Annotated in this window: 116 protein-coding genes and 1 tRNA gene (2 of these 117 running past the window's edge); 68 read left to right on the forward strand and 49 right to left on the reverse strand. The window is 61.0% G+C overall.

Annotated features, from left to right (window positions below):
• Positions 1 to 669: the 3' portion of an MBL fold metallo-hydrolase gene (locus BLW69_RS03205; protein ID WP_092659883.1), read on the forward strand. 195 nt of this gene lie to the left of the window's left edge; only the last 669 of its 864 coding nucleotides appear in the window; its start codon lies off the left edge, out of view; it ends in the stop codon at positions 667 to 669.
• 33 nt (positions 670 to 702) lie between these two features.
• Here the strand turns inward: BLW69_RS03205 and BLW69_RS03210 are convergent, their stop codons facing one another.
• A complete protein-coding gene (locus BLW69_RS03210) occupies positions 703 to 1215 on the reverse strand; it encodes a pyridoxamine 5'-phosphate oxidase family protein (protein ID WP_092659885.1) in 513 nt (170 codons plus the stop codon).
• Positions 1216 to 1356: 141 nt separating this feature from the next.
• Between BLW69_RS03210 and BLW69_RS03215 the strand changes: the two genes are divergently transcribed.
• Positions 1357 to 2103: a YebC/PmpR family DNA-binding transcriptional regulator gene (locus tag BLW69_RS03215; protein ID WP_062460788.1), complete on the forward strand. Its 747-nt coding sequence runs from the start codon at positions 1357 to 1359 to the stop codon at positions 2101 to 2103.
• 57 nt (positions 2104 to 2160) lie between these two features.
• Here the strand turns inward: BLW69_RS03215 and BLW69_RS03220 are convergent, their stop codons facing one another.
• Together BLW69_RS03220 and BLW69_RS03225 are read right to left on the reverse strand one after the other, a co-directional pair.
• Positions 2161 to 3171 (reverse strand): LLM class flavin-dependent oxidoreductase, encoded by a 1011-nt coding sequence (locus BLW69_RS03220; protein WP_092660996.1) that lies wholly within the window; start codon positions 3169 to 3171, stop codon positions 2161 to 2163.
• A 129-nt stretch (positions 3172 to 3300) separates the two neighbouring features.
• On the reverse strand, positions 3301 to 4152 hold the full coding sequence (locus tag BLW69_RS03225; RefSeq protein ID WP_062460785.1) for a methyl-accepting chemotaxis protein: 852 nt from the start codon (positions 4150 to 4152) through the stop codon (positions 3301 to 3303).
• 218 nt (positions 4153 to 4370) lie between these two features.
• Between BLW69_RS03225 and ruvC the strand changes: the two genes are divergently transcribed.
• The 7 genes from ruvC to BLW69_RS03255 all read left to right on the forward strand — a co-directional run bounded on the left by ruvC (position 4371) and on the right by BLW69_RS03255 (position 8140).
• The gene (gene ruvC / locus BLW69_RS03230) at positions 4371 to 4880 is read left to right on the forward strand and encodes a crossover junction endodeoxyribonuclease RuvC (RefSeq protein ID WP_062460782.1); all 510 of its coding nucleotides are present in this window, start codon (positions 4371 to 4373) and stop codon (positions 4878 to 4880) included.
• 181 nt (positions 4881 to 5061) lie between these two features.
• On the forward strand, positions 5062 to 5679 hold the full coding sequence (ruvA, locus tag BLW69_RS03235; RefSeq protein ID WP_062460779.1) for a Holliday junction branch migration protein RuvA: 618 nt from the start codon (positions 5062 to 5064) through the stop codon (positions 5677 to 5679).
• 53 nt (positions 5680 to 5732) lie between these two features.
• Positions 5733 to 5894: a hypothetical protein gene (locus BLW69_RS22670; RefSeq protein ID WP_162759471.1), complete on the forward strand. Its 162-nt coding sequence runs from the start codon at positions 5733 to 5735 to the stop codon at positions 5892 to 5894.
• Positions 5891 to 6931 carry a Holliday junction branch migration DNA helicase RuvB gene (gene ruvB / locus BLW69_RS03240; RefSeq protein ID WP_062460777.1) on the forward strand — a complete coding sequence of 347 codons (1041 nt, stop codon included), beginning with the start codon at positions 5891 to 5893 and terminating at the stop codon, positions 6929 to 6931. The genes BLW69_RS22670 and ruvB overlap by 4 nt, the downstream gene beginning before the upstream one ends.
• 31 nt (positions 6932 to 6962) lie before the next feature.
• Positions 6963 to 7445, forward strand: coding sequence for an NUDIX hydrolase (locus BLW69_RS03245; RefSeq protein ID WP_244508766.1), 483 nt, complete (start codon positions 6963 to 6965; stop codon positions 7443 to 7445).
• Between the two features lie 55 nt (positions 7446 to 7500).
• Positions 7501 to 7722 carry a hypervirulence associated TUDOR domain-containing protein gene (locus tag BLW69_RS03250; protein ID WP_092659889.1) on the forward strand — a complete coding sequence of 74 codons (222 nt, stop codon included), beginning with the start codon at positions 7501 to 7503 and terminating at the stop codon, positions 7720 to 7722.
• The gene (locus BLW69_RS03255; protein WP_348271837.1) at positions 7715 to 8140 is read left to right on the forward strand and encodes a hypothetical protein; all 426 of its coding nucleotides are present in this window, start codon (positions 7715 to 7717) and stop codon (positions 8138 to 8140) included. The genes BLW69_RS03250 and BLW69_RS03255 overlap by 8 nt, the downstream gene beginning before the upstream one ends.
• Positions 8141 to 8158: 18 nt before the next feature.
• On the opposite strand, the gene BLW69_RS03260 is transcribed toward BLW69_RS03255, so the two are convergent.
• Genes BLW69_RS03260 through BLW69_RS03270 form a run of 3 tightly spaced genes read right to left on the reverse strand, consistent with a single transcriptional unit; the run spans position 8159 to position 11062 of the window.
• On the reverse strand, positions 8159 to 9028 hold the full coding sequence (locus BLW69_RS03260; protein WP_092659891.1) for an NAD-dependent epimerase/dehydratase family protein: 870 nt from the start codon (positions 9026 to 9028) through the stop codon (positions 8159 to 8161).
• Positions 9025 to 9834 carry a glycosyltransferase gene (locus BLW69_RS03265; protein WP_092659893.1) on the reverse strand — a complete coding sequence of 270 codons (810 nt, stop codon included), beginning with the start codon at positions 9832 to 9834 and terminating at the stop codon, positions 9025 to 9027. The genes BLW69_RS03260 and BLW69_RS03265 overlap by 4 nt, the downstream gene beginning before the upstream one ends.
• 7 nt (positions 9835 to 9841) lie before the next feature.
• Complete coding sequence (locus tag BLW69_RS03270) at positions 9842 to 11062, reverse strand: NAD-dependent epimerase/dehydratase family protein (protein ID WP_092659895.1); 1221 nt, start codon at positions 11060 to 11062, stop codon at positions 9842 to 9844.
• A 122-nt stretch (positions 11063 to 11184) separates the two neighbouring features.
• Between BLW69_RS03270 and ybgC the strand changes: the two genes are divergently transcribed.
• The 10 genes from ybgC to glmM all read left to right on the forward strand — a co-directional run bounded on the left by ybgC (position 11185) and on the right by glmM (position 22650).
• Positions 11185 to 11634 carry a tol-pal system-associated acyl-CoA thioesterase gene (ybgC, locus tag BLW69_RS03275; protein ID WP_062461839.1) on the forward strand — a complete coding sequence of 150 codons (450 nt, stop codon included), beginning with the start codon at positions 11185 to 11187 and terminating at the stop codon, positions 11632 to 11634.
• Positions 11635 to 11901: 267 nt separating this feature from the next.
• The gene (gene tolQ / locus BLW69_RS03280; RefSeq protein ID WP_062460759.1) at positions 11902 to 12621 is read left to right on the forward strand and encodes a protein TolQ; all 720 of its coding nucleotides are present in this window, start codon (positions 11902 to 11904) and stop codon (positions 12619 to 12621) included.
• Positions 12622 to 12648: 27 nt separating this feature from the next.
• On the forward strand, positions 12649 to 13107 hold the full coding sequence (gene tolR / locus BLW69_RS03285; protein ID WP_062460755.1) for a protein TolR: 459 nt from the start codon (positions 12649 to 12651) through the stop codon (positions 13105 to 13107).
• A 9-nt stretch (positions 13108 to 13116) separates the two neighbouring features.
• On the forward strand, positions 13117 to 14298 hold the full coding sequence (locus BLW69_RS03290; RefSeq protein WP_092659897.1) for a cell envelope integrity protein TolA: 1182 nt from the start codon (positions 13117 to 13119) through the stop codon (positions 14296 to 14298).
• Between the two features lie 11 nt (positions 14299 to 14309).
• A complete protein-coding gene (gene tolB / locus BLW69_RS03295; protein WP_092659899.1) occupies positions 14310 to 15614 on the forward strand; it encodes a Tol-Pal system beta propeller repeat protein TolB in 1305 nt (434 codons plus the stop codon).
• Between the two features lie 174 nt (positions 15615 to 15788).
• Positions 15789 to 16331, forward strand: coding sequence for a peptidoglycan-associated lipoprotein Pal (pal, locus tag BLW69_RS03300; RefSeq protein ID WP_092659901.1), 543 nt, complete (start codon positions 15789 to 15791; stop codon positions 16329 to 16331).
• Between the two features lie 305 nt (positions 16332 to 16636).
• The gene (gene ybgF / locus BLW69_RS03305) at positions 16637 to 17659 is read left to right on the forward strand and encodes a tol-pal system protein YbgF (RefSeq protein WP_092659903.1); all 1023 of its coding nucleotides are present in this window, start codon (positions 16637 to 16639) and stop codon (positions 17657 to 17659) included.
• Between the two features lie 10 nt (positions 17660 to 17669).
• A complete protein-coding gene (gene tilS / locus BLW69_RS03310) occupies positions 17670 to 19004 on the forward strand; it encodes a tRNA lysidine(34) synthetase TilS (protein ID WP_092659905.1) in 1335 nt (444 codons plus the stop codon).
• 103 nt (positions 19005 to 19107) lie between these two features.
• Complete coding sequence (ftsH, locus tag BLW69_RS03315; protein WP_062461836.1) at positions 19108 to 21042, forward strand: ATP-dependent zinc metalloprotease FtsH; 1935 nt, start codon at positions 19108 to 19110, stop codon at positions 21040 to 21042.
• A 252-nt stretch (positions 21043 to 21294) separates the two neighbouring features.
• Positions 21295 to 22650 carry a phosphoglucosamine mutase gene (glmM, locus tag BLW69_RS03320; RefSeq protein ID WP_092659907.1) on the forward strand — a complete coding sequence of 452 codons (1356 nt, stop codon included), beginning with the start codon at positions 21295 to 21297 and terminating at the stop codon, positions 22648 to 22650.
• Positions 22651 to 22724: 74 nt separating this feature from the next.
• On the opposite strand, the gene BLW69_RS03325 is transcribed toward glmM, so the two are convergent.
• The gene (locus BLW69_RS03325; protein ID WP_092659909.1) at positions 22725 to 24560 is read right to left on the reverse strand and encodes a glycoside hydrolase family 15 protein; all 1836 of its coding nucleotides are present in this window, start codon (positions 24558 to 24560) and stop codon (positions 22725 to 22727) included.
• A 153-nt stretch (positions 24561 to 24713) separates the two neighbouring features.
• Here BLW69_RS03325 and BLW69_RS22675 point away from each other — a divergent pair, with 153 nt between their 5' ends.
• Both BLW69_RS22675 and BLW69_RS03335 read left to right on the forward strand, forming a co-directional pair.
• Positions 24714 to 24863 (forward strand): hypothetical protein, encoded by a 150-nt coding sequence (locus tag BLW69_RS22675; RefSeq protein ID WP_162728259.1) that lies wholly within the window; start codon positions 24714 to 24716, stop codon positions 24861 to 24863.
• 246 nt (positions 24864 to 25109) lie between these two features.
• A complete protein-coding gene (locus BLW69_RS03335) occupies positions 25110 to 25943 on the forward strand; it encodes an outer membrane protein (protein WP_092659911.1) in 834 nt (277 codons plus the stop codon).
• 202 nt (positions 25944 to 26145) lie between these two features.
• On the opposite strand, the gene BLW69_RS03340 is transcribed toward BLW69_RS03335, so the two are convergent.
• On the reverse strand, positions 26146 to 26409 hold the full coding sequence (locus BLW69_RS03340) for a hypothetical protein (protein WP_062583120.1): 264 nt from the start codon (positions 26407 to 26409) through the stop codon (positions 26146 to 26148).
• 368 nt (positions 26410 to 26777) lie between these two features.
• Here BLW69_RS03340 and BLW69_RS03345 point away from each other — a divergent pair, with 368 nt between their 5' ends.
• From BLW69_RS03345 to BLW69_RS03355, 3 genes are all read left to right on the forward strand, one after another.
• Complete coding sequence (locus BLW69_RS03345; RefSeq protein ID WP_092659913.1) at positions 26778 to 27956, forward strand: phosphoserine transaminase; 1179 nt, start codon at positions 26778 to 26780, stop codon at positions 27954 to 27956.
• A gap of 91 nt (positions 27957 to 28047) precedes the next feature.
• Complete coding sequence (serA, locus tag BLW69_RS03350) at positions 28048 to 29643, forward strand: phosphoglycerate dehydrogenase (protein ID WP_062460720.1); 1596 nt, start codon at positions 28048 to 28050, stop codon at positions 29641 to 29643.
• Positions 29644 to 29887: 244 nt separating this feature from the next.
• The gene (locus tag BLW69_RS03355) at positions 29888 to 30961 is read left to right on the forward strand and encodes a Tim44 domain-containing protein (RefSeq protein ID WP_092659915.1); all 1074 of its coding nucleotides are present in this window, start codon (positions 29888 to 29890) and stop codon (positions 30959 to 30961) included.
• Here BLW69_RS03355 and BLW69_RS03360 read toward each other — a convergent pair whose 3' ends face one another.
• Entirely contained in the window at positions 30962 to 31402 is a 441-nt protein-coding gene (locus BLW69_RS03360; RefSeq protein ID WP_092659917.1) for a DUF1810 domain-containing protein, read from the reverse strand.
• Positions 31403 to 31508: 106 nt separating this feature from the next.
• On the opposite strand from BLW69_RS03360, the gene BLW69_RS03365 reads away from it, so the two are divergent.
• The 3 genes from BLW69_RS03365 to BLW69_RS03375 all read left to right on the forward strand — a co-directional run bounded on the left by BLW69_RS03365 (position 31509) and on the right by BLW69_RS03375 (position 34250).
• Positions 31509 to 32642: a mechanosensitive ion channel family protein gene (locus tag BLW69_RS03365; RefSeq protein ID WP_092659919.1), complete on the forward strand. Its 1134-nt coding sequence runs from the start codon at positions 31509 to 31511 to the stop codon at positions 32640 to 32642.
• A gap of 178 nt (positions 32643 to 32820) precedes the next feature.
• On the forward strand, positions 32821 to 34017 hold the full coding sequence (gene mnmA, locus BLW69_RS03370) for a tRNA 2-thiouridine(34) synthase MnmA (RefSeq protein WP_062460702.1): 1197 nt from the start codon (positions 32821 to 32823) through the stop codon (positions 34015 to 34017).
• A 156-nt stretch (positions 34018 to 34173) separates the two neighbouring features.
• Positions 34174 to 34250: transfer RNA gene (locus tag BLW69_RS03375), tRNA-Met, on the forward strand.
• Between the two features lie 141 nt (positions 34251 to 34391).
• Here the strand turns inward: BLW69_RS03375 and BLW69_RS03380 are convergent.
• The 6 genes from BLW69_RS03380 to BLW69_RS03405 form a co-directional block, all read right to left on the reverse strand.
• The gene (locus tag BLW69_RS03380) at positions 34392 to 34637 is read right to left on the reverse strand and encodes a hypothetical protein (RefSeq protein WP_062460699.1); all 246 of its coding nucleotides are present in this window, start codon (positions 34635 to 34637) and stop codon (positions 34392 to 34394) included.
• A 130-nt stretch (positions 34638 to 34767) separates the two neighbouring features.
• Positions 34768 to 35817, reverse strand: coding sequence for a sn-glycerol-3-phosphate import ATP-binding protein UgpC (locus tag BLW69_RS03385; RefSeq protein ID WP_062460696.1), 1050 nt, complete (start codon positions 35815 to 35817; stop codon positions 34768 to 34770).
• Positions 35817 to 36665: a sn-glycerol-3-phosphate ABC transporter permease UgpE gene (ugpE, locus tag BLW69_RS03390; protein WP_062460693.1), complete on the reverse strand. Its 849-nt coding sequence runs from the start codon at positions 36663 to 36665 to the stop codon at positions 35817 to 35819. Before ugpE ends, BLW69_RS03385 begins: the two co-directional genes overlap by 1 nt.
• A gap of 8 nt (positions 36666 to 36673) precedes the next feature.
• Positions 36674 to 37555: a sn-glycerol-3-phosphate ABC transporter permease UgpA gene (gene ugpA / locus BLW69_RS03395; protein WP_062460690.1), complete on the reverse strand. Its 882-nt coding sequence runs from the start codon at positions 37553 to 37555 to the stop codon at positions 36674 to 36676.
• A 68-nt stretch (positions 37556 to 37623) separates the two neighbouring features.
• Positions 37624 to 38928 (reverse strand): sn-glycerol-3-phosphate ABC transporter substrate-binding protein UgpB, encoded by a 1305-nt coding sequence (gene ugpB, locus BLW69_RS03400; RefSeq protein ID WP_092659921.1) that lies wholly within the window; start codon positions 38926 to 38928, stop codon positions 37624 to 37626.
• A gap of 184 nt (positions 38929 to 39112) precedes the next feature.
• Positions 39113 to 40237: a metallophosphoesterase gene (locus BLW69_RS03405; RefSeq protein ID WP_092659923.1), complete on the reverse strand. Its 1125-nt coding sequence runs from the start codon at positions 40235 to 40237 to the stop codon at positions 39113 to 39115.
• A 409-nt stretch (positions 40238 to 40646) separates the two neighbouring features.
• Between BLW69_RS03405 and BLW69_RS03410 the strand changes: the two genes are divergently transcribed.
• On the forward strand, positions 40647 to 42092 hold the full coding sequence (locus BLW69_RS03410; RefSeq protein ID WP_244508731.1) for an aldehyde dehydrogenase: 1446 nt from the start codon (positions 40647 to 40649) through the stop codon (positions 42090 to 42092).
• A gap of 50 nt (positions 42093 to 42142) precedes the next feature.
• Here BLW69_RS03410 and BLW69_RS03415 read toward each other — a convergent pair whose 3' ends face one another.
• The 3 genes from BLW69_RS03415 to BLW69_RS03425 form a co-directional block, all read right to left on the reverse strand.
• The gene (locus BLW69_RS03415; RefSeq protein WP_092661000.1) at positions 42143 to 43138 is read right to left on the reverse strand and encodes an MDR family oxidoreductase; all 996 of its coding nucleotides are present in this window, start codon (positions 43136 to 43138) and stop codon (positions 42143 to 42145) included.
• Between the two features lie 123 nt (positions 43139 to 43261).
• Positions 43262 to 45208: an AI-2E family transporter gene (locus BLW69_RS03420; protein WP_082471999.1), complete on the reverse strand. Its 1947-nt coding sequence runs from the start codon at positions 45206 to 45208 to the stop codon at positions 43262 to 43264.
• A 195-nt stretch (positions 45209 to 45403) separates the two neighbouring features.
• A complete protein-coding gene (locus BLW69_RS03425) occupies positions 45404 to 45868 on the reverse strand; it encodes a hypothetical protein (protein WP_139283775.1) in 465 nt (154 codons plus the stop codon).
• A 405-nt stretch (positions 45869 to 46273) separates the two neighbouring features.
• On the opposite strand from BLW69_RS03425, the gene kdpF reads away from it, so the two are divergent.
• The 9 genes from kdpF (at position 46274) to BLW69_RS03470 (ending at position 56715) form a co-directional block, all read left to right on the forward strand.
• Positions 46274 to 46363: a K(+)-transporting ATPase subunit F gene (kdpF, locus tag BLW69_RS03430; RefSeq protein WP_062460674.1), complete on the forward strand. Its 90-nt coding sequence runs from the start codon at positions 46274 to 46276 to the stop codon at positions 46361 to 46363.
• A 33-nt stretch (positions 46364 to 46396) separates the two neighbouring features.
• Positions 46397 to 48100, forward strand: a complete 1704-nt coding sequence (gene kdpA, locus BLW69_RS03435) for a potassium-transporting ATPase subunit KdpA (RefSeq protein WP_092659927.1) — start codon at positions 46397 to 46399, stop codon at positions 48098 to 48100.
• Positions 48101 to 48306: 206 nt separating this feature from the next.
• Positions 48307 to 50394 carry a potassium-transporting ATPase subunit KdpB gene (gene kdpB / locus BLW69_RS03440; protein WP_092659929.1) on the forward strand — a complete coding sequence of 696 codons (2088 nt, stop codon included), beginning with the start codon at positions 48307 to 48309 and terminating at the stop codon, positions 50392 to 50394.
• 12 nt (positions 50395 to 50406) lie between these two features.
• Complete coding sequence (kdpC, locus tag BLW69_RS03445; protein ID WP_092659931.1) at positions 50407 to 50973, forward strand: potassium-transporting ATPase subunit KdpC; 567 nt, start codon at positions 50407 to 50409, stop codon at positions 50971 to 50973.
• Between the two features lie 55 nt (positions 50974 to 51028).
• On the forward strand, positions 51029 to 53731 hold the full coding sequence (locus tag BLW69_RS03450) for a sensor histidine kinase (protein WP_092659933.1): 2703 nt from the start codon (positions 51029 to 51031) through the stop codon (positions 53729 to 53731).
• Positions 53728 to 54417 (forward strand): response regulator transcription factor, encoded by a 690-nt coding sequence (locus tag BLW69_RS03455; RefSeq protein WP_092659935.1) that lies wholly within the window; start codon positions 53728 to 53730, stop codon positions 54415 to 54417. Before BLW69_RS03450 ends, BLW69_RS03455 begins: the two co-directional genes overlap by 4 nt.
• A gap of 75 nt (positions 54418 to 54492) precedes the next feature.
• The gene (locus tag BLW69_RS03460; protein WP_092659937.1) at positions 54493 to 55164 is read left to right on the forward strand and encodes a DUF2161 domain-containing phosphodiesterase; all 672 of its coding nucleotides are present in this window, start codon (positions 54493 to 54495) and stop codon (positions 55162 to 55164) included.
• Between the two features lie 207 nt (positions 55165 to 55371).
• Positions 55372 to 56190, forward strand: a complete 819-nt coding sequence (locus tag BLW69_RS03465; RefSeq protein WP_092659939.1) for a GGDEF domain-containing protein — start codon at positions 55372 to 55374, stop codon at positions 56188 to 56190.
• 99 nt (positions 56191 to 56289) lie between these two features.
• On the forward strand, positions 56290 to 56715 hold the full coding sequence (locus tag BLW69_RS03470; protein ID WP_092659941.1) for a plastocyanin/azurin family copper-binding protein: 426 nt from the start codon (positions 56290 to 56292) through the stop codon (positions 56713 to 56715).
• Between the two features lie 108 nt (positions 56716 to 56823).
• On the opposite strand, the gene hydA is transcribed toward BLW69_RS03470, so the two are convergent.
• The 5 genes from hydA to BLW69_RS03495 all read right to left on the reverse strand — a co-directional run bounded on the left by hydA (position 56824) and on the right by BLW69_RS03495 (position 61849).
• Positions 56824 to 58242: a dihydropyrimidinase gene (gene hydA / locus BLW69_RS03475; RefSeq protein WP_092659943.1), complete on the reverse strand. Its 1419-nt coding sequence runs from the start codon at positions 58240 to 58242 to the stop codon at positions 56824 to 56826.
• A gap of 13 nt (positions 58243 to 58255) precedes the next feature.
• Positions 58256 to 59524 carry a cysteine desulfurase-like protein gene (locus BLW69_RS03480; RefSeq protein WP_092659944.1) on the reverse strand — a complete coding sequence of 423 codons (1269 nt, stop codon included), beginning with the start codon at positions 59522 to 59524 and terminating at the stop codon, positions 58256 to 58258.
• A gap of 28 nt (positions 59525 to 59552) precedes the next feature.
• The gene (locus tag BLW69_RS03485) at positions 59553 to 60302 is read right to left on the reverse strand and encodes an amino acid ABC transporter ATP-binding protein (protein WP_092659946.1); all 750 of its coding nucleotides are present in this window, start codon (positions 60300 to 60302) and stop codon (positions 59553 to 59555) included.
• Positions 60302 to 60973, reverse strand: a complete 672-nt coding sequence (locus BLW69_RS03490) for an amino acid ABC transporter permease (protein WP_092659948.1) — start codon at positions 60971 to 60973, stop codon at positions 60302 to 60304. The genes BLW69_RS03485 and BLW69_RS03490 overlap by 1 nt, the downstream gene beginning before the upstream one ends.
• Before the next feature lie 78 nt (positions 60974 to 61051).
• Complete coding sequence (locus BLW69_RS03495) at positions 61052 to 61849, reverse strand: transporter substrate-binding domain-containing protein (protein WP_062582473.1); 798 nt, start codon at positions 61847 to 61849, stop codon at positions 61052 to 61054.
• 157 nt (positions 61850 to 62006) lie between these two features.
• Between BLW69_RS03495 and BLW69_RS03500 the strand changes: the two genes are divergently transcribed.
• On the forward strand, positions 62007 to 62717 hold the full coding sequence (locus BLW69_RS03500) for a FadR/GntR family transcriptional regulator (protein ID WP_092659950.1): 711 nt from the start codon (positions 62007 to 62009) through the stop codon (positions 62715 to 62717).
• Positions 62718 to 62873: 156 nt separating this feature from the next.
• Positions 62874 to 64175, forward strand: a complete 1302-nt coding sequence (locus BLW69_RS03505; RefSeq protein WP_092659951.1) for a PQQ-dependent sugar dehydrogenase — start codon at positions 62874 to 62876, stop codon at positions 64173 to 64175.
• A 99-nt stretch (positions 64176 to 64274) separates the two neighbouring features.
• Here the strand turns inward: BLW69_RS03505 and BLW69_RS03510 are convergent, their stop codons facing one another.
• Positions 64275 to 64868: a TetR/AcrR family transcriptional regulator gene (locus BLW69_RS03510; protein ID WP_210184898.1), complete on the reverse strand. Its 594-nt coding sequence runs from the start codon at positions 64866 to 64868 to the stop codon at positions 64275 to 64277.
• Positions 64869 to 64939: 71 nt separating this feature from the next.
• Between BLW69_RS03510 and bdcA the strand changes: the two genes are divergently transcribed.
• From bdcA to BLW69_RS03535, 5 genes are all read left to right on the forward strand, one after another.
• A complete protein-coding gene (gene bdcA / locus BLW69_RS03515; RefSeq protein WP_062460623.1) occupies positions 64940 to 65653 on the forward strand; it encodes an SDR family oxidoreductase in 714 nt (237 codons plus the stop codon).
• Positions 65654 to 65818: 165 nt separating this feature from the next.
• Positions 65819 to 66619, forward strand: coding sequence for an alpha/beta hydrolase (locus tag BLW69_RS03520; protein ID WP_092659953.1), 801 nt, complete (start codon positions 65819 to 65821; stop codon positions 66617 to 66619).
• A gap of 9 nt (positions 66620 to 66628) precedes the next feature.
• A complete protein-coding gene (locus BLW69_RS03525; RefSeq protein WP_092659955.1) occupies positions 66629 to 67000 on the forward strand; it encodes a hypothetical protein in 372 nt (123 codons plus the stop codon).
• A gap of 285 nt (positions 67001 to 67285) precedes the next feature.
• Positions 67286 to 68161 carry an SDR family oxidoreductase gene (locus tag BLW69_RS03530; RefSeq protein WP_244508768.1) on the forward strand — a complete coding sequence of 292 codons (876 nt, stop codon included), beginning with the start codon at positions 67286 to 67288 and terminating at the stop codon, positions 68159 to 68161.
• 55 nt (positions 68162 to 68216) lie between these two features.
• Complete coding sequence (locus tag BLW69_RS03535) at positions 68217 to 69380, forward strand: zinc-dependent alcohol dehydrogenase (RefSeq protein WP_062460610.1); 1164 nt, start codon at positions 68217 to 68219, stop codon at positions 69378 to 69380.
• Between the two features lie 121 nt (positions 69381 to 69501).
• Here BLW69_RS03535 and BLW69_RS03540 read toward each other — a convergent pair whose 3' ends face one another.
• Together BLW69_RS03540 and BLW69_RS03545 are read right to left on the reverse strand one after the other, a co-directional pair.
• Positions 69502 to 69879, reverse strand: a complete 378-nt coding sequence (locus BLW69_RS03540) for a PH domain-containing protein (protein WP_062460606.1) — start codon at positions 69877 to 69879, stop codon at positions 69502 to 69504.
• A gap of 32 nt (positions 69880 to 69911) precedes the next feature.
• Positions 69912 to 70355: a hypothetical protein gene (locus BLW69_RS03545; protein WP_092659957.1), complete on the reverse strand. Its 444-nt coding sequence runs from the start codon at positions 70353 to 70355 to the stop codon at positions 69912 to 69914.
• A 160-nt stretch (positions 70356 to 70515) separates the two neighbouring features.
• Between BLW69_RS03545 and msrA the strand changes: the two genes are divergently transcribed.
• On the forward strand, positions 70516 to 71019 hold the full coding sequence (msrA, locus tag BLW69_RS03550) for a peptide-methionine (S)-S-oxide reductase MsrA (RefSeq protein WP_092659958.1): 504 nt from the start codon (positions 70516 to 70518) through the stop codon (positions 71017 to 71019).
• Between the two features lie 95 nt (positions 71020 to 71114).
• Here the strand turns inward: msrA and BLW69_RS03555 are convergent, their stop codons facing one another.
• On the reverse strand, positions 71115 to 71549 hold the full coding sequence (locus BLW69_RS03555) for a pyridoxamine 5'-phosphate oxidase family protein (protein WP_092659960.1): 435 nt from the start codon (positions 71547 to 71549) through the stop codon (positions 71115 to 71117).
• A 199-nt stretch (positions 71550 to 71748) separates the two neighbouring features.
• Between BLW69_RS03555 and BLW69_RS03560 the strand changes: the two genes are divergently transcribed.
• The gene (locus BLW69_RS03560; protein WP_062460596.1) at positions 71749 to 72258 is read left to right on the forward strand and encodes a sigma-70 family RNA polymerase sigma factor; all 510 of its coding nucleotides are present in this window, start codon (positions 71749 to 71751) and stop codon (positions 72256 to 72258) included.
• 22 nt (positions 72259 to 72280) lie between these two features.
• Here the strand turns inward: BLW69_RS03560 and BLW69_RS03565 are convergent, their stop codons facing one another.
• The 3 genes from BLW69_RS03565 to coxB are packed head-to-tail and all read right to left on the reverse strand — an operon-like array spanning position 72281 to position 75834.
• A complete protein-coding gene (locus BLW69_RS03565; RefSeq protein WP_092659962.1) occupies positions 72281 to 72625 on the reverse strand; it encodes a hypothetical protein in 345 nt (114 codons plus the stop codon).
• Positions 72626 to 75133 (reverse strand): cytochrome c oxidase subunit I, encoded by a 2508-nt coding sequence (gene ctaD, locus BLW69_RS03570; protein WP_092659964.1) that lies wholly within the window; start codon positions 75131 to 75133, stop codon positions 72626 to 72628. It lies immediately after the preceding gene.
• Positions 75130 to 75834: a cytochrome c oxidase subunit II gene (coxB, locus tag BLW69_RS03575; protein WP_348271840.1), complete on the reverse strand. Its 705-nt coding sequence runs from the start codon at positions 75832 to 75834 to the stop codon at positions 75130 to 75132. The genes ctaD and coxB overlap by 4 nt, the downstream gene beginning before the upstream one ends.
• 24 nt (positions 75835 to 75858) lie before the next feature.
• Between coxB and BLW69_RS03580 the strand changes: the two genes are divergently transcribed.
• On the forward strand, positions 75859 to 76359 hold the full coding sequence (locus BLW69_RS03580) for a DUF2231 domain-containing protein (RefSeq protein ID WP_062460587.1): 501 nt from the start codon (positions 75859 to 75861) through the stop codon (positions 76357 to 76359).
• Here the strand turns inward: BLW69_RS03580 and BLW69_RS03585 are convergent.
• Complete coding sequence (locus BLW69_RS03585) at positions 76337 to 76840, reverse strand: CopD family protein (RefSeq protein ID WP_210311727.1); 504 nt, start codon at positions 76838 to 76840, stop codon at positions 76337 to 76339. The genes BLW69_RS03580 and BLW69_RS03585 overlap by 23 nt on opposite strands.
• A gap of 132 nt (positions 76841 to 76972) precedes the next feature.
• On the reverse strand, positions 76973 to 77608 hold the full coding sequence (locus BLW69_RS03590; protein WP_092659966.1) for a hypothetical protein: 636 nt from the start codon (positions 77606 to 77608) through the stop codon (positions 76973 to 76975).
• 334 nt (positions 77609 to 77942) lie between these two features.
• Between BLW69_RS03590 and BLW69_RS22680 the strand changes: the two genes are divergently transcribed.
• The 11 genes from BLW69_RS22680 to BLW69_RS03640 all read left to right on the forward strand — a co-directional run bounded on the left by BLW69_RS22680 (position 77943) and on the right by BLW69_RS03640 (position 88678).
• Entirely contained in the window at positions 77943 to 78119 is a 177-nt protein-coding gene (locus BLW69_RS22680; RefSeq protein ID WP_174196266.1) for a hypothetical protein, read from the forward strand.
• A gap of 206 nt (positions 78120 to 78325) precedes the next feature.
• The gene (locus BLW69_RS03595; protein ID WP_092659968.1) at positions 78326 to 79105 is read left to right on the forward strand and encodes a GntR family transcriptional regulator; all 780 of its coding nucleotides are present in this window, start codon (positions 78326 to 78328) and stop codon (positions 79103 to 79105) included.
• Entirely contained in the window at positions 79106 to 80614 is a 1509-nt protein-coding gene (locus BLW69_RS03600) for an ABC transporter substrate-binding protein (protein WP_092659970.1), read from the forward strand.
• A 67-nt stretch (positions 80615 to 80681) separates the two neighbouring features.
• The gene (locus tag BLW69_RS03605) at positions 80682 to 81608 is read left to right on the forward strand and encodes an ABC transporter permease (RefSeq protein WP_092659972.1); all 927 of its coding nucleotides are present in this window, start codon (positions 80682 to 80684) and stop codon (positions 81606 to 81608) included.
• Between the two features lie 47 nt (positions 81609 to 81655).
• The gene (locus BLW69_RS03610) at positions 81656 to 82471 is read left to right on the forward strand and encodes an ABC transporter permease (RefSeq protein ID WP_092661010.1); all 816 of its coding nucleotides are present in this window, start codon (positions 81656 to 81658) and stop codon (positions 82469 to 82471) included.
• Positions 82472 to 82481: 10 nt separating this feature from the next.
• Positions 82482 to 83270, forward strand: a complete 789-nt coding sequence (locus tag BLW69_RS03615) for an SDR family NAD(P)-dependent oxidoreductase (protein ID WP_175487237.1) — start codon at positions 82482 to 82484, stop codon at positions 83268 to 83270.
• A gap of 24 nt (positions 83271 to 83294) precedes the next feature.
• The gene (locus BLW69_RS03620; RefSeq protein ID WP_092659974.1) at positions 83295 to 84218 is read left to right on the forward strand and encodes a polysaccharide deacetylase family protein; all 924 of its coding nucleotides are present in this window, start codon (positions 83295 to 83297) and stop codon (positions 84216 to 84218) included.
• Positions 84211 to 85755, forward strand: coding sequence for a gamma-glutamyltransferase family protein (locus tag BLW69_RS03625; protein WP_092659976.1), 1545 nt, complete (start codon positions 84211 to 84213; stop codon positions 85753 to 85755). Before BLW69_RS03620 ends, BLW69_RS03625 begins: the two co-directional genes overlap by 8 nt.
• Positions 85752 to 86726: an ABC transporter ATP-binding protein gene (locus BLW69_RS03630; protein ID WP_092659978.1), complete on the forward strand. Its 975-nt coding sequence runs from the start codon at positions 85752 to 85754 to the stop codon at positions 86724 to 86726. Before BLW69_RS03625 ends, BLW69_RS03630 begins: the two co-directional genes overlap by 4 nt.
• Positions 86723 to 87715, forward strand: coding sequence for an ABC transporter ATP-binding protein (locus BLW69_RS03635; RefSeq protein WP_092659980.1), 993 nt, complete (start codon positions 86723 to 86725; stop codon positions 87713 to 87715). Before BLW69_RS03630 ends, BLW69_RS03635 begins: the two co-directional genes overlap by 4 nt.
• A 159-nt stretch (positions 87716 to 87874) precedes the next feature.
• Complete coding sequence (locus BLW69_RS03640; protein ID WP_244508733.1) at positions 87875 to 88678, forward strand: alpha/beta hydrolase; 804 nt, start codon at positions 87875 to 87877, stop codon at positions 88676 to 88678.
• Positions 88679 to 88705: 27 nt separating this feature from the next.
• Here BLW69_RS03640 and BLW69_RS03645 read toward each other — a convergent pair whose 3' ends face one another.
• Positions 88706 to 89083 (reverse strand): GFA family protein, encoded by a 378-nt coding sequence (locus BLW69_RS03645; protein ID WP_092661016.1) that lies wholly within the window; start codon positions 89081 to 89083, stop codon positions 88706 to 88708.
• A gap of 89 nt (positions 89084 to 89172) precedes the next feature.
• Here BLW69_RS03645 and BLW69_RS03650 point away from each other — a divergent pair, with 89 nt between their 5' ends.
• Positions 89173 to 89589 (forward strand): nuclear transport factor 2 family protein, encoded by a 417-nt coding sequence (locus tag BLW69_RS03650; protein WP_092659982.1) that lies wholly within the window; start codon positions 89173 to 89175, stop codon positions 89587 to 89589.
• Positions 89590 to 89653: 64 nt separating this feature from the next.
• On the opposite strand, the gene BLW69_RS03655 is transcribed toward BLW69_RS03650, so the two are convergent.
• The 7 genes from BLW69_RS03655 to BLW69_RS03685 form a co-directional block, all read right to left on the reverse strand.
• Entirely contained in the window at positions 89654 to 90745 is a 1092-nt protein-coding gene (locus tag BLW69_RS03655) for a PAS domain-containing sensor histidine kinase (protein WP_244508734.1), read from the reverse strand.
• Positions 90746 to 90786: 41 nt separating this feature from the next.
• On the reverse strand, positions 90787 to 91158 hold the full coding sequence (locus BLW69_RS03660; RefSeq protein WP_092659984.1) for a response regulator: 372 nt from the start codon (positions 91156 to 91158) through the stop codon (positions 90787 to 90789).
• Positions 91158 to 92531, reverse strand: a complete 1374-nt coding sequence (locus BLW69_RS03665) for a PAS domain-containing sensor histidine kinase (protein ID WP_162759530.1) — start codon at positions 92529 to 92531, stop codon at positions 91158 to 91160. Before BLW69_RS03665 ends, BLW69_RS03660 begins: the two co-directional genes overlap by 1 nt.
• A 270-nt stretch (positions 92532 to 92801) precedes the next feature.
• Entirely contained in the window at positions 92802 to 93203 is a 402-nt protein-coding gene (locus BLW69_RS03670; RefSeq protein WP_092659988.1) for a DUF2177 family protein, read from the reverse strand.
• A 111-nt stretch (positions 93204 to 93314) separates the two neighbouring features.
• Positions 93315 to 93839, reverse strand: a complete 525-nt coding sequence (locus BLW69_RS03675; RefSeq protein WP_062582513.1) for a GXWXG domain-containing protein — start codon at positions 93837 to 93839, stop codon at positions 93315 to 93317.
• Positions 93840 to 93854: 15 nt separating this feature from the next.
• Positions 93855 to 94037, reverse strand: a complete 183-nt coding sequence (locus BLW69_RS03680; RefSeq protein ID WP_062582515.1) for a hypothetical protein — start codon at positions 94035 to 94037, stop codon at positions 93855 to 93857.
• 117 nt (positions 94038 to 94154) lie between these two features.
• Complete coding sequence (locus BLW69_RS03685) at positions 94155 to 95315, reverse strand: flavin-containing monooxygenase (protein ID WP_092659990.1); 1161 nt, start codon at positions 95313 to 95315, stop codon at positions 94155 to 94157.
• A gap of 142 nt (positions 95316 to 95457) precedes the next feature.
• On the opposite strand from BLW69_RS03685, the gene BLW69_RS03690 reads away from it, so the two are divergent.
• A complete protein-coding gene (locus BLW69_RS03690; protein ID WP_062455036.1) occupies positions 95458 to 96498 on the forward strand; it encodes a phosphatidylglycerol lysyltransferase domain-containing protein in 1041 nt (346 codons plus the stop codon).
• Between the two features lie 69 nt (positions 96499 to 96567).
• Here BLW69_RS03690 and BLW69_RS03695 read toward each other — a convergent pair whose 3' ends face one another.
• Both BLW69_RS03695 and BLW69_RS03700 read right to left on the reverse strand, forming a co-directional pair.
• Positions 96568 to 97314 carry a formate/nitrite transporter family protein gene (locus tag BLW69_RS03695; RefSeq protein ID WP_092659991.1) on the reverse strand — a complete coding sequence of 249 codons (747 nt, stop codon included), beginning with the start codon at positions 97312 to 97314 and terminating at the stop codon, positions 96568 to 96570.
• A 113-nt stretch (positions 97315 to 97427) separates the two neighbouring features.
• Positions 97428 to 97889, reverse strand: coding sequence for a MarR family winged helix-turn-helix transcriptional regulator (locus BLW69_RS03700; protein WP_092659993.1), 462 nt, complete (start codon positions 97887 to 97889; stop codon positions 97428 to 97430).
• A gap of 127 nt (positions 97890 to 98016) precedes the next feature.
• Here BLW69_RS03700 and BLW69_RS03705 point away from each other — a divergent pair, with 127 nt between their 5' ends.
• The 3 genes from BLW69_RS03705 (at position 98017) to BLW69_RS03715 (ending at position 100302) form a co-directional block, all read left to right on the forward strand.
• A complete protein-coding gene (locus BLW69_RS03705) occupies positions 98017 to 98448 on the forward strand; it encodes an organic hydroperoxide resistance protein (RefSeq protein ID WP_062582523.1) in 432 nt (143 codons plus the stop codon).
• A 262-nt stretch (positions 98449 to 98710) separates the two neighbouring features.
• Positions 98711 to 99763: an alpha/beta hydrolase gene (locus BLW69_RS03710; RefSeq protein WP_210184899.1), complete on the forward strand. Its 1053-nt coding sequence runs from the start codon at positions 98711 to 98713 to the stop codon at positions 99761 to 99763.
• Positions 99764 to 99774: 11 nt separating this feature from the next.
• Entirely contained in the window at positions 99775 to 100302 is a 528-nt protein-coding gene (locus tag BLW69_RS03715; RefSeq protein ID WP_062455045.1) for a DUF4142 domain-containing protein, read from the forward strand.
• 121 nt (positions 100303 to 100423) lie between these two features.
• On the opposite strand, the gene BLW69_RS03720 is transcribed toward BLW69_RS03715, so the two are convergent.
• Together BLW69_RS03720 and BLW69_RS03725 are read right to left on the reverse strand one after the other, a co-directional pair.
• Positions 100424 to 101806 carry a sensor histidine kinase gene (locus BLW69_RS03720; protein ID WP_092659995.1) on the reverse strand — a complete coding sequence of 461 codons (1383 nt, stop codon included), beginning with the start codon at positions 101804 to 101806 and terminating at the stop codon, positions 100424 to 100426.
• Complete coding sequence (locus tag BLW69_RS03725) at positions 101803 to 102465, reverse strand: response regulator transcription factor (RefSeq protein WP_062455050.1); 663 nt, start codon at positions 102463 to 102465, stop codon at positions 101803 to 101805. Before BLW69_RS03725 ends, BLW69_RS03720 begins: the two co-directional genes overlap by 4 nt.
• A 136-nt stretch (positions 102466 to 102601) precedes the next feature.
• Here BLW69_RS03725 and BLW69_RS03730 point away from each other — a divergent pair, with 136 nt between their 5' ends.
• The 3 genes from BLW69_RS03730 (at position 102602) to BLW69_RS03740 (ending at position 105874) form a co-directional block, all read left to right on the forward strand.
• Positions 102602 to 103180, forward strand: a complete 579-nt coding sequence (locus tag BLW69_RS03730) for a hypothetical protein (RefSeq protein ID WP_175487238.1) — start codon at positions 102602 to 102604, stop codon at positions 103178 to 103180.
• Between the two features lie 157 nt (positions 103181 to 103337).
• Positions 103338 to 104597, forward strand: a complete 1260-nt coding sequence (locus tag BLW69_RS03735) for an MFS transporter (RefSeq protein ID WP_092659997.1) — start codon at positions 103338 to 103340, stop codon at positions 104595 to 104597.
• 20 nt (positions 104598 to 104617) lie between these two features.
• Positions 104618 to 105874: an arsenic transporter gene (locus tag BLW69_RS03740; RefSeq protein ID WP_092659999.1), complete on the forward strand. Its 1257-nt coding sequence runs from the start codon at positions 104618 to 104620 to the stop codon at positions 105872 to 105874.
• 29 nt (positions 105875 to 105903) lie between these two features.
• On the opposite strand, the gene BLW69_RS03745 is transcribed toward BLW69_RS03740, so the two are convergent.
• Positions 105904 to 106788, reverse strand: coding sequence for an SDR family oxidoreductase (locus BLW69_RS03745; RefSeq protein ID WP_092660001.1), 885 nt, complete (start codon positions 106786 to 106788; stop codon positions 105904 to 105906).
• Between the two features lie 98 nt (positions 106789 to 106886).
• On the opposite strand from BLW69_RS03745, the gene BLW69_RS03750 reads away from it, so the two are divergent.
• A complete protein-coding gene (locus tag BLW69_RS03750; RefSeq protein WP_092660003.1) occupies positions 106887 to 107726 on the forward strand; it encodes a helix-turn-helix transcriptional regulator in 840 nt (279 codons plus the stop codon).
• Positions 107727 to 107736: 10 nt separating this feature from the next.
• Here the strand turns inward: BLW69_RS03750 and BLW69_RS03755 are convergent, their stop codons facing one another.
• Both BLW69_RS03755 and BLW69_RS03760 read right to left on the reverse strand, forming a co-directional pair.
• Positions 107737 to 108453, reverse strand: coding sequence for an SDR family oxidoreductase (locus BLW69_RS03755; RefSeq protein WP_209901673.1), 717 nt, complete (start codon positions 108451 to 108453; stop codon positions 107737 to 107739).
• An 82-nt stretch (positions 108454 to 108535) separates the two neighbouring features.
• Positions 108536 to 108754, reverse strand: coding sequence for a hypothetical protein (locus BLW69_RS03760; protein ID WP_062455061.1), 219 nt, complete (start codon positions 108752 to 108754; stop codon positions 108536 to 108538).
• Between the two features lie 217 nt (positions 108755 to 108971).
• Between BLW69_RS03760 and BLW69_RS03765 the strand changes: the two genes are divergently transcribed.
• Positions 108972 to 109454 (forward strand): pyridoxamine 5'-phosphate oxidase family protein, encoded by a 483-nt coding sequence (locus tag BLW69_RS03765; RefSeq protein WP_062455064.1) that lies wholly within the window; start codon positions 108972 to 108974, stop codon positions 109452 to 109454.
• Between the two features lie 63 nt (positions 109455 to 109517).
• Here the strand turns inward: BLW69_RS03765 and BLW69_RS03770 are convergent, their stop codons facing one another.
• Both BLW69_RS03770 and BLW69_RS03775 read right to left on the reverse strand, forming a co-directional pair.
• Complete coding sequence (locus BLW69_RS03770) at positions 109518 to 109760, reverse strand: hypothetical protein (RefSeq protein ID WP_092661021.1); 243 nt, start codon at positions 109758 to 109760, stop codon at positions 109518 to 109520.
• A 5-nt stretch (positions 109761 to 109765) separates the two neighbouring features.
• Positions 109766 to 110269, reverse strand: partial view of a 2'-5' RNA ligase family protein gene (locus BLW69_RS03775; protein ID WP_092660007.1) — the 3' portion only. It continues 78 nt past the right edge of the window; 504 of the gene's 582 nt are visible here — the last part of the coding sequence; its start codon lies beyond the right edge, outside the window; it ends in the stop codon at positions 109766 to 109768.

Consider the following 110269-nt stretch of genomic DNA (forward strand, 5'->3'; position numbering starts at 1 on the left):
GTAAACCTGTCAGCGCGGGAAGAGGTGAAGATCACCTTCGTCGGCCACTCGACCTATTTTATCGAGAGCCCCGACGGTATCGGCATCGCCACCGATTACAGCGGCGTTCACCAGCCGTCGCGGATGCCTGACGTGGTGACGATGAACAAGGCGCATTCCACCCACTATACGATGATGCCGGATCCTGCGATCGCCCACGTGATGCGCGGATGGAGCGATGTGCCGGGTGAAAAGGCCGAGCATCGGGAAATGGTCGGGGATGTCTATATCCGCAACGTCGTCTCGGATATCCGCAACTGGGGCGGCGGCATCGAGGCGGACGGCAATTCGATCTTCATCTTCGAGGTCGCCGGGCTCTGCATCGGGCATCTCGGCCATCTGCATTTCGAACTCAACGAGCAGCAGTACACGCAGATCGGCCGGCTCGATATTCTGATGGTGCCTGTTGATGGCGGTTTGACGATGGGGGCGGACAGTATGAGCCGCGTCGTTCAGCGGCTGCGGTCGTCACTGATCCTGCCGATGCACCGTTTCGGGCCGCCGCTCGAGCGGTTCCTGTCGATGTTCGACGGCAAGTTCGAGATCGCCTACGCGCCGAGCGAGACGATCACCGTGTCGATGCGCAGCCTTCCGAAGAAGCCGACGATCATGGTGCCGCAAGGGCTGTGACAGGGGCTGTTCAAGCCCCTGTCGGTCGTTTGATCAGGCGTGACGCGTGAAGGTCAGGCGCTTGTTGACGCCGACTTCCGGCATCTTCTCGTCATTCAGGTTCGCCTTGGCGATTTCCCAGCCGAACTTGAGCGTGCTGTCGGTCGACGCCCAGATTTCCGCATCATCGACACGGAAGGCCAGCATGGTGAGATGGGGATCGGACTTACCGTGTTCGTACCAGGCAGCCGTCACGGCGCTCCAGTATTCATCGATCTTGGCCTCGTCCTTGCGGACTTCCAGGATGCCCGACAGGCAGGCGTGGTAATCGTGATCCTTGCCGACCACGTTGAAGTGGGCGCGGGAGGCTGTGCCGAGCGCCTTCACCAGATCCGTATCGGTCCTGGTATAAAACCAGATCGTGTTGGCCTCGGAATCGACATTCGGCGCCATCGGCTGAAAATGCATGTGCGCACCTTCGATGCCGAGCATGCCCGCATGGATTCCGTTGATTTCGTCCCACATCTGACGTTCGGGGGCTTCGCGTGCTTCGGTAAGGCTCGCCATCTATAATTCTCCTTCTTTGTCGTGCGGTTGAAGAACGGAGGCGGGGCGGGGTTTGTTCCTCATCCGAAAGGCTCTTGAACGGCCTCCGCTTCGAAACTATAAGGCGGCACAATTCCAGATAATGATGCAGACAGGGGTGCCATGGCTGGCCATTCACAGTTCAAGAACATCATGCACCGCAAGGGCAAGCAGGACGGTATCCGTTCCAAGATGTTCTCCAAGCTTGCACGCGAAATCACCGTTGCGGCAAAATCCGGTCTACCCGACCCGGATATGAACGCGGCGCTGCGCCTTGCCGTTCAAAACGCCAAGGCTCAGTCGATGCCGAAGGACAATATCGACCGGGCCATCAAGAAGGCTTCGGGCGCCGACGCCGAGAACTACGACGCGGTGCGTTACGAGGGCTACGGTCCCGGCGGCACAGCCGTGATCGTCGAAGCGCTGACCGATAACCGCAATCGTACCGCCTCCAACGTTCGCTCGATCTTTACCAAGGCCGGCGGCGCTCTTGGCGAAACCGGTTCGGTGTCCTTCTCCTTCGACCATGTCGGCGAGATCACCTACAAGGCGTCAGTCGGCGATGCGGATACGGTCATGGAAGCTGCGATCGAGGCCGGTGCGGACGATGTGATTTCCGACGAGGAAGGCCACACGATCATCTGCGGGTTCGAGGCGCTCGGTGAAGTCTCCAAGGCACTCGACGCCACGCTCGGCGGTGCCGAGACCGTCAAGTCGATCTGGAAGCCGCAGAACACGATCGAAGTCGACGAGGAACGTGCGCTGTCGCTGATGAAGCTGATCGGCAATCTCGAAGACGACGACGACGTGCAGAACGTCTATTCGAACTTCGAAGTCTCTGATGAGGTCATGGCCAAGTTGTCGGCCTGATCGCCTCTCTAGTCATGAAATGAAGCGGGCCGGTCGTTGAGACCGGCCCGTATTCGTTTACGCGGCTCGCTGCAGCTGGCTATCCATCAGCGACAGCTGCGAAAACAATTCCACCGAGCGGAGACGCTTGTCGATATCGTGGATCGGCATCGAGATGATGAGCTCGTCGGCCTGGGTTTCGGCCAGGAACTCACCGAGCTTGCGTTCGATGGTTCGCGGCGATCCGACCGCTGCGTATCGCAGCGTGTGCTCCACATTCATCTTCTCCATCGGCGTCCAGAAACCGTCCATCGTATCGAGCGGTTTCGGGAAAAGGCCGCGGACATTCTTGCGCAGGTTGACAAACTGCTGCTGCGACGAGGTGAAGAGCTTGTTTGCTTCCTCATCCCTATCTGCTGCCACACCCATGACACCGGCCATCACATACGGTTTGTCGAGATCCGCCGAGGGCTGGAAGCGATCGCGGTAGATGGCGATCGCGTCGAGCAGCATATCTGGCGCAAAATGCGAGGCAAACGCGTAAGGCAGACCCAAAACTGCCGCCACATGGGCGCTGTAGGTCGAGGAGCCGAGCAGCCAGATCGGCACATTCGCCTCGGTTCCCGGCACGGCAAGGATTGTTTGGTTCGGGACGGGCGTTCCGAGCAGATGCTTGAGCTCAACGATATCCTGCGGGAAGTTCTCCGCGCCGGCATCGAGATTGCGTCTCAGCGCATTTGCCGTGCGCATGTCGGTTCCGGGCGCACGGCCGAGGCCGAGATCGACGCGGCCGGGGAGCAGCGCTTCCAGCGTGCCGAACTGTTCGGCGATCACGAGGGGAGAGTGGTTCGGCAGCATGATGCCACCGGAGCCAACCCGGATGGTCTTGGTCGCGGCCCCGACATGGGCGATGACGAGCGCCGTGGCAGCGCTGGCAATGCCCGGCATGCCATGGTGTTCGGCAAGCCAGAGACGGTTATAGCCATGCTGTTCGGCCTTGATCGCCAGCAGACGGGACTGGTCGAGCGCCTGGCTGACGGAATAGCCTTCGCCGATCAGCGAAAGGTCGAGAATGGAAAACGGTATCATCGGCATATCCTGAAATGGATAGGTAAAAGTGTTCTCCCTATCTAGGCAGCCGGTCTTGCAAATACGACCCCGCCGGCGATGAAAGTCGCTAGGCGGGGTCGGTGGAGGTCCGACAGTGAGGTCGCTGCCTCAGGTCTTGATCAGGCGCAGGAAGGGCTTGCGACCTCCCGACGACGGGGGCGATCCTTCAGGCGGAAAGACTGGTGGCGCCGGCAAAATTGTCACGTCGGAGTAGCGTGCGGCAGCGCGATCGATCTCGCCGATGCTGCGGTTCAGGCTGTCGAGAACAAGCGGCGTGGTCAGGATTTCGGGGGCCTGGGCATCCTTTGCCTTGGCCATTTCGTCGAGTTCGCCACGGATAGCCTCGGCCTCGGCCGCCTGAGCATCGGCGGATTCGGTCAGTTCCTCGACATTCTGGGCCAATGCATCGACGTAAAGGCCGATCGCCCGCAGTTCGCGCTCGATCTCTTCGGTCTTGGCGCGAATTGCGCTCATGCCTGTAGCACTGGACGTGCCGGCCGACAGTTCCATCGTCTCGATGAGCTTCAACGCGGCAGCGACCGCTTCGCGCGGTCGGCGCATGTCAAGCTTGGTGTTGTGGGCGATCGTGCCGACATGACGGGTGATTGCCTGACGCTGCTTGGCGCTTCTCTCATGCGCGCTGGTCTTTGACTTCGCGCGGGTAATTCTGTCTGCCTGATCCTGGCGGGCCTGAGCCTGGCTGCGCAGGATGGCGGCCATGGCTTCGGTGTCGGCCCGCATCGTCTCGACACTCGAAACGACGGTGCCGATGGTCCGGTCGATTGTTGCGAGGCCACGATTGAAATCGCGGCGCATGCCCTCGAAACGCAGTGGCATGGGTTCGTCAAGTGTGGTGCGGATATCACCGCTTGCAAAGCGGCGCAGACCGCCGTCCAGGATGTCGGCGGTTCTGCGAAGATCGCGCAGCTCGGTCTCATTCCGATCATAGTCCCGTATCATTCGGGCGCCTCCTCGTGATTCTTAAGAAACCCTTTGTGACGAACCAACGCCATTAGGAAAAGGTTGTTGCGGTTGGATCACCACTTCTGCCCAAAACGATGCGGTTATGGTTAACAAAATATGAACGCTTCCGACCTCTCCCGTTCGCGTGTTGGCCTGCAGAGTCACTCCGCGTTTCGGCCTTGGCGCAGGATTCCCGGCGTGACACAACAGTTGCCATGACAAAACCGATTCGCATCATCGGCATCGATCCGGGGCTTCGCCGCACAGGGTGGGGTGTTATCGAGACACTGGGAAACTCGTTGCGCTTTGTGGCATCGGGGACGGTCGTGTCCGACGGTGACATCGACCTTGCCTCGCGCCTCTGCCAGCTGCACGATGGTCTGGCCGAAGTTGTGCATACCTACACGCCAGACGAGGCGGCGGTCGAGCAGACGTTCGTCAACAAGGATGCGGTGGCGACGTTGAAGCTTGGTCAGGCGCGTGGCGTCGTGATGCTGGTGCCAGCGCGTGCCGGGTTGCCTGTTTCGGAATATGCGCCAAACGCGGTCAAGAAAGCGGTCATCGGCGTTGGCCACGGCGAGAAGCAGCAGATCCACATGATGGTGAAGATCCTGATGCCGAAGGCGGAGTTCAAGGGTAATGATGCCGCCGACGCGCTGGCGATCGCTATCTGCCACGCCCATAACCGCGTTGCAAACCGCATGCGCCAAGCTTTGGCCGGCTGACGCATCAGCCTCCTCTGTTCTTGACTTGTTCTGCCGCCCTCAGTAGGTATTTTTGCAGAGGCTGTACGCTCGCATCGGCTTCTGACGCGCGATGCAGCGCGCTATCGTGCCTGTTTCCCGATGCTCGGCATCATGATTTCCGGAACCCATTCTCCTTCATCCTCAGCGGCGGACCTAAAACATGATCGGCAAGCTCAAAGGCACTATCGACGAGATCGGCGAGGACTACGCGCTCGTTGACGTGCACGGCGTCTGCTACGAAGCCTTCTGTTCGGCTCGCACGCTGGCCCGCCTCAACGTGGGGGAGGCGGCGGTGCTGTTTATCGAGACCTATGTGCGCGAGGACCAGCTGAAACTGTTCGGCTTCCTGTCGGCACTGGAGCGCGAGTGGTTCAACCTCCTGCAGAGCGTGCAGGGCGTCGGCGCCAAGGTGGCGCTGGCCTTGCTCTCAACGCTGACACCGGGCGAACTGGCCAATGCGATTGCGCTGCAGGACAAGACCGCAGTTTCGCGGGCGCCCGGTGTCGGCCCCAAGGTCGCCGTCCGCATTGTCACAGAACTCAAGAACAAGGCGCCCGCCTTTGCCGGCGAGGCATCCGCAAATATCGGCTTCAAGCAGGAACTGGGCGAGGGCGTGGCGTCTGCGCCCGTCAGCGATGCGGTCTCGGCGCTCACCAATCTTGGCTATTCTCGCGATCAGGCGGCCAATGCCGTCGCCGCTGCTTTGAAGGCAGCCGGTGAGGATGCCGACAGCGCCAAGCTGATCCGGCTGGGTCTGAAGGAACTGGCGAGGTCGTGATATCCGGGGTACTGGGATATCGGTAGGGCCGGACAATTGCGGGAAGTAACAGATTGGGTGCGTTCACGACCATGGCTCTTGAAGGTCAGATCACGATAGCGATCGAGGATCGCGACGTGCCGAGAGTTGCCGCGCCGCTTGGCTGGTTCGACTGCTCCATGACATCAGACACAATGGCCGCATCCTGCGCGCCCGAGATGGAAATTCTTGCATGACCGACGAAAACCGCCTCATCTCGCCGGAAAAACGGGGCGAAGATTTCGATACGGCGCTGCGCCCGCAGTCGCTCGACGAGTTTACCGGGCAGGCAGAGGCTCGCGCCAACCTCAAGATCTTCATCGAGGCCGCCAAGAACCGGGGTGAGGCGCTGGATCACGTGCTGTTCGTCGGCCCGCCGGGTCTCGGCAAGACCACGCTTGCGCAGATCATGGCCAAGGAACTGGGCGTCAATTTCCGCTCGACCTCCGGTCCTGTCATTGCAAAGGCCGGTGATCTTGCGGCGCTTCTCACCAATCTCGAAGACCGCGACGTGCTGTTCATCGATGAAATCCACCGTCTCAACCCGGCGGTCGAGGAAATCCTCTATCCGGCGATGGAAGACTTTCAGCTCGATCTGATCATCGGCGAAGGGCCGTCGGCACGGTCGGTGAAAATCGACCTGTCGAAATTCACGCTGGTTGCTGCCACCACCCGTATCGGGCTGTTGACCACGCCGCTGCGCGACCGGTTCGGGATTCCCGTGCGCTTGTCGTTCTACACGGTCGAGGAACTGGAAGGCATCGTCCGGCGTGGTGCGCGCCTGATGAACCTGCCGATGACCGATGGCGGCGCGCGCGAGATCGCACGGCGCGCCCGTGGCACGCCGCGTATCGCCGGACGGCTGTTGCGCCGTGTCCGCGATTTTGCCGAAGTGGCGCGTGCGGAAGCCGTGACCAAGGAGATCGCCGACGAGGCGCTGATCCGCCTCAATGTCGACCACGCCGGTTTCGACCAGCTCGACAAGCGCTATCTCAACATGATCGCCGTCAACTTCGGCGGCGGGCCCGTGGGTATCGAGACGATCGCGGCGGGACTTTCGGAGCCGCGCGACGCGATCGAGGACATTATCGAGCCCTACATGATCCAGCAGGGCTTTATCCAGCGCACGCCGCGGGGCAGGGTGCTGACGGCAGTCGCCTGGAAGCATCTCGGCCTGCAGCCGCCCAAGGATATGGAAGCGGCCCAGTTCAGGATCAGTTTCGACGATGAGTAAAAGCGACGAACCCCAGGATCTGCGCATCCGGATGAAATTCAAGCCGAAGCGCATTTTTCAGATGCGCATCGCGGGGCTTGGTTTCCGCGATGGCCATGTGCTGGTGCACCGCGCCGTGCATGAGACGTTCTGGACCTTTCCCGGCGGACGCGCGGAAGTGGGCGAAACCTCCGAGGAAACCCTGAAACGCGAGATGGTCGAGGAACTCGGGGTCGAGGTGAAGGTCGGACGGCTGCTCTGGGCGGTCGAGAACTTCTTCCGCTACGAAGACCGCGACTGGCACGAACTCGGCTTCTACTACCTGATGGAGCTGCCGGAAAGTTTCCCGTTTCATTCGACCGATATCGTCCATCGGATCGTCGACACGCACGAACTCGAGTTCAAGTGGGTGAAGGCGACGAGGGACTCGCTGAAGGCGCTGGATATCCCGCCCTATTTCATCGCGGACGAGATCGAAGATCTGCCCATGAGCCCGAAACACGTGGTCTGGCGCGATGGCGATCTGAAAGACTGATATTGGAACATCCTTTGCTCCCTTGAGTTTTTTCAGGAGTAGAAGGAGATGATCCATGCAGAAGATCAGCGTCGGAAACGAAGTCGAATGGAAATGGGGAAAGTCGAAGGCCGAAGGTAAGGTCGCCGAGAAGTTCACCAAGGATGTCGAGCGCAAGATCAAGGGCAAGACGATCAAGCGCAAGGCAGATACCGACAAGCCCGCCTTCCTCGTAAAGCAGGAAGACGGCGACAAGGTTTTGAAAAGCCAATCGGAGCTGAAGAAGACCGATGGCTGAAAGATCTTCGCACGAACATCAGCACGAGCAGTCCAAGACTCGCGCGCGCAGCCCGTCCAAACCATCGCAGCTTGACCACAAGCCGCCGGCCGACGTTGCGGCTGCGGCCGAGAAGGGCTTGAAGCTGCGCGCCGAATACCGGCGTGGCGGCACGACCGTTGGGATAGCACGCGCTCGCGATCTTCAGCATCGCAAGCATCTGTCGGAACAGACGGTGAAGCGGATGGTGAGCTACTTCAAGCGTCACAATGTCGACAAGCGCTCCGGCAATTTCGGCGACGACGGCAACCCATCTGCTGGTTACATTGCCTGGCTTTTGTGGGGCGGCGACGCCGGCCAGAAATGGGCCGAAGAGCACATGAAGCAGATCGACAAGACGAAGCACGAGGCCAAGACGCAACGCGCCTCGTCCCACTAGGTCGTAGCGTGGATGAGATCAGGAGGAGGCGAGGCGGCGAATTGTTTGCGCAAGCAGCGGTTTGCCACCGCCCCTCCAGCCAAGCGCCTCGATCTTTGCCGTCGGCATGACGCGCACTTGCGACAGATCAGCCTTCTCGGGCAAGCGGCGGCCATTGTCGACGTGACTGAGGATCTCGCTTCGATCGGTGAGTATGTCTGACACGTTGAAACTTTCGCCGGCGATCCTGGAGGCCTCGGCTTCCAGCATCAGACGAACGGCGGAGCCGACATCGCTGCCGTTTACTTCCGTTCCCGCACGCGGTTCAATGACGCCGCCGGAACGGTAGGTTTCAAACATCTGATCCCATTTGTTGGGTCTCAGATGTCCGTAGACACCAGTCAACCGCAGGCTTGCGGTCGAAAAGTGCGCGTCGCAAAGCCCGGCGACTGCCAATTCGCCTTTATGCTTGATTTCGCCGTAGAGACTTGTCGGTGACAGATCCGTGTCTTCGATCAGCGGCAACCCGTCAGGCAGGCCGTCATAGACAGCGCGGCTGGAGATGAGGACGGCGCGGCGGAGACCGGCTCGTTTGGCAGTCTCGAACAGTTTCATCGTGCCATTGAGGTTCATGCGGGCAAACCGCTTGGGATCGTCGCCTTCGCCGCCGCGATATTTGCCGGGGACATGGTCAAAGGCGGCGTGGACGAAGAAATCGGCACCGGTGAAGGCATCAATCTGGTCGAGATCGGGATCGAGCGAGAGGGGGACGAATTCGACGGGTTTTGAGAACAGGTCGGGTTTCGGTTGTGTCCGGCCGCCGACAATAACCTGATAGCCGGCGCCCAGCAGCGCCTCTACGACATAGCGGCCCACAAGCCCGGTCCCGCCCGAGACGAGAACCTTCATGGGAGGCGCGCCGGATTGGGCAGTGCGGATATGTCAGGTGAGCGGCCTTCGTAGAAGTCCCGCCAGAGATCGATCAGCGGCTTCAAATGCTGCGCCTTCGGGTGATCCTTCTCCCATGGCTTTTCATACTGGTAGTGGAGGATGCCGATGCTCTTCCAGTTCCAGAGATCGGGCATGGCGAACCACACATATTGCAGCATGTTCATGGTCACCGGCAGGCCGTGCCAGTCCGGAAAGAAGTGTTCCAGAAACGTCTGGTCGGTGCGCCGCCAGAAGGCGTCGGGCACGTCGAGCGCCGCCATCATGGCGTCGAAGGTCCGCAGGGACGGCTTGGCCACGAAGACCCCGGAGTTCATCCGGTGGAAGTCGGCCATGCTTTCGTAGACGTTCGGTGCTGCGGAAAACTCCGGATAAGAAAACAGCTTGTCGATATTCTTCAGCACCAGCGCGTCGGCATCGATGAAGACAATCCTGTCGTAGTCGGTCAGCTGCCACAGGCGAAGCTTGCAGAAATTGTCAAGCGGCGTGTGGAACTCCGGCTTGTTGCCTTTGGTAAACGGCGCCGCGCCATGCAGGTTCTTTCTGGCGTGACGGTCGTTGAACGTGTCGGACAGCGGGAGGTGGGCGACTTCCACCAGCCTGCATCCCAGAGCCTCGAGGGGCACAAGGTCGGATCTCGAGACCGCAGCCGTGTGCAGCACGACGATCTCGGCCGTGGTCCCGGTCAACCTGATCGATCGGGCCAGCGCCGTCGCGCCCATCGCGTAATCGGCATTGGTGACGAGGGTGACGAACGCGTTTGTCATTGCGCCATCACGAGACGGATTTCAGCCGCATGCCTTCCGGATCGTGCTCGACCTTGGCGGCGATATCGCGCGTCCAGGCGGAAACGGCGGGGACACGGCTGCGATCGACGCGGTAGGCATATTTCTTCGCGACATCAACGATCTCGGCGAGCAGGCCTTCGCCGAGCGTGGTTGGCTGCAGGCCAAGGCTCAGGAACTTGTCGTTCTTCACGACGAGATCGTTTTCGGGGGCTTCCTTGCGCGGGTTGGGCAGCCAGGCAATCTGGGCGCCGCTCATCTTGGAGATCATTTCAGCCAGATCACGCACCCGGTGGGTTTCCGTCATCTGGTTAAAGATCTCGACCCGGTTGTTGCGGGCAGGCGGTGTGTTGAGCGCGATCTCGATGCAGCGCACCGAATCCTGAATATGGATGAAGGCGCGCGTCTGGCCGCCGGTTCCGTGTACCGTCAGCGGATAGCCGATCGCCGACTGGATCAGGAAGCGGTTGAGAACCGTGCCGTAATCGCCGTCGTAATCGAACCGGTTGATCAGCTGCTCGTGGCGTCGGGTCTGTTCGGTGTGGGTTCCCCAGACGATGCCCTGATGGAGGTCGGTGATCCGCAGGCCGTCGTTCTTGGCATAGAAGGCAAACAGCTGCTGATCGAGGCATTTCGTCATATGGTAGATCGAGCCGGGATTGCTCGGATAAAGGATCTCCTGGCTGACGGTGCGTCCATCCATCGTCTCGATACCGACCGGGAGATACCCTTCCGGGATCGCCGCGCCGACGGTCGAGTAGCCATAGACACCCATCGTGCCCAGGTGGATGAGATGCGCGTCGAGATCGAGCTCGACCATGGCATTCAACAGATTGTGCGTGGCGTTGACGTTGTTGTTGACAGTGTAGTTCTTGTGGCGGTCGCTCTTCATCGAATAGGGGGCTGCCCGCTGTTCGGCGAAGTGGATGATGGCATCGGGACGGTTCGCCACCAGCCAACCCTTCAGAAGCTCGTAATCCTTGGCAAGGTCGATTAGGTGAAAGTGGATGCGGCGGCCGGTCTCGGCGTGCCAGATGCGGGTCCGTTCCTGAATGCTGTCCATCGGCGTCAGCGACTGAACACCGAGTTCCGTATCGATCCAGCGGCGCGACAGGTTATCGAGAATATGCACCTCGTGGCCGGCATCGGACAGGTGAAGCGATGTCGGCCAGCCGACGAAACCATCGCCGCCAAGGACTGCAATCTTCATGAATGTTCTCTCCGTTCGCGGGTGCCCTATTTTATGCGGGCGGGAAGTATGACAGGACACCGAAAGTGGATCGGTATTCCGCCTTTATCCAGGGGATGAAGATGGAATTTCAAGGCAAGCTTATGACAGAGCAGAATTTTTTGTTATCCGGAGAACTGATCGAGGGCGGTCACAGCCTCGTCCAGCGGGTCTATTACGAGGACACGGACTTCTCCGGCCTCGTCTATCACGCCCGCTACCTGCACTTTCTCGAGCGCGGCCGAACCGATTATCTGCGTTGCCTCGGCTGCGAGCAGGGTGCGCTTCTGTCGGCGGATGAGGAGGGGCTGGTCTTCGTCGTGCACCGCATGGAGATCGATTTCAAGCAACCGGCCCGGATGGACGATATACTGACGATCCAGACGATCACCGAAAAGGCGGGTGGCGCCAAGATGGTTCTTACCCAGGAAATCCGCCGCGGCGAAACGCTGCTGATTGCGGCGAAGGTGGTCATCGCCGTCATCAACAGATACGGCCGTCCACGACGACTGCCGGAGGCGATCGCGGAGAAGTTTCTAACAGCGCCGATCTGAGCTTCAGACAATAGAGCCAAAGCGCTGATCAAGCTTGCGGCCGTAACACATTATTAACGATAATGTAGTCTTACTAACCCGTGAGGAATTTGTGCAACGCACGCCTTCCTTTGACCAAATTTGAAGGCGAGAAGCCAAGCTGAAAACTCAGGACATCTTGGGCGTTAGGCGGCGATCTCGGCGGACAGAAACATTCTCGCGAGAGCGCGCTTTGGAACCCGCCCGGTTGTGAAATGCCGGGCGTTTGGATTCGGGGATTGAAGACAGATGGAACAGGTAGCTCTGGAAGCTGCGACGCATGACGTGAGCCTTTGGGCGCTGTTCATGCAGGCCGGACTGATCGTCAAGATGGTGATGATCGGGCTGATGGGTGCCTCGGTCTGGACCTGGGCGATCGTCATCGACAAATATATGAGCTTTGCCAAGGCGCGGCGCCAGTTCGATCAGTTCGAACAGGTGTTCTGGTCGGGTCAGTCGCTCGAAGAACTCTACCGCACCCTTGGCGAGCGCCAGAACACCGGCCTTGCCGCCATCTTCGTCGCTGCCATGCGCGAGTGGAAAAAGAGCTTTGAGCGCGGCGCCCGTTCGCCGATCGGTCTGCAGATGCGTATCGACCGCGCCATGGACGTGACGATGTCGCGCGAAGGCGAAGCCTACGAGGCACGTCTCGGGTCGCTGGCGACCATCGGTTCGGCCGGTCCGTTCATCGGTCTGTTCGGTACCGTCATCGGTATCATGACCTCCTTCCAGGCGATTGCCGGATCGAAGTCCACCAACCTTGCGGTCGTTGCACCGGGTATCGCCGAAGCGCTGCTGGCAACCGCCATCGGTCTTGTCGCCGCTATCCCGGCGGTTATCGCCTACAACCGTTTCATGGGCGAGGCTGGCAAGCTTTCATCGCGGATGGAAGGTTTTGCCGACGAGTTCTCGGCCATCCTTTCGCGCCAGATCGACGAGAAGCTGCAGCCACGCCAGGCCGCTCAGTAATCAGGCACAACGCCAGGAGTAAGCACCATGGGCATGTCGGCCGGAGGAGCAAAATCGGGAGGCGGTCGTCGCGGACGTCGCGGTGGGCGCAGCCGTAGCGGCGCGATCAGCGAAATCAACGTCACGCCGCTTGTCGACGTCATGCTCGTGCTTCTCATCATCTTCATGGTCGCCGCACCGATGATGACTGTCGGCGTGCCGATCGACCTGCCTGAAACCCAGGCCAAGGCGATGAATTCCGATACGCAGCCGATCACCGTTTCGGTCAATCCGGAAGGGCAGATCTTCCTGCAGGAAACCCCGATCACGATCGACGAGATCCTGCCGAAGCTGCAGGCAATCGCCACGACCGGCTATAACGAGCGCATCTATGTGCGTGGCGACACTGCCGCTGCCTATGGCGTGGTGATGAAGGTCATGGCCCGCATTTCGTCTGCCGGTTACAAGAACCTCGGCCTCGTTACCCTTCAGGAACAGGAGCAGTGATCCCACGCCATGAAGGGTAGTATCGGCACATCGCTGGTTCTCCATTCGGTGCTTCTCGGCTGGGCGCTTGTCTCGCTGAGTTCACCGATGCAGCTCAACGTCGCCGACGTCGAGGCGCTGCCGGTCGACATCGTCCCGGTGGAATCGATCACCCAGATGCAGCAGGGTGACAAGAAGGCGCCTCTCACCGAAAAGCCTTCGGTGAAGGAAACCAAGAACCAGAAGGTCGTCGAAAACGCCGAGAATGCCGGCGAGAGCGACATCGACCTGAAGTCCCCGCCGACACCGGCCAAGAAGCCCCTGAAGACCGAAGCCGCCGCCGCGCCAAAGCCGGTGGAGCGCCCGACGCCGACCCCGACGGACGAGGACAACCAGGTCAAGGATATCGTCAAGGAAGAGACGGCGCCGAAGCCTCAGGAAGTGGCAGCTCTGCCGCAGCCGAAGCCGGAGCCGACCCCGCCGAAGCCCGAGCCGACACCGCCGAAGGCCGAGACACCGCCACCGACGCCAACTCCGACCGAAGCCAAGACCGAGGAAGCGCCGCTTCCCGACAGCGTTCCGCTGCCGGCCGCCAAGCCGAAGCAGGAACCGCCGAAGGAACAGGCAAAACCCGTCGAAAAGCCGGTCGAGAAAAAGCCTGACCCGCCGAAGCCGACCGAGACCGCCAAGGCTGACACCAAGGCCACCGAAGCTTCCAAGCCGAGCGACAAGAAGGAAGGCAAGAAGCAGGAGACGGCCAAGTCCTCGTCTTCCAAGGCCAGCGATTTCAATGCCGACCAGATTGCAGCGCTTCTCAACAAGCAGGATGCGTCCGGCGGCGGTGCCAAGCGTTCGACGTCGCCTGCCTCCACGGGCAGCACGAAGCCATCGACCGGTTCAAAGCTCAGCGTCAGCGAAATGGACGCGTTGCGCGGGCAGATCGGCAAGAACTGGTCCTATATCGCAGGCATCGAAGGTGCAGAAGGCGTGGTCATCCGCGTCCATATGCGGCTCGACCAGTCGGGCATGATCGTCGGCGAACCCGAAGTTTCCTCAAGCGGCGGTTCAGATACGGCCCGCCGGACGCTCGAATCCAGCGCGCGCCGCGCTGTCTTGCGTTCGTCGCCGTTCAAGAACCTGCCGGCAGACAAATACGATGCGTGGAGCGAAGTCATCGTGAACTTCAGCCCCAGCGATCTTGATATGCTTTGAAAGGCCAAACCATGATCAGACGTTCCTTCCTCGGGCTCATGATGGCGTCCGCCGGTGCCGCCGCGATCTCCAACCCCGCAAACGCGGTGGTCGAGATCAACATCAACAAGGGCAATGTTGAGCCGCTGCCGATCGCGATTACCGATTTCCTGTCCAACAACGAGCTTGGACCGCAGATTTCGCAGGTTATCGCCGCCGATCTTCAGCGTTCGGGATTGTTCGCGCCTGTCAACAAGCAGGCGTTCATCGAAAAAATCACCGATCCGGGCCGCGCGCCGCGTTTCGAAGACTGGAAGGCGATCAACGCCCAGGCGCTGGTCGTCGGTCGCGTCAGCCGTGAAGGCGACGGTCGTCTGCGCGCCGAATTCCGTCTCTGGGATACGTTTGCCGGCCAGCAGATGACCGGCCAGCAGTTCTTTACTCAGCCGGAAAACTGGCGTCGTCTGGCGCACATCATCGCCGACGCGATCTATAAGCAGATCACCGGCGAGCAGGGCTACTTTGACACCCGCGTCGTGTTCGTATCCGAAAGCGGTCCGAAGACTGCCCGTCAGCGTCAGTTGGCAATCATGGACCAGGACGGTTTCAACGTCCGCATGCTGACCGGCACCAAGGATCTCGTGCTGACGCCGCGCTTTTCGCCAAGCCGTCAGGAAGTCACCTACATGTCGTTCGAGGGCAACCAGCCGCGGGTCTACCTGCTGCAGCTGGAAACCGGACAGCGCGAAGTGGTGGGCAATTTCCCCGGCATGACGTTCTCGCCGCGCTTCTCGCCTGACGGTCAGAAGGTGATTATGAGCCTTCAGCAGGAAGGCAACGCCAATATCTACACGATGGACCTGCGTTCGCGCACGACGACGCGCCTGACGTCGACGGCTGCGATCGATACCGCGCCATCCTATTCGCCCGATGGTGCGCGCATCACGTTCGAAAGCGACCGTGGCGGCCGCCAGCAAATCTATGTGATGGGTGCAGACGGTTCGGGCCAGAGCCGCGTCTCGTTCGGCGATGGTTCCTATTCGACGCCGGTCTGGTCGCCGCGTGGCGATCTGATCGCGTTCACCAAGCAGTCGGGCGGAAAGTTCTCGATCGGCGTGATGCGTCCGGACGGTTCTGGCGAGCGCATTCTGACATCCGGCTTCCACAACGAGGGTCCGACCTGGGCACCAAACGGTCGCGTTCTGATGTTCTTCCGTCAGAACGCCGGTGCCGGTGGTCCGCAGTTGTATTCGATCGATCTCAGCGGCTATAACGAGCAGGCGGTCAAGACCCCGGCATTCGGGTCCGATCCGGCCTGGTCGCCGCTTCTTGAATAGGAGGCACGTTCAAGGCGCGGCAGATTTGCCGCGCTTGCGTTCCGACCGGCTGAGAACAACTGAAAAATAGGGCACCGGAAGGAATTCGTTAACCATAACCGTTTGATCATGGTTAACCTAAATCCGTTAGAGTTCGGCAACTCTTAAAATTAAATGATCAAGGAGAGAACGGCCATGAGCCGCATTCATACCCCGGCGATGAGCCGTATGCAGACCCTCGCTCGCAACCCGGCCGTCATCGCTCTGACGCTCGCGCTCGCTCTCGCAGGCTGCGCCAACAAGAAGAACCTCCCGAACAACGCGGGTGACCTTGGCCTCAACGGCGGCGGTGCCGGCGGTTCGGCGACACCTGGCTCGAGCCAGGACTTCACGGTCAATGTCGGCGACCGGATCTTCTTCGATACCGACTCGACATCGGTCCGTGCAGATGCCCAGCAGACGCTCGACCGTCAGGCTCAGTGGCTGCAGCGTTACCCGAACTACGCGATCACGATCGAAGGCCATGCCGACGAACGCGGCACCCGCGAATACAACCTGGCACTCGGCGCCCGTCGCGCTTCGTCCACCAAGGAATATCTTGCTTCGCGCGGCATCCCTGCCAACCGCATCAAGACCATCTCCTTCGGCAAGGAACGTCCGGTCGCTGTCTGCGACGACATCTCCTGCTGGTCGCAGAACCGCCGCGCGGTTACCGTTCTCGGTGGCGCTGGCATGTAATGCCGGTGAGGGGCGGGGCTATCTCCCGTTCCACACATGACATTTTGGTGAGAAAAGGTGGCCATCGCGCCACCTTTTTTGTTTTTCCTTAGTTTGGCCCCGTTTCCCTTGATTTTGAACGCTGACTTGGTTGCTTTTTGACGGCAGTTCAGAAAAATCCGTATTGCGCCAATCCGGCGCAAGCTACAGCGCCGCGCACCGGGTTTCCGTTGCACACAGCGCGTTGTAGAACATAGGTTGCGCTTCGTTCTTTCCGAAAGCCATTCCGGCTTGCGGGCCGAAGCGCGGGAAGCAGGACGGACCACATGAAGAAAATTGTCTTGGCAGCGATGCTGGGGCTGGCGGCGATGGCAGGCCCTGCTGGTGCCTTCTCATTCCCGAAACTCTTCCAGGGCGAGCAGACCGCTCCGCAACAGCCGCAGGCCGAACAACGGCCTGTGATCCTTGCGCAGGGCGGCGATGCCGTGCGAGCGCAGCAGCTTCAGGAAGAGGTACGGCAGCTCAACGGCCGTATCGAGGAAATGAGTTATCAGCTCCTGCAGATGCAGGAACAACTGCGCAAAACGCAGGAAGATAACGAGTTCCGGTTCCAGGATTTGGAAAAGAAGAAGAGAAGCGACTTGGGCGACACGGGCGGGCAACCGGCCGTGGCGTCCAACCGCCCTTCGTCTTCGGCTTCCTCCGGCGAAACCTCCCCACCTGCTGCGCAAGGCGCCGACGACGTGGCTCGCATCATCGGTGAGCCATCCAGCCCATCCGCGACCACAGGCAACCGCGCCGCACCAGCGCCAACAACGCTTGGATCGATGAATCTCGACACGAGCGGAAATACTGTCGGTGCGTCCCGCAACGACAATGCCCGCAATTCGGCCGGTCTTCCCGGTGTTGCTTCCGGCTCGTCGCGCAGCGGTGGGTCGCAGGATCCGCAGCAGACGGCCTCGCTTGGCAGTGAGGGCGACAGCTACAAGATCGCCTATGACCATGTTCTTTCCGGCGACTACCCGCTCGCCGAGAAAGAGTTCTCCAGCTACCTCGCCAGCTACCCGAAGAGCTCAAGGGCCGCAGACGCCAATTTCTGGCTCGGCGAAGCGCAGTTCTCGCAGGCGAAATATGCCGATGCGGCAAAGACCTTTCTCAACGCGCACCAGACCTACGGCAAGTCCGCCAAGGCGCCGGAAATGCTGCTGAAGCTCGGCATGTCGCTTGCGGCTCTCGACAACAAGGATACGGCCTGCGCGACGCTTCGCGAGGTACCCAAGCGCTATCCAAATGCGCAGCGCGCCGTGCTCGGCAAGGTGACGACCGAGCAGAAGCGGCTGTCCTGCTGATCCTGCGGCGGTGACCACCCCGGATCCATCCCCGCAGTCAGCGGTTCGTGAATTTCTCGCCGGTCTTTCAAGGCCGGCGAAACTGCTTTTGGGGATCTCCGGCGGCAGTGATTCGACCGGGCTTCTGCTCGCGCTTCAGGAGGCGCTGGCTACTGACCCGGAAGGCGGGATCGAACTTGCCGCTGCCACGATCGATCATGCGCTGCGAGCCGAATCAGGCGCGGAGGCCGGCGCGGTGGCATCTCTTTGCGCACGCAAGGGCATTCCCCACACGATCCGCCGCTGGGACGGCGACAAACCAACGACCGGCATTCCGGCTGCTGCACGAGAAGCTCGCTACCGGCTGCTGATGGAGATCGCTGACGAGATCGCAGCCACCGCCATCCTCACGGGCCATACGCTGGATGACCAGATCGAAACGGTGGCGATGCGCGCAGTGCGCAACGGCACGAAGGGCAACCTGGGTCTGGCGGGCATGGCAGGTGCAGTCCTGCTCGACAGACGGCGCTGGCTGCTGCGACCGTTTCTGTCTGTGCGTCGCTCAGCGATCCGGGATTTTCTTGCAGCGGGAGGCGAGGGCTGGATCGACGACCCGAGCAACCTCGACAGCCATTACGAGAGGGTCAGAACTCGAAATGCTCTGACGGGCATCGAAACGGTGACGATGGACGAGATCGCTGCGGCCGGCGCTTCGCGAACGCGTCTGTCCCGCCATGCGGCGGAACTGGCCCGCGAGCAGCTGACCATCAGCCATGGGGTTCTGGCTTATCTTCCGGTCGAAGCATTGGGCGGCGATCCACTGGCTCGGGACCATCTGCTCGGACATCTCATCGCGCTCCTGGGCGGACGGGAACACGTTCCTTCGACCGAGACGATGACACGGGTCGCGGCATTTCTGGATGGCCGGCACCTCGGCCGAATGTCTGGAGGGCGGGTCATCCTCGATCTGCGTCGGGATGGGCTGTATCTTTACCGGGAAAGCCGCAATCTGAACCCTGTTCGCATCGCGGCGGGGGCGGTGAAGGTCTGCGATGGCCGATACCGCGTCCACAACCCAACCAATAGCGAAATCGTGATCGGGCCGACCATTCCCGATCGCACGCTGGCGGGCTCGCTTTTCCCGAATGCGCCCGGGTCGGTCGCGATGCGGGCCATGGCGGCAATGCCACAGGTGCAAACACTCGAAACTGGCCTGCTGCACGCGATTGACATGCACCCGGTCCTGGGGACGTTCGAACGCTTCCTGTCGCAGTTCGAGCTCGAGATTGCAGCCCAGTTCGCCGATTTGGTCGGATGCGACGATATACCCCCGCTTCCGGTTAAGCTTTCGCAGCGGAAAAGCTAGGCGTCCGTGCCGGTTCGCCTTGGCAATGCCAAAGCTCAACCCTATGTTAGGTTCCAAGAAGGGCGGTCGCCATGATGTGACCGTTGGCATACTGGGGAGTTCGATGAACCCAAATTTTCGCAATTTTGCCCTCTGGGCCATTATAGCCCTGCTGCTGATCGCTTTGTTCAGCATGTTCCAGACGGCGCCGTCGCAGACGTCCTCGCGCGAAATTCCGTATTCGCAGTTCCTGCGTGACGTGGATTCCGGCCGCGTTCGCGACGTCGTCGTGACCGGCAATCGTGTCCTCGGCACCTATACCGAGAACGGCACCAATTTTCAGACATACTCCCCGGTCATCGATGACAGCCTGATGGAGCGTCTTCAGTCGAAGAACGTCTCGATCATGGCTCGCCCCGAGACAGACGGATCGTCTGGCTTCCTGAGCTATATCGGCACGCTGTTGCCGATGCTGCTGATCCTCGGTGTCTGGCTGTTCTTCATGCGCCAGATGCAGGGTGGCTCACGCGGTGCGATGGGCTTCGGCAAGTCGAAGGCGAAGCTTCTGACCGAAGCGCATGGCCGCGTCACGTTCGAGGACGTTGCCGGCGTCGACGAAGCCAAGGCCGACCTCGAGGAAATCGTCGAATTTCTGCGCGATCCGCAGAAGTTCCAGCGTCTCGGCGGTCGTATCCCGCGCGGCGTGCTGCTTGTCGGCCCTCCGGGCACCGGTAAGACGCTGCTCGCCCGTTCGGTGGCAGGTGAAGCCAACGTGCCGTTCTTCACGATCTCCGGTTCGGACTTCGTGGAAATGTTCGTCGGCGTCGGTGCATCCCGTGTGCGCGACATGTTCGAGCAGGCCAAGAAAAATGCGCCCTGCATCATCTTCATCGACGAAATCGACGCCGTCGGCCGTCACCGTGGCGCAGGCCTCGGCGGTGGTAACGACGAACGCGAGCAGACGCTGAACCAGCTTCTGGTCGAGATGGACGGCTTTGAGGCGAACGAGGGTATCATCCTCATCGCCGCAACCAACCGTCCTGATGTTCTCGATCCCGCACTTCTGCGTCCAGGCCGTTTCGACCGTCAGGTCGTCGTGCCGAACCCTGACATCGTCGGTCGCGAACGCATCCTCAAGGTTCACGCGCGCAACGTGCCGCTTGCTCCCAACGTGGATCTCAAGGTTCTTGCCCGTGGTACGCCCGGTTTCTCCGGTGCCGACCTCATGAACCTTGTCAACGAATCTGCCCTGATGGCAGCGCGCCGCAACAAGCGTCTCGTCACCATGCAGGAATTCGAAGACGCCAAGGACAAGATCATGATGGGTGCCGAGCGTCGCTCGTCCGCCATGACCGAAGCCGAAAAGAAGCTTACCGCCTATCACGAAGCCGGTCATGCGATCACCGCCCTCAAGGTGGCCGTTGCCGATCCGCTGCACAAGGCGACCATTATTCCGCGCGGCCGTGCGCTCGGCATGGTCATGCAGTTGCCGGAAGGCGACCGCTATTCGATGAGCTACAAGTGGATGGTATCGCGCCTGACCATCATGATGGGTGGCCGCGTTGCTGAAGAACTGACGTTCGGCAAGGAAAATATCACGTCGGGTGCATCCTCGGATATCGAGCAGGCGACAAAGCTTGCCCGCGCCATGGTCACCCAGTGGGGCTTCTCCGACATCCTCGGTCAGGTCGCCTATGGTGAGAACCAGCAGGAAGTGTTCCTCGGCCATTCGGTTTCGCAGTCGAAGAACGTCTCCGAATCGACGGCCCAGAAGATCGACAGCGAAGTTCGCCGCCTGATCGACGAAGCCTATACGGAAGCGCGCCACATCCTGACTGAATACCACGATCAGTTCGTGGCCATCGCTGAGGGCCTTCTCGAGTACGAAACCCTTTCGGGTGACGAAATCAGAGCGCTGATTCTCGGCCAGAAGCCGTCGCGTGACCTTGGCGACGATTCGACGCCAAGCCGTGGTTCGGCTGTGCCGAGCGCCGGTGCAAAGAAGGACGAGCCGAAGGGCGATGCGCCCGAAGGCGGTCTTGAACCTCAGCCGCACTGATCTCTACTGCATCAAACCTATTGCAGCCGCTGCGGAAACATCCGCGGCGGCTTTTGCTTATCGACCTTAGCAGGGCTGGTTCGGTAACGGGATATAAGTGATTTTGACGGTAATTTAGGTGCCAACGCAGATGAACTGTGGCATGAGCCGATCTTGGACGGCAGTGCCGCCGATCCGCTCGGGCATGTTGCACATACAGACATAACCGGGCGAAGACCGCGCTTTTGAGAGCGCGTGTACCAGGGAGCTTACATGACACGCCGCTATTTTGGGACTGATGGCATCCGCGGGCATTCCAACGTCTATCCGATGACGCCAGATCTTGCGATGCGCGTCGGTATTGCCGTCGGAACAATTTTTCGCAACGGAACGCACCGCCACCGAGTGGTGATCGGCAAGGATACCCGTCTTTCCGGCTACATGCTGGAAAATGCCATGGTCGCAGGCTTTACCGCAGCCGGCCTCGACGTGTTTTTGCTTGGCCCGATCCCGACGCCCGCCGTCGCCATGCTGACGCGCTCGCTGCGTGCGGATGTCGGCGTGATGATTTCCGCTTCACACAACCCGTTCGAGGATAACGGCATCAAGCTGTTCGGCCCCGACGGCTACAAGCTTTCCGATGAGCTGGAAATGCGGATCGAGGATCTGCTCGACAGCGACCTCCATTCGCAGCTGGCAAAATCGGCCGATATCGGTCGCGCCAAGCGCGTCGAGGGCGATATCTACCGTTATATCGAACAGGCCAAGCGCACGCTCCCGCGTGACGTGACGCTGCACGGTCTTCGGGTCGCGATCGATTGCGCCAATGGTGCCGCCTACAAGGTCGCGCCGCTGGCTCTGTGGGAGCTCGGCGCCGAAGTGGTCACTATCGGCAACGAGCCGAACGGCACCAACATCAATCTCGATTGCGGCTCAACCAGCCCGGCGGCGCTGCAGCGCAAGGTCCACGAGACGCGCTCCGATATCGGCATTGCGCTCGACGGCGACGCGGACCGTGTCATCATCGTCGACGAGAATGGCGATATCATCGATGGCGACCAGCTGATGGCGGTCATCGGCGAAAGCTGGGCGGAAGACGACAAGCTGACCGGCGGCGGCATTGTCGCGACCGTCATGTCCAATCTCGGGCTCGAGCGCTTCATGGAGAAGAAAGGCCTGACGCTTGCGCGCACCAAGGTCGGCGACCGGTACGTGGTCGAGCACATGCGCAATCACGATTTCAACGTGGGTGGCGAACAGTCCGGTCATATCGTGCTGTCGGATTTCGGCACCACCGGTGACGGTCTTGTCGCAGCCTTGCAGATTCTTGCCCGCGTCAAGCGGCTCGATCGCCCGGTGAGCGAAGTCTGCCGCCGGTTCGAGCCAGTGCCGCAGCTTTTGAAAAACGTGCGCTTTGCGGGTGGCAAGCCGCTGGAAAACGCCGTCGTTCGTCAGGCGATCGCGGATGCGGAAGCCGAGCTTGCCACCAAGGGCCGACTCGTCATCCGCCCATCGGGCACCGAGCCGCTGATCCGTGTCATGGCTGAAGGCGACGACCGGGCCCAGGTCGAGCGCATCGTCGGCGATCTCGTTACGGTGATTGCCAACGCCAGACCGGAAGCGGCCTGACGGATCGTTCGGATCTAGCCTCTCCCGGCTATGACGGGAGAGGGATGGGCCACGACCTTGTGGCCGTTCGCTGGTTACGGCCGCCACTGCCTGAACTTGCCGTCCAGTGCGCCGTCGAGGTAGAAGGCGGCGCTGATCAGGGCGAGGTGGGTGAAGGCCTGCGGGAAGTTGCCGAGGAACTCACCGCGCGGATCGAATTCTTCCGCATAGAGCTGCAGGTGATTGCCGAACAGGAGCAGCTTTTCCATGTTGATCTCGGCTTCCGCCAGGCGACCGGCGCGGGCGAGGCACTCCACATACCAGAATGAACAGGCGGCGAAGAAGCCTTCATCGCCGTCCAGGCCGTCCTTGCGCTTGTAGCGCATGACGAGCGCATCATCGGCAAGTTCGTTGCCGATTGCATCGAGCGTCGCCAGCCAGGCCGGGTCGGTGGCACTGATGAAGCGCACGAGCGGCATCATCAGCATGGACGCGTCGAGATCACTGCCGCCCTTGGCATGAACGAAGTGCCCGAGATCGGCATTCCAGAAGTTTGCCCAGATGTCGTCGCTGATGGCATTGCGTGCCTCGACCCAGCGTCCGAACGGAGCTGTTAGCGACCGCTTCTGCGCGAGCCGGATGGCACGATCCACCGCGACCCAGCACATAAGCCGGGAATGCAGATGTTCCTGCGGCTCGCTGCGGATTTCCCATATGCCGGCATCGGCGTCCTGCCAGATGTCGCAGACGTGGTCGACGATGCGCCGGACAGCATTCCAGTTGTCGTGGGAGATCGCCTCGCCGTATTTGTTGCTGATATAGACCGAATCGAGAAGCTCGCCGTAGATGTCCAGCTGGATCTGTTCAGCTGCGTTGTTGCCGACGCGGATGGGTTTGGCGCCACCATAGCCCGAGAGGTGGTCGAGTTCCTGTTCGGTGTCGACGCGACTGCCATCGAGATTGTACATGATTTGTATTTCCCCACCTGGCGACCGATCGGTCCTGTCGACGAGCCAGTGGGAAAATGCGTTCGCTTCGTCCTGATAGCCAAGGCGCATCAGCGCGTAGATCGTGAAGGAGGCATCCCGGATCCAGGTCGCACGGTAATCCCAGTTTCGCGGGCCGCCCGGAGCTTCGGGCAAACCGAATGTGCCCGCTGCGGCGATGGAACCGTTCTTTTGCGAGGTCAAAAGCTTGAGCGCCAGTGCCGAGCGGGTGACGGAGGAGCGCCAGCGACCGGTATAGGTCGAGCGTTTTGCCCAGCCCTGCCAGTATTCTATGGCGTCCGCGATTGCTGCGCTGACAGCGTCCTTGTCCCAGACGTCGCCGTCGTTTCCGTCCAGAACAAAGTCGGCCGTCTCTCCGGCTTTCAATGAAAACGTGGCGCTGACACCGCCGTCTTCCTTTTCGAAGGTCACCGGGCCCGAGAGGCGAAGGGTGAAATCACCGCAGCGGAACGTTGACACGCCGCCGTCGACCGTGACCTCGGGCACCTTGCGCGCATAGTCGAAGCGCGGCCAGCAACGCAGCGAAAACGTCATCTCGCCGCGGGTGACTTCAACCCGGCGGATCAGGTTCTCCACCCCGTCCTCGGTTTTTGGCACCGGCATCAGATCGACCACTTCGGCGCTCTGGTGCTGTCCGAGCCAGCGGGTGAGGAGGACGTTGGTCTCGGGGATATACATCTGCAGACGACGGGCATCGTCGATGTCAGGCGAAAGCTCGAACGCGCCGCCCTTTTCCGGATCGAGGAGTGCGGCGAAGATGCTGGGACTGTCCAGATCCGGCCAGCAGAGAAAATCGATCGCACCATCGCGCGCAACCAGCGCCAGGGTTCTCAGATTGCCGACCGCACCATGTTCGGCGATCGGTCGCGGCACGTCGGCGTGGACCGCCAATGATTTCCCAGTATCGGTATTCAGTTGTGTCAAAACCTGACCCTTTCCTATGCAGAACGGACAACTCCGAAGCAGCAGATCGGTTCGCCGATAACGTCTTGGCTCGCCAAGAAGTTACCCCTGATTTTTTAGGGATCGAACTTCGAGATGGTGCGTTCTCTTTCCCGCAAGGACGGGATGGAAGAGATGCAGCACGTGAAAATCGAAGCTGTCCGCAGGGCAGCGGTCAAACTTGTCGCAAGGCATGAGCAGGAAAAACTGAGGACTGCGCTCGCCGACCATCTTCGATCCGTGGCCGAGCTGAAACGCAAAGCCAAAGCGGACCGGGAAGGCTGACCAACGCGAGTGGGCGGCAGGAGAGGGCGTCATCCGAGAAAAATTCGCCGATAATTTTTTAGAATTCACTTATATAATGTGAACATGTCGTTAAGAGCAGTGTACTGTTAACCGCAAATCTTCACGAATATAACCTTGCTGGGGTTATAGTTAATCAGCATTTAACCTTTTTTCTTCATTCTTCATTGTCAAAGAGGTGGCCGGGCGTCGTGCCTGCCATTGACGCGACAAGCTTGGAGATGAGCCATGAAGAAGTGCCTAGCAGCCACGATGGCGTTCTTGCTGACGACCACCGTTGCCTATTCCGCGGATGTCTATCAGCCGCAGCCGGAAGCCTTTCAGGATGCACCGGAAGTGACCGTTCAGGAGTCGACCGGGTGGTACCTGCGCGGCGACGTCGGTTATTCCTTCAACAAGCTGCGCGGCGCCAAGTTCTTTCAGGGCGGCAGCTCGGCAAGCGAAACGGATTTCCGGTCGACGGATATCGACGACAGCTTCACGTTCGGCGGTGGTGTCGGTTACCAGATCAACAACTACCTGCGCTCGGACGTGACTTTCGACTACCTGACGAAGAGCGACTTTGAAGGGTCGACAAGCGGCAGCTGCGGCGTGGCGGCGGACTGCATCTCCAAGGATCGTGCATCGATGAGGGCCTATAGCCTTCTCGCCAACGTCTATGTCGATCTCGGCACATACGCCTATTTCACGCCCTATGTCGGCGCCGGTATCGGTGCGACCTATGTGAAATGGGACAAGCTGCGCAACACGTCCTGCGCCACCGGAAACCCGGCGCTGTGCGATGATTCGGTTGAACACAGCGGCAAGGGCTCGTGGCGCGCGACCGGTGCTCTGATGGCTGGCGCGACCATCGACGTGACCTGCAACGTCAAGGCCGATGTCGGCTACCGCTTCCGCTATGTCGACGGCGGTGACATGTTCGGTTACGCCTCTAATGGAGGCCCGGGTCGCGACAAGGGCTTCTACAGCCACGAAGCACGCCTTGGCGCTCGCTACGTCTTCGGCGGCTGCGCGACACCCGTCGCCTACGAGCCGGAACCAGCTCCGCTGGTCTACAAGTAAGCTTCATCTCGATCTCGAGAAAAAAGGGTCGCCTTCCGGGCGGCCTTTTGTCGTTTGCCTGTCTCGGACGATGACCGGTTGCCTCTGCCCTTTCATCTCACTGGTACACTAAGAGCGTTACGAGGAGGCGCGCTAGAGCCAGATCGCGGCGTCAACTGTCTAGGCGACCAATCCAGGGCTTTCAGGTATGTCTGATCGACGGTCAGTCATCGAATGGACCGTCGATCCTGTGTCTGTCGATTATGCGCAGGCTACGATCAGGTTCGATGACGTAAGTTTCGCTGATCCGTTCACCGAACTGGTTGCGAAATTCATGGGGTATCCTGCTGCCCACCGGTGCGTTTTTCAGCCGCGTGTGAGGCTGCCCTTTGTATGTGATGCTCCCGGGGATGGGGGAAAGGTCGACTTGTGATGTCGAGCAGGCCGTGAGGAGGCCTGCTGCAGCCAGTACAAAAAAGCGTTTCATGGTCTGCTCCTGGATTTGTAGGTAAGCTATCAAACAGCCTGGGCGGAGAAAAGTTTCCCGATAGGCTGCGGGCTTCAGACTCATATTGCTGAAGACGCACTGACGTTGCAGGGCTGCAAGCCATATCGACAGTATTGGCGCAATAGTCTTTTGAACTTTGCAAGGGTGATCAGTCGGGGGATCGGCATATCATACATATGCTAGCGGACCGATCTTGGTCTTGTGCTACTCCGCGTCCATCAGCGCGATCTTGCTAGCCGCACTCTCCAGAAATCCATTTTCACTTGCGCTTTTCTCATCTTTCCACTATCCACGGCGGCGGGACACTCCTCCCCAACGAGGAGCCAATTACCTGGAAGGGTATACATATGGCCAATGCCGCAAAGCCGGACGTCCGTCCGAATAACGCCCATTTTTCTTCTGGCCCTTGCTCGAAGCGCCCCGGTTGGTCGCTCGACGCTCTCTCCGATGCCCCGCTCGGTCGTTCGCACCGCGCCAAGGTTGGCAAGGACAAGCTCAAGCAGGCCATTGATCTCACCCGTGAAGTTCTGAACGTTCCGGCCGATTACCGTATCGGCATCGTTCCCGCATCCGACACCGGCGCCGTTGAAATGGCGATGTGGTCGCTGCTTGGCGAACGTGGCGTCGACATGGTCGCCTGGGAAAGCTTTGGTGCCGGCTGGGTCACCGACGTGGTCAAGCAGCTGAAGCTGAAGGATGTGCGCAAGATCGAGGCCGATTACGGCGTTCTTCCCGATCTTTTCACTATCGATTTCGACCGTGACGTGGTCTTCACCTGGAACGGCACGACCTCGGGCGTTCGCGTTCCGAATGCCGACTTCATCCCTGATGACCGCAAGGGCCTCACCATCTGCGACGCAACGTCGGCCGCATTTGCGCAGGACCTCGATTTCTCCAAGCTCGATGTCACCACCTTCTCCTGGCAGAAGGTGCTGGGCGGCGAAGGCGGCCACGGCATGATCATCCTGTCGCCGCGCGCGGTCGCCCGTCTTGAAAGCTACGTTCCGGCGTGGCCGCTTCCAAAAATCTTCCGCATGACCTCGGGCGGGAAGATTTCCGAAGGCATCTTCAAGGGTGAGACGATCAACACGCCGTCGATGCTCTGCGTCGAGGATTATATCGATGCGCTGCAATGGGCGAAGTCGCTCGGTGGCTTGAAGGCGCTGATCGCCCGTGCCGACGCGAATGCAAAGGTGATCTTCGATTTCGTGGCGGCCAACGACTGGATCGCCAATCTGGCGCAGGTCGATGAGACCCGCTCCAACACCTCGGTCTGCCTGAAGATCGCGGATGCCGACATCGCCGCTCTCGACGCTGACGCACAGGCAGCCTTTGCCAAGGGCGTGACCTCGATTCTCGAAAAGGAAGGCGTCGCACTCGACGTCGGCGCTTACCGCGACGCACCGTCGGGCTTGCGCATCTGGGCTGGCGCCACCGTCGAAGAGGCGGACATGAAGGCGCTGATGCCGTGGCTCACCTATGCGTTCGAAACGCAGAAGGCCGCGCTGTCCAAGGTCGCTGCCTGATCGAATTCCGGTGCCGCCGCTCACCCGTCTAGGGACGCGGCACCGTTTCATCCGCATTTAGAGATTACACCCCTTATCAGGAGCCCAACCCATGGCACCTCGCGTTCTCGTATCCGACGAACTCTCCGAAACCGCTGTCCAGATCTTTCGCGATCGCGGCGTCGAAGTCGATTTCCAGCCGAAGCTCGGCAAGGACAAGGACAAGCTCGCCGAAATCATCGGCAATTACGATGGCCTCGCCATCCGTTCCGCCACAAAGGCGACCGAGAAGCTGATCGCTGCTGCGACCAATCTCAAGGTCATCGGCCGCGCCGGTATCGGCGTCGACAATGTCGACATTCCGGCTGCCTCCAAGCGCGGCATCATCGTCATGAACACGCCGTTCGGCAACTCGATCACGACGGCTGAACACGCGATCGCGCTGATGTTTGCCGTTGCCCGGCAGTTGCCGCAGGCCGATGCCTCGACGCAGGCCGGCAAGTGGGAAAAGTCGAAGTTCATGGGTGTCGAAATCACCGGCAAGACGCTTGGCGTCATCGGCGCCGGCAATATCGGCGGCATCGTCTGCAAGAAGGCAATCGGCATCGGCATGCATGTCATCGCCTACGACCCCTTCCTGTCGGCGGAACGCGCACTGGACATGGGCGTCGAGAAGGTCGAGCTGGACGATCTACTGGCGCGCGCCGACTTCATCACCCTGCATGTTCCGATGACCGACAAAACCCGCGGCATTCTCGGCAAGGAAAACCTCGCCAAGACCAAGAAGGGCGTGCGGATCATCAACTGCGCCCGCGGCGGTCTGGTCGATGAAGCAGCGCTTGCTGAAGCCATCAAGTCCGGCCATGTCGCCGGTGCTGGTTTCGACGTGTTCGAAGTCGAGCCTGCGACGGAAAGCCCGCTGTTTGGTCTCGACAACGTCGTGTGCACGCCGCATCTGGGCGCCTCCACCACGGAAGCCCAGGAAAACGTGGCCTTGCAAGTGGCTGAACAGATGTCGGACTATCTCGTCAAGGGTGCCGTTTCCAACGCCATCAACATGCCATCGATCACCGCTGAAGAAGCACCGATCCTGAAGCCGTTCATCCGTCTTGCCGATGTTCTCGGTGCCTTCGTTGGTCAGGTCACGGAAGATCCGATCAAGGAAATCGAGATCCTGTTTGATGGCGCAACGGCCGGAATGAACACCAAGGCGCTCACCTCCGCGCTTCTGGCTGGTTTGATCCGTAACCAGGTGGCAGACGTGAACATGGTTTCCGCGCCGATCATGATCAAGGAAAAGGGCATCGTCCTGTCCGAGGTCAAGCGCGACAAGACCGGTGTCTATGACGGCTACATCAAGCTGACGGTCACCACCGACAAGCAGAGCCGTTCCGTCGCCGGCACCGTGTTTTCGGACGGCAAACCGCGGTTCATCCAGATCAAGGGCATCAACATGGACGCCGATGTCGGCGCCAACATGGTCTACATCTCCAATACCGACGTACCCGGCATGATCGGCTTCATGGGCACCACGCTCGGTGATGCCGGCGTCAACATCGCCAACTTCCATCTCGGCCGTGAGAAGGATGGCGGCGATGCGATCGCGCTGCTTTATGTCGATGGTCCTGTTTCGAACGACGTGCTCGCCCGCCTGACCGCCAACCCGGCGATCCGTCAGGCCCGCCAGCTGGTCTTCAACGTCGAATAAACCATCCTCCCGGATGACCAAGACAAAGCCCGGTGCCAGCGCGCCGGGCTTTTTCGTTGTGATCAAGCCGATGTGATCGGTCCATACGCTAAATCTCCCGCTGGTTGTATTTGCATCGCTTGGCTCCCGTTTCATCGTCCGATATCTACTTCGGCGGGAAAAGATGGTGGTGGCTCTAAAATTCGCGCCTGCCACTCTCTATATCTAGGATCAAGACCGCATCGGGCGGCCAGAGGAGAAACCAATGTTATCCAAGCTTCGGCGTTTCCAGAAACTCTTCGCGATCTTCGCGGTCGGAATGGCAGTTTCGCTAACAGCCGTCGATATGGCGGAGGCGCGCCGCGCCGGCGGCGGTTCCAGCTTCGGCAGCCGCGGTACACGCACATTCGCACCGCCGCCGACCACGAACACGGCACCAGGCACGGCAACCGGCATCAATCGTTCGATGACGCCCAACACGCAGCAGAACGCAGCGTCTCCTGCTAACGGCGCAGGCGCTCAGGCGGCTCAGCCGCGTCGTGGCCTGTTCGGCGGCATGGCCGGTGGTCTTCTCGGCGGTCTGGCTCTCGGTGGCCTGTTCGGCATGATGATGGGCAACGGTTTTGGCGGTATGGCCGGCATGTTCGGCATGCTGTTGCAGATCGCGCTGATCGCGGGTCTTGCCATGCTGGCCTTCCGCTTCTTCGCCCGTCGTCGCCAGCAGCAGCACCCGGCGGGTCCTGCGGGCAACGCGCGCGATAACGGTTTCGGCGGTAACAGCCGTGACAACAATAACCATGCCTACCAGGCACCGCAGAACACCGGTGGCGGCTTCCAGATCCCTAAGATCGGTTCTGGCGGCGGTGCGATGGGTGGCTTCGGTGCCACGCAGGCTGCGTCTGCTCCGCGTCAGGCGGGTCCCGACACGGATGAAGTCGGTATCACCGGTCGCGACCTTGGCCTGTTTGAAAAGATGCTGACGGATGTCCAGGCTGCCTATGGCGCGGAAGACTACGCGAAGCTTCGCAATCTCACCACGCCGGAAGCCATGTCCTATCTGGCCGAAGAGCTTGGTGAAAACGCCACCAATGGCGTGAAGAACGAAGTCCGCGACGTGACCCTGTTGCAGGGCGACCTTTCGGAAGCTTGGCGCGAAAACGGCCAGGAATACGCAACGGTTGCGATGCGCTACTCGAGCGTCGACTTCCTCAGCGATCGCAACACCGGCGCTGTCGCCGAAGGTGATCCGAATGCCGTGACGGAAACGGTCGAGATCTGGACCTTCGTGCGCAAGCCGGCCAATGACTGGAAGGTCTCGGCCATCCAGTCGGCTGCCTGATCAGCCAATTCCCAGCAGCGCGATCGTCTTGTCGTCGCGCTGACCGCCGAAGAACTTCTCAAGGGCTCGCTCGAAAGGCGAGCCCTTTTCTGTTGCGGCTTTATCGAACAGCGTCATCGAACTGCGAAACTTCATGTCGTCGGGGGACCCGAGGATGGTGCGCGCCGTAAGTCCTTCATGCGGAAGCATGGCGTGCGTGCATTCGAGGAGACGTGGTCCAAGCACCGGATGGTCGAGATAGGTCTGGGCTTCTTCCAGAGAGGTAAGTGCGAAGCGTTGTGACATGATCGAGGGACCAAGACCGGCGATCTGCGGGAAAATGTACCACATCCAGTGCGACTCTTTGCGGCCGTTTCGCAGTTCGCTCATGACCTGCGCGTAGACCGGGTCTTGTGCATCCACGAACCGGGTAAGGTCGGATTTTCCGTTATCGACAGTCATGCCGCGCTCCTCGCATCATCTCCCAACGGCCGCCATGAAGACACCGCAACTGTGAAATTTTTGCGGCAGGGGTGTTTCATGCTGCACTGCACCCTAAATCGGTTGGATGGATTTTTTGATTACAGAGTTTCGTCAATATACCGACTGGCTGCCGAACTGGATGGTGAGCGTCGGCCTTCTCGTGGGCGCGGTCCTGATTGGTCTGGCGATCCACCGTTTCGCGTTCGGTATCTTCAAGCGGCTGGTGGAAGACAAGGACCTGTTCTGGCGATCGCTGGTGTCGCGCGGGCGCCGGCCGATGCGTTTGACGGTTCTGACATTCACTGTATCGTTTGCATCATCTATCGCACCGCTTGCGGCTCGACCCGCCGAAATCATCCGGCATGTGCTGCTGCTGGGTTTCATCCTCGTGCTCGGCTGGGTCGCAAAGACGGCTTTGCATATTTGGATGACGGTCTATCTGCGCCGCTTCAAGCTGGATGCGGAAGACAACCTTCTTGCCCGCACCCACGTGACCCAGTCGCGGATTGCCGAGCGCATTGCCGGCGCGATGATCGTCATCGTCACGGTCGCCGCGATGCTGATGACCTTCCCGGCCGTCCAGCAATACGGCGTCAGCGTGCTCGCCTCCGCCGGTGTCGCCGGTATCGTGCTGGGTCTTGCCCTGCAGCCCATGCTTAAAAACATCTTTGCCGGCATCCAGCTTGCCATCACGCAGCCGATCCGCATCGACGATGCGCTGATCGTCGAAGGGGAGTGGGGCAATGTCGAGGAAATCACGTCGACCTATGTGGTGGTGAAGCTGTGGGACTGGCGGCGCATGATCCTGCCGCTCTCCTATTTCATCGAGAATCCGTTCCAGAACTGGACCCGCGAAGGTTCGGCCCTGATCGGAACCGTGATGATCTATCTCGATTATTCCGTTCCCGTCAGCGCCATCAGGCGCAGGGTCGAGGAAATCGCAAACGAGTCGAAGATCTGGGACAGGCGCGTGGTCAATGTTCAGGTGACGGATTTCAAGGAAAGCGTGATGGAGATCCGTATCCTGGTCTCCGCCAACAACGCGCCGAAGACGTTCGACATGCGTTGCGAGATGCGCGAGAAGATCATCGACTTCGTTCAGCGGGAATATCCGGCAGCGCTGCCTCGTCTAAGGGCCGAAGGTGCGAGCAACAGCAACGGGCACGCAAACGGCGCCGTCGCGGAGACGGCCCTGCGTCACGCGAACTTCCAGTCCTGATGTTGCTGCTCTCTGACACTGAGGGCGCAGATGGGGTGAACGGGCTTCTCTTGCGCGCCAGCTCATTCCTTTCTATATCCTCTTTCTGAAAGCCTTTGCGCGGACGATCCCGCACATCTGGTGCCACTCTGCCGGCGTGCTTGCTGCCGCGGCCTGAGAGACTTTAAGAGAGTACCCCGTGAATACGCTGGATTTTGACAAGAAGCCGGAAGATACGCGCGTCGTGGTCGCCATGTCGGGCGGCGTGGATTCCTCCGTCGTGGCCGGCCTTTTGAAGCGCGAAGGCTATGACGTGATCGGGATCACGCTTCAGCTCTATGATCACGGCGCGGCCGTGCACCGCGCAGGATCCTGCTGCGCCGGCCAGGACATCGACGACGCCCGCCGGGTCTGCGAAACGCTTGGCATTCCGCATTACGTGCTCGACTACGAGAAGCGTTTCCGCGAGACGGTGATCAATCCGTTTGCCGAAGCCTATGCGATGGGCGAAACGCCGGTGCCTTGCGTTGCCTGCAACCAGACGGTCAAATTTGCCGATCTTTTGGCGACCGCGCGCGAGCTTGGAGCCGATGCACTGGCAACCGGCCATTACATCCGTTCGGCGCCGAACCCCACGGCCGACAATCCGGGCCGGCGTGCGCTGTTCAGGCCGATCGATGCGGACCGCGACCAGAGCTGGTTCCTGTTTGCGACAACGCAGGAGCAGATCGACTACCTGCGCTTTCCGTTGGGCGGCATGGGCAAGGCGCAGGTGCGCGAGCTGGCCGAAGACATGGGGCTGGTGGTTGCCAAGAAGGCCGACAGCCAGGATATCTGTTTCGTCCCCGCCGGCAAATATGCCGATATCATCGCCAAGGTGAAGCCGAACTCGGCTTTGGTGGGCGATATCGTCCACATGGACGGCCGCGTGCTGGGCCGCCACGAGGGGATCGTCCATTACACGATCGGTCAGCGCAAGGGTTTAGGCGTTGCGACAGGCGAGCCGCTTTACGTGGTTTATCTGGACGCCCGCTCGCGCCGCGTCATCGTCGGTCCCAAGGAAGCGCTCGATACGCACCGGGTCTATCTGCGCGACGTCAACTGGATCGGCGACGGGACGCTGCAGGATGATGCGGGCAACGGCTTTGCGTGCTTTGCCAAGGTACGCTCGACGCGCCCGCCGTCACCTGCCACGCTGCATACGGATGAGCGCGGGGTCTATGTCGATCTGGCGATCGGCGAGCAGGGCGTGGCACCCGGTCAGGCCTGCGTTCTCTATTCCGCGGAAGGTGCCGATGCGCGCGTCCACGGCGGCGGCTTCGTCGAACGGTCCGAACGGGCGGCCGATGCCGAGGCATCGTTGCGGGCGCTTCTGGCGACCCCTGTAGCCGCTTGAAAGACCGGTTTTATTCGGCCTGGAGAATGAACGAGGGATCGGGAAAATAGCGGTTCAAATCTCGCCGTTTTTCTCCCATCCTGCGCTTGACACTTCAGTGACGCGGGTTCTATAAGCCGCACATCCAAACGGATCGAGACACTCGATCCACCCTGTGGCGGGGTAGCTCAGTTGGTGAGAGCGCAGGATTCATAACCCTGAGGTCGGCAGTTCAATTCTGCCCTCCGCTACCAAATTTCCCAGATTGTCCGATTGATATTCTGCTGCTTCAAGCTCGAGATATGCGAGCGTTCGCTCGGCTGAGTTCTTCAGCACGGTCTCGTGGTAAATCCTGCAGCTGGCCAGTTTTCACAGGTAGCGGCTGTTCTGCTCGATCACTTCGCGCGCGCGGCTAACGCCTTCGCCCGCTTCATCCTGGCGAGGCGTTTCTTTGCGAGGTTGCGGCGGTGCTTGCGAGCTCTGATCTTGAGCTTGGCCTCCCGGTTCTCCAGTCTTCGCTGCAGGCGGACCTGATCGCGGAAGTGCTTGTCGTACGCAAGCGCGCGCGCGCGAACTGCGAAGAACACGGCTGCAATCAGAAGGACCAGGAAACCCAGCAGTGTTACGAGAATGGTGACCATTATTGCGATGCGAACCTTTTTGCTCGCATGAGTAATAGCTCACTTTCCGATAGGGTCAATGTCGCGAAGTTGCAGGAGTGCGCAGGCGTCCGTCGAGAGCGCACTCCTGCGCATCTTTGCGCATCCCGGATCAACCGGTACGTTCGATGCGCTTTCCGGCGCTGTCGAAAAGATGAAGGTGGTGGGGCGCTGTCGTCACGGGCAGTTTCTCGCCGATCGCGATGCGGGAGCGGCCGGGGACCCGGAAGACAAGAGGGCTTCCGTCCGACGTCGCACCATGGACGTAGCTTTCTGCTCCGACCAGTTCGACGGCGATGACCTCGACCTCGGCTCTGAAAGGCGAGGAAACCTCTCCCTCGGCAATCACGATGTCTTCCGGACGAATGCCGACGGTGGCGACAGTGGAGGGAAGGCCTTCGGCCACGCTCCAGCCGCCGGCCTTGCCGAGCGTCATCAGGTTCATCGAGGGCGATCCGATGAAGGTTGCAACGAAGGTCGTTGCGGGTTTCTCGTAGAGCTCGATCGGCGTGCCGACCTGCTCGATCCGGCCGGCATTGAGGACGACGAGGCGGTCGGCGAGCGTCATCGCTTCCATCTGGTCGTGGGTGACGTAGATCGACGTCGTGGCCAAGGACCGCTGCAGACGGCGGATCTCGACCCGCATCTGCACGCGCAGTTTCGCGTCGAGGTTCGATAGCGGCTCGTCGAACAGGAAGGCTGCGGGCTTGCGCACGATCGCGCGGCCCATCGCCACACGCTGCCGCTGGCCGCCGGAAAGCTGCCGTGGCTTGCGGGCGAGGAACGGCTCGATTTCGAGTGCGCGCGCTGCCTCGGTGATGCGCCGTTCGATCTCGTCCTTCGAGGTTCCGCGATTCTTCAGACCGTAGGCAAGGTTCTGCTTGACCGTCATGTGCGGATAGAGCGCGTAGTTCTGGAACACCATCGCGATATCGCGCTCGGCCGGTTCCATGTCGTTGACGCGCTTGCCGTTGATGATGACGTCACCACCGGTGATGCTTTCGAGCCCGGCAACCATGCGCAGCAGCGTGGACTTGCCGCAGCCGGATGGGCCGACCAGAACGATCATCTCGCCGTCTGCGATGTCCAGTGACACGCCCTTGATGGCGTCGATATTGCCGCCATAGACCTTGCGGACGTCTTTCAGTTCAATTGTTGCCATTACTTTTCGGTCTCCACCAAACCTTTGACGAACCAGCGCTGCATGAGCACCACGACGATGACGGGAGGGATGATTGCCAGGATCGCCGTGACCATGACGTAGTTCCAAGGAGTTGATGCATCAGTGAAATCGACCATGCGGCGCAGGCCGATGATGATCGTGTTCATCTCCGCACGGTCGGTGACAAGCAGCGGCCAGAGATACTGGGTCCAGCCGTAGATAAACAGGATGACGAACAGGGCCGCGATATTGGTCGTCGACAGCGGCAGCAGGATATCGCGCATGAACCGGAACGGCCCGGCATTGTCGATCCGCGCCGCCTCGACCATTTCGCCGGGGATGGTGAGGAAGAACTGGCGAAACAGGAAGGTCGCCGTTGCCGATGCCATCAGCGGCAGCGTGAGGCCGGCATAGGTGTTGAGCAGGCCGAGATCGACGATTACCTTGTAGGTCGGCAGGATGCGCACTTCGACCGGCAGCATCAGGGTGATGAAGATCATCCAGAAGAAGCCCATTCGGAACGGAAAGCGAAAGAAGACGATCGCGAATGCCGACAGGAAGGAGATGATGATCTTGCCGACGGCAATTGCGACCGCCACCACGAAGCTGTTGAACAACAGCCGCTCCAGACTGACGCCGACGACGCGCTCGACACCGCCGGAAATGGACTCGCTGTAGTTCTCGACCATATGGCCGCCCGGCAGGAGCGACAGCGGTGGTCGGATGATCGCGCTCGACGTCGCCGTCGAGGCAATGAAAGTGTAGTAGATGGGGAAGGCGACGATGATGATCCCAAGGATCAGCATCAGATGCGCCATCAGGCGTGCGACAGGACGGTTCTCGATCATCTGATAATTTACCCGTAATGGACGCGTCGCTCGACGAAGCGGAACTGGAAGGCGGTCAGCGCGATGACGATGACCATCAGGATCACCGACTGGGCCGCAGACGAACCGAGGTTGAGGTTCACGAAGCCGTCGTTGTAGACCTTGTAGACCAGCGTTTCGGTGGCCTTTGCCGGTCCGCCGCCGGTAACCGAATGGATGATGCCGAACGTGTCGAAGAAGGCGTAGACGGTGTTGACGACCAAAAGGAAGAAGGTGGTCGGTGCAAGCAGCGGGAAGACGATCGTCCAGAACCTTCGGCTGCCTCGCGCACCATCGATCGCGGCGGCTTCGAGCAGGGATTTCGGGATTGCCTGCAGGCCGGCGACGAAGAACAGGAAATTGTAGCTGATCTGTTTCCAGGCGGCTGCCACCACGACGAGGGACATCGCCTGGTCGCCGTTCAGCAGCGGGTCCCATGCAATGCCGTTGCGCCGCAGGATATAGGCGAACGTGCCCATGGCCGGGTTGAACATGAACAGCCACAGCATGCCGGCAACGGCCGGCGCCACCGCATAGGGGATGATCATCATCGTGCGGTAGAAACCCTTGCCGCGCACGACGGTATCGGCGGCGGTCGCCAGCAGAAGCGCGACACCCATGGAAAGCAGCGCGGTTGCCACGCTGAAGACGACGGTGACGCGGAGCGCGTGAAGATAGCTCTCGTCGGCCAGGATGGCGGAAAAGTTGGCGAAGCCGACAAAGCTGCTCTGCAGCCCGAACGGATCTTCGCGCATGGCCGACTGGTAGAGCGCCTGGCTGGCCGGCCAGAAGAAGAACACGACGGTCAGGACAATCTGCGGCGCCACCAGAAAATAGGGCAGCACCTTGTTGGGAAATACGACGCTTTGCACGGGCAGGCTCCGTTGAAATGCTGCAGGCCGCCCGCGACAGTCGCCGGGGCGGCCCTTACGCTTACCGCTTACTTGCCGATGGCTTGCTGGATGGCGGCATTGCCCCGCTGGACAGCCTTGTCGAGAGCGGCCTTGGCATCCTGCTTACCGGCGAGCATCGATTCGAACTCTTCGTTCATGATGTCGCGGACCTGCGGCAGGTTGACGAGGCGAACGCCCTTGGAGTTCTCGGTCGGAGCCTTGCCCATCATCTGCAGCAAGGGCGTTTCGCGGGCCGGGTTCTTCTCGTAGAAGCCGGATTTCTTGGTATCCTCGTAGGCTGCCATCGTGACGGGCATGTATCCGGAAACCTGGTGCAGCCTAGACTGGATCTTGGTCTGGGACAGGAAGTTGAAGAAGGTCGCGACCCCCTTGTATTCGGCATCGCTCTTGCCGCCGAATACCCAGAGGCTGGCGCCGCCGGGGATGGTGTTCTGCGGGCGTCCCGGACCTTCTGCATAGGGCAGCTGGCCGATGCCGTATTTCAGGCCGGACTTGACGATGTCGCCCAGACCGCCGGAGGATTCGGTCAGGATGGCGCATTCGCCTGATGTGAACAACTGCTTGGCTTCAGACGTGCGGCCGCCGTAACGGAACGTGCCGTCCTTGGCGAGATCAGCGATCGCCTGGAAATGCTTGACGAAGGGTTCGGCGTTGAAGGCAAGCTTGACGTCGGTGCCGCCAAGGCCGTTTTCATTGCTGCCGTAGGAGAGGTTGTTCCAGGCCGCAAAGTTTTCCGTCTGGATCCAGGTGAGCCATGTCGAGGTAAAGCCGCAGGGAGCGGCACCGCTGGTCTTGATCTTCTTGGCAGCGTTAAACACCTCGCCCCAGGTCTTCGGCGGCGTGTCGGGGTTGAGCCCGGCCTTCTCGAAGATATCCTTGTTATAATAGAGGATTGGCGAGGACGAATTGTAGGGGAAGGACAGCATCGTGCCGTCAGGCTTCGAATAGTAGGCAACGATCCCCGGCAGGTACTGGCTCTTGTCGAATTTGAAGCCGCCCTTTTCCAGAACGTCCGCAACCGGCACGATGGCGCCTTGGGCGCCCATCATGACGCCGCTGCCGGCGTCAAACACCTGCATGATGGCCGGTGGCTGCTTGGCGCGGAAGGCGGCGATGCCGGCGTTCAGCGTTTCCGGGTAGGTGCCCTTGAAGACAGGCATGACCTTGAAGTCCGACTGGCTTTCGTTGAATTCCTTGGCGAGCTGGTCGACAACCTCGTTGTTGGCGCCGGTCATGGCGTGCCACCACGAGATTTCCGTCGCGGCCATGGCGGTTGATCCCATCAGAAACGATGCGGTCGCCAGAATTGCCGAGCCTGTAATGACTTTCATGAAAATTCCTCCCTTGGCATGAATACCGGTCGAGATCCTCCAATCCCGATCGACGCACCGTGTCGATGACGGCGCATTGGCGGCGACTATGTGTTGGCGAGAGCGCCCACGTCAACACCTGTCGTTCGCGGCGAGCCGATGGTTGTGGATAGAGAAAGCAGATGAAGCGGTGTCACTTCAGCCTTCAAAGCGGCTGACCGGCCCGAAGCGTGATCCGGGTCAGTTCGGAGGGAACACCGATCCGCAGCGCGAAACCGGGCCAAATGCCCGTGCCGTTGTTGACGTAGAGGGTCATCCCGCCGATCTGATAGCGGCCCGAAACAAAGCCGTTGTTGGCGCGTGCGACCACGCGATCAAGGCCGACAACCATGCCGCCATGGGTATGTCCCGACAGTTGGAGGGCGATCCCCGATGCGGCGGCTTTCTGTGCCAACCTGGGCTGATGGTCGAGAAGAATGATCGGCGCGTCGGCGGGGGCGCCCGCAATAGCCGTATCGAGGTCCGGGGCCGGCGCTCCGTGTCCGCGTGCCGAAAGGTCCGTGACACCGACCAGCACGAGCCTGCCGCTCCCTCGCGTCAGCACCGCGTGGGCGTTCTCAAGCATCGTCATGTTGAGGGTTGCGAGTTGGCGCATCCACTCCCGGTAGTCGAAGAAGTATTCGTGGTTGCCGGGAATTGCATAGACCCCATCGCGCGCCCGCAGGCTTGCCAGCGATGCGACGTCGCCGCGGCGGTCTGCGACGCTTCCGTCTATAAAGTCTCCCGTGATGACGATGAGGTCCGCATCGAGCGCGTTGGTTTTCGATACGACCGCCTCGGCCCATTTCGCCGGGAACAGCCGGCTGATGTGGAGATCGGAGAGCTGGACGAGGCGATAGCCCTCAAATTCCGGCGGCAGGTTTGCGATTGCAATCTCGATGTCGTTGAGTGGCGGTACACGGATTGCCTGGCTGACACCATAGGCGGAAAGGCAGAGCGCGACGCCACCCATGGCATAACGGAGCCCGGCGGGTGCGGCGGGGAAGTGCCCGTTGAAGGGCATGACCAGGAGCGAGGTGACATCGAGCGCGATCTGGAAGACGGCCAGAAAAACGATCGCGCCAAACAGGAGGTTGAACGCAATGATCAGCGGTCGCGGAAACTCCGGCGAAAAGACCGAGCCGGAGGAGAGCCGGCTGAAGAAATGGTATTGCGAGGCGATCAGCAAAAGCACCGCCACTGCCACCTTCGCCGACCAGTGCCAGGGCAGCGGCTGAATGAAGCGGAGGACGACAATCAGCCAGGGCAGTCCAAAGATGAGATGAAACATTGGGTACTTTCAGTTGCGCATGTCGACCGCGGCGCCGGTTCCGCAATCCTACCTATCCCTCGTCGATAGGGTGTGGAAGAGCCGAGCGGGCCGTGTCTGCTCGAAGTAGCGCAGATCAGTCCCGTATCTTTCCGTTTGACGGCTTGAGGCAGGTGCCATGTTCGTGGCTGCGGCTGTTTGATCCTCCCCTTGAGTCGCGGCTGGAGTTCGTTAACATGCCTGTTGGAGGAGGGGCTTCGCTTCTCGATGGAAACCGCGGAGACTGACGGTCAGACTGTGCGAAGTCATGCGCAGGCTGACTGTTTGTTCGCGCGATCGGTCGAGAAAGCGGACGTGTGATGCTGTCGTTTACGGCTGTGGCGCATCCCTCGAAGCTGGCTATCTGGTTTCTCGAAGAAAGGATCCGACCTTGGACATCAAACAGATCATCGGCGGCCAGTTGGCCGACGCCATTTCGGGCAAGACGTTCGAACGGATCAATCCCTTTACGGGCGATGTCGCGAGCCGATCGCCGGCGTCCGGCATCGAGGATGCCAAGGCCGCGGTCGCCGCAGCGCAGACCGCCTTTCCGGCATGGTCGACGACCGGTCCCGGCGCACGTCGCGCGCTTCTCAACAAGGCGGCAGATGTTCTTGCCTCCAAGGGTGGCGAGCTCACCGAGCTGATGACCGCCGAGACCGGCGCGACAGGCGGATGGGCCGGTTTCAACGCCCATCTTGCGGCCAACATGCTGCGCGAGGCGGCGGCCATGACGACCCAGATCCAGGGTGAGATCATCCCGTCGGACAAGCCCGGAAACCTGTCGATGGCGATGCGCCAACCGGTCGGCGTCTGCCTTGGCATCGCGCCGTGGAATGCACCGATCATTCTCGGCGTGCGGGCCATCGCCATGGCGCTTGCCTGCGGTAACACGGTCATCCTCAAGGCCTCCGAAGCATGCCCCGGACTGCATGTCGCGATCGGCAAGGTGTTTATCGAGGCCGGTTTCCCGGATGGAGTCGTCAACGTCATCACCAATGCACCCGAGGATGCCGCCGTCGTTGTCGAGGCGCTGGTTTCGGCACCCGAAGTCCGCCGCGTCAACTTTACCGGTTCCACCAAGGTCGGCCGCATCATCGGCGAACTCTGCGGCCGCCATCTGAAGCCGGCGCTTCTCGAACTGGGCGGCAAGGCACCGATGCTCGTGCTCGAGGACGCCGATATCGATGCGGCCGTCAACGGCGCGATCTTCGGCTCGTTCATCAACATGGGCCAGGTCTGCATGGCGACCGAAAAGCTGATCGTCCACGACAAGATCGCCGACGAATTCGTGGCTAAACTGTCCGAGCGCGCAGCCAAGCTTCCGGCGGGCGATCCCCGCGGTCACGTCGTGCTCGGTTCGCTGGTGACGATCGGTGCCGCGGAAAAGATGGAAGAGATCATTGCCGACGCGATCGCCAAGGGGGCCAGTCTCACCGCGGGCGGCAAGCGCACCGGCAGCGTCGTGGAGGCTACGGTGCTCGATCACGTCGAGCCCGGCATGCGCATCTATGACGAGGAGTGCTTCGGTCCGGTCAAGCCGATCATCCGGGTCAAGGACGAGGAGGAGGCGATCCGGATCGCCAACGATACGCAATACGGTCTCTCGGGTTCGGTCTACAGTCGCGATATCCAGCGCGCGCTCGCCGTCGCCGGCCGGGTGCAATCGGGGATCTGCCACATCAACGGCCCCTCTGTCGCGGATGAGGCACAGATGCCGTTCGGCGGCGTCAAGGGCTCCGGCTATGGCCGCTTCGGCGGCAGGGCTGCGATCAACGAATTCACCGATCTGCGCTGGATCACCATCGAGGATCCGCACCAGCACTATCCGTTCTAGCGCGAACGCGGCTGAAGAGGGAGGCTGGCCATTGCGCACGGCGCGCGGGGTTACCTCGTGACGTCGATCACGATCCGGCCGCGCACCTTGCCGGCGATGATCTCTTCTGCCAGTTGCGGCAGGTTGGACATCGGTTCCGTTCTGGTCATGGCGGCAAGCTTTCGGCTGTCGAGATCGCGGGCAAGGCGCGACCAGGCGGTAAGGCGCTGTTGGCGCGAGGCCATGACCGAGTCGACCCCGATCAGGGTGACGGCGCGCAGGATATGCGGCAGGACCGTCGCTGGCAGGTCGGGTCCGCCGGCAAGGCCGCAGGCTGCGATTGCGCAGCCGCGCATGGTCTGCGACAGGGCGTTGGCAAGCGTCGTCGAGCCGACGCTGTCGATGCCCCCGGTCCAGCGCTCCGTCTGCAGCGGGCCGCCCTTTTCGGCAAGCGTCGCGCGATCGATGAAGCTGGTGGCACCGAGCGAGGCCAGATAGTCGTGGGTTTCCGGACGCCCGGTCGAGGCTGTGACGACGTAGCCGCGCGCCGCCAGAAGCGCGATCGCCACCGAGCCGACGCCACCGGCGGCGCCGGTCACGAGGACCTCGCCTGCGCCGGGTTTAATCGAGCCCCATTTTTCAAGCGCGTCGACGCAGAGCGCCGCGGTATAGCCGGCCGTGCCGATTGCCATCGCCTGTTTCATCGTGAAGGCGTCGGGCAGCGGGATCAGCCATTCCGGTTTGACCCGCTGGTAGCGGGTATAGGCGCCCCATTCCGTTTCTGACAGGCCCCAGCCGTTCACGACCACCTTGTCGCCCGGCTTCCAATCCGGGGAGCGTGATTCGACCACGGTTCCGGCAAGATCGATGCCGCCGACCATCGGCATCCGGCGAGCGATCCGGCCCTTGCCGGTGATGGCCAGACCGTCCTTGTAGTTGACCGTCGAATAGGCAATTTCGACCAGAACGTCATTGTCAGGCAGATCGGCGACGGAGATTTCCCGGAAGGCGCCTTTCGGCTTGCCGTCAACGGTATCGATCACCATGGCGGTAAATGTCTCAGTCATGTCCATGCCTCCCGGGCTCTACAGGTCTTGACGAGTTGATCCTTGTCTATCCAGATTTCGATGCACTCAGGCGCGTCGGCATCGAGGACCCCACAGGTCAGGCATGCCTGCGGGGTGCTCCGATCACGCGACGAGCGGCGTGGTCTTGCGCTCACGCGGCCGGCCGATCCGTTTCGGCGCCTTGATCTCGACCGCCTGGGCGGTGGTCAGCGCGCCACGAACCGCATCGGAAATGGTGGTGACGACAAAGTCTGCATCGATGTCCTCTGTCGCAAGGGGGCTTTCCCGCTGACCGTCGACGCCGGTGATCATGATCCCCACCCGAACCGACGGCTTCTGTCGCTTGAACCGGCGGACGGCCTGGCGGGCGTGGGCTTTGGAGCCGCCATTGAGGAAGGCGATGAGGACCGTGTCGACGTCGGTCAGGTTCATCAGGCTTACCGTCTTGCCGCTCACGGCCGTGTGGTCGGCCTGAGACACGGTGGCGCCCTGAATGGCGAGAACCTGCGACAACATGGCGGCCGCTGCATCATCAATCGCGCCTCTGCCGCCGAGGCAGAGAACGGATTTCCCTTCGCCGCTGGGCAGGTCGATTTCACCGGTGATCTGCTCTGTGACAGCGGCTTCCCCTTCGGCCGGATCGTCTTCCGCTTCTTCCTCGATCGCGATCTCTGCCAGATTGCCGATCAGCGTCTGGGTGGTGGAGGCAAACAGGGCGATCTGGGCCTCGCTCATCACGCCGCGCTGCCGGTCCAGTTCACCCAGCCTGAGTGCAGGCAGTCCGACTTTTTCATAATAGTCGACGAGATACTCCTCCTCGAGAAAATCCTCCGCGTTATCGGTCGCCTCGTTGGGATCGCCGGCAAGCAGTCTCTGGTAGAGTTTTTCCTGCGGTTGTAGAACCGGCTCGTTGCCGAGCAGCACGTCGAGAAAGCTGAACTGCGGGACGTAGCGACCGAGAACGACGAGACAGACGGTGAGGGGCGTCGAAAGCATCAGCCCGACAGGCCCCCAGAGCCACGACCAGAAGATGGCCGAGACGATGATGGCGAGCGGCGAAAGGCCCGTATGGCTTCCATAGAGCCACGGTTCGACGACGTTGTTGCTGACGAGTTCGGTGACGATAAACAGTGCGGCGACCCAGGCAACCAGCGACCATCCAGGGGCAATCGCCAGTGCCAGAAACAGCGGCAGGATCATGCCGATGACCGGACCGATATAGGGGACAAAGCGCAGGACGAGCGTCAACAGTCCCCACAGGATGGCGTTCGGAATGCCGAGCAGCCAGAGGCCGATCGAGATCGGCAAGGCATACAGCGCGTTGACGACCAACTGCATCAGCAGATATTTGCCGACGCGTTTTCCCGCGTCCTGAAGAGCCGCCGTTGTCCTGTGGAGATCGCCGAGGCCGACAAGGCGTATGAACCGGTCGCGCAGTTCCTCCCGCTCAAGCAGCATGAAAATCACGAGGACGATAACCAGACCCGCGGTTGCAAAGGGACTGATGAGTGGCAGAATGAAATTGCCGAGCGTTTCGATCGGGTTGGCGCGGGTTACGATCTCGACAGGCATCGGATCGCGACGCTTGATCTGTGGCGGCGCGTCTTCCTTGCTCTCTTCCGCGTTGTCCTGCAGTTCCGAGCCTATGCGCTCGACGACCTTGCTGAGATGTTCGAACACGCCGTTGCCGGAGCCCGCCTGGCTGAGAGAGTGCACCTTCGCGACGATGTTGCGCTGATAGGTCGGAATATTGTCCGCGAGATTGGCGACCTGTCCGGCCACGATGAAACCGAAGGCTGCAATGACAAAAAACGCGGTGGCGACGGCAAGGAGGACGGCGGCGATCCTCGGGACGTAGCGCTTGCGCAGGAAACTGACGATGGGTGCGAGCGTGAAGGTAAGAAGGAGTGCGAGCGCAAGCGGCACAAACACTTCCTGGCCGACATAGAGGATCACCGCCACGCCGATGAGAATAAGGATCGTTCGGCCCGAAAGGGTCGGCGCGCTCAGCCCTACAGGCTTGTTCGCGATCCCCGCCGCTGCGATAGCCCCTTTACTCATGTCGCTCATAGCCGTCCCCGATTGAATGCGCTGCTGCCAGAAGCCAGGCATGACAGTGTAAATGCGCTTGGAACAAAACTTATCGAGCGGTGACGCAAAAATAATTCGCGACAGCCGTTTGCGGGTCACGCTGACGGGGAAAGTGGAAGCGTTCAAGCCAAGCAAAACCGCAAGTCGTTGCGGCACGGTTTGTCCCAGAAACGATTAGCTGGACGCAAATCGCGAGAGCGAGACCTCGGCCGACCATTCGAGGTCGCTGGGGTTGTAGTGGACGTCCCGTTCGGAAAACGACAGCGGATTGAGGCCGTAGCACTCGGTCCAGCTGCCGCCCGGTTCGATGATCTTGTCGCTTCGAAGCGTTGCCCTGTAGATCAGCGAGCTATGGCCCGCCTGGCGCGCACTCAGCGTGAAGGATGTCGCGAGCAGCTGTCTGTCCGCGTTGTTGGTGAAGGTAACGGATACGGGCGCGCCGGGTGCCTTGCATGTCTCGCCGCCGGAGCTTGCGACCACGGCGACGGATTGGTTGGTCGGCACTTTCGAGTTGATCTGTCCCGACATCAGCCAGAGGCCGACATAAAGCACAGCCAGAACGGCCACCGCCACTATCCCCGCCCGTCGCGAGTACAGGTAGAGAACCACGACGGCTGCTGCGCCTATTACCCAAATCATCGCGCACCTGTCTTTTCCGGAGTGATATCAACTCCGTATATGTAAGGATTTGGAGGTTAAACCGCAACGGGAACTCCGCAAAGGCCAAGCCCTAAGCGGCCGACGGCAAGGTACCGACACGCGAGCGTGCGGGCAAATTCCTATGCGGTTTATATTTCTTAGGCTTCTGGGCCATCTCGAATCCCTATGGGGTTCCGCCGCATATTGAGGACGAGACGGATCGTGATCGTCTCCAGCCGGAGAGAGAATGACGCGTTATCAGAACGACGCCCTTCCTGGCTGACACCACGAACAACCAGGATTCCAGAACAATGATGGACCTTATTCTCGTCGCGGCGACTGTTGGCTTCTTCGGTCTCTGCTCGGTCTATACCCGCGCCTGCGACAGGCTTTGAGAGGGATGCCATGACCCTCGATTATATCCTCGGCGGCGGTGTGACCGTCTTCCTCGCCCTCTACCTCACCTATGCTCTCATTCGCCCCGAACGCTTCTGACCAAAGCTTCAGCTTGCCCGAAAGTCTCTTCCCATGACCTTCAACGGATGGCTACAGATCCTCGTCTATTGCGGGATCCTCCTTCTGCTCGTCAAACCGCTCGGGGCCTATATGACCCTTGTGTTTTCCGGCGGGCGCACCTTTCTCTCCCCCGTGTTCGGTCCGATCGAACGCGGGCTTTACGCGCTGGCCGGCACCAGCGAGCGTGAAGAGCAGCATTGGACCGCCTATGCGTTTTCCGTGCTGATGTTCAATCTCGCCGGTTTCCTGCTGCTCTACGGTATCCTGCGGCTGCAGGACGTTCTGCCGATGAACCCGGCAGGTCTCGCATCGCCCGGACCGGAATTGTCGTTCAACACCGCTGTCAGCTTTGTCGCCAACACCAACTGGCAGAGTTACGGCGGCGAAAGCACCATGTCCTATTTCAGCCAGATGACTGGGCTCGCGGTGCAGAACTTCGCGTCTGCTGCGACAGGCATGGCGATCGCCATCGGCCTCATTCGCGCGTTTTCGCGGGCATCGGGCAAGGCGATCGGCAATTTCTGGGTCGATACGACCCGCGCCACGCTCTACATCCTCTTGCCGCTCTGCGTCGTGCTGACGCTCATCTATGTCTCGCTCGGCGTTCCCCAGACCTTTTCGGCCTATGTCAATGCCACGACGCTTGAAGGCGTCCAGCAGACGATTGCGGTCGGCCCTGTCGCGTCGCAGCTTGCCATCAAGATGCTCGGCACCAATGGCGGCGGTTTCTTCAACGCCAACTCGGCGCATCCTTTCGAAAACCCCGACAGCATTTCCAACATGATCCAGATGCTGTCGATCTTTGCGATCGGTGCCGCCTTTACCAACGTGTTCGGCCGGATGGTCGGCAATCAGCGCCAGGGTTGGGCGATCCTCGCCTCGATGGGCATCCTGTTTCTGGCCGGCGTCACCGTCGTCTACTGGGCAGAAGCCTCCGGAAACCCGATCATGCATACGCTCGGCCTTTCGGGCGGCAACATGGAGGGCAAGGAAGTCCGCTTCGGCGTCGTCATGTCGTCGCTGTTTGCGGTCATCACCACGGCGGCCTCATGCGGTGCGGTCAATGCCATGCACGGCTCGTTCACGGCACTCGGCGGACTTATCCCGCTCATCAACATGCAGCTTGGCGAAGTCATCGTCGGCGGTGTCGGCGCAGGCTTCTACGGCATCGTGCTGTTCATCATCGTCGCCGTCTTCGTGGCAGGTCTGATGGTTGGCCGCACGCCGGAATATCTGGGCAAGAAGATTGAGGGCAAGGACATGAAGATGGCGCTTCTCGCCATTCTCTGCCTGCCGCTCGCCATGCTGATCTTCACGGCTGTCGCCAGCGTCCTGCCCTCGGCGGTCGCCTCGATCGGGACGGCCGGTCCGCACGGCTTCTCCGAGATCCTCTATGCCTATACCTCGGCTGCCGCCAATAACGGCTCCGCCTTCGGGGGACTGTCGGCCAACACGCCCTGGTTCAACATCACGCTCGGCATCGGCATGCTGATGGGCCGCTTCCTGGTCATCATTCCGGCGCTGGCAATTGCCGGTTCGCTGGTCGCCAAGAAGACGGTTCCGGCGTCTGCCGGCACGTTCCCGACCGACGGCCCCCTGTTTGTCGGTCTGCTGGTCGGCACGATCATGATCGTCGGTGGCCTGACCTTCCTGCCGTCACTGGCGCTCGGTCCTGTCGTCGAGCACCTGATGATGATCGCCGGCCAGACGTTCTGAGGTCACGCCATGGGTCACCGTCAGACGCACCCCGCACAGTCTCCTCCCGTCACGCCAAAGCGTGGCGGGACGGTCCCCCGCTGGTGGTGCGGATCGAACGCCATTCTCGTGATGATGACGGCAGTGCTCGCCATCGTCGCAACACTAGAAATCCTTCGTGGCTGACCTTTCCCCGGTCGCCTCCCTTTCCAAGGCTGGAGCCTCATATGAGCCAGGCAAAATCCGATAGCGCACCAAGATCCGCAAGTATCCTGGACAAGCGCATCCTCGTTCCGGCAATCGGCGGTTCTTTTACCAAGCTGAACCCGAAAACCCTCGTCAAAAACCCGGTCATGTTCGTCGTGGCCACGGTGTCTGTGCTGACCACCGTTCTGTTCCTGCGCGATCTTGCCGCCGGCAGCGACGACCTGGGCTTCTCCCTGCAGCTCAACATCTGGCTCTGGTTCACCGTCCTGTTCGCCAATTTCGCGGAAGCCGTTGCCGAAGGACGTGGCAAGGCGCAGGCGGAATCGCTGCGCAAGGCCCGCACCGAGGTCCAGGCGAAACTTCTCACCGGCAAAGAGCGGACCGACTACCAGATGGTTGCCGGCACCACCCTCAAGCTGAACGACATCGTTCTGGTTGAAGCCGGCGACATCATTCCCTCCGATGGGGAGGTGATCGAAGGCGTCGCCTCCGTCAATGAAGCTGCGATCACGGGCGAATCCGCGCCGGTCATCCGCGAATCCGGTGGTGACCGCTCGGCCGTCACAGGCGGCACGCAGGTCCTCTCCGACTGGATCCGCGTGCGCATCACGGCCGCTGCCGGCTCGACCTTTATCGACCGGATGATTTCGCTCGTCGAAGGTGCAGAACGTCAGAAGACCCCGAACGAGATCGCGCTCAACATCCTTCTCGCCGGCATGACGCTGATCTTCGTGCTGGCGACCGCGACCATTCCGGCGTTCGCCTCCTATGCCGGCGGCTCCATCCCCGTCATCGTGCTGGTCGCGTTGTTCGTGACGCTGATCCCGACCACGATCGGCGCCCTGTTGTCGGCGATCGGCATTGCCGGCATGGACCGCCTGGTGCGCTTCAACGTGCTTGCCATGTCCGGCCGCGCAGTTGAGGCTGCCGGCGATGTGGATACGCTTCTCCTCGACAAGACGGGCACGATCACGCTCGGCAATCGTCAGGCAACGTCCTTCCGTCCGGTCAAGGGCGTATCGGAACAGGATCTTGCCGATGCGGCGCAACTGGCCTCGCTTGCCGACGAAACGCCGGAAGGACGTTCCGTCGTGGTGCTTGCCAAGGAAAAATACGCGATCCGCAGCCGCGACATGGCGAGCCTCAAGGCAACCTTCGTCCCGTTCACGGCACAGACCCGTATGAGCGGTGTCGATCTGGACGGAGAGCAGATCCGCAAGGGTGCGGTCGATTCCATCCTTTCCTATATCCGCCAGAATGCCGTGGCCGGTGGGCCCGTCACGCAGGACGCCGTCTTGGTGGAGTGCCAGGCAATCGCCGACGAGATCGCCAAGGCTGGCGGTACGCCGCTGGCCGTTGCCCGCGGCGGAAGGCTGCTCGGCGTCATCCAGCTCAAGGATATCGTCAAGGGCGGCATCCGCGAGCGGTTTGCCGAATTGCGCCGCATGGGCATCCGCACCGTGATGATCACCGGCGACAATCCGATGACTGCGGCAGCGATTGCGGCCGAGGCAGGGGTCGACGACTTCCTCGCCCAGGCAACGCCGGAAAACAAACTGTCGCTGATCCGCGAGGAGCAGGCCAAGGGCAAGCTGGTCGCCATGTGCGGCGACGGCACCAACGATGCGCCGGCGCTCGCTCAGGCCGATGTCGGCGTGGCGATGAATACCGGCACGGTGGCCGCGCGCGAAGCCGGCAACATGGTCGATCTCGACAGCGATCCGACCAAGCTCATCGAAATCGTCGAGATCGGCAAGCAGTTGCTGATGACCCGCGGCGCGCTGACGACGTTTTCGATCGCCAACGACATCGCCAAGTATTTCGCGATCATTCCGGCCATGTTCCTGGCCTTCTATCCGCAGCTCGGCGTTCTCAACGTGATGGGACTGGCGACACCGCAAAGCGCCATCCTGTCGGCGATCATCTTCAACGCGCTGATCATCGTTGCCCTGATCCCGCTGTCGCTGCGCGGCGTCAAATACCGCGCCGTCGGTGCAGGCGCTCTGCTGTCGCGAAACCTTCTGATCTACGGCCTCGGCGGCATCATCCTTCCCTTCTTTGCCATCAAGGCGATCGACATGGTCATCACGACCATCGGTCTTGCCTAAGGAGCATTCGTCATGTTGAAACAGATCCGTCCGGCAATCGTCATGATCGTTGCCGTTACTGTCATCACCGGCCTCATCTATCCGTTTGCCATGACCGGCATTGCCCAGGCGATCTTCCCCGTCCAGGCGAATGGCAGCCTGATCGAACAGAAGGGCAAGGTCGTCGGCTCGTCGCTGATCGGCCAGGCGTTCACCGGCGAGCAGTATTTCCATGGTCGCCCGTCCGCTGCTGGCGATGGCTATAACGCGGCCTCGTCGTCCGGCTCCAACCTCGGCCCGACCAGCCAGAAGCTGATCGATCGCGTGAAGGCCGACACGGAGGCTGCGAAAGCGACCAACCCGGGCGCGGATGTGCCGATCGACCTCGTCACCGCATCGGGCAGTGGTCTTGATCCGCATATCTCGCCGGAGGCTGCGCTATTTCAGGTGCAGCGTGTCGCAAAGGCGCGCAGCATGGATGAAGCCGCGGTTCGCGCCATGGTCGAGCGTCATATCGAACAGCGAGAACTGGGCTTTCTGGGTGAGCCTGTGGTGAATGTGTTGGCGCTCAATATGGCGCTCGACGCTGAGAAGTCGTAGTTGAACGAGCGGCGGTCAGTTTGGCCGCCGCTCGTTTGCGGAACGAAAGACCTCCATGCCGGAAGCAAAACACGAAGGCGCTAGCAGACCATCACCGGATGCTCTTCTTGAGTACGCCCGGCAGGAGGGGCGTGGCCGGCTGAAGATCTTTCTCGGGGCCGCACCCGGCGTCGGCAAGACCTATGAAATGTTGATGTCCGGCCGCAGCCGAAAGGCGGATGGCATTGATGTGGCGATCGGCGTGGTCGAAACCCACGGGCGGAAGGAAACTGAAGCTCTGGTCGAGGGCTTCGAAATGATTCCCCGCCGCGTCTTCGACTATCGCGGCCAGCAGCTCGACGAGATGGATCTCGATGCGATCCTTGCCAGGAAGCCGCGGCTGGTGCTGGTCGATGAACTCGCCCACACCAACGCACCCGGCAGCCGCCATCCGAAGCGCTATCTCGACGTCCTCGAAATTCTCGCCAGCGGCATCGACGTCTTTTCGACGCTGAATATCCAGCACGTCGAGAGCCTGAACGACATCGTCGCGCAGATCACCCGCATTCGGGTTCGTGAAACGGTGCCGGACTCGGTGATCGACCGCGCCGACGATATCGAGATCATCGATATTACGCCGCAGGATCTGATCAAGCGTCTGCATGACGGCAAGGTCTATCTGCCGACGACCGCGCGGCGTGCGGTCGAGAACTATTTTTCTCCGGGCAACCTGACGGCTCTGCGCGAGCTGGCGCTGCGTCGCACGGCGCAGCGGGTCGATGATCAGCTCCTCAATCACATGCAGGCGCATGCCATTGCGGGTCCCTGGGCTGCGGGCGAACGCATTCTCGTTTGCCTTGATCATGGCCGAAACGGCGCGGCGCTGGTGCGCTACGCCAGACGCCAGGCAGACAGGCTGCGGGCACCCTTGACGGCGCTGCATCTGGAGACGCCCGGATCTGCCAATCTAGGCGAGGCCGAGAAGGACCGGCTATCGGCTGCGATGCGGCTCGCCGAACAGCTCGGCGCCGAAACCGTGACACTGCCCGCCTCCAGGGTGTCGCGCGAAATCATCGCTTACGCCAATGCTCACAACTTCAATCACCTGATCATCGGCAAGTCGACCAAGCCGCGCTGGCGAGAGCTGTGGGATGGGTCGATCACGCACGATCTCATCCGCTATTCCGGGGCAATCAGCGTTCATGTCATGTCCGGCGGCAGCGAGGAGGCTGTCTCGACGGGCGTCAGGACAGCGCCGCCGACGAGAAGGCTCAATCCGAAACACTATATCCGTGCCACGCTGTTCATGACGGCGGCGGTTGCGATCGGCACGCTGCTCGACCGGGCGCTCGACGTGCAGAACCTGGCGCTCGTCTTTCTGATGGGCGTGCTCGCTTCGGCAATCCGGGGAGGGCTGGGGCCGGGTCTCTACGCATCCGTCATTGGCGCTCTCGCTTTCAATTTCTTCTTTCTTGAACCGCGCTACACGTTCACGATCCGTGATCCGGAAAGCGTCGTTGCGCTTCTTTCGTTTCTCGGAACCGCCGTTGTCGCAAGCAATCTGGCCGCGTCGGTTCAACGGCAGGCGATCGCCGCCCGGCAGAGAGCTCGCACGACCGAGGATCTCTACCTGTTCTCGAAAAAGCTCGCCGGCACGGGAACGCTTGACGATGTGCTCTGGGCCACCGCGTTTCAGATTGCCTCCATGCTGAAGGTTCGGGTCGTCATTCTGTTGCCTGAGAACGAGACCCTTGCCGTCAGGGCCGGCTATCCGCCTGATGACACGCTTGTCGATGCCGACATCGCGGCGGCGAAATGGACATGGGAACACAATCGTCCGGCCGGCCGCGCGGCCGATACGTTACCCGGCGCCAAGCGATTGTACCTGCCGTTGCGCACAGGACGCGGGGCGATCGGCGTTGTCGGGCTCGACAACGACAGGCAGGGACCGTTGCTCACCCCGGACCAGCAGCGTCTGTTCGATGCGCTGGCCGATCAGGCCGCACTCGCGATCGAGCGCATTCAACTCGTCGCTGACGTCGACAAGGCAAAGCTTGCCGCCGAGACCGACAAATTGCGCACCGCACTGCTGACCTCGCTTTCGCATGATCTGAAGACGCCGCTTTCAGCCGTGCTCGGATCGGCTAGCACGCTGAAGGATTTCGGGGCGAACCTGACCGATCACTCGCGAGACGAACTTCTGACCACCGTGATCGAGGAGTCGGAGCGTCTCAACCGGTTCATCGTCAACCTGCTCGACATGACGCGCATCGGATCAGGCGCCATGGAGCCAAACTTTGCGCTTCATTATGTCGGCGATATCGTCGGGACAGCCTTGAAGCGGGCACAGAAAATCACTGCGGATCACAAGCTGAAGGTAGCTATTCCATCCGAAATGCCGATGATCAAAAGCGATCCGGTCCTCCTGGAGCAGGCACTCTTCAATCTCATCGACAACGCGGCCAAATATGCGCCAGAGGGTACAACGATCGAGGTTCTGGGCTGGTCAGATGCGAAATACGTCACCCTTGCCGTTCTGGACGAGGGGCCGGGGATCCCCGATGCCGACCTGGAGCGGGTGTTCGACACGTTTTACCGGGTGCGCAAGATCGATCATGTCAAGGCCGGCACGGGCCTTGGACTGTCCATCAGCCGCGGTTTCATCGAAGCGATGGGTGGGCGTCTGACGGCGGGAAACAGACCAGCGGGTGAAGGAGCGATCTTTACGATCCGTATGCCAATTCCGGCCCAGCTGCAGATTGACGGAGACATGCGATGAACCAGGCCGCCACGAGAATTCTGGTTGTCGACGACGAGCCGCCGATCCGCAAGTTGTTGCGGGTCGGCCTTTCGACGCAGGATTTCGTCATCATCGAAGCACCGAACGCGAGGACCGCAATGGAACTCGTGGCCGCCGACCAGCCCGACCTCGTTCTCCTTGACCTCGGCTTGCCTGATATGGCCGGGCACGATCTTCTGGCGAAATGGCGCGCCGAGGGGCTAACGCTGCCGATCGTGATCCTGTCGAGCCGGACGGATGAGGAAGGGATCGTCAAGGCGCTGGAAATGGGGGCAGACGATTACCTTACCAAGCCGTTCAACATGAACGAACTGATTGCGCGGATCCGGGTTGCGTTGCGCCACCGGCTGCAGACCCAGGGCGAAAAGCCGATCTTCCAGACGGGTGACCTCAGTGTCGATCTCGTCCGGCGCGTGGTCAAGGTGAAGGGCGAGGAGGTAAAATTCTCGCGCAAGGAATACGACATCCTGCGGATCCTCGTGCAGCATGCGGGGCGCGTGCTGACCCACCGGTACCTCATCGATCAGGTCTGGGGGGAGGTCACCGACATCCAGTATCTGCGCATCTACGTGCGCCAGATCCGCCAGAAGATCGAGGAAATGCCCGACCAGCCGAAGTATATCCTCACCGAAACCGGCGTCGGTTACAGGCTTGCCGAAAGCTGAAATCCGGCGGCGGGGTGATCTGGCGGGTTGATCGGTGTATGTCTGCAGCCTGATTCCCGACTGTGATGCGCATCCATGGAAACCTCCCTCTATCTACCGGTCAAATCCTTCCTCGAGACTGCAGGCTATGTGGTAAAGGGCGAAGTTGGCGGCTGTGATCTCGTCGGCCTGAGCGAGGGCGATCCCACCGTAGTCGTCATTTGCGAGCTCAAGTTGAGCTTCAATCTGGAGCTCATTCTGCAGGCGGTGGATAGGGCGGCTATCGCGGACGAGGTCTGGATTGCGGCAAAGCTTTCGCTCAAGGGCAAGGGCCGCGAAACGGACAAGCGGTACCGCGACCTCTGCCGCCGGCTTGGCATCGGTATTCTCGGCGTTTCGGCCGCAGGAGATGTGAGCGTCATCGTCGGCTCCGTGTCGCCCATGCCGCGGACCAATCCGAAGCGACGCTCAAGGCTGATGCGCGAACACCAGAAGAGACGCGGCGATCCCGTGCTGGGCGGGAGTACGCGGGTTCCCGTCATGACCGCCTATCGCCAGCAGGCGCTTAGCTGCGCCGCCGTTGTCTCCGGCGGGCCGTCCCGCGTGCGCGATATCAGGGCGGTTGCCCCGGATGCCGGCAAGATCCTGCTTTCCAACGTCTATGGATGGTTCGAGCGGCTCGACAGAGGCGTCTACGGCCTCACCGACGCTGGCCGTGAGGCATTGGAGAGATGGCCTCAGACTGATCCCCGCCCTTCTGACGTTTGATTACGGGCAGGGGCTCCCACGATTACACCAATGTTCCATGGCTGCATCAATTTGACGAGGAAATACGAGAATTATTTGCGACACTTAATCGCAAATTAACTTGTGTTCGGATTCACGAAGTCTCAATGCGTTTGTAGTTCAGTGTGGCGAGCTGAAAGCCGCCAGGCGCGTCCGCGTGGTCGTTTCGAACCGTATTGGAATTACCGCATGCTTGCTTTGATCGACCGCTACATCAAGCAGGCCTGTGCGTCGGACCGGTTCGAGACACGACGCAAAGTCCTCGCATTCGCATTGCTCATGACCATTTGCGTCACAGTTGTTGCCGACATTCTCAACGTTGCGGCCCACTACACGCTTCATGCCTTGGGATGGCTGCCGTATGACGTCGTGCCCGCGGCAACAGTTGGGGTTATCATCTCGACTGTCGTTGCATCGGCGCTGACATTTTCGATCGTCTATATCGTTGGTCTAGCAATCCATCACCTCACGATCTCCCGGGCGGCTTTCGAGCATTTGAGCCGGACGGACATGTTGTCGGGGCTGATGAATCGGCGAGCGTTCCTGGATGAGGTGACGCGCGCTCCCGCCGCATCTTCTCTCATCCTGTTCGATATTGATAAGTTCAAGGCGATCAACGACCGCTTTGGCCACGATATCGGGGACCAGGCCATCATTGCAGTTGCGCATCAGCTCGCCGAGATCTTTTCGCAAAGTCGTGCCGTTGCACGGATCGGTGGTGAGGAGTTCGCAGTCCTCGTGTCAGCGCTTTCGCCGACGGAGCGTCTCTCGCTCGCGCACCGCTGCAGGGCCCTGATTGCTGCGCGGCCCATACAAGCGGGCAAAAGGCAGGTCGATATCACGGTGTCCGGTGGCGTTGCGGACCAGGAGGACTACCCTACGTTCGAGGATCTCTACAAGGCCTCCGACAAGGCGCTGTTCGTTGCCAAGGCGTCAGGGCGCAATTGTGTCGTGCACAGCAAAGACATCGCGGTCATTCTCGACGCGCATAAGGTGGCCACGATGTAACGGCCTGTCCGGTAGGCGGTGAGAACACGCTCCAATTCGTTCAGGCCGCTGTCAGCTTGCCGTCATACCCATCCGGTGATGACAACCGGAGGTAAACCCATGCTCACAATCCGAGACACCGCTATTGCACTTGCCCTTTTCGTTGCTGCAACGCCTGCACTGGCCGCCTCTATGGTCAAGGTTGTCGAGTCCGGCGAAGCGGGTGAGCCGATGACGTTGACGATGGATCAGACGACCGTTCCGGCAGGCGACACCACGTTTATGGTCCACAACGACGCGACGACCGAGGAGCATGAAATGGTGCTCGTCAAGTTGAAGTCGCCAGATCAGACACTCACGGTGGTCAAGGCCAAACATCGCGTCGATGAGAAGACGCTGAAAAGCCTTGGTGAAGTTGCCGATCTGAAGCCCGGTGCCGATGGCCAGTTGAAGGCCAAGCTTGTCCCCGGAACGTATATGCTCTTTTGCAACATCAAGGGCCATTACGAAGCCGGCATGCATGCGACCCTCACGGTGACGAAGTAATCACCGCTTGCTTGTTGGCTCCGCCGCCTCATAGCGGCGGCCAAGTCACGCTCGCATCGTCAGGCAGACGTGGTGGCCAGCGAAAGGCGTTGCAGCTTGTGCAACGCCTCAGGTTGAACCCCGGCTCGATGTCAGGGACGAGCGGTTTCGCGGGAGATAGCGGCCGCGGCTTCCGGGCCCGGTCAGCTCTCCGTCCTTGACGATGGTCCTGCCGCCCAGCAGCATCTGCACCGGCCAGCCGCGGATATCGAGCCCTTCATAGGGCGTATAATCAGCGCCGTGTTTCAGGAGATCGTTCGTCAAAGTGACGCGCTTGTCCGGATCCCACAGGGCGATGTCTGCATCGGCGCCGATCGCGATCGTGCCCTTGCGGGGATAGAGACCGTAGAGTTTGGCGTGATTGGTCGAAGTCACCGCGACGAATGTGTTGATGTCGATGCGGCCCTTCATGACGCCTTCGGAAAACAGGATCGGCAGGCGGGTGGCGACGCCCGGTATGCCGTTCGGGATCCAGCGGAAATTGCGCTTGCCCTTTTCGTTCAGCTTGCCTTCCGGATCGTCGAAACGGAAGGGGCAGTGGTCGGAGGAGAAGAGGTCGAAGACACCCTGTTCAAGTCCTTCCCAGCAGGCATCCTGGCTGGCCTTGTCGCGCGGCGGCGGGGAGCAGACGAATTTGGCGCCCTCCATCTCCGTCTGGTCGAGATCATCGGCCGTCAGCATCAGATATTGCGGGCAGGTTTCGCCGGCGATCTTCTGGCCGCGCTGACGGGCGCGGCGGATCTCTTCCATCGCCTCGCGGTTTGAAACGTGGACGATGACGATCGGCACATCGACGATTTCGGCCAGCGACAGCGCCCGGTGGGTGGCTTCGCGCTCGGCGGCGATTGGTCTGGTCGTGGCATGGAATTTTGGCGCGAACTTGCCCTCTTCCTCATGCCGGCCGATCAGGTAGCGGATCGCATCCTCGTTCTCGCAATGAACCATGACCAGCGCGCCGGTGCGCCGTGCGGTGTCGAGCGTCGCCAGGATCTCGTCGTCGCGCAGACGCAGACCCTCATAGGTCATGAACACCTTGAGCGAGGTATAGCCGTCCTCGACAAGTGCCGGCAGTTCCTGGCCGAGGACGTCAGGCGTCGGATCGGTGATGACCAGATGGAAGGCGACGTCGACATGGCATTTGCCGTCTGCCTTGGCGTGATAGATCTTCAGCGCCTCGCGCAACGTCTGGCCCTTCTCCTGCATGCAGAAGGCCAGAACCGTGCTGTTGCCGCCGATCGCCGCCGACCGGGTGCCCGAGTCGAAGTCGTCTGCCATGACGATGCCGTCGCCGGACGGCTGGTCGAGATGGACATGGCTGTCGATACCACCCGGCAGGACGAACAGTCCTGTCGCGTCGATCACCTCATCGGCTTCGGTAAGCTCTGCCGCAAGGGCAGCGATGCGGCCGTCCTTGATGCCCACATCGCTCACGAACGTGTCGCTCGCTGTGACCACCGTGCCGTGTCTGATGACCGTATCGAAGCGCATGATCCGTTCCTTCTTAAGCGGCGGCGGCCGCGCGACCGGCGTCGGTTGCGAGGATCCGATCGAGTGCTGCGGTAAAGCGATCGATCTCGTCCAGCGTGTTGTAGTGGACCATCGACACGCGAACCATGCCGCCGTGGTCTGTCAGGTCGAGATATTCGGCAAGCCGGCGCGAGTGGAAATCGCCGAAGCGGATGGCGATCTTCTCGCCGTCCATTGCCTTGCAGACTTCGCCGGCGTCGCGGCCATCGAAGCGGAACGCGATCGTCGGGACCCTCGTGCTACCGTTGTTTGTCGTCTGGCCGACGATGCGGCAGTCGTTGCGCGAGCGCAAGTAAGCGAGAAGGCGTTCCACCAGCAGGTTTTCCTGGGCCGTGATCGCTGCGAACGCTGCTTCGATCTTCTGGCGCACCGTGCCGGTCTCGCCGGCTTGTTCGCCGAGCGCCGTCAGGTAATCGACGATGCCGCAAGTCGAATAGGCAAGCTCGTAATTCGGGTTGCCCGGCTCCAGCTTGCCCGGCACTTTGTCCTTGCCGTAGAAGTAATGGTAGAGCGTATCGAGCTCGGCCAGCAGATCGTATTTGCCATACATCAGCGCGTAGTGCGGACCATAAGTCTTGTAGAGGCTGAAGACGTAGTAGTCGACATCCAGCGCCTGCACGTCGACGGCGCGGTGCGGGGCATAGGCCACGGCATCGACGCAGATCTTGGCGCCACGGGCATGCACGAAATCGGCGATCTCTCTGATCGGGTTGATCGATCCCAAAATGTTGGAAACGTGCGTGACGCAGACCAGCTTGGTGCGATCGCTCATCAGCGGAGCAAGGTCGGCGAGATCGAGCGTCAACGTGTCCTTGTTGAGCGGCCAGAACTTCAGCGTGATGCCGCGCTCCTGCAGCCGGTCCCAGGGACCGATATTGGATTCGTGATCGCTGACGGTGACGATGATCTCGTCGCCGGGCGAGAGCTGGCTCTGCATGGCGCGGGCAAGGTTTTGCAGCAGCTGAGTGGTGGAAGCGCCGAAGACGATTTCTTCCGGACGCGAGGCGTTGACCAGATGCATGGCCGCGGTGCGCGATTCGTAGAGTGCGGCGGCTGCCGCCTGCGATACCGCGTAGGAGCCGCCGATCTGGACGTTCTTCTCGATCAGGAACGTGTTGATGCGCTCAACCGCACCTTTGAGGATTTGCGATCCGCCGGCGTTGTCGAACAGCGTCCAGCCGCGCGCGAGGCCGGGAAACTGGCTGCGCACGTAGTCGAGATCGAGTGGAGAGGTGGTGTTCATCCCTGTGGTCCTGCGTTTGTTGTTCTTGTCAATGATTGAGCACGGCGCGCAGGAAACTGCGTGTCCGTTCTTCCCTAGGATTGTCGAAGATTTCGGCCGGCGTGCCCGCCTCGACAAGGCGTCCCGCATCCATGAAGATCACCCGGTCGGCGACCTGGCGGGCAAAGCCCATCTCGTGGGTGACGATGATCATGGTGACGCCGGTGCCGGCAAGCTTGCGCATCACGTCCAGAACTTCGCCGACCATTTCGGGATCCAGCGAAGAGGTCGGCTCGTCGAACAGCAGCACGCCGGGTTCCATGGCGAGCGCCCGGGCAATTGCCACGCGCTGCTGCTGGCCGCCGGAAAGCTGGCCCGGAAACTTTTCCGCCTGTTCGGAAATACCGACCCGCGCCAGCAGTTCGCGGGCCTTGCGCTCGGCGTCTTCGGGCGATGTCTTCCTGACGCGCATCGGTGCCAGCATGACGTTTCTCAGCACCGTCATATGCGGGAAGAGATTGAACGACTGGAACACCATGCCGACCTCGGCGCGGACTTTCGCAAGCGCGGGTCCCGGCGCGACGCGGATGCCGTCGACGGTGATCGTGCTGTCCGGCGAAAAGGCCTCGAGGTGGTTGATGCAGCGGATCATGGTCGATTTGCCGGAGCCGGAGGGGCCGATGATGCAGACCACTTCGCCTTCGGCCACATCGAGATCGATATCGTGCAGAACGGTGAATGTGCCATAGGCCTTGTTCAGGCGGCGGATCGAGATGAGGGGGCCGGTTGTCTTCGCCATCAGCGTTTCCCCCGGCTGTAATGCTTTTCGAGACGGGCGACGACGGCCACCATCGGCCAGAGCAGCGCGATATAGATGAGAGCAGCCCCGATCAGCGGCGTCGGGTTGGCGTTGAGCGCCTGCGCCTGGGTTGCCTGCTTGAGCAGATCCGGCATGGCGACGACGGAGGCAAGCGCCGTGTCTTTCATGACGTTGATGCAATTGTTGGTGAGCGGCGGAATGACGATGCGGATCGCCTGAGGCAGGATGATATCCATCATCGTGCTGCGACCCGACAGGCCCAGCGCTGCCGACGCCTCGAACTGCCCGTGCGGAATGGCCTCGATGCCGGCGCGAAAGATCTCTGCCGTATAGGCGGCGGAGACGAGCGACAGCGCGGTCACGGCCGACAGAAACGGCGACAGGCGGATGCCGACGAAGGGGAGGGCGTAGTAGACGACGATCAAAAGCACGAGCAGCGGTATCGAGCGGAAGATGTCGATATAGATGCGGATCAGGGCCTGAAAGAATGCCGGAGCGTAAAGCCGTGCCACTGCCAGAAACAGTCCGCCGCCAAGGCCGACCAGAATGCTGGTGATGCCGATCTGCAGCGTGACGACCAGACCCCAGAGCAGTTGCGGCAGACTGTTCAGGAAGACCGGTATGTTGAAGAATGTATTGAGAAGGTTCATGCCGGATCGGCTCCCTTGGCAAGCCGACGGAGCGTTTGGCGCTCCGCCGGATGCAATTCAAGCGTGCTCGCGTGAGCCTTACTTGGCCTTCGGCATGTCGAGGACGGCGACGGTCGAGGTCGTGTCTTCGGCCTTGGCACCGAACCATGTCTGGTGCAGCTTGGCGATAAAGCCTTCGCCCTTGAGCGTGGTGATGACGGCGTTGACTTCGGTTGCCAGCGGATCGCCCTTGTTGAACATGATCGAGTATTTTTCGCCGGTCGGGATGCGCTCGACGACCTTCAGTTCCGGCTTGTCCTTGGCGTAGTAGAGCAGGGCCGGGATGTCGGAGATGTAGCCATCGACGCGGCCGGCAACGAGATCGAGCATGGCCGGCTGCAGGCCCTCGAAGCGGCGGATTTCGCCGAGCTTGTATTCGCCCTTGTGGCTGTCTGCCCACATGTCGCCGGTCGAGCCCGTATCGACGCCGACGACCTTGCCGCTCATACCCTTGAGGCCGGTGATGCCGGAAGCGGCCGTGACGGTCAGCGACTGGTCGCTGTCGTAATAGGGTTGGGCGAAGGACACAGACTGCAGGCGCTTTTCGGTGATGGTGATCGACGACACCGCCATGTTGATGCGGCCCGACTGTACCGCCGGGAACAGGCCGTTGAACGGCGTGTTGACGAATTCGACGGTCTTGCCGAGGCGCTTGGCGATTTCGTTGACGAGATCGATCTCGAAACCGGTCACCTTGCCGCTGGCGTCTTCGAATTCCCACGGCACATTGCCGATATTGGCGCCGACGGTAAGATCGGCGGCATGAACGCCGATTGCGCCGAGCGCTGTAAACAGGCCGGCGAGAACTGTGGTTTTGATGCGTGACGCGTGTAGCATTGAGAGAACCCCTTGTTTTTATGATGAGACGCAATCTATGTTGGTCTAACTGGTCAGACCAGTCCGACCAAACAAGCACGGCACTTTGGGCTTTGCAAGATAGGTCGGGGAAAAATATATCTGACAGGCCGCAGGGGCCCAGCTGGAATAGGTTCGCATGCTCAACAAAACGCTCGTTCCGCAGTCGGTGGCCCGCGAAATCCAGACGATGATCCAGGCCGGCCAGCTGAAGGCCGGGGAGAAGATCCCGTCACAGCGTGAGTTTTCGCAAAAGTTCGGGATCAGCCGGGCGTCTTTGCGCGAGGCGCTGCTGACCCTGGAAACGCTAGGCCTTTTGAAGACCGAAGCCGGTCGCGGCACGTTCGTGACGGCGGGTTCGAGCTCGGTCTCGGACGGCGCCATCAGCCAGTCCGGTCATATGGCGCCGTGGCGTTACTCGGACAGCTATTCGGTGTTCGACGTGTTCCAGACCCGCATCCTCTTGGAAGGGGAGATCGCGCGTCTGTCCGCGGGCCGCCTGTCGCAGGCGCAGCTCGAGAAGATGGAAATGGCGACGCAGACGATGGAGGATTGCTGGGCCCGCCAAGACCTGCTCGCCAACGTCGAGGCGGATCTCGATTTCCACGGCACGATCGTTTCGGCCTGCGCCAATACCATGCTGAAGGCGCTCTACCAGACGGTGCGCGATCAGGTCACCGAAACCCAGCGGCAACCGATCCCGATGACGGATCCCGAGCGCATGCGACAGTCGATCGCCGAGCACCGGCGCATCATTGCGGCCCTGAGATCGAATGATGCGGCGTTGGCGAAGAGCGAAATGGAAACGCATATTCGCAACACCGCGCGCTGTGCAGGTCTTCAGCCATAGGCTGAAGGCGGCCGCATCCGGTGGCCGAAGGGTCACCCGGGCGGCAACCCGAGTGGTGGTGGATGCTCTGATAAATTGTGCCTTTGCCCTCTAGTGTCTGTTGCATAAAGGCTTTAGCGTTCTGCTTTTCGGATTCCTCAATGTCAGAGTTCCCCCATGACTGAGCCTTCTCTGTTTGCCCGCGTCGTCGCCTTTATCGGCCAGGGCGCTGTTCTTATTCGTCATTCGGGGGATGGCCCGCGACAGCCGGTGTTTGGCACGACGCCTGCCATTCCGGCCGCAAAGCCGCAGGGCAAGATCCCGACGCTGAAGATGCCAACAGCCAAGGGCTGGGAGGGCGATCACAAGCCGACGGCAGCGGCGGGGCTCAAGGTCAATGCATTCGCACGCGGGCTCGTGCATCCGCGCAACATGCATGTTCTGCCGAATGGCGATGTGCTGGTGGCGGAATCGATGGGCGAGCGCGGCAATCCGCGCAGTCTCTTCGACCATGCCATGTCGGCGACGATGCAGCGGGCGCGCGCTTCCGGCGACAGCCCCAACCGTGTGACGCTGCTGCGCGACGCCGATGGCGACGGCGTGGCCGAGCAAAGTTTCGCCTATATCGAAAACGTGCGCCAGCCCTATGGCATCGCGCTTGTCGGTGACACGCTCTATGTGGGAGGGAGCGATGCGCTTCTGGCCTACCCTTATGTGGCCGGCGCGACGAAGATTACCGCGCAGCCGAAGAAGCTGATGGATCTGGTGCCCGGCGGACACTGGACGCGCAACCTGATCGTCAGCAAGGATGGCACCAAGCTTTACGTGGCTGTGGGATCGCTCAGCAATATCGCTGACGAAGGCATGGGCGTTGAAGAAAACCGCGCCTGCATTCACGAATACGACCTTCAGACGGGCCAGTCGCGCATCTTTGCCGGCGGTCTTCGCAATCCCGTCGGCATGGCGTTCGAGCCTGAAGGCGGCATGCTGTGGACGGTTGTCAACGAACGCGACGGCCTGGGTGACGAGACGCCGCCGGATTATCTGACATCGGTTCGCGACGGCGGGTTCTATGGCTGGCCCTATTGCTACTGGAACCGGGTCGTGGATGACCGTGTGCCGCAGGACGCCGCCAAGGTGGCATCCGCGCAGCAGCCCGACTATGCGCTGGGCGGCCATACGGCGTCGCTCGGGCTCTGCTGGTTGCCGGCGGGCACGCTGCCGGGCTTTCCGGCGGGGATGGCCATCGGCCAGCACGGGTCGTGGAACCGGTCCAAGCTTTCCGGCTACAAGCTCGCCTTCGTCGCTTTTGAGAACGGCAAGCCCGTGGGAATGCCGCGCGAAATCCTCACCGACTTCCTGTCCAAGGACGAAAAGCACTCCTTCGGCCGTCCGGTCGGAGTGGCTCTCGCCGCCGACGGTGCCGTGCTGATGGCGGACGATGTGGGCGATGTCATCTGGCGCGTCACCGGCGCTTGATCGCGCGACGTAGAACATTTGAGTTGATTGCTGCGTGCCACCCGATGGGTGCGCAGCAATCGCGTTCCGTCGCTGCAGGCCCGACCGCAGCGGCGATGATCAATCCGCAAGCTCTTGCGTCAGGATCCGTCCGGCAAGGCGGGCAATGGCCATGAGGCGGTCCAGTTCCAATCCGCTGCGGGCCTTGGCGGAGAGGCCGGTCATTGTGGTCGAGACGAAATCGGTCACGCTTTCCGCCTTTTCCGGATGCCGCGCTGCGATAAAGCCGCAGATCACATCCTCCGCTGCTGCCTGCAATGCACGGGTCGCCGCGCGTGCCTCCGGATCATCGCAATGGGTTCCCTCCAGAACGAGACAGCCAGCGGTAGCCGGGTCGGCCGCATAGCGCCGGCAGGCGTCTTCCAGCACGGCCGCAAGGCATTCGTCAACCGGGCGGTCGGGCCTCAGGATATCAGCAAGCGGAATCGCCGCCGTTAGCGAGTAGCGTTCAAGAACGCGCGCGTAGAGCCCGGCCTTGTTGCCGAAGGCGGCATAGAAGCTCGGCGGATTGATACCGAGTGCCTGCGTGACATCGGCAACTCCCACGGCATCATAGCCGCGCGCATGGAACAGCTTCTGTGCGATCTCCACACCTTGGTCGGCATCAAAACGACGTGGGCGACCGCGGGTACGCGGAATATCTGTAGTCATCATTACAAAATACCTTGACGATGAACCCTGATGATTTATGTAGCAGTCATTACTGTATTTCTCAAGGATCTCAGATGACGACTTTTCAGGGAAAATCCGTTCTGGTTCTCGGCGGTAGCCGGGGTATCGGCGCCGCCATCGTGCGGCGGTTTGCAAACGACGGTGCCAACGTGACCTTCACCTATGCCGGCTCTCGCGCGGCGGCGGATGAGCTGGCGGCAGAGACCAAGACTACGGCTGTTCAGACCGACAGCTCCAGCCGCGATGCCGTGATTGCCCGGGTGCGAGAAAGCGGCCCGCTGGACGTGCTGGTGGTCAATGCCGGAATTGCTGTCTTCGGCGATGCGCTTGAACAGGATCCGGACGCGATCGACCGGCTTTTCCAGATCAATATCCATGCGCCCTATCATGCCTCGGTCGAAGCGGCGCGTCAGATGCCGGACGGCGGGCGGATCATCGTCATCGGTTCCGTCAATGGTGACCGGATGCCCATTCCGGGCATGGCCTCCTATGCGGTGAGCAAGTCTGCCCTGCAGGGACTGGCCCGCGGGCTGGCGCGCGATTTCGGGCCACGCGGCATCACCATCAACGTCGTTCAGCCGGGGCCGATCGATACGGATGCCAATCCGGAAAACGGACCGATGAAAGACCTGATGCACAGCTTCATGGCGATCAAGCGCCACGGTCGTCCGGAAGAGGTTGCTGGAATGGTCGCCTGGCTCGCCGGCCCGGAGGCGGGGTTCGTGACCGGGGCAATGCACACGATCGACGGTGCGTTCGGAGCGTAATCCCGGCATACCCCATCCGGGGCGACATCGCAGAAGGCCAGTCGCACGACTGGCCTTACAGCTCTGGACTCAGCAATCTGCGATCTGCTTGCCCAAGTCTTTCAGCGCGTGGGAACAACGGCGCGGGTTTTCGGTTCCTCTCTCTCAGAAAAGAGAGGATTATCGATGACGCAGATCGTTTTCGTGCATGGCATGTTTCAAAATCCCAAAAGCTGGGACAACTGGGTTCGCTACTTCAGCGACAAAGGCTACGACTGCAGCGCCCCGGCATGGCCTCTCCACGATGGCGATCCGAAGGCATTGCGCGACAACCCGCCAGCCGGGCTCGGTGAGCTGAGCCTCGATGCCATCTATGCATCCATCAAATCGGCGGTCGCAGGCCTCGATAAGCCTGTCGTCATCGGTCACTCTGTCGGAGGTCTCATCGCGCAAAAGCTGCTCGCGGATGGCCACGTCTCGGGTGCAGTGGCGATCTCGTCGGTTGCGCCGAATGCCATGCTCGATTTCGACTGGGGCTTCATCAAGAACAGCGCCATCATCACCAATCCCCTGAAGGGTGATGAGCCGGTCTACATGGACGCAAAGACGTTCCATGGCTCCTTCGCCAACACGCTGTCGGACGAGCAGGCGGCTGTCGAGTTCGAGAAGACGGCGACCCACGACAGCCGCAACGTTCTGCGCGACTGCATGGGTTCGTCCGGCAAGATCGACCTCAGCCGTCCGCATGAACCTTTGCTTCTGGTTGCCGGCGAGAAGGATGAGATCATTCCCGCCGATCTCAACGAGAAGAATTTCAAGGCCTACGAGAATACCGGCAGCGTGACCGACTTCCGCGAGTTCCCCAACCGTGGCCATTACATCTGCGGCGAACCCGGCTGGGAAGAGGTCGCCGCCTATATCGACGGCTGGCTTCAGCAGAACCGGTTCGACGTCGACAACCGTATCTATGCTCCAAGCGCGATCTGAGGGACAACCATGACCAATATCAAAGCACGCGGGTTCGAAAGCACCGCTCTTCTCAATGAACATCTCGACGAGTTGGACGACGTCGCTTATGGCGATCGCGGCGCATCGGCCGGGGCCATGTCCGGCAGCGAGGCCGAAATGGAACGGCTGCGTCGGGAAGTCGTCTATCTGCGCAACCGGATTGCCGAGATCGAAGGCGAGGGCCAGACCCGGCGTGCATCGCCGTCCTCCCAGACCCCAGAAAATTCGTGGGTGAAGTTGATCGGAACCGCCACGGCAACCTTCGTTCTTGGTCGGCTTGCACAACGGTTGCGGCTTGGACCCGTGGGGACGGCTGCCGTTCCGCTGATCGCCGGACAGCTTCTGAGCCGTATCCGCTGAACCACTGACATATTGCACCGGCGGCAGAGCTGCGGCCGGTGCATTCTTTGCATGGATTACGCCTGGTCTGGTGGCTGAACGAAGCCTCCCGTGAAGATAGACAGGCGAATGTGGGAACACTCCCCGTCCACCTTAGTTCTTGGGTTATAATTCAGGAACATTACCGTGCCGACATTCCCATCGTTCATTCTTTCCCGCCGACACATGCTTGCGTCCACCACAGCGGCGCTCGCCGCTTCGGCGTTGCCGGCACTTTCTCAAGATACGACTGTAAAGGCATCCAGTATGGAAGACCCGACGACCAAGTACCCGCAGCCTCCGTTTCAGGAGCAGACCCAGCCATTCCCAGGCTTGGCCGGCAAGATGACGCCGAAGCCGGATCACGGCGAGACCTCGTATAAGGGCTCGGGCCGGCTGGCTGGACGCAAGGCTCTGATCACCGGCGGCGATTCCGGGATGGGCCGTGCGGCTGCCATCGCCTATGCCCGCGAGGGTGCCGATGTCGCGATCAACTATCTGCCCGATGAAGAGCCGGATGCCAAAGAAGTCATCGCCCTGATCGAAAAGGAAGGTCGCAAGGGCATCGCGCTTCCCGGCGATCTGCGCGACGAGGCATTCTGCGTGAAGCTCGTCGAAGATGCCGCAAAGGCTCTGGGTGGTCTCGACATTTTGGTCAACAATGCGGGCCGTCAGCAGCAGGCCCAGTCGCTGTCTGATATCACCACCGAAGCCTTCGACGCGACGATGAAGACGAACATCTACGCGATGTTCTGGCTGACCAAGGCGGCGCTCAAGCATCTGCAGCCGGGATCGTCGATCATCCAGACAACGTCCGAACAGGCCTACGATCCGTCCGAGAACCTCGTCGATTACGCCATCACCAAGGCGGCCGGCATGAGCTTCACGAAGTCGATGGCCAAGCAGCTCGGCCCGAAAGGCATCCGCGTCAACGGCGTTGCGCCGGGCCCGGTCTGGACGCCGCTGCAGGTGTCGGGCGGCGCGACGATGGAAAAGCTGGTCGAGTTCGGTGGCGATACGCCGCTCGGCCGACCGGGTCAGCCTGCCGAGCTTGCCTCGATCTACGTCCAGCTTGCCGACAACGGCGCAAGCTTCTCGACGGGACAGATCTACGGTGCTGCCGGTGGCAGCGGGCAACCTTGAACATGAACATGCGCATGAACACCAACGCGAATGCAACACGACCGGAGGTTAGAACGTGAAAGCTCTTACATGGCACGGCAGCGGTGATATCCGCTGCGAAGAAGTAGACGATCCAATCATTCAGCATGACCGCGATGCGATCATCAAGGTCACGAGCTGCGCCATCTGCGGCTCGGATCTTCACCTTTATGGTGGTTTCGTTCCCGGCATGCACGCAGGCGACGTGATGGGCCATGAAACGATGGGTGAGGTGGTCGAAGTCGGCCGCGGAAACTCGAAGCTCAAGGTTGGCGACCGCGTGGTCGTGCCGTTCACGATTTCCTGCGGCGAGTGCCGTCAGTGCAAATGGGGTCAGTTCTCGCTTTGCGAACGATCCAACCCCAACGGCGCGATGCAGGCCAAGCAGATCGGCTATCCGACGGCCGGCCTGTTCGGCTTCTCGGAAATGTACGGCCAGATCCCGGGCGGCCAGGCCCAGTACCTGCGCATTCCCTACGCCGATGTCGGGCCGATCGTGGTGCCGGATGGATTGACCGACGAACAGGTCCTGTTCCTCTCCGACATCTTCCCGACAGGCTACATGGCGGCCGAAAACTGCGACATCAAGCAGGGCCAGACGGTTGCCGTGTTCGGTTGTGGTCCGGTCGGCCTGTTTGCGATCAAGTCGGCGTTCTTGCTCGGTGCAGAGCGCGTGATTGCGATCGACACCGTGCCGGAGCGCTTAGCGCTTGCTCAACAGTCCGGTGCCGAGACGCTTGACTATGCGGATGAGGATCTGCAGCAGCGCATTCTCGACATGACGAACGGTCTTGGGCCGGATGCGGTCATCGAGGCGGTGGGTCTTGAGAGCCATGGCGCCGGTGGCGTGATGGAAACGCTTCAGACCAAACTGTCGGCAACCGAGCGTCCTTACGCGCTCAACCAGGCAATCCTCGCCTGCCGGCCCGGTGGTACGGTCTCTCTTCCCGGCGTGTTTGTCGGTCCGGCCGTTCCGACGTCGCTGGGCGCCTTCATGGGCAAGGGCCTGACCCTCAAGACCGGTCAGACCCACGTTCAGCGTTATCTCGAGCCGCTGATGAAGCTGATCCAGGATGGCAAGATCGATCCGTCATTCCTGATCACGCACCGCATCGGACTTGAGGAAGGTCCGGAGGCCTACAAGACGTTCCGCGACAAGCAGGACGGCTGCGTCAAGGTCGTGATACGCCCGAACGGCTAATCAAATCGAATGGCCTGCGGCATCTGCCGCAGGCCATTCTCTTGTAAGTATGAAGAGGATGCGGCGAGGCACCGGGCACGTACCGTGCATTCAGCCGCATTGTCGTTTTGATACCTTGATTTTAACGGAAGATGCCGGTCGCGAGCGCGCGCTGTATGCCGCGCACATCGGTGCCCTTTTTCAGCGTTTTCGCAATCGGGCTGTCGCTACCCGATACCCAGATTTTCAGCTCCGAATCCAGATCGAACGTTCCCGCAGTCTCGACCGAAAACCGGGTGATCGACCGGTAGGGAATAGACATGTAGTCGACCTTACTTCCCGTCATCCCCTGGATGTCGACCATAATGATGCGATACTGGGTGAAGACGAAGAAATCGCGGATGAGTTTGAAGGCGAGTTGCGGCTGTTCTCCATCGATCAGCACGCCATCGAGGCGCTTGTTCAGGTCCGCCGGGTCGACTGTCGATCCATGGCCCAGAAATCCGTCAAAAAGGCCCATAATTGCAATCTCCCGGCAAAGGCTTTGGGTTTTTAGTCCTGAAGCGGCTTGATCGTCTCGATCACACCACCGGCGTCGATGACGCCGCGAGAGAGATCGGTTCGGCCACGCGCAATTTCAATGACGGTGTAGAGCTTTTCGTCCCGGAACGCGCTGGCGAAGTCGGTGCTGACGCCTTCGGCAGGCGCTGCGTCAACTTGCTGGAAGTCAACTTCCTGGCTGGTCGCGACAATCCTTGCATCGCCGGCAGTCCTTGCGGCAACCGTGACTGCGCCCTGCATGGGAGCATTCTGCCACCGCGGATCGTCGCTACGGGCGGTCGGTTCGAGCCTGTAGATGTTGAGCGTTTCGTCGGGCGTGGTCGTCACCGACGCGTCTCTGATCTGGGCCTGGCTTTCGACCGATTGCCCAACCCTTGTCTCGCTGATCGAGGTGTCCGAGAATTTGTCACCGTGGATGTCGTCGATATCAGACATTGCGTTTTCTCCTGCAAGGTTCCCGAACTGACGGCGGGTTGCACAGTTCCACTGCTCTGCTCGTTTACCGACAAGTGCTGCGATCGGTCGTTCGAGCCGTCTGGTTAAATGCGGAAGGCAACACCATATATTGGCGAGACGGACGAACAGGAGATACATCATGACAACCGAACGCGCAGTTTTAGCAGGCGGCTGCTTTTGGGGAATGCAGGATCTGATCCGCAAGCTTCCCGGTGTCCAATCCACACGCGTGGGCTATACGGGCGGAAGTGTTGCAAACGCTACCTATCGCAATCACGAGGGCCACGCGGAGGCGATCGAGATCAATTTCGATCCGACCAAGACGACCTACCGCGACCTCTTGGAGTTCTTCTTCCAGATCCACGATCCAAGCACCCGCAATCGGCAGGGTAACGACGTCGGCTCGAGCTATCGCTCCGCGATCTTCTTCACCAGTGACGAACAGAAGAATGTTGCCGCTGACACGATCGCCGATGTGGATGCGTCCGGTATCTGGCCGGGCAAGGTCGTGACGGAAGTCGTGCCTGAGGCAGAATTTTGGGAGGCGGAGCGTGAGCATCAGGATTATCTGGTGCGAATCCCCAATGGCTATACCTGCCACTTCCCGCGACCCAACTGGCGGCTGCCGAAGCGTGCAGCGTAACGGGTCGCCCGATAACATTATCCCGAAACGCACTTGGGCCCGGTGGAAACACCGGGCCCAAGTCGTAATGCCATCCCACGTAGGGACAGATCAGCTTACAGCGAGATCTGGCCGTCGTCGCTGCCGTCCCAATAGCGGATCGTCTTAGCCGTCACGCGGATCATCACGACACCGGGGGTGTCGATCCCTTCCGGGAAATACCGGTCGAGGTCCTTGGTCCAGTGATCCTTGAATGTCGCTTTGTCGGTGATGAGCGTTGCCGAGCCTTCAACGCCGACAAAGAGCGGCGAACCACCCAGCATGCCGACTGCGCCCGTATAGGTAAGGCCGACTGCGCTGTCGGCGCGGATTTCCGCAATCTTTCTCGACTGCTCGTAGGCGAAGAAATAGCTGTCGCCGTCGTACTCGACGTCGCCGTTGTTGCTCATCGGCCGCGAAGTAAGATTGCCTGATGATGTTGTGGTGGTCAGCATGGCAAAGTCCAGCTTTGCCATCTTCTTCGACAGGTCGTGCAGCGTAAGTTCGGACATGGTTGCTCCAGGTGTTGCTCGAATGGAGTAGGAACTTACGGTTCTCTCGTTGGTTCCGGGGCGCCAGTCTCGGGCGCCATAGACCGGCATCCGGTCACCTACCTACGTACGTTAACGTACCCTTCCCGGATTGGGCTTCATCGAACGGAACGATGAGCGCAACTGCGACTTGAGTTACCTCTAGTAGGAGGAGACGAGAATGGATGCCGATCTCAGATTGCACCACGAAGTCGTAGCACTTATTCCAGCGCTGAGGCGCTTTGCGATGCGCTTCCATCGAAACGCGACCGATGCTGACGACCTTGTCCAGGAAACCTTGCTCCGGGGCCTCGCGGCGCTGCCTTCGTTTGCCACCGGGACCAACCTCAAATCATGGTTGTTCACCATCATGCGCAACACCCATCATACCGCCTTTCAGCGGGCAAAGCGCATGAGCATCGGAACCGAAAATCTCGAGCACCTCATGCCTGCAGCGTCTTCGCCCCAGGAGTGGGCCATCCGCAAGAGCGAGTTCGACCGGGCATTGATGGCGATGCCGGAGACGTACCGGGATGCCTACAAGCTGGTGATCGAGGACGGCCAGTCCTATGACGTTGCAGCCGATAAGTGCAATGTCGCCGTCGGTACGGTGAAGAGCCGGATCAGCCGTGCCAGGCATTTCCTCGCAGCCCAGATGGGCGAGACTGTCTCCACAGTGGCGTCGATCTGAGCGCCACCGTGACCGAATATCGTCAGGCTGAACACAGTGTCAGCCAGACGACGCCGGTGAAGCAGAAGGCGGTCGAGAACAGGGCGGCGATCGATACGTAGATCGCAACCCCGTTGATAAAGCTGGAGGTCTCGGAAACCGGTGCCTTCAGGCGCGGTCGTAACTGCCGCAGCAGGATGACGACAACCGCCGCAACGCTGGCGATCATCATCGTTATCAACAGCAGACGGAGCGGCGACGTCCAGGCTCCGAGGTTGCCACTCTGCCAGTCCAGGCTGCAGCCGGTCGCCTGAACCGCGTAGATCGTCAGGAATGCACCACTCCAGACCACGAACGCCGAGATAGCAAGCAGAAGCGGATGGCGCATCTAGAGGCCTCCTTCGCCGATCAGGCTTTGCAGCGCCAGATAGAATGCCGCGGCACTGATGCCTGCTGCTGCCGTATAGTCATGCCAGAGCCTGCCAATCCGGAGATCAAGGGAGAAAATAGCCTTCCTGTTTCCGATGCTCGTCCAGAGAGCGTGGGCCGCAAACACGGCGCCGATCGTCCCGTGCAGGGCGGCATAGATGAAGATCACGAACACGGAGGCGATCGCGGCATGGCCTGACGGCGCGGGGAGGACCAGCAACGCGATGGCGAGGAACAGCCCGGTCGAGATCAGGTGTCCGAGCAGCGCCAGCGCGCTGCCCACCGTCACTGCCCCGTTGCGACCTGCGGCCAGGCGACCTCCAACACAGCTCATGATCACCCCGCCGACGGCGAGCGCCAACAGCTTCACGTCGACTACAAAGCCGGCCGGCGGCCAGTTGGGGGCGGAAACCCACAGGAAAAGGCAGCCGAACAACAGGGACATGTAGAGCGTCGCATCGGCGACAAGCGTGAGAACCATCGCCAGATAGGATGGCGGCGTGCTCGCATGGAGGTGAACCGGCACGCTCAGGCCGTGGCCGATCGGGACGAGATCGTTTTCGACGGGGAGCGGGTCGCGGCGTGTCCAAAGCCAGAAGCAGGCGATGATGGAGATCAGCGCCAGGGGCGTTGCCCAATAGAGCTTGAACAGCATCATCAGGAAAAATGCGCCTGTGGCGATCGCGGTCCAGAGCGGCAGGTATGTCTGGCGCGGCAGCATCACCACCTGGTCCGGCTCTCCCGTGACCGGATCCACGCCCAGCACTTCCATGCGATCATTGCGCGGCATGCCGAGGTAGCCGCGGCCAGCCGCAAGGTAGGGGCCGAGCGTATCCGGATCGAGCAGGTCCGCGCGTTTGTTCACCCTCGGAATGGAAGCGAAGTTGTAGGACGGAGGGGGTGTCGGCATCGCCCATTCCAGCGTGCCGGCCTTCCACGGGTTTCGTCTGAACGGCCGACCGAACTTGAACAGAAGGATGAAATCGAGCGCCACCAGCGCAAACCCCATCGCCATGATGAAGCTTCCCATCGACGAGATGAAATTCAGGGTCTCCCATCCGAACTCGGTCGGATATTCAAAGACACGCCGCGGCATGCCGAGCAGACCGGTCAGGTGCATGAAGAAGAAGGTGACGTTGAACCCGACGAAGATCATCCAGAACGCCGCATTCGACAGGTGTTGAACGGGTTGTTTTCCGGTCAAATGCGGCAGCCAGTAATAGGCCATCGCCAGCATCGGGAAGATAAAGCCGCCGACGAGAACGTAATGCAGGTGGGCAACGACGAAATGGGTATCGTGGGCCTGCCAGTCGAACGGCACCATGGCCAGCATAACCCCCGTCAGGCCCCCGATGACAAAGACGAAGAAGAACCCGAAAATATGCAGCATCGGAATGGAAAAGCGCGGGCGTCCATGCGCCATGGTGGCGAGCCAGGCGAAGATCTGGACCGCCGTCGGCACGGCGACCAGCGCACTCGCCGCCGAGAAGAAGGAGAGCGCCACATGCGGTATGCCGACCGTATACATGTGATGCACCCAGAGGCCGAAGGACAGAAACGCCATCGAGACGATGGCCGCGACAATCACCCGGTAACCCGCAAGCGGCGTGCCTGAGAGTACGGGCAGAATGGTCGAGATCGCGCCTGCTGCTGGCAGAAATATGATGTAGACCTCCGGGTGACCGAACAGCCAGAAAAGGTGCTGCCACAAAAGCGGATCGCCGCCGCGCGTGGGGTCGAAGAACGGCAGGTCGAAGGCGCGCTCCACCTCGAGCAGGATCGATCCGAGGATGAGCGGCGGAAATCCGACCAGCATCATGGTTGCGACCACGAGCATGTACCAGGCGAAGATCGGCATCCGGTCAAGCGACATGCCGGCGGCGCGGATCTTCACGATCGTCACGATGATCTCGACCGCAGCAGAGAGGGCAGAGATCTCCACGAAAGTGATGCCGAGCAGCCAGACGTCGGAGTTGATGCCGGGAGAATAGACCGAAGAAGATAGCGGCGTGTACATGAACCAGCCGCCGGAGGGCGCAACGCCGCCGATCAGCGCGCCGATCAGGATCATGCCGCCGAACAGGTAGCACCAGTAGCCGTAGGCCCCGAGACGGGGAAAGGCGAGGTCGCGGGTGCCGAGCAGTTTCGGCAAGAGGTAGATCGCCATGCCCTCGAAGAAGGGGATCGCGAACAGGAACATCATGATGGTGCCATGCATCGTGAACACCTGACCGTAGGTCTCGGCGTCCATGAACACGCTGTTGGCGGAGGCAAGCTGGGTGCGGATCAACATTGCCAGGATGCCGCCGATCGCAAAGAACACGAGAGCGGTCAGCATGAAACGGACGCCAACCACATTGTGGTTGACGGCAGCGAGACGACCCCAGCCGGGCTTTCCAGCCCATAAGCGGTCCAGCGCGCGATGCAGCGCAATCGGGTCGTGCCCGGGTGACGTGGGTTCGGTCATCGGGCGACTTCCCCGATGATTGCCTTTTCGAAGTCGTCAGCCGTGTGCGCCTGTACCTCGAAGCGCATGCCGGCGTGTCCGGTGCCGCAATATTCCGAGCAGACGCCGCCATATCGTCCGGGGTGGTCGGCGCGGATGCGCAGCCGGTTGGCATGGCCTGGAACGGCATCGATCTTGCCGCCGAGGCGGGGAACCCAGAAACTGTGAATGACGTCCTCGCTTTCGGCAATGATTTCGATGGTCCTGCCCGCCGGGATATGCAGGAGGCCTGTTGCGGTCCGGCTGCCCGGCAGGGACGGGTAGGAGAACTGCCACTGCCACATGCTGCCGACAGCCCTGACCTCCAGCACGTCCTCTGTCTTGGCGCTGCCGCCGCTCAACAGAAATTCGCCTTGGGAAAACGCATAGAAGGTCAGTGCGGTGAGGACGGGCAGGGGAAGAACGAGGCCGCCCCATACAATCCAGCCGCTCTGGGAGAGGCCGCGTCCAAAGCGCGGGCGAAACAGGGTGGCGGCAAAGAGCCCGACGACGAGGGTAAAGAGGACGACAGACCCCCACAGCATCACCCACCACAGCTGGGCAATCGAACCCGCGGATGGTCCGGCGGGGTCGAGCGCGGAGAGGTCGCCGGTGCAACTGCTGAGCGCTGCAGAAACACAGGCCAGCGCGAGGACGCGGAACCAAGTGCGGACCTGATGGATTTGCCCTGCGAACGGAGGGACGTAATGAAAGACGATACCGAAACGACGAACCCGGTCGTGGCCGATGTCAGGGACAAGGATGCCAGCTCGGCAATTGCCGTCGCCGGGCACCCGCTGCATGCGATGAGCGTGCACTTCCCGATCGCCCTTGCCTTCATAACGCTTGCGGTCGATGCGCTGTTCTGGTGGTCCGCCGATCCGTTCTGGCTGCGGGCCGGCCTCTGGAGTTCCGGTGGCGTCTTCTTCTTCGGTCTCGCAGCCGGTGCTGTCGGCACGATCGAGCTTTTGTCGGTGCCGGGCATTCGCGGCCGCGTCGCCAGCTGGGCACATGCGATCGCCGCGGTGACGCTGATCGCCTGCGCCGGCCTCAACTGGGGTCTGCGGGTCACTGGCGCCGGCGACGTGTTGCCGCATGGAATTCTTGTGTCTCTGCTCACCTGCATCATGACGGGCATGGCTGGATGGCATGGCGGCAAGCTGATTTTCGATCATGGTGTCGGCCTCATGGTATCGGCCAAGGACTGATGCGCTCGGCCAGCGTGCGCAGGCCGCCCGGGCGCATGAATTCGCCGGGCAATTCCAGTCCGATAAACGGTTTGGCGAGGGCGACGAAAACGATTGCTCCAACGACCGCGGTGGTGACGATGGTTGCCGCAACAAAGCGCCAGACGGGATACGTCTCTCCCTCCTTGAAAAGCCGGATGATGATCAGGCCGGTCAGGACATGCAAGATGGCGAGCAGGCCAACGAACAGCAGCTTGATCGAAAACCAGCCGGCAAACGTCTGCTGTCCGAAAATCAGAGCCGTGCCGCTGGCCACCGCCACGAAAGCCGCGGGCGAAATGATCGCCACATAGGCGTAGCGTACGATCATCTGAAGACGGTAAAGCGCTTCCTTATCCTTCACATGGGCACGTTGCACGTAAAGGCCCGGCAGGCTGATCAACCCGGCTGCCCAGATGGCAATCGTGGTGATGTGAACGAATTTCAGGAATGCGATGATCAATACCGGCCCAATGCATGACGGATGTGGTGCAAGCGTGCGTAAATGGAGCCGTGTACCCGTCTTTCCAGGACACGAATCTGTGAGGACCTCGTAGCGGCCGTCCGTGCGCGGCGAGATCGAAGGCTGTGGGATCTATCCGAGCAACCCGTCGCGCCCGAATTCTTCCCAGCCCGACAGGCCCGCGCCCTCGTTGTCATCGGTCGCTTTTCCAGCCGTCGATTGGCGTTTGGCGGCGGTCTTCAGCGAGCGGGTCAGCTTCGTCTTGAGCGCGGCCCGCCGTCTGTTTTCCGCCGCCATCGCCTTGTCGTCCTCCCGCCACTCGTCGACGGTGCCACCGTCGAGCAACTCTTCGACGAGGCGGGGATCGAAGACATGGAAGGTGATCTTCTTTGCGCGTCCCGCCAGCCGCACGGTGCGAGTTCCGGCGCTGGGCAAGCGGCCATCGGTGAGCCAGCGAAGTCGCTCGGTCGGGGAGATCGTCAGGATATCCTGGATTTCGCGCGGTATCACGGCGAGGCTTTCGATGCCGACGAGCGCTTGGCTGACAACGCCCGACACAAAACGAAATTCGGTCTTCGAGGTCTTGGGCATGGCAAGCACAAGGCTGCCTCCATCGAGATCCAGCAACTTGCGCGAAGCGGCAGGCAGGCGCGCGCGGATCTCCAGCAGGATCCCCTTGGCGCGGACCGCCGAGCCGAGCGTTGCCTTGGGAGGCAGGGGCCACTGTTTAAACAGTTCCGGCCCCTCATTCGTCTTTTGTTTTGGCATCAAGGATAAATGGTCCGCGGGGTCTCTAGCGTCAATGCCGTTGTTGGCTGAGACTTGGCCGATGCTGTGCGTTGTACGAAACACAGACGAAACGCTCTCATTTGGCTGTGTCGGCAAAGACTGTGCCTCCAACTTGTTAGGAACACATTCTCATGACATGGTCTGTGCATCGGCATTGCTGATGAGCGTCGGGCTATTCGATGTTCGCAACTGCCGCTTTCGCTTCCTACCCTTGACCACGGATGTACTGGCACCGGTGAATGAAGCGACGATGAGGAAGGTCGGTGCAATTTTGCCCGGCCTTTTTTCATTCTAAACATACCGAAAGACAATCATGAAAAAGACCGATGCGGCGCTGCTTCTCAAGAAGGCTGAGCGACAGATTGCAAATACCAGCGGCGGTGGTCATCTCGGTGGCACAAATCACGGCCAAGGCTATGATGCCAAGACGACCGGCGCGCACAGCCAAGGCCGCAAGGCGTCGCCCCGCGGCGGCCCTGCCAAGAAGTAAGCGAGCTACCAAACCATTGATCAGACCCGTCGTTCACCACGGCGGGTTTTGTCGTTTTAGGGCTTGGGTATTCGGCGCCCGCGCTTTTAAGCGCTGGTTTCAGCATTTTGGCACAATTACTTCGGTTTGCGTACCAGATTGGAAAATTATCGCTTTCACAACGCCAACTGAGATGTCAGACTTCACATCTGAGAGGGCAGATCGCGATGTTGGACACGGATGCATATGCGTCTCCCGCGCCGCCGGAAGGCAAGGCGGGAGTGGCGGAACGGGCGTTGAGGAGCGCGATCGTCGGTTGCGTTCTGATGCCGGGAGAGCGTCTGTCGGAGACTTCGCTGACCACCGAATTCGCGCTCGGTCGCGGTGCCGTACGCGCCGCACTGGCGCGGCTGAAGGCGAGTGGGCTTGTATCCTCGACTGCCCGCAGCGGTTGGGAGGTCGCTCCGATTTCCGCGGCAGAGATCCGCGAACTGATAGCCGCACGCCGCCACCTTGATCCGATACTGTGCTCGGCTGCTCTCGACGACGCCGCTAGACGGCGGCTGACCCCGCTGTCCCAGATGCATATGGCGCTGCTGCAGCGGCCGGATCTGGGAGGCGATGTGCTACCCACCATTCGTCGCTGCGAGCGGGACATGCTGGATCTCCTCGTCAACGCCCTCGGCATGCCTGTCGTCGCGGGTTTTCTTGCGGACCTCTGGGATCGCTCCAACAGGCTCGTGAACTTCTTCGAGCGGAGCGGGCGCGCAAAATTTTTGCCGACGAGGTTTTCGTCTTTCGCGGAGGCTCTCGTCGAGGGCCGCACCGCCGATGCAATCGCACATCTCGCGTCCGCCAACGTGGCGCTGGAAGCCTATCTGCTCGATCGTTTTCTCGAAACCGACGCGATGGTTGGCCGCAAGTCCGGCCGTCGCGCCGCGAACAAAGATAAACCGGGTCGCAATCAGCGACCTCAACCGCCCACTGGAAAAACAAGGACATTGTAGATGATGATAGTCAGTCGTTCGATGCGCGCCTCTCTGGCAGGCCTGCTTCTGGCCTGTTCGCCAATGGTCCTGTCCCAGGCAATGGCCAAGGATCAGCTGGTCGTTGATCTCGTCAACGAGCCTTCGTCGCTCGATCCGCACAAGCAGTGGAACCCGGACAGCTACTACGTCTACCGCAATATCTTCGACAATCTCGTCACCCGTGACGATGCCGGTGCCATCGCGCCGCAGATCGCCACCGAGTGGAAATATTCGTCCGACAGCGAAATCGTCTTCACGATCCGCAGCGACGTCAAATTCCACGATGGCACGCCGCTGACCGCCAAAGACGTCGCTTTCAGCGTCAACCGCATCATCGACAAGAAATTCGCCAGCCCGCAGCTCGGCCAGTTCAACAAGATCCTGTCGGCGGAAGCCACCGGCGAACACGAAGTGACGTTGAAGACGGATGGCGCCTATCCGGTGCTGCTCGCCCAGCTCGTCAAGCTGTCGATCGTTCCGCAGCGTGTTGTCGAGGAAAAGGGCAATGACGGCTTCAATGCCGCGCCTGTTGGTTCCGGCCCCTACAAGTTCGCCGCATGGCAGCGCGGCGTTTCGGTTTCGCTTGCCCGCAACGACGACTACTGGGGTGAGAAGGGCGTGTTCCCGACCGCCGAATTCCGCGCCGTGCCGGATGCCGCCACGCGCATTGCAAACCTTGAAGCGGGCGCCAGCGACCTCGTCGTCGGCCTCGATGCGGATCTCTCCGAGCAGCTCAAGAGCTCAGGCGCCGCCAAGCCGCTCTCGGTTCTGACCGAGCGTATCGGCTATGTGAAGCTCAACCCAAACCTTCCGCCATTCAACGACAAGCGCGTGCGTGAAGCGGTCGCCCGCTCTATCGACAAGCAGGGGATCGTCGATGGTCTTTTGGGTGGTGTCGACAAGCCGCTCGACCAGATGGCGACATCGGCGCATTTCGGTTACGTGGAAGGCCTGAAAGGCTACCCTTATGATCTTGATGAGGCCAAGCGCCTGATCAAGGAAGCGGGTGCGGCCGGCAAGTCGGTCGCCTTTGCGACATCTCCGACATTCGACCAGCGCATCGTCCAGGCAGTGGCACAAATGATCAGCGATACCGGCCTGACCGTCAACATCGAGATGACGGATATGGCGACCTATCTAAAAAAGGCCCAGAGTGCGCCGGCCAGCCAGCCGCCAATTTCCTTCGGGCGCTGGTCCTGCGCCTGCCAGGATGTCGATGGCGTGCTGTTCTCGCTGCTGCATTCGTCCAGCGCGTGGGCTTCGATCGCCGACCCGAAGATCGACAAGCTCTTGGAAGACGCCCGCAACACGCTGGATGAGAAGAAACGCCTCGAAGCCTACAAGACGGTAAGCACCTACGTCGTTGAGGAGGTGCCGATGGTGCCGATCTATCAGGCGGCGATCATCTACGGCGCAGCGAAAAACCTCGAATGGCAGCCGACGGCAAACGAAAGCCTGTTTCTCAACCGGATGAAGTGGACCGATTGATTTAGGTTCAGGGCCGGCCCCGGTTTCGGGGCCGTTTTGCCCGCAAGTCACGAAGTGGACTGCAATATTGCCGGCATTCTTCCTCAAGCGCGCGTTCCAGGCCCTGATCGCCATTATTGGCGTGATGACGCTGATCTTCTTTCTGCAGCGGCTTGCGGGAGATCCCGTTCTGCTGCTCGTGCCTGAAAATGCCACCAAGGCGGACATCGAGGCGCTGAGGGCGTCGCTCGGTTTCGATCGTCCTCTGTCGGTCCAGTATCTCGAATATATGGGCGCGCTTCTGACCTTCGATTTCGGCCGCTCCTATGTCCAGAACGTGCCGGTCTGGACGCTGATTGCCAGCCGTCTTCCCTATACGCTGATGCTGGCCGGCGGCGCGCTCGTCGTCGCCTTCGGTGTCGGCATTCCGCTGGGTGTGGCGATGGCGGTGCGCCGCGGCTCGGCGGATGCCAAGGCGATGATGGGCGTGGTTCTGGCGGGACAGTCGATGCCGACATTCTGGAGCGCCATCCTGATGATCATGGTGTTTGCGGTGTGGCTCGGCTGGTTGCCTCCATCCGGCGCCCGCGACTGGCCGAGCATCATCATGCCGTCGATCGCACTCGGTCTTCTCTCCATGGCAACCTTCGCCCGTGTGGCGCGCACCGCGGTTCTCGACGAACTGGAAAAGGACTATGTCCGCACCGGCCACGCCAAGGGGTTGCCGATGATCCGCATCGTCATGCGCCATCTGCTGCGAAACGCCGCGATTCCGGTGGTAACCGTTGCAGCGCTCGAAATCGCCAATCTGCTGGCCGGTGCCGTGATCGTCGAGACGGTGTTTGCCTGGCCGGGGCTCGGCCAGTTGACCGTGCAGGCCATCAACGCGCGTGATTTCATGCTGGTTCAGGGCGTCGTACTGCTTGGCGCCATCACGGCCATCGTTCTCAACCTCGTCGCCGATCTGCTCTACAGCATCATCGATCCCCGCATCCGCATCGAAGGGAGCGCCTGATGGCAGCGACCACTCCCGCACCGCGCGCGGTGTCGCGATCCCGGCGCATGCCGTGGACCGTGGTGCCCTTTGCCGCCATTCTGGTCGCTCTGGTGCTGATGGCGATCTTTGCGCCTCTCGTGGCGCCGCTCGATCCCAATGCCCAGAACCTTCTGGCTCGGCTCAAGGCGCCGGGCTTTCAAAGCCGCGGCCTTGTCTATTATCTCGGCTCGGATGAACTTGGCCGCGATGTGCTCAGCCGGACGATCTATGGCGCAAGGGTGTCGCTGCTGGTTGCCTTCGCATCGGTGATCCTGTCGGGCATTTTCGGAAGTGCGCTCGGCATGATCGCTGCCTTCTACCGCGGCTGGGTCGAAACCATCATCATGCGGCTGGTCGATATCGTCTTGTCGGTGCCCGCCATTCTTCTGGCGATCATCACGGTTGCGGTACTCGGCCCGAGCCTTTCCAACGTGGTCATCGTGCTGGCCCTGACGCGGTGGCCTCGCTATGCGCGCGTTGCCTACGGCCAGACGCTGTCGGTCGCGAACATGCCCTATGTCAGGCTCTCGCGGTTCATGGGCGCCGGGTGGTTCCGGCTGCTGTGGCGCCACATCCTTCCCAATATCGCCGGCGGCCTGATCGTCGTCGCGACGCTCGAGTTCGGCCTGATGGTGCTGTTCGAGGCCGGACTTTCGTTCCTCGGCCTCGGCGTGCAGCCGCCAACGGCGAGCTGGGGCGCAATGCTTTCCACCGGCCGCAACTATGTCGGGTCCGCCTGGTGGATCGCGACATTTCCGGGACTAGCGCTGTTTCTGCTGGTTCTCTCGATCAATCTGATTGGCGATCATGCCCGCGACCGCCTCGATCCGCGTGGGCGATAGGAGTTTTTTGATGAATTTCGAAAATGAGTTCAAGGCCAAGAAGGTCATCGTCACAGGTGCCTGCGGCATTATCGGCGGATGGATTGTCGATGCCTTTGCACGCGAAGGGGCCGAGGTCTGCCTGACCGATCGCGATGCCGAGAAGCTTGAGGCGAAACTGGCGACGCTGCCGGGAACCGGCCATGTGGCGATCGCCGCCGACCTCACCGATACCGGCTCGATGACCGCATTTGCCGAACAGGTCTCGGGAAGCTGGGGCGCGCCGGATATTCTCGTCAACAATGCCGGCATCTATCCGTCGGGGTTTCTGCTCGATATTTCGATCGATGACTGGGACGACATCATGGGCGTCAATCTGCGCGCACCGTTCCTGCTGTCGCAGCTGTTTGCCAAGCAGATGATCAGCGCCGGCAAGCCGGGCTCGATCGTCAACATCTCGTCCGGTGCCGCGCGGAAAATGCGCACGACGGTGGTTCCCTACTGCACATCCAAGACGGCGCTCGACCGCCTGACCAAGGGTTTTGCGCTGGAACTCGCCGAATACGGGATCCGCGTCAATGCGGTGGAGCCAGGGTTCATTTCCGGCAGCGATGTCAGCACGCTTGCGCAGGATCATATCGACACGGTCACGGCCTCCATACCGCTTGGCAGAACGTCGTCCGCGCAGGATGTCGCTGCCGCGGTTCTCTACGTCACGTCAGTGGGCGGCGCCTACATGACCGGCGCGACCTTGACCGTCGACGGCGGCAATTCGATCGGCTCTCAGGTCGTCTTCCAGGCAAAGAAGAAGGCGCTGTAACAAGCGCGTTCCAAGCGAGGTCGGATGTCAAATCCCCTGCAGATAAAGTCCCCTTGGCCAGCCTATGAGTGGCCGCAAGGCAAGCAGTCGGCAGTGCTGCTGTCGGTCGACGTGGATGCGCATGTGCCGTTCATGTGGGCGAACAAGGACCATGTTCCTGACCGGATGGGCACGCTCGAAATCCGCCGCTTCGGTCCGCGCACGGGGATCTACCGGCTGCTCGACCTGTTCGCGCGCTATGAGGCGAAGGCAAGTTTCTACGTGCCGGCGCTGACGGCCGAGACCAATCCCGAGATGCTTGCCGCCATCCTTGAGGGCGGCCACGAGATCGGCCTGCACGGCTATTTCCACGAGATCGTCTCGGAAGTCTCCGACGACGAATTTACCGGCGCGCTCGAAGCCAGCATGGAACTGCTGACGCGGGAGACCGGGGTAAAGCCCGTCGGCTTCCGCTCGCCGGCCTGGGAAATGACGCCGCATATGCTGCGCGAGTTGCGCCGTGTGGGCCTCGCCTACGATTCCTCGCTCTCGGGCTTTGATCATCCCTACGAGATCGACGGTGTGGTCGAGATCCCGGTGCAATGGGCGCTCGACGATGCGATCTTCTTCAAGTTCGAAGGGGGAGGCCGCGACAAGTGGCCCTATCAATCCGGCCGCGCCGTGCTGCAGGACTGGATCGCGGAATGGCAGGCGCTGCACCGCTTTGGCGGGTTGTTCACGCTAACGGTACATGACTGGATTTCCGGCCGTGCCCAGCGCATCGCGCTTCTCGAAGAACTGCTCGATACGATCACTTCCGAAAAGGGCAGCTGGATCGCGACGGCCGCCGAGATCGCCCATCACCACGCCACATCCGGCAATGCCGGCCGCTTTGCCGTTAATGGCAAGGCTCCCGAGGCGATCGGAACCCGCAGGTTCGGACAGGATATTGGACACAGCCATGGGTGAACACTGGAACGTGCATAAGGGCGAGCGGCGCAGTGCCGGCGGGCTCGTTGCCTGCCAGAACTGGATGGCAGCGGAAAGCGGCGCCGATGTGCTGTCGCGCGGCGGCAATGCCATGGATGCGGCCGTCACGACTGCACTGACGCTCAGCGTCGTCGAGCCCTGGCTTTCGGGCGTCGGCGGTGGCGGGTTCTTGCTGCGGGCCGACGGGCAGGACGGCCGGGTCGATACGCTCGATTTCAACGTCCGCTCGTCGCGCAACATCGATCCTGCCGATTATCCTGTCGTGGCGGGCCGCGACGGGGACTGGTTCGACTGGCCGCAGGTGCGGGATGATCGCAACCTGATCGGCTACAGCTCCATCTGCCTTCCTGGCGCCATTGCAGGCCTTTCGGCAGCGCTGGAACGGTTCGGCACGATCAGCTTTGCCGAGGCGCTGCAGCCGGCGATCGACCATGCCCGCCGCGGTCTCGCGCTCGACTGGTTCACGGTGCTCTGTCTTGCCATCGATACGGAAGGCCTCGCACGCTTCCCGGCATCGTCGCAGCTGTTTCTGAAGGATGGCCGCGCGCCGCGGGTGCAGGAAATCGGACCGGGCAGCACAATCCCGATGCCGCGCAAGGCGACCATGCTGGAACGACTGGCAAAGGCCGGTGCCCGCGATTTTTACGAGGGCGAAACCGCAGCATCGATCGTCAGCGATCTCAACGCCGGCGGATCGCCGATCGACCTTGCCGAAATGCGCGACTACCAGCCGCGTTGGTCCGACCCGCTCCAGATCGACTACCGCGGCATGACGATCAATGCGATGCCGGGTCTTTCCGGCGGTCCGACGCTTGTCGAGGCACTGTCCGAGCTTGACGGAACGTTGCCGCAGGATGGCCCGCTGTCCGGCGGGACGGCGCTTGCGTTTGGCCGCGCCATTCGTCGCGCGTCCGAGCATCGCTTGCGCACGCTTGGCCACGGGAGCAGCGGAGAAAGCTGCACCACGCATATCAGCGTTGTCGATCGCGACGGCACGATGGTCTCGCTGACCAATACGCTTCTGTCGCGCTTCGGCTCGAAAGTGGTTCTGCCTTCGAGCGACCTTCTGATGAACAACGGCATGATGTGGTTCGATCCACGCCCCGGACAGCCCAATTCGATCGCCGCAAACGCTCGGCCGCTGGCCAATATGTGCCCGATTATCGCAACGAAGGGCGGGCGGCCGAAGCTTGCTCTCGGGGCTGCCGGCGGACGCCAGATCATGCCGGCCGTGGCGCAGATCCTCTCCTATGTCGCAGCCTTCGGCATGTCGCTGGAAGAGGCGATGCACGCGCCGCGGATCGATGCGAGCGGCGTCACGCTGCGGGTCAACGAAAAGGCGAAACCCGATGTCGCATCACGGCTCGGCGAGGAGTTTCCGGTCGAGATCATCGCCGATACGCTCTACCCGGTGAATTTCTCCATTCCGTCAGCGGTTCTTCGCGACGGCGCAGAGAATATCGGGATGGCGCATCCGAACCATCCGCTTGCGGCCGTCGGGGCGGAGCGCACATGACGGGACCCGTTCTTGTGGTTGATGACCTCAGGGTTTCGATCGGCGCGCAGCCGGTGGTCGATGGCGTCAGTTTCCACGTCGACCAGGGCGAGATTCTGTCCGTCGTCGGGGAGTCCGGTTGCGGAAAGTCGATGACGGCGTTTTCCGTGATGGGCCTGCTGCCAAAGGTAGCCCGCGTCGATGGCGGCCGCGTCCTGTTCGGTGGGGAAAACCTGCTGACGGTGCCGGAAGCCAAGCGCCGGCAGCTGCGCGGCAATGATCTTGCGATGATCTTCCAGGAACCGGTCGCGTCGCTCAACCCGCTGATGAAGATCGGCCGGCAGATCGAGGAAAGCCTCGTCGTGCATCGTGGGCTCGACGCCAAGGCGGCTCATCGTGCGGCGATCGCCATGCTGGAAGAGGTGGGTATTCCCGAGCCGGAGATCCGCTCCGGCCAATATCCGTTCGAGCTTTCGGGCGGCATGTGCCAGCGCGCGATGATCGCCATGGCGCTGATCTGCAAACCCAAACTGCTGATCGCCGACGAGCCGACCACGGCGCTTGATGTCACCATCCAGGCGCAGATCCTCGACCTGATGAAAAGGCTGCGCGACGAGACCGGAACCGCCATCCTTTTGATCACCCACGATATGGGCGTGGTTGCCGATATGGCGGACCGGGTTGCGGTGATGTATGCCGGGCGGATCATCGAGGAGGCGCCGGTTGATACGATTTTCGCGCGTCAGGAACACCCCTATACGCGGCTGCTGCTATCGACCATTCCGCGGCTGGACGGAAAGCCGAAGGCGATGCTGCCGACGATCGAGGGGCTTGTGCCCGACATCGGCCAGTGGCCGGTCGGCTGCCGCTTCAGCCCGCGCTGTCCGCTGGCGGACCAGCACTGTCTCGACGAAATCCCGCCGCTTGCGCCTCGCCGTGACGAGGGCAGTGCCGCCTGCTGGCATTCGGAACGGGTGGGAGAAATGCTATGACTGAACCGCTTCTGTCGCTGTCCGGCCTCAAGGTGCATTTTCCCATCCGCGGCGGCCTGCTCGGACGTCCGACCGGGTTCGTCAAGGCCGTCGACGGCATCGATCTCGACATCGCCCATGGCGAAAGCGTCGCTCTTGTGGGCGAGTCGGGCTGCGGGAAATCCACGCTCGGCGCGGCCATTCTGGGCATGACCAAACTGTCGGCGGGCAGCCTCCTGTTCGAGGGCAAGCCGATCGTTCATGGCGAGACCGCGTCTCGGCGCGCCCTGTCCCGCGAGGTACAGATCGTTTTCCAGGATCCGGTTTCCGCTCTCAATCCGAAAATGTCGATCGGCGAGAGCATCGGCGAGCCGCTGGCCATCCACGGTGTCGGTAACGCCGCCGAGCGGGCCGAGCGCGTCGCCGAGCTTCTGGCCCTCGTCGGACTGCATCCACAGCATGCGGAGCGCAAGCCGAACGCGTTTTCGGGCGGGCAGCGACAGCGGATCGTGATCGCGAGGGCCTTGGCGCTCAACCCCAAACTGCTGATCCTCGATGAGCCTGTGTCCGCCCTCGATGTTTCGATCCGCTCGCAGATCCTCAACCTGCTTCTCGATCTGCAGCGGCGGTTCGGTCTGTCCTACCTGTTCATCAGCCACGACCTTTCCGTCGTCCGGCATTTTGCCGACAGGGTTGCGGTCATGTATCTCGGGCATCTCATCGAAACGGGCAGGACGGACGATGTGTTTGCGCGCCCGGTACATCCCTATACGGAAGCCCTTTTGTCGGCAGTGCCGCTTCCAGATCCGGTGGCGCAGCGAAAGCGGCAGAGGATCGTGCTGAAGGGCGATCTTCCCAGCCCCGCCAACCCGCCCAAGGGTTGCAAGTTCGTGACCCGCTGTCCTCTGGCTGTCGATATCTGCCATGTGACGCACCCGCCGCTGGTCTCGACCGGGCCGGGCAGGGAGGCCGCCTGTCATGTCCGCGCCGGATCCGTCGCCACGGTCTGACCGCATGGCGTTGTTTCGGCGCGGCCGATGGTGTCAATCGCCCAAAAGTCGATCGGGTCACTACACGAAAGTGTAATCGCCGAGGGGCAATCGTTGCCGCGGGTTTCCGGAACGATTTGGGATGGCTGTGGTTTCGGGTGGGATCAATCAGGAATACCCATGCCGCGCCTGAACTTCGCCGTCCCGTTCACATCTGCTTCCATCTTCTTGATGACGCTTCTGTCCAGCCCGGCTCATGCCGTGGATGCCTCGGGAACGCGCGCTGACCTGCGCGCGCCAAAACCGGTTGCAGGGCCGATCGAGGCGGGCGTCCCTCTTGTCGATCAGGCGAAAGGAGCCGTTGCCATCAAAACCTCTCAAACGAAACCGCGTCGTCTGGTGATTTTCCTGCACGGCATCAGAGGCTCCGGTTCGGTCATGGCGGCCATCGGCACTTCCTGGCAGTCAATCCTTAAGGACACGCGGTTCGTCGCGCCGGATGCGCCGTTTGCGCATCGGTCCGGCGGTCGTCAGTGGTTTGCGGTCGACGATCAGGTGCTGCGGCCGGACCGTATTGAGGGCGCGAGAAAGGCTTTCGACAAGCTGATGGCCGGCGTCGTCGAACGCGAAGGTTTCAAAGGTGATCTGGAAAGTGTCGCCTTTGTCGGCGTGTCTCAGGGTGCAATCATGGCGCTGGACGCCGTGTCCTCCGGGCGCTGGAAGGTCGGCGCAGTCGTCAGTATCGCCGGCCTGTTGCCGCTGCCGCCCAAGGCCTCGGCCTCGGCCTCGAAGATACCGGTTCTTCTAATGCATGGCGAGGCGGATCAGACGATCCCGTCCGTGGCATCCGTTGCCGCCGCCGGCCAGCTGCGGGGCGCGGGTTACGACGTTACTTTGAAACTCGATCCCCAGGTCGGGCACACGATCTCGTCCGAAGAGGCGAGGCAAGCCGTGCTTTTTCTGCGCGACCGGTTTGATCGCTAGCAACAAGCGCGGGGCACCGCCCGGGAGCTAAGGTCGGTCCTCGTCAAACTGCTCCGCGTCCGGCAGCGCGGCAAGCCATGGCTCCCGTCGTTTGATCCAGAGTTCGTAGGTCGGCACTATACCCGAAGGCGCGTCGCGCAGGCTTCCGAGCTTGACCTCGGCTTCGTGCTCGTCGCAGGCGAAAAGCCTTGAACCGCACGACGGACAGAAGCGCCGTCCCCCTTGTTCGGCCGTCGTTCCTTCACTCAAGAAAGCATGAGCAGGCCAGATGCCGAAATAGGTGAAAGCCGATCCGCTCTCCTGACGGCAGTCGGTACAGTGACAGAGCCCAACCCGCGTGGGTTCGCCCGCCACACTGAATGTCACCTTGCCGCGGAGGCAACCACCCATTCGCACGACCGTCATGACGACCTCCTCCGGAATGCGCTTCGTCTTTGTCCGGAACATCATCGTCCGGTGCTGGTTCCAATTGCAAGATCCAAGAAGGAACCGATATGACCCAACTGGCCGACAATTTCATCGCTGCCCTTCATCGTCTGGAAAAGTCCAGCGACGTCGATGCCATCGCCCGCCTGTTCCGCGACGATGCTGTCCTGTCCAACCCGTTGTCGATCCATGATTCAGCCGAGTCGGGAGCCGCACAGACGTTCTGGACGGCCTATCGCGCCGCGTTTTCAACGATCGAGTCCGAATTCATCAACGTCGTCGAAACCGATGGCGTCGCGATACTCGAATGGCGCAGTGACGCGGTTGTCGAGGGGCAGTCCGTGGCCTATTCAGGCGTCAGCGTTCTCGAAAGCGATGGCGAAAAGATCAAGTCGTTCCGGGCCTATTTCGATCCTCGCGAGCTTGTCGCCAAAGTCGATACCCGTGCGGTGGATGCAACGCCGAGCGACGTTGAGCCCGCCTGACTTTATATCGAGATCGTCATCGCTGCCAAATCCCGTCTGCCAAATCCCGTCTGTCGAAGCCCCGTCAGACCAGGGCGGCAGCGTTCTCCCGGGCGCTGTTCAGGCGCCCGGTCTGGATCTTGCCATGAAGCTCGAACCGCACGCCGTCGAAGTTGTAGAGGGTCTTGCCTTCGCCTTCAAAATACGCGGGCACGATCTTGTTGGTCAGCCGTGATCCAAATCCCGTCCTGGCCGGAGCCATTACGGGTGGGCCCCCGGTTTCCTGCCAGACCAGATGGAACGTCCCATCCGCAGTGACTTCCCACGAAATCCCGATCCGCCCGGTCTCTGTGGATAAAGCGCCGTATTTCACGGCGTTTGTGGCAAGTTCGTAGACCGCGAGCGAGAGTCCGATCGCCTGCTGCGATGCCACGTAGAGGTCCGGTCCGGAGATCACCGCACGATCGGACCGATCGAGATGCGCTGTAAGGGCTGCCTCGACGATCCCCCGGACGGGGGTGTTGTCGGCAGAATCGTGCAGAAGTTCCTGCGCGCTCCCAAGCGCGGCGATCCGGTCCGAGACGGTGGCCCTTGCCTGGTCGAGGCTGCTTGCCTGACGCAGCGTCGAGGAAACGACCGCAGCTGTTACCGCAAGCGTATTCTTGACGCGGTGAACGAGCTCGCGCTGCAATGCGCGCTGGTTCCTGCGGGAGAGCACTCCCGGCGTTGCGTCGAGGGCGATGTTGATCATGCCCTTGATCTCGCCCTTCTCGTAGAGCGGGCTGTAGGAAAAGGTCCAGAAGGTCTCTTCGTCGTATCCGTTGCGCCGCATCGTCAGAGGAAGTTCCTCGGCCCAGGTTCCGTCGCCCGACAGCGCCTGGTTGACGAAAGGCTCGATATCCGGCCAGATTTCCGACCAGACCTGTTTGGCAGGCTGACCGAGCGCGCCGGCTTCCCTTGCGCCCAGAAGCGGTGCGTAGGCATCGTTATAGAGGATGTTGAGTTGCTCACCCCAGAACACGCAGATCGCATGCTTTTGGCCCAGCATCATTTCGATGACAGAGGTCAGCGCTTCGGGCCATGACGAAATCGGTCCCAGCGATGTTGGCGACCAGTCGTATTCGGCCGTCAGCCTCGCCATGCGGCCGGTGCCAATATTGGACAGAGGTCTTGTCATCTCGTGGTTCTTTCGCGGTGGGCGATCTCGATGTACCTCATTCAGATCGTTGAAGATAATCCCAATTCGAAGAGCGCGACGCTGAGCTGGCGTTCCGAGATCGGTTTCGACAGGAAGCGTGCTCCCTGCGGCAAACTACCCTGATCGGGCGAGAAACGTCCAGAGATGACGATGATTCTGCATTCCGGCCACCGCGAAGCCGTCAGGTTTGCGAGTTTGATGCCGTTCATCGATCCCGGCATGTCGATATCCGTCAGCATCGCCTTGACCGGAATGCCGGCCTCCAGAAGCGCAAGCGCCTGATCGGCATTGGCGGCTTCGACCACATCGAAGCCGCTTTCGCTGAGGACGTCCGCCAGATCCATGCGGATCAGGCCGTCGTCTTCGACCACGAGGATGGGATGATGTTTCATCAATGTTCCTGCTGGAAACCCTGGAGGTCTGCGTCAATTCGGAAGGTGAGACCTGAAGGCTGGAATGTGAAGGCGACGGTACTGTCTGCGGTCCCGTTAAGCCCGGCATTGATCAGACGCAAACCGGAACCGGGGCCTTCGGGTTGTTGCACCGGCGGCCCGCCTGTCTCGGTCCAGATGAGTTCAAAACGATCCGATTTCGGGCCGGCGATCTTCCACTGGATATTGACCCGCCCGTCCGGAAGCGAAAGGGCTCCGTATTTGACCGCATTCGTCGCCAGCTCGTGCAGGATCAACGAGAGAGAGAGGGAAGGGCGCGAGCCGACCTTGATATTCGTGCCTGTAACGGTGATGCGGGGATTTGCAGGGTCGTCGTGAAGGGACGTCATCTTGTCGACGAGCTGCGTGACAGTCGAGGCGCCCATGCCGCCCAGCAGAATGGTATCGTGGGCGGCGCTGAGGACGGCGATCCGGTCCGAAAGGCGGACGCGGGCGCTGGCGAGGTCTGTCGAATTTCTAAGCGTCTGCGATGCGATCGCCTGCACCATTGCAAGCTGGTTTTTCAGGCGGTGCCCCAGTTCATGCGACAGCTGTGCCTGTTTTTCCTCCTCCGCTCGAAGCTCCGTGACATCGATTGCCTGAACGAGAATGCCGATGACCTTGCCGTCGTCCTCCACCATGGGCTGATAGGCGAGATCGATGACCCGGTCCTGTTTTTCGCCGGCGGTTCCTCTGTTCAGTTCGATCCGAAGGTTTTTCGCAACGAAGGGTTCGCCCGTCTGGTAAACTCTGTCGAGGATGTCGATGTAACCCTGGCGGACCACTTCCGACACGGCCTCGGCGACCGTCTTGCCGATGATGTCGCGGCCGCTGCCGATCATCGAGTAGTAGACTTCGTTGGCGTATTCAAAGACGTGATTGGGTCCGGTCAGCATGGCGATACCGCCGGGGCTGAGCTCGAAGACCTGCTCGAAGCGCTCCCGCAGGGTCCGTTCGGCGTTTCGTGCCGCCACGGTCGATGTCTGCTCGGTGCAGGCACAGAACATTCCCAGCACCGTTCCCCAGGGGTCTCGGACCGGCGTGTAGGAAAAGGCGAAATGTGTTTCTTCAGGAACGCCGTTGCGATGCATGACGAACTCGATATCGTCCATCGACGTACCCTGTCCGGCATAGGCTGCAGAAATGATCGGCTCCACCTGATCCCAGATGTCGTGCCACAGTTCGCCGAAGGGTTTTCCAAATGCGGTTGGGTGCCGCTTGCCGCACATTTCGGCGTAGCCGTCGTTGTAGAGCGTGGTCTGTGAAGGGCCCCACACGATCAGCATCGGTTGCAGCGACCCGAGCATGACGTTCACCAGAGTCCGCAACTCCACGGCCCAGCTATCCTTCGGGCCGATATCTGAGGATTCCCAGTCATATACGTCGAATAGATTTCGACACTCTGGATTGGTTTCCAGCGTCAATTCCTTACCGTCCTTCATCAGCGCGCGCACAGGAACGCGGTTACCGGTCGTTTGTTCCAGGTGCTAGAAGAGTCTTCTACGGCCGCTCATAAATCATAACTTTCCCCTGCTTCCAATGGCTGGGAAGCAGGGAGCAACGACGGAGCTGCTTCGTACGGGGGCGGACTGAGCGGATCAAGCTCAGCTCATGGAGCGGGCGGCGATGTAACCGCAGGCGCTGGCGATGCCCGTCAGGACTGTTCCCCAGATCATGTCGATGACGACAAGCGAAGCCGGCCAGTTTTTCAAAGTCGAGAGATTGGTGATGTCATAGGTGCCGTAGGCGGCCAGACCGAGCAATGCGCCACATCCGATCGCAACCCACAAGGACCCTCCATCGAGACCCGGTTTTACCGCCAGGATGACGATCGCAACCGCGAAGAAGAGGTAGAAGATCGCAGCGATCCCGAGATTGGGAGAGGGAAGCATGAGGTCGCCGAGTTTTTCCCGGTACATCTTGCCGGCAACAAGGCCGAGCCACACAGCGTCGATTGCGAGAAAGGAAACAAGAGTGGCCACATAGGCAATGGCGAGAGATTTCATGAGGCGTTCCACATCAGGGTTGAAGTGCAGAGATAACCCTGTGTTGTTCACCTTGTTCCGCCCGACCAATGTGGTTGTGATCGCAGGCGGGGAGGACCGTTTGCGCAGCGGTCAATCGACGACTTTCTCGAGACGGAAATAATACCGGCGTGGGTCGCCTTCGACGATCATCTTGCCCGCGATCTCTGTATCGGAGATCCGCCGGAACATGTCGGTAATCGGTTGCTGGTCGTAGACCATCGCGGCAGTCAACACGTCGCGATCCATCCTGTTTTCCAGGGATGCGGTGGTGGATTTTGCGCGCACGCGCGGGCGTATGTGGGAAAAGAGGTTCACCGCGCTCGAGGTGCGGCCGAACCTTGCAAGCCGGATCGCCCACCGGATGGGAAACACTTTCGGGTCGACTGCAACCAGCCTGCCCGGTGCGCCCTCAAACAGCAGCGCATCAGCCCGCCCGTCCGGATGGAAGCGCTTTCCGAACCAGCGCAGGTTTTCAAGGACGCCATCGAGCGGATGGCCGGACGGGTGGCCGCGGCCTCTCCACAGGCCGACCATGTCCTGAGGCCTGACCGGCTCAAGGGACGCGAACCACTCGGCGCTTTCATCCTGCAATGCCTGCGCTGGGCTTTTTGTCATTATGTTCGCGGGTCCTCAGCCGCCGCCCGGCGAAACGCTCTCGTCATCCGTATCCGGCAACGAGCCCGTACCAGGCGTCTTGCTCTCATCCATCAATTCAGGCTTGGCGTGCGGACCGGCGGCAGGGCTATCCGATGTCGCCGGCGCTTTCTTGCCAGTTTCTTCGACGGCTTCCTGAGCGTTCTTGTTATCGTCCATGATGTCTCCCATTCGGCTGCTACAAGACTGTAGAGGCTCAGTCAGGAATGGGTGGGCACGGCAAAATGTTCCATGGGGGCCGTTGTCCGCCGCATCACCGGTTGGCAAAACTCTGTGTCAACGGCCTGAGCGCGCGTCCGTGTCCAAGCGCGATCGCATCGCGGCGGCCATCTCGACTGCTTCTTCTCTGGCATTGTGAAAATAGCTGATAAGGCCCGGCGTCATACCGATGAACCAGAGGCCTGGAATATCAGGGCCGCTCGGGGATGGGACGTGACCGTTCTCGATGGCCAGCTCGCCAAGAAGCGATTGATGGTGCGCGCCGTAACCGGTCGCGTAGATGATCACATCCGGGGCTGTCACCACGCCATTCTTGTGCAGAACGGTGCCGGCTTGCGTGAATTCGACAACTTCGCCGACAACCTTGATGCGGCCTTCACGTACGGCCTTGATAGCGCCGTCATCCACCGGGATCGCCACATGATCGCGGGCAAGCCGCGTTGCGGCCTTGTGCGATGATCTGGGAAACCCGAGCTTGGTCAGATCCCCGAAGGCCATGCGTTCCGTCAGCGAGATCGCGATATCGACCAAAGGCGTGGGAAGACGTGCCAGCCATGGCGAGAATTTATGGACGGCCACGCCGAACAAACGCTTGGGAAGGACCGATGAACCGGTGCGAACGGAAAACCAGCAGTCGGCCAGATCGACCTTCGCCAGGTGATTGGCAATGTCGAACCCCGAATTGCCGGCGCCGACGATCAGCACCCGCTTTCCCCGGTACTGCTTCGCATCCCCGAAGTCGCAAGCGTGTATGCTTTGTCCGCCGAAGTTTTCCGCACCCTTGAACAGAGGTTGCCACGGATCGCCATCGCGTCCTGTGGCGACCACGACGTTGCGGCACAAAACCGGACCGGCGGATGTTGCAAGATGGAAGACGCCGTCGCGTCTGCTCAACGCCTCAACCGAAACGCCGTGTTCAATATCAAGGGCGTTGTCACGGGCAAACTGCGCCAGATGCTCGGCCACCACGTCGCGTTTTGGAAAAGCCGAGGTTCCGCTCGGGTATTGCAGCCCCGGCATGTGGGAAATGTCGCGATGCGTGTTGAGAGAGAGCTGCGGATGGCGCTTGCGCCAGGTCGATCCGACCTGCTCTTCACGGGCAATGATTCGGGCGCGGATGCCGCGCCTTCCCAGCTCATAGGCGGCGGTCATTCCAGAAAGCCCGGCACCAATGACCACGACATCTTCGATTTGGAGAGGCTCAGCGGGCAGATTCATGGCCAGACAATGCTGAAAAACATGCGCTGCTGCAACACCCAATCCTGAAACAGCGGGGAGATGCCCTCCCAGTTTAGAATATCTCTATGTACCGTAAGACGCGCATGCCAAAAGTACGGACATCGACTTTGAGGAAAATCGTATGGCAGGCCTCCGCGGGTATATCGACTCGGTTCTTGACCGTGGCCTTCCGAATCTCGCGTCCGCTCAGTTGTCAGATGAACGCAGGATGGAGCTTTGCCGGCAACACGGCGACTTCTCGCTGGCGTATTCGACGGCGGTTCAGAAGAACCTCAGCCACTTCGGCGACGACAAGGGATATATCGCCTACGCGACGAAGATGGGGCACATGTTTGCCTTGGGCGATCCTGTCGCCGACAAGGCCGATCGTGCCCGGTACGTGTCTGATTTCGTCGCAGCGGCCGAACGTCCCTGTTTCGTGCAGATCGGCCGGCAGACGGCAGAGACACTGTCTCGGCTCGGCTACCGGATCAATCAGATGGGCGTCGATACCCATCTCGTGCTCAACGAGCATTCGTTTGCCGGAAAGAAGAACGAGACGGTCCGCTATTCGGAGCGGTGGCTGCTGAAGAACGGTTACCGGATTGTCGAGTGTGACGGCAGTCTCGCCAGGCCCGACCAGATCAAGGCCGTTTCCGAAGAATGGCGCGCTGGCCGCATCGTCCGTCGGCGGGAAATGTGTTTCCTGAACAGGCCGTTCAAAGCCGAGCTGTCGGCGCATATGCGCCGGTTCCTGATCCTCGATCCGCAAGGCGAAACCATCGCCGTGCTCGATTTCGATCCGATTTTCGATGCGGGGCAGGTGACGGGATACACGTCCACGTTCAAGCGGAAGAAGACGGGGACGACCCCGCATGCCGAGATCGGTCTGACGAAGTTTGCGACGGACCGCTTCAGGGAAGAGGGCAGGTCGCTGGTGACGCTTGGGCTTTCGCCCCTTGCGGCGATCACGACAAGCGGGTTTGCGGAAAGCGCATTCTGGCGCGGCAGGTTCGAATATGCCTACAAGTCGCCGGCCATCAACAAGAGGATCTTCAACCTGCAGGGACAGGCGGCATTCAAGCGCCGGTTCCATGGCGCCGAAGAGCCGACCTACATCGCCTTCAAGCGTCGCAGCCCTCTGGAAATGCTTGCTCTTTTGAGACTGCTCAAGACGCTCTGAGCCGAGGTCACTTCTTAGCCGGCTTTCCGTAAGCCGCAGAATAGGCGAGGGCCACGAAGGCTCCGCCGATCACATTCCCGATCGTTGCCGGCAGCAAGTTGCCGAAGATGTCGCTGATGCCCAAAGCGCCGTCGAGGGTTCAAGCATGCCCTGGACGAGAGTGGCATAGGTCAGCAGATACATGTTGGCGATGGAGTGCTCGAAGCCTGCCGCGACGAACGCTGCGACCGGCAGAAGCAGACCGAAAATCTTCTGCGTGACCGTCTGGCCCGCATAGGCCAGCCAGACACCGAGACAGACAAGCGTGTTGGCAAGGATGCCGCTTGCAAGCGTCGTTGCGAACCCCTTGGCAGTCTTCGTTTCAGCAAGCTCGAATGCCGCGCGACCGACCGCTCCGTCGCCGGCCTCATGCAAGCCGGCGAAAACCGCGACGACAGCGAGCGCAATCGAACCGGCGAAATTGGCCAGATAGACAGTCGTCAACGCCCCCGCCGCCCGTCCAGCGGGGATCCGTCCGGCAACCACCGGACCGATCATCAGTGTGTTGCCGGTAAACAATTCCGCGCCGGCGATCATCACCAGTGCGAGGCCAAGCGAAAACACCGTGCCGGCGAGGATCTGCGCGACGCCGAAGGGAAGGCTGTCGGCGCCAGCCAGTGCCACCGTCGCAAACAGTCCACCGAAGCCGATGTAAATGCCGGCAAGCATGCCGAGAATGATCATCTTACTGAGGGGAAGGCCGGCTTTGTCCTCGCAGGCAGAAAAGACCGTCTCGCAAAGGTCGGGCGGTGGCGGCAGTGAATTGGTGTCCGACATGACATCCTCCTGTCGATCGTGTCCGGCGAGGACGTAAATGAGACAGACGACGGATCCGGGAAGGGCACGATCCCGTGAGCCTGTTTTGAGGAGGGTGTCGTGGGACTGCGTCCTTAGAGGTCCGACGTGGTTCCACTCAGTTTCGCGCTGAGAGCGTTTATGGTCGCCAAGGTCGCGTTGACTTGAGGCTGATCCATGCCGACGGCATCAACGATGCACTTCGTCACGGCGTCCGACTTCTCCTGCAGGGCGCGGCCTTTTTCCGTCAGGTAGATATCGACGCGGCGCTCGTCGTCGTCCCTGCGCATCTTTGTCACGAGACCCATCAGCGAAAGCCGCTTGATCAATGGCGTGGTCGTGCCGGAATCGACGCCGAGCCTTTGCGAGATCTCGCCCACGGAAAGGCTGCCCTCGCTCCACAGAAGCTTCATCGTGAGAAACTGCGGATAGGTCAGCCCCGTCGGCGCCAGCGCAGTCCGGTAGACCCGGTTGAAGGCCTGTTCGGCTCTATAGACGGCGAAGCACAGCATTTGGTCGAGTTCAACCGATGCCGGTTTTTCAGGGATATCTGTCATTCGCGCAATCTATATTGTGCGCAAGGTAATTGCAAGCAATTGACAGGCGCTGCAGAGCGCGATATCAATGGCGCGCAATTGAGTTGCGAATTAAGAAAATTCATCCGCCCCAGCCCAGGAGAAGACTATGTCTGTCGACGCGAAGTACAAGACCAGCGCAACTGCATCCGGCGGTGGCCGTGACGGCAAGACGGCGCTTTCCGACGGGACGCTAGAACTGCAGCTGGTCGTGCCGAAGGAACTCGGTGGCCCCGGTGGTGATGGCGCCAATCCGGAGAAGCTGTTTGCGCTTGGATATTCGGCCTGCTTCCTCGGCGCCCTGCGCGTCGGCGCTACGCAGCTGAAGACCAAGGTTCCGGATGGTTCGACCGTTGATGCAACCGTCGGCATCGGCCCGCGCTCGGAAGGTGGCTTTGGCATCACCGCTGCCCTGGATGTTTATCTGCCGGGTATGTCGGAAGCCGACGCACAGAAGCTCGTCGAAGTCACCCACGACATCTGCCCGTATTCCAACGCGATCAAGGCAAGCGTCGACGTCGATTTTACGATCCGCACCTGATCGAAAACGGAAGTCGTTCGATTGGGAACATCCGATGGATGGCTCTGGAATAACGCCGCCCACCAGTAATTCTATCTGACAACTATCGCAGGCGGCCGGCAACGGTCGCCTGTAGGTTTTGGCCGCAACTCGCCGTCGCTGCACCCGGCAAGCGGTGTCCGCCGAAAATCAGCATCTGTAGATTAGCATCTGAAAAAACAGCATTATCTGGAACATAAGGCCCTCGTCCCGGTTAGCTAGCCATCTAAACCGGAGACCCAACATGAAGTCCTCAATGTTTGCGAAAGCACTTCCTCTCGCACTGGTAATGGCCGCCCCGCTTGCCGCCCCGTCGTTTGCGCAGGAGATGGCAAAACCCACCACAGATATGCAGGCCGTGCTCGACAAGCTTGGTGCGCTAGACGCCAAGCCGTTCTCGAGCTTGAGCGTTCCGGAAGCCCGCACACAGGCAAGCCCTGCCGATGCTGCGAAGGCTGTCCAGTGGGAAAAGCGCCTGTCGTCCAATCCCGAAGCGCAGGTGACCACCAAGGACATCACCATTCCGACGGCTGAAGGCGGTATCGCCGCGCGCGTCTACATGCCGGCCGGCAAGGGTCCGTTCCCCGTCGTCGTCTACTATCACGGCGGTGGCTGGGTGGTTGCCGACATCAACGTCTATGACGGCGCACCGCGTGCCCTTTCGCTCGGCGCCAAAGCCATCGTCGTCTCAGTCGAGTACCGTCATGCGCCGGAGCACAAGTTCCCGGCTGCTCATAACGATGCCTGGACGGCCTATAAGTGGGTTGTCGAGAACATTCACGACATGAACGGCAACTCCGACAAGATCGCGGTTGCGGGCGAAAGCGCCGGCGGCAACCTGGCGGCCAACGTCGCTCTGATGGCCAAGGAGATGAAGGCGAAGCAGCCGGTTCACCAGCTTCTCGTCTACCCGGTCGCCGGCAACGACATGGAAACGGCGTCCTACAAGGAAAACGCCAATGCCAAGCCGCTCGGCAAGGCGGATATGGAATGGTTCGTGAAGAACACGGTCACGTCCATGGATGAGACCAAGGACCCGCGCATCAACCTCAACGGTCGCTCGGACCTTGCAGGAGTTGCTCCGGCAACCGTGATCCTCGCGCAGATCGATCCGCTGCGGTCCGACGGTGAAACCTATGCGTCCAAGCTCAAGGACGCCGGCGTTGCGGTAAATACCAAGACCTATAACGGCGTGACACACGAGTTCTTCGGCATGGGCAAGGTGGTTCCGGAAGCCAAGCAGGCACTGGATCTCGCCGTCGCCGATCTCACCGCAGCCTTCGACAAAGCCAAGTAAGGAGAGCCCCTATGAACAAGATGATTTCAGCCTCGCTCGTATCGCTCTCGCTTCTGATGTCCTCGGCAAGCTTTGCGGCACAGCCCGCCAGCGCCGACAAAGCCGCTGCCGCGTTCAACGTCGACAAGGCTTCCTTCGTCAAAGCCGTCACCAGCTCCAACGCCTTCGAGATCGAGTCGAGCAAGCTCGCCGAACAAAAGGCCAAGGATGCCGACGTGAAGAAGTTCGCGTCAGAGATGATCAAGGATCATACGATGGCGGGCGAAGAACTCAAAAAGGCGGCCAAGCTTGGAGACGAGGCACCAGTTATGTCGCCAAAGCACGCGGCCATGCTTGAAATGCTGAAGGGTGCTTCTGACCAGGACTTCGAGCCGCTGTATATCGACATGCAGGCAACAGCGCATATGGAAGCGGTCAGCTTGTTTGCGACCTATGCCAAGGGCGGTGACGATGCAGCGGTCAAGGAGTTCGCGGCCAAAACTCTGCCGAAGCTTGAAATGCACAAAATGCACGTGACGAAGCTCGTCGCGGCTCACTGAAGCGGGCAGCATCTGGAGCCTGCGTCCCAGCAGGCCGGGTGAATGTCGAGACGTTTAAAACAATGGCCGCTCCGGAAACGGGGCGGCCATTGTTGTTCCAGGGGTCGGGGGAGAGGACGATTCAGGCTGGAACGGTTGACGTCCCGACAGCCGCTTTCGGCAATGTGATGGTTTGGCGCAATCCCTTACCGTCTTGATTGCGAAGCGCAATTTTTCCGCCATAGAGCCGTGCGAGTTCGTTGGCGATCGTCAGGCCGAACCCATCTCCAGCGACCGTCTCATCCATCCGCACACCCGGCAGAAATGCCTTCTCGATCGTATCGTCGGAGATGCCGGGGCCATCGTCTTCGAGCGTGATGACGATTGAGCGTCCGTCCGTGCGGGCATCGATCGCGACAAGGCTGCCAGCCCATTTGAACGCGTTGTCGAGGAGATTGCCGACGATCTCGTCGAAATCCTCGGCCGCACAGGCAATCGAAATTTGCGGCTCGATCGTGCATTGCACCGAGATGCCCCGGTCAGCGTGGATGCGCGACATGACAAGCACGAGATCGTCTATGCGGGGGTTCACCTGCGTTGCAGAAACGGTGCCGCTGGAGGCGGTCTTGCGGGCACGGGCGAGATGGTGGCGGATGCGCTGGTCGATCCTGTCGACCAGATCGCGCATCTCGCTAGTGGGATCGTTGGCGCCGTTCAAGGCTAATTGCAGGCTTGCAACGGGGGTCTTCAGGCCGTGCGCGAGGTTTGCGAAATGCAGGCGTGTTTCGGCGAGCCTCTCGGCATTCTTGTCCACGAGGCGGTTGATCTCGCGGGATGCGGGCTGCAACTCCTCGACGTCCTGATCCGGCAACCGCGGCAGCCCGCCTGCGGAAATGGATGCGATGTCTGACGTCAGTTGTCTCAGCGGTCGAAGCCCGTAGCGGACCTGCAGCAGGATGCCGCCGACGAGAACGCCACCCAAAAGAAGCATCGCAGGAACCAGCCACAGCAATGCCCGCCGGGCGGGTGCGCTCAGGGAAGATTGCGGCGCCGATGCAATGATCTCGACCGTCCGATCTCCGACCATTGTTTCCAGCGTGCGCAGATACAGTGTCTCGTCGCGGAAGGCGACACGATCAGCCGGTTGTGGCTTGGGCCTCTCCGCGTGGCGCCAGTCGAAAGGGCGAGGCGGGCTTTCCAGGGTTTCCTCGGCCAGCGAGCGGGAGGTTATGCGGTTCCTATCGTCGGACACCTGCCAGTACCATCCCGAGTGGGGGCGATCGAATGGCGGGCCGTCGAGGTCTGCAGAGAGGACGACGTCGCCGGCACTGTCGGTGGTCAGTGCATTTCGCAATCCCTCGATCTGGGTGTCGAGGCGCTGATCGATCTGCTCTCGCACCACGCCCGCCACGATCAGGTAGAGAATGACGGATGCGACGATCACTGTCGCCGTTACGAAGATGATGGAAAAGCCGGCGAGCCGCCGGGCGATCGACGCCTGGCCGGATAGGTTGAGCCCGGTCATGGCGCTGCCGTCAGCATGTAGCCGCGGCCGCGAACGGTTTCGATCAGTTCCGCGCCGATCTTGCGGCGCAGTCGCGCGACGATCACCTCTATCGAATTGGAATCGACCTCGGCATCGCCTTCATAGACGCGCTCGATCAGCTCGCGCCGATCGACGATGACGTCCTTGCGCAGGATCAGGCAAGAGAGCACGCGCCATTCCAGCGCGGTCAGCTTCAGCGACAGGCCATTGAACTGGAACGTGCCGAGCTGGGCGTCGAACTCCAACGGTCCGCATAGGATTTTCGAGGACGCATGGCCGGTCGCGCGCCGGACGAGGGCGCGCATGCGCAGTACTAGTTCCTCGATCTTGAACGGCTTGGTGAGGAAATCGTCGGCGCCCGCCTTGAAGCTCTCGACCTTGTCCGGCCATCCGTCGCGGGCCGTCAGGATCAGGACGGGGAGGGTGCGCCCCGCGGCCCGCCACGATTTCAGAACCGAAACGCCATCAATCTTCGGTAGGCCCAGATCGAGAATGGCAACGTCGTAGAGTTCGGTCAGGCCTGCGTGCTCGGCATCCTCGCCGTTCTTTGCAATGTCCACGACAAAACTTTCGGCCCGCAGGCTGGCTGCGATGCGTTTGGAAAGATCGGTGTCGTCTTCGACCAGAAGTACGCGCATGTGCAACCCGTTTGCCGTGGTGGAGAGACGCTGTCCTATGGCGGCAAGGCTTAACTCAAACTGAACCACAAGGTTCAGGCTGTTATCGGTCGTCGGCTGATAAATCTCTCCTGGCATACAAAAACAGGAGAAGACCATGTCAATTTCGGACAACAACACGACCGTCGATCAGAAGGATGGTTCGGCCGACAAGCCGCATGCACCCAAGCCCCCGCACAAGACCGGCAACCGGCGTATGGCAACCTTCGGCGTCACGGCCTTGGCGATCCTTGCCATCGGGGCCGCGGCCGGAGCCGGCGCAATGAAGCTGACCGGGCCGAGCGTCGAGCTTGCGCCCATGAACCCGGTCGCCATCTCCGCCGTCAAGGAGGACAGCCTGGTGACGGTTAAGGGGACGGTAGCCGAGGTATTCGGCAACAAGTTCGTCGTTCAGGACGACAGCGGACGGGCACTGGTTGAAACCGGGCCATCGGGTGACGACGGCAAGCTTGTCGATCTCAACGAAGCCGTCAGTGTCCAGGGTCGCTTCGACAACGGCTTCCTGCACGCGACCTATATCGTTCGCCAGGACGGCAGCATGGAAGCGCTCGGCCCGGCCGGCGGCCCTCCGCGTCACGGACCAGCTGGTGGCCCTCCGCCTCATGGCCCGGCCGGCGGCCCTCCGTATGACGGTCCGCGCGGTGATATGCCGACACCCCCTGCGCCAAAAGGGTAAAGCCCTGGTTGCAAAACCTGGTGGCGGAGCCCCGACGGCAGGGTTGTAACGGGAAAGCGTTGCCCGATCTTCTTTCGGGCACGCTGGAACCCCGCGTCCGCCACCGGCGTTGGACGCCACAATTTTCAAGCATGTAGCATGATGAAGCGAGGCTGGCATGCGATCCACCCTACAGACAGGCCTGACTGATCGATCCCTGGTGGCACTTGCCGTCCTCAACTTCTTTCTCGCCGACGCCCGCGACGGGCTTGGACCGTTTCTCGACGGGTTTCTCGCTACCCACGGGTGGTCGCCGATGACGCTCGGCTTCATCGCCACGCTTGGCGGTGTACTCGGAATGATCGCCACGCCGCTGTTTGGGGCGTGGGTGGATGCCTCCAAGCGTAAACGCACGCTCATCATCATCCCGGTGATCCTGGTGACGGCGGCAGCCTTGTGGACGCTTGCCAGCCCCGGAAACGCATCGGTGTTCGGCGGTCAGTCGGCAACCGCCATCGTTGGCGCCGTCGTCGGTCCGGCGCTGATGGGGCTGACGCTTGGCCTCGTCGGCGAAAAGGCGTTTTCCCGTCAGGTGTCGCGAAACGAATTCTGGAACCATCTCGGCAACGTCGTCTCGCTCGCCGGCATCTATTTAGCGACGGTCTACTTCGGCGTCAGCGGTGTCATCGGATTGATGATCGTCACGGCGGTCGCCGCCATTCTGGCAGCGCTTGCGATCGACCCGGAGCGGATCAATCACAACGCGGCGCGCGGTCTTGCGCATGACGATGGAGCGCCGGGTCCCTCCGGCTATTCCGTCCTCGTGGGCAGCAAGGGGCTGATCCTGCTCGCCGTGACGCTGATGATCTTCCACTTCGGCAACGCGCCGATCAGCCGCCTCATTGCCCAAGACTTCTCGATCCATCTCGGGACGCCGTTCCAGACGACGGCGGTGACGACAGGCGTGTCGCAGCTGTCGATGATCGTGATGGCTTTAGCGGCGCCTTTCCTGATCCGGCGGTTCGGGCTGGCGACGGTCTTCCTCATCGCGCTGCTTGCATTGCCGATCCGCGGTGCGATTGCGGGCTCCTTCAGCAATTTCGCTGTAATCTATCCGGTGCAGATCCTCGATGGAGTTGGCGCAGGCCTGATCGGTATCGCGACCCCGATTGCTGCGGAACGGATCCTTGCGGGAACCGGTCGTTTCAATGTCGGACTGGCTGCGGTCATGACCGTTCAGGGCATCGGCGCATCGCTGAGCAATGTCGTGGCCGGCTGGCTGACGGATGTCGGTGGCTACGGCCTTGCCTACTGGGTGCATGGCGGTGTCGCAGCGCTGGCCGTCGCTGCCTTTCTCGCCGGGCGCAAGAGCATTGCCCCTTCCCAAAAAGGTGCGAACAAGGCAGGAGACGATCGCCAGATCCATGTCGCACCATAATCGTTTCGGTTGGACCATCCATGAACGCATTGACCATGACCTGGAGCATCGCCGGCTTGACAGCGCTCGGCGTCATTACCCGGCCGTTTGCCTGGCCGGAAGCGATATGGGCCGTGCTCGGCGCATCGCTCCTTTTGATGTTCGGCCTGATCGCCCCCTGGGATGCCTGGGCCGGTGTTGCCAAGGGGCTCGACGTCTACTTGTTCCTGATCGGCATGATGCTCTTATCGGAACTCGCGAGACGGGAAGGGCTGTTCGACTGGCTGGCATCGATTGCGACCGCCTATGCGAAAGGCTCGCCGAAGCGATTGTTCGTCCTGATCTATGGGGTCGGCATCGTCGTCACCGCGTTCCTGTCGAATGATGCGACCGCGGTCGTGCTGACGCCTGCCGTTTATGCGGCGTGCCGCACGGCAAAGGTGAAGGATCCGATACCCTATCTTCTCATCTGCGCCTTCATCGCCAATGCCGCAAGCTTCGTGCTGCCCATCTCCAACCCGGCCAATCTGGTGATCTTCGGCGGCGGAACGATGCCGCCTCTGTCGCGCTGGCTCGCCACGTTCGGTCTTCCCTCGATCGTCTCAATCGTCGTTACGTTTATCGCACTTTATTGGACGCAGCGCTCGACCATCGCGGCCGACAGCGTGTCCCCCGTGGTTGAAAGCGTGCCGCTGTCCCATAGCGCAAGGCTGACAGGGATTGCCTTGTGCGCGACGGCGGTCCTGCTGCTCGGCGCGTCGGCGCTGCATTTCGATCTCGGGTTGCCCACCTTTGTGGCTGGCTGCATCGCGACGGCGGCTGTTCTCGCGATCACGCGGCAGAGCCCTGTCGAAACGCTGAAGGGCGTGTCCTGGAGCGTGCTGCCGCTCGTCGCCGGCCTGTTCGTCGTGGTCGAAGCCCTGAACCGGACGGGCCTGATCGATGCATTGGCGCATCAGCTGACCCAGAATGCCTCGCTTTATCCCGCCCAGACGGCAGCGTTCGCCGGCACGGTTGTGGCGCTCGGCTCCAATCTCGTCAACAATCTGCCGGCCGGCCTTGTTGCCGGAAGCGCCGTGGAGCTGGCGCAGGTGTCCGACAAGATTGCCGGCGCGGTGCTGATCGGCGTCGATCTCGGCCCCAACCTCTCGGTCACGGGGTCGCTCGCGACCATTCTGTGGCTGACGGCGCTGAAGCGCGAAGGGTTGCACATCGGCGCCCTGAGCTTTCTCAAGCTGGGCGCCGTCGTCATGCTTCCGGCGCTCGCCCTGTCGCTTGCAGTCCTCCTCATCCAGTGAGGCGCTGGCGCACTTTGCTCGCTAGCCCATCAATAGACCATCGCATCGAGGTCGGAGATCAGCGTTGGGCCGGTCGGGTGCCAGTCGAGCTTTGCTTGTGTCTTTGCGCTCGATGCCCTCATGTCCAGACCGACGAACCGTGCCATCGCGCCAAAATGCTCCGAAGCCTCGTCGGCTGAGATGGAAACAACAGGGACATCCAAGCCGCGACCCAACGCTTCGGCGATAAGGCGCATCTCCACGCCCTCTTGGCCGACCGCGTGATAGCGCGCACCGGGTGCCGCTTTCTCGATAGCAAGGCGGTAGAGGCGCGCAACATCGTTAAGGTGACCGGCCGACCAGCGGTTCGTTCCGTCCCCCACGTAAGCTGAAACGCCTTTTGCTCTGGCAATGTCGAGGAGCGGCGAGATGAGGCCCTGCTTGAACGTGTTGTGGACCTGCGGCAGACGGAGCACGGAGACGTTGATCCCTCCGTCCAGAAGCCGGTTTCCAGCGCGCTCAGAAGCAATGCGCGGGTTTGGGTGATCCGTATCGAAGACGTCTTCGACAGCGAGCTCGCCTTTGCCGCGCGCGCCCATCGCGATGCTCGAGGTGATCAGCAGCGGGCGTTCGGAACCGGCAAGGGCTGATCCCAGCGCTTCGATGACCCGCCGGTCCTGTTCGCAATTCTCGGTGAACCGTTCGAAGTTGTGGTCGAACGCCGTATGGATGACAGCGTCTGCATTCCGGGCGCCGCGTTCTATGCTTTCGAGGTCTTCGAGCGTCGCCAGATGTGGCTCGACCCCTGATGCGATCAGCTTTTCGGCGCCTGCCTGCGAGCGGGTCATGCCGATGACTTCGTGGCCCGCGTCGAGAAGTTCAGGAACCAGCGCCGAGCCGATGAAGCCCGTGGCACCGGTGAGAAATACACGCATTGTCATTCTCCAGTTGCTTTGACACCGGGACTATCTGCGCTCTTGTTATTCCGTTAAAGTAGTGACCGTATCAGGGTATAATTGCTAACAGGGTATCGATGCCGGACATCACGCCGAATTCATTGGCAGCGTTTCTGAAAGACCGCCGCACGAGGCTCGACCCTGGTGCCTTCGGGTTTTCGGGAAGACGGCGGACGCCGGGGCTTCGCCGGGAGGAGGTTGCTCAACGCGCCAATATCAGCCCGACTTGGTACACGTGGCTCGAGCAGGGCCGCGGCGGCGCGCCCTCGGCTGACGTCCTGAACCGGATCGCTTCCGGGTTGATGCTGACGGAGCCGGAACGCGAACACCTTTTCATGCTCGGTCTCGGACGGCCGCCGGAGGTTCGCTACAAGTCCACGGAGGGAATTACGCCCAGGCTCCAGCGTTTGCTGGATACGCTCGATGCGAGCCCCGCTTTCGTCAAGACCGCGACATGGGACGTGGTGGCGTGGAATGCGGCGGCGGCCGTGGTTCTGACCGACTACGGGAAACTGCCCGAAGGCCAGCGAAACCTCCTGCGACAGATTTTCTCGAGCCCGTCGCTCCGCGCCAAGCAACATGACTGGGAAGGGCTCGCCCGGTTTGTCGTCGGCGCCTTTCGCGCCGATGCCGCACGGGCCGGTGCGATGTCGGAGGTTTCGGATCTCGTCGACGAGCTCTCGAAGTCCAGTCCGGAATTTGCGGCATTCTGGGGTGAAAACGACGTAAGGCTTCAAAGCGATGGCCTGAAGCGGATCGAACATCCGGATCTCGGCACGGTCGAGCTGGAATATTCCGCATTCTCCGTCGACGGTCGGCCGGATCTCGGCATGATGGTCTACAACCCGGTCGATCCGGCAATGGCCGCGAAGATCCGGCAGCGCGTTGCCGACCGCGCGGCATCAGCTAAACCCTAACCGCTCTATCTTACCAGGGAATACTGCTTCCATCATAGGCGACGAAAGAGCCGGAATTCTCCGGGGCGAGGCTGTTCAGCGTTGAGAGGATCGACGCTGCCGCCTGTTCCGGGCTGACCGTGTTGTGACCGCGTGAATAGGGGTCTGATAGACCCGTGCGAACCGTCCCCGGATGAATGGCGGTGATGACCGCTGCCGGATGGGTGCGGCCATATTCGATTGAAACGGTGCGGACAATCTGGTTGAGCGCCGCCTTGGCGGATCTGTAGGACACCCAGCCGCCGAGCCTGTTGTCGCCGATCGATCCGACACGGGCCGACAGGAATGCGGCGATCGAGCGGGTTTCGCGATCAAACAGTGGGAGAAAGTGTTTTGCCACAAGCGCCGGTCCCACGGCGTTGGTGCGGAACTGGGCCATCATCGTTTCGGGATCGAGCTGCCGCAGAGACTTTTCCGGGCCGCGGCCATCGGTCGTCAGGATGCCGGTGGCGCAAATGAGGAGGTGGATCGGCTTTGCCGAGATCGAGCCTGCAGCGTCCGCCACGCTCGTCTCGTCGGCGAAGTCCAGACCGTCGCGGCTGCGGGAAAAGGCGATCAGTTCGCCTAGATGCGGCTCGTTTTGCAGACACTCGCAGATCGCGGAACCGATACCGCCGCTTGCCCCGATCACTGCCGCCCGGAACCCGTTCGGCAGCGATGCGAGAAGACTGGTTTCAGTGCCGGCCATGTCTGACATATCCGAGATACGCGCGTGTAGGTCGCTTCTTCATCGCACTATGCCCGAACTCCACGGTATTGGGTAGGCGTCGTTAGTCGGAGTTGATGGTCGGAAGATGCGTCTCGACTTCGCGCAGGCGCGCGGCTTCGAGCGGTTCGATCTGCGTCTTCCAGAACTCGTCTGCCTCGGCCGGTTCGTCATCCCACTTGCGGACGTCGGCGATGTTGTCATCGAGCTTCGCGCGGCGTGTGCCGCCGAGTTCGAGATACTTCATCGCGAGTTTCTTGGTCGAGGTTTCCTGATCGGTCATGAACCGGTTCCTTCCCGTTGCGTCAATCGTGTGCCAAGTCGCCTCGACCCCGCTCAAGCGCTGTCGCAAGCGCTCGTAAGATCGGACCTTGAGTTAGATTAACGGCGCCCCGGTCATCCTGTTCCTGCCGCTGCACGTTTCCGGTGCAAGATATCGGCGGGTCTGGAACAGAAGCCAAGCTCGCCAGTTGACCCGCGTCATCAAAAGGAGAAATCGCATGGCTCACATCGAAGACGAACACGAGAAGGTCTGGGACCTTGCGGAGAAGATCGGATTTTGCATGCTCACGACCCAGTCGGGTACGGATCTGCGGGCACGGCCGATGGCCGCCTATGCGGAACGCCTTGAGAATGCGTTCTACTTTCTAACGGATGTGGCAAGCCACAAGGACGAGGAAATCGCGCGCTACCCGAACGTTTGCCTGGCGTTTGCCGATTCCAAGGGCCAGAAATACGTGTCCATTTCGGCGACGGCAGAAGTACAGAACGATCGCGAGAAGATCCGCGACCTCTGGGCGACACCGGCAAAGGCCTGGTGGGACAGCCCCGAGGATCCTTCGATTCGCGTCCTGAAGATCACGCCGTCAGCAGCGGAATACTGGGATAGCCCTGGCACAGTCATCAGCTACATCAAGATGGCGGCAGCCGCCGTTTCCAGTTCGAAGCCCGACATGGGCGACAATGCCAAGGTTCAGATGTAACCTTCATGGCGGACGGGCAACCGTCCGCCATTCTTCTGCGGCCCGCGAAGACGGGCTGGCGTCTCAGTTGAAATCGCCGATCGTTCCGGTTTCAAAGATAATCGCCGGTTCGCCTTCCTCGCCGATAGCTGGCGATGCCTCGCGCTTCCAGACTACCACGCCGGCATGTCGATCGCCGAGTTTGCGGGCCTCATCGATCGCAGTCGTCTCGTCTTGTGCTTCCCTTACCGCAAACGCCGGAACGGTCTGCCCTCTCTCATCGAGATCGAAGGCGAGGACGAAGATAGATTTGAACGCTCCGGGCATCAGTTTCATTCCTTGATATGGCTTTGGACGCGGGCACGCTCTCTTTGATCGCGACCGGAAACAACGGCGTCTCGATCTTCCGCAAATATCGCGGAGGTTTCATGCTGCCAGGGTCCATCGAGGTATTTCCACAGATCAACACCTGTAATCTCGATTGTGTATGGCTGAAACTCCGCACGAAGCTCCTGATACAGCCGGTCGGCCCGGTCCTTCGATACCTTGTTCTGGATCGTGATATGCGGTTGCCATTTCTGCATGTCCTGCGGGCCGAGCCATGGAAGGAAGGCCTCCTTCAACCGGGCTCGCACATCCTGCAGCGCGGCACTGTCGATCGTGAAGGCGACGCCCGCACCGAGATGGCGGACGCCGCTGACCTCGGCTTTGATCGATGACCCTGCCTCAGTGACCTGTCTGAGATGCTCGACGATCCCGTCGGTATATTCGCCCGGCAACCGATGAAACATCGTCAGATGCGCATCGAGAAAATTCCGGTCGGGCGGGAAATGGGT

Source organism: Rhizobium sp. NFR12 (assembly GCF_900108545.1).
GTDB lineage: Bacteria > Pseudomonadota > Alphaproteobacteria > Rhizobiales > Rhizobiaceae > Neorhizobium > Neorhizobium soli.

What these genes read in the sequence shown, in the direction of transcription:
- BLW69_RS03610 (WP_092661010.1), top strand. Translation starts at nt 81,656, where the DNA reads ATGCCGTGGACCGTGGTGCCCTTTGCCGCCATTCTGGTCGCTCTGGTG.
- BLW69_RS03335 (WP_092659911.1), top strand. Translation starts at nt 25,110, where the DNA reads ATGAAGAAGTGCCTAGCAGCCACGATGGCGTTCTTGCTGACGACCACC.
- BLW69_RS03460 (WP_092659937.1), top strand. Translation starts at nt 54,493, where the DNA reads ATGGAAACCTCCCTCTATCTACCGGTCAAATCCTTCCTCGAGACTGCA.
- BLW69_RS03760 (WP_062455061.1), bottom strand. Translation starts at nt 108,754, where the DNA reads ATGACCGATCAGGAAACCTCGACCAAGAAACTCGCGATGAAGTATCTC.
- BLW69_RS03555 (WP_092659960.1), bottom strand. Translation starts at nt 71,549, where the DNA reads ATGTCCGAACTTACGCTGCACGACCTGTCGAAGAAGATGGCAAAGCTG.
- pal (WP_092659901.1), top strand. Translation starts at nt 15,789, where the DNA reads ATGAGCCGCATTCATACCCCGGCGATGAGCCGTATGCAGACCCTCGCT.
- BLW69_RS03215 (WP_062460788.1), top strand. Translation starts at nt 1,357, where the DNA reads ATGGCTGGCCATTCACAGTTCAAGAACATCATGCACCGCAAGGGCAAG.
- BLW69_RS03710 (WP_210184899.1), top strand. Translation starts at nt 98,711, where the DNA reads ATGAAGTCCTCAATGTTTGCGAAAGCACTTCCTCTCGCACTGGTAATG.
- BLW69_RS03345 (WP_092659913.1), top strand. Translation starts at nt 26,778, where the DNA reads ATGGCCAATGCCGCAAAGCCGGACGTCCGTCCGAATAACGCCCATTTT.
- BLW69_RS03735 (WP_092659997.1), top strand. Translation starts at nt 103,338, where the DNA reads ATGCGATCCACCCTACAGACAGGCCTGACTGATCGATCCCTGGTGGCA.
- glmM (WP_092659907.1), top strand. Translation starts at nt 21,295, where the DNA reads ATGACACGCCGCTATTTTGGGACTGATGGCATCCGCGGGCATTCCAAC.
- BLW69_RS03595 (WP_092659968.1), top strand. Translation starts at nt 78,326, where the DNA reads ATGTTGGACACGGATGCATATGCGTCTCCCGCGCCGCCGGAAGGCAAG.
- ybgF (WP_092659903.1), top strand. Translation starts at nt 16,637, where the DNA reads ATGAAGAAAATTGTCTTGGCAGCGATGCTGGGGCTGGCGGCGATGGCA.
- tolQ (WP_062460759.1), top strand. Translation starts at nt 11,902, where the DNA reads ATGGAACAGGTAGCTCTGGAAGCTGCGACGCATGACGTGAGCCTTTGG.
- BLW69_RS03720 (WP_092659995.1), bottom strand. Translation starts at nt 101,806, where the DNA reads ATGACCGGGCTCAACCTATCCGGCCAGGCGTCGATCGCCCGGCGGCTC.
- BLW69_RS03590 (WP_092659966.1), bottom strand. Translation starts at nt 77,608, where the DNA reads ATGCCAAAACAAAAGACGAATGAGGGGCCGGAACTGTTTAAACAGTGG.
- ybgC (WP_062461839.1), top strand. Translation starts at nt 11,185, where the DNA reads ATGACAGAGCAGAATTTTTTGTTATCCGGAGAACTGATCGAGGGCGGT.
- kdpC (WP_092659931.1), top strand. Translation starts at nt 50,407, where the DNA reads ATGTTGAAACAGATCCGTCCGGCAATCGTCATGATCGTTGCCGTTACT.
- BLW69_RS03600 (WP_092659970.1), top strand. Translation starts at nt 79,106, where the DNA reads ATGATGATAGTCAGTCGTTCGATGCGCGCCTCTCTGGCAGGCCTGCTT.
- ftsH (WP_062461836.1), top strand. Translation starts at nt 19,108, where the DNA reads ATGAACCCAAATTTTCGCAATTTTGCCCTCTGGGCCATTATAGCCCTG.
- hydA (WP_092659943.1), bottom strand. Translation starts at nt 58,242, where the DNA reads ATGCGCTTCGATACGGTCATCAGACACGGCACGGTGGTCACAGCGAGC.
- BLW69_RS03415 (WP_092661000.1), bottom strand. Translation starts at nt 43,138, where the DNA reads ATGACTGAGACATTTACCGCCATGGTGATCGATACCGTTGACGGCAAG.
- ruvB (WP_062460777.1), top strand. Translation starts at nt 5,891, where the DNA reads ATGACCGACGAAAACCGCCTCATCTCGCCGGAAAAACGGGGCGAAGAT.
- kdpB (WP_092659929.1), top strand. Translation starts at nt 48,307, where the DNA reads ATGAGCCAGGCAAAATCCGATAGCGCACCAAGATCCGCAAGTATCCTG.
- BLW69_RS03695 (WP_092659991.1), bottom strand. Translation starts at nt 97,314, where the DNA reads ATGTCGGACACCAATTCACTGCCGCCACCGCCCGACCTTTGCGAGACG.
- BLW69_RS03745 (WP_092660001.1), bottom strand. Translation starts at nt 106,788, where the DNA reads ATGCGTGTATTTCTCACCGGTGCCACGGGCTTCATCGGCTCGGCGCTG.
- BLW69_RS03495 (WP_062582473.1), bottom strand. Translation starts at nt 61,849, where the DNA reads ATGCTACACGCGTCACGCATCAAAACCACAGTTCTCGCCGGCCTGTTT.
- BLW69_RS03265 (WP_092659893.1), bottom strand. Translation starts at nt 9,834, where the DNA reads ATGACAAACGCGTTCGTCACCCTCGTCACCAATGCCGATTACGCGATG.
- BLW69_RS03730 (WP_175487238.1), top strand. Translation starts at nt 102,602, where the DNA reads ATGTCAATTTCGGACAACAACACGACCGTCGATCAGAAGGATGGTTCG.
- BLW69_RS03630 (WP_092659978.1), top strand. Translation starts at nt 85,752, where the DNA reads ATGACGGGACCCGTTCTTGTGGTTGATGACCTCAGGGTTTCGATCGGC.
- BLW69_RS03470 (WP_092659941.1), top strand. Translation starts at nt 56,290, where the DNA reads ATGCTCACAATCCGAGACACCGCTATTGCACTTGCCCTTTTCGTTGCT.
- BLW69_RS03560 (WP_062460596.1), top strand. Translation starts at nt 71,749, where the DNA reads ATGGATGCCGATCTCAGATTGCACCACGAAGTCGTAGCACTTATTCCA.
- BLW69_RS03480 (WP_092659944.1), bottom strand. Translation starts at nt 59,524, where the DNA reads ATGAACACCACCTCTCCACTCGATCTCGACTACGTGCGCAGCCAGTTT.
- BLW69_RS03670 (WP_092659988.1), bottom strand. Translation starts at nt 93,203, where the DNA reads ATGAAATCTCTCGCCATTGCCTATGTGGCCACTCTTGTTTCCTTTCTC.
- BLW69_RS03705 (WP_062582523.1), top strand. Translation starts at nt 98,017, where the DNA reads ATGTCTGTCGACGCGAAGTACAAGACCAGCGCAACTGCATCCGGCGGT.
- BLW69_RS03510 (WP_210184898.1), bottom strand. Translation starts at nt 64,868, where the DNA reads ATGATGACTACAGATATTCCGCGTACCCGCGGTCGCCCACGTCGTTTT.
- BLW69_RS03655 (WP_244508734.1), bottom strand. Translation starts at nt 90,745, where the DNA reads ATGACAAGACCTCTGTCCAATATTGGCACCGGCCGCATGGCGAGGCTG.
- BLW69_RS03740 (WP_092659999.1), top strand. Translation starts at nt 104,618, where the DNA reads ATGAACGCATTGACCATGACCTGGAGCATCGCCGGCTTGACAGCGCTC.
- BLW69_RS03405 (WP_092659923.1), bottom strand. Translation starts at nt 40,237, where the DNA reads ATGTTTCATCTCATCTTTGGACTGCCCTGGCTGATTGTCGTCCTCCGC.
- ruvA (WP_062460779.1), top strand. Translation starts at nt 5,062, where the DNA reads ATGATCGGCAAGCTCAAAGGCACTATCGACGAGATCGGCGAGGACTAC.
- BLW69_RS03450 (WP_092659933.1), top strand. Translation starts at nt 51,029, where the DNA reads ATGCCGGAAGCAAAACACGAAGGCGCTAGCAGACCATCACCGGATGCT.
- BLW69_RS03620 (WP_092659974.1), top strand. Translation starts at nt 83,295, where the DNA reads ATGTCAAATCCCCTGCAGATAAAGTCCCCTTGGCCAGCCTATGAGTGG.
- BLW69_RS03520 (WP_092659953.1), top strand. Translation starts at nt 65,819, where the DNA reads ATGACGCAGATCGTTTTCGTGCATGGCATGTTTCAAAATCCCAAAAGC.
- BLW69_RS03360 (WP_092659917.1), bottom strand. Translation starts at nt 31,402, where the DNA reads ATGACTGTCGATAACGGAAAATCCGACCTTACCCGGTTCGTGGATGCA.
- BLW69_RS03765 (WP_062455064.1), top strand. Translation starts at nt 108,972, where the DNA reads ATGGCTCACATCGAAGACGAACACGAGAAGGTCTGGGACCTTGCGGAG.
- BLW69_RS03660 (WP_092659984.1), bottom strand. Translation starts at nt 91,158, where the DNA reads ATGAAACATCATCCCATCCTCGTGGTCGAAGACGACGGCCTGATCCGC.
- ugpB (WP_092659921.1), bottom strand. Translation starts at nt 38,928, where the DNA reads ATGAAAGTCATTACAGGCTCGGCAATTCTGGCGACCGCATCGTTTCTG.
- BLW69_RS03260 (WP_092659891.1), bottom strand. Translation starts at nt 9,028, where the DNA reads ATGAAGGTTCTCGTCTCGGGCGGGACCGGGCTTGTGGGCCGCTATGTC.
- BLW69_RS03500 (WP_092659950.1), top strand. Translation starts at nt 62,007, where the DNA reads ATGCTCAACAAAACGCTCGTTCCGCAGTCGGTGGCCCGCGAAATCCAG.
- BLW69_RS03290 (WP_092659897.1), top strand. Translation starts at nt 13,117, where the DNA reads ATGAAGGGTAGTATCGGCACATCGCTGGTTCTCCATTCGGTGCTTCTC.
- BLW69_RS03750 (WP_092660003.1), top strand. Translation starts at nt 106,887, where the DNA reads ATGCCGGACATCACGCCGAATTCATTGGCAGCGTTTCTGAAAGACCGC.
- BLW69_RS03380 (WP_062460699.1), bottom strand. Translation starts at nt 34,637, where the DNA reads ATGGTCACCATTCTCGTAACACTGCTGGGTTTCCTGGTCCTTCTGATT.
- BLW69_RS03245 (WP_244508766.1), top strand. Translation starts at nt 6,963, where the DNA reads ATGAAATTCAAGCCGAAGCGCATTTTTCAGATGCGCATCGCGGGGCTT.
- BLW69_RS03385 (WP_062460696.1), bottom strand. Translation starts at nt 35,817, where the DNA reads ATGGCAACAATTGAACTGAAAGACGTCCGCAAGGTCTATGGCGGCAAT.
- BLW69_RS03525 (WP_092659955.1), top strand. Translation starts at nt 66,629, where the DNA reads ATGACCAATATCAAAGCACGCGGGTTCGAAAGCACCGCTCTTCTCAAT.
- BLW69_RS03690 (WP_062455036.1), top strand. Translation starts at nt 95,458, where the DNA reads ATGGCAGGCCTCCGCGGGTATATCGACTCGGTTCTTGACCGTGGCCTT.
- BLW69_RS22680 (WP_174196266.1), top strand. Translation starts at nt 77,943, where the DNA reads ATGAAAAAGACCGATGCGGCGCTGCTTCTCAAGAAGGCTGAGCGACAG.
- BLW69_RS03700 (WP_092659993.1), bottom strand. Translation starts at nt 97,889, where the DNA reads ATGACAGATATCCCTGAAAAACCGGCATCGGTTGAACTCGACCAAATG.
- BLW69_RS03770 (WP_092661021.1), bottom strand. Translation starts at nt 109,760, where the DNA reads ATGCCCGGAGCGTTCAAATCTATCTTCGTCCTCGCCTTCGATCTCGAT.
- ruvC (WP_062460782.1), top strand. Translation starts at nt 4,371, where the DNA reads ATGACAAAACCGATTCGCATCATCGGCATCGATCCGGGGCTTCGCCGC.
- BLW69_RS03365 (WP_092659919.1), top strand. Translation starts at nt 31,509, where the DNA reads ATGGATTTTTTGATTACAGAGTTTCGTCAATATACCGACTGGCTGCCG.
- tolR (WP_062460755.1), top strand. Translation starts at nt 12,649, where the DNA reads ATGGGCATGTCGGCCGGAGGAGCAAAATCGGGAGGCGGTCGTCGCGGA.
- BLW69_RS03715 (WP_062455045.1), top strand. Translation starts at nt 99,775, where the DNA reads ATGAACAAGATGATTTCAGCCTCGCTCGTATCGCTCTCGCTTCTGATG.
- BLW69_RS03565 (WP_092659962.1), bottom strand. Translation starts at nt 72,625, where the DNA reads ATGCGCCATCCGCTTCTGCTTGCTATCTCGGCGTTCGTGGTCTGGAGT.
- tolB (WP_092659899.1), top strand. Translation starts at nt 14,310, where the DNA reads ATGATCAGACGTTCCTTCCTCGGGCTCATGATGGCGTCCGCCGGTGCC.
- bdcA (WP_062460623.1), top strand. Translation starts at nt 64,940, where the DNA reads ATGACGACTTTTCAGGGAAAATCCGTTCTGGTTCTCGGCGGTAGCCGG.
- BLW69_RS03270 (WP_092659895.1), bottom strand. Translation starts at nt 11,062, where the DNA reads ATGAAGATTGCAGTCCTTGGCGGCGATGGTTTCGTCGGCTGGCCGACA.
- BLW69_RS03210 (WP_092659885.1), bottom strand. Translation starts at nt 1,215, where the DNA reads ATGGCGAGCCTTACCGAAGCACGCGAAGCCCCCGAACGTCAGATGTGG.
- BLW69_RS03250 (WP_092659889.1), top strand. Translation starts at nt 7,501, where the DNA reads ATGCAGAAGATCAGCGTCGGAAACGAAGTCGAATGGAAATGGGGAAAG.
- BLW69_RS03540 (WP_062460606.1), bottom strand. Translation starts at nt 69,879, where the DNA reads ATGGGCCTTTTTGACGGATTTCTGGGCCATGGATCGACAGTCGACCCG.
- BLW69_RS22675 (WP_162728259.1), top strand. Translation starts at nt 24,714, where the DNA reads ATGCAGCACGTGAAAATCGAAGCTGTCCGCAGGGCAGCGGTCAAACTT.
- BLW69_RS03635 (WP_092659980.1), top strand. Translation starts at nt 86,723, where the DNA reads ATGACTGAACCGCTTCTGTCGCTGTCCGGCCTCAAGGTGCATTTTCCC.
- BLW69_RS03580 (WP_062460587.1), top strand. Translation starts at nt 75,859, where the DNA reads ATGAAAGACGATACCGAAACGACGAACCCGGTCGTGGCCGATGTCAGG.
- BLW69_RS03755 (WP_209901673.1), bottom strand. Translation starts at nt 108,453, where the DNA reads ATGGCCGGCACTGAAACCAGTCTTCTCGCATCGCTGCCGAACGGGTTC.
- BLW69_RS03505 (WP_092659951.1), top strand. Translation starts at nt 62,874, where the DNA reads ATGACTGAGCCTTCTCTGTTTGCCCGCGTCGTCGCCTTTATCGGCCAG.
- BLW69_RS03675 (WP_062582513.1), bottom strand. Translation starts at nt 93,839, where the DNA reads ATGACAAAAAGCCCAGCGCAGGCATTGCAGGATGAAAGCGCCGAGTGG.
- ugpE (WP_062460693.1), bottom strand. Translation starts at nt 36,665, where the DNA reads ATGATCGAGAACCGTCCTGTCGCACGCCTGATGGCGCATCTGATGCTG.
- kdpF (WP_062460674.1), top strand. Translation starts at nt 46,274, where the DNA reads ATGACCCTCGATTATATCCTCGGCGGCGGTGTGACCGTCTTCCTCGCC.
- BLW69_RS03530 (WP_244508768.1), top strand. Translation starts at nt 67,286, where the DNA reads ATGGAAGACCCGACGACCAAGTACCCGCAGCCTCCGTTTCAGGAGCAG.
- BLW69_RS03255 (WP_348271837.1), top strand. Translation starts at nt 7,715, where the DNA reads ATGGCTGAAAGATCTTCGCACGAACATCAGCACGAGCAGTCCAAGACT.
- BLW69_RS03220 (WP_092660996.1), bottom strand. Translation starts at nt 3,171, where the DNA reads ATGATACCGTTTTCCATTCTCGACCTTTCGCTGATCGGCGAAGGCTAT.
- BLW69_RS03355 (WP_092659915.1), top strand. Translation starts at nt 29,888, where the DNA reads ATGTTATCCAAGCTTCGGCGTTTCCAGAAACTCTTCGCGATCTTCGCG.
- BLW69_RS03545 (WP_092659957.1), bottom strand. Translation starts at nt 70,355, where the DNA reads ATGTCTGATATCGACGACATCCACGGTGACAAATTCTCGGACACCTCG.
- BLW69_RS03225 (WP_062460785.1), bottom strand. Translation starts at nt 4,152, where the DNA reads ATGATACGGGACTATGATCGGAATGAGACCGAGCTGCGCGATCTTCGC.
- BLW69_RS03640 (WP_244508733.1), top strand. Translation starts at nt 87,875, where the DNA reads ATGCCGCGCCTGAACTTCGCCGTCCCGTTCACATCTGCTTCCATCTTC.
- BLW69_RS03615 (WP_175487237.1), top strand. Translation starts at nt 82,482, where the DNA reads ATGAATTTCGAAAATGAGTTCAAGGCCAAGAAGGTCATCGTCACAGGT.
- BLW69_RS03685 (WP_092659990.1), bottom strand. Translation starts at nt 95,315, where the DNA reads ATGAATCTGCCCGCTGAGCCTCTCCAAATCGAAGATGTCGTGGTCATT.
- BLW69_RS03680 (WP_062582515.1), bottom strand. Translation starts at nt 94,037, where the DNA reads ATGGACGATAACAAGAACGCTCAGGAAGCCGTCGAAGAAACTGGCAAG.
- serA (WP_062460720.1), top strand. Translation starts at nt 28,048, where the DNA reads ATGGCACCTCGCGTTCTCGTATCCGACGAACTCTCCGAAACCGCTGTC.
- BLW69_RS03420 (WP_082471999.1), bottom strand. Translation starts at nt 45,208, where the DNA reads ATGAGCGACATGAGTAAAGGGGCTATCGCAGCGGCGGGGATCGCGAAC.
- BLW69_RS03650 (WP_092659982.1), top strand. Translation starts at nt 89,173, where the DNA reads ATGACCCAACTGGCCGACAATTTCATCGCTGCCCTTCATCGTCTGGAA.
- BLW69_RS03490 (WP_092659948.1), bottom strand. Translation starts at nt 60,973, where the DNA reads ATGAACCTTCTCAATACATTCTTCAACATACCGGTCTTCCTGAACAGT.
- BLW69_RS03465 (WP_092659939.1), top strand. Translation starts at nt 55,372, where the DNA reads ATGCTTGCTTTGATCGACCGCTACATCAAGCAGGCCTGTGCGTCGGAC.
- msrA (WP_092659958.1), top strand. Translation starts at nt 70,516, where the DNA reads ATGACAACCGAACGCGCAGTTTTAGCAGGCGGCTGCTTTTGGGGAATG.
- BLW69_RS03340 (WP_062583120.1), bottom strand. Translation starts at nt 26,409, where the DNA reads ATGAAACGCTTTTTTGTACTGGCTGCAGCAGGCCTCCTCACGGCCTGC.
- BLW69_RS03625 (WP_092659976.1), top strand. Translation starts at nt 84,211, where the DNA reads ATGGGTGAACACTGGAACGTGCATAAGGGCGAGCGGCGCAGTGCCGGC.
- ctaD (WP_092659964.1), bottom strand. Translation starts at nt 75,133, where the DNA reads ATGACCGAACCCACGTCACCCGGGCACGACCCGATTGCGCTGCATCGC.
- kdpA (WP_092659927.1), top strand. Translation starts at nt 46,397, where the DNA reads ATGACCTTCAACGGATGGCTACAGATCCTCGTCTATTGCGGGATCCTC.
- BLW69_RS03725 (WP_062455050.1), bottom strand. Translation starts at nt 102,465, where the DNA reads ATGCGCGTACTTCTGGTCGAAGACGACACCGATCTTTCCAAACGCATC.
- BLW69_RS03455 (WP_092659935.1), top strand. Translation starts at nt 53,728, where the DNA reads ATGAACCAGGCCGCCACGAGAATTCTGGTTGTCGACGACGAGCCGCCG.
- BLW69_RS03645 (WP_092661016.1), bottom strand. Translation starts at nt 89,083, where the DNA reads ATGACGGTCGTGCGAATGGGTGGTTGCCTCCGCGGCAAGGTGACATTC.
- BLW69_RS03485 (WP_092659946.1), bottom strand. Translation starts at nt 60,302, where the DNA reads ATGGCGAAGACAACCGGCCCCCTCATCTCGATCCGCCGCCTGAACAAG.
- BLW69_RS03425 (WP_139283775.1), bottom strand. Translation starts at nt 45,868, where the DNA reads ATGATTTGGGTAATAGGCGCAGCAGCCGTCGTGGTTCTCTACCTGTAC.